The organism is Rhodococcus sp. NFXS4 (genome assembly GCF_058139645.1).
Genome location: NZ_CP192221.1, coordinates 684,212 through 799,554, shown reverse-complemented (window position 1 = coordinate 799,554; position 115,343 = coordinate 684,212). Strand labels below are relative to the sequence as shown.

The window sequence follows — 115,343 nt, the reverse complement described above, 5'->3', positions numbered from 1 at the left end:
CTCGACCGCATCCGGCGCGTCAAGTCCGCGTACCCGGGCACGACGGTCAACGACATGCTGACCGCGATCATCTCGCTCGCCCTCTCGACCTATCTCGAGGAACGAGGCGAGTTGCCCGCCAGCAGTCTCTCGATCTCGATGCCGATGAGCACACGCTCGCTCACCGACGCGACCACCGCGAACCAACTCACGCCGATGATGGTCGACCTGCACACCGACGTGCGGGATCCGGCGGAACGCCTCCGCAAAATCCACGAGTCGCTGGTGGCGGCGAAGGAATCGGTGGCTCGCTCCACCGAGCGCACGGGCCCACCACACCCTCTCGGTGCGTTGCCCTCCGTCGTGGTCCCCGTGATCGGTGCCCTCACGCGGGCGCCGTCGATCGATCCCGCGACCGCGCCGGTGACCACGATGCTCAGCAACGTGAGCTACGGACGCGGGCCACTCGCGCTGCTCGGCGCGCCGGTGGTCGGCTGCTACGGAGTTCTTCCTGCCGTGCGCGGGGTGCATCTCACGCACTCGGCGCGGTCGGTCGGCACGTCGATCTCCCTGTCCGTCGCAGCGAACGCACAGTCCCTGCCGGACATCGAGCACTACATGGACGTCGTCCGACACGCACTCGATCTGCTGGACCCGGACGTCGACACGACTCGGGCCTGACCGCGGCGGGACGGCGCTGGTCGCGTCGTCCCGCCCGCCGGTCCGGCGTCGTCAGCCCCCGATGGCCCGGCGGATCACCGGGACGATGACGTCCCACGCGGCGTCGGTGGTCATCGACCAGTGCGTCACGGGCACCGAGTACGCGTCGACCACGTCGGCGTAGGGGATCCAGGAATCGGCGTAGACACGCCCACTCGGGTCGTCGATTCCGGCCGCGAAGAACAGGATCGTCCCGTCGAAGTGGGCAGGCTGGTGCCGTTCCATCAGCACACCGTTGTGTGCCGCGCCTCGCAACATCAGCTCGACCGTGCGCTCGTCGAGGACGTCCGCGACCGCTGGAGCGGACACGATCAGGCGAGCGGCCTCAGCGGTGTTCTCCAACGGGACGTCCGGTACACCCTCCGTGCTCACACCTACCGCACCCAGAATGTCCGTCAACGACAGACCCGCCTCGGTGTCGAGCGACGACGTGGTCGGCGGCGTGCCGTACGTGTCGAGAACGGCCACCATCTCCACGGTCTCCCCGGCCTCGCGCAAGCGCACCGCGACTGCCTGCGCCACCTTGCCGCCGAAGGACCACCCCAGCAGTCGATACGGCCCCTCGGGACGAACCGTCCTGATCTCGGCGAGGTAGCGCTCCGCCACCGCCACCAGTGACTCCTCCAGCGTGTCGTCCCCGGACAGGGCCGGCGTCTGGATGCCGTAGATCGGGATCTCCGGGCTCAGTCGCGACGCCAGACCCGTGAAGCTCCACGCCAACCCGACGATCGGATGGAAGCAGAACAGCGGTGCCTGATCGCCCGTGGTCCGGATCGGGAGCAGTACTCCGAGGGAGTCCTCGTGATCGGCCACGGACCCGGCTTCCACTCTCGTCGCGAGTGTCGCGGGCGTGGGCGAGGTGAAGATCCACTGCAGCGGCACTGTCGCCACGATGCCGTCCGACGACCTGATGGCGGAGACCAACTTGGTCGCACTCAGCGAGTTGCCGCCGAGCTCGAAGAAGTTGTCGTCCACGCCGACCCGGTCGACGCCCAGTACCGACGCGAAGGCCTCGGCGAACGCGGCCTCGATCGGGGTGGAGGGCGCCCGGTACTCCCGCTGGGCCGCCATCTCGGGGCTGGGCAGCGACTTGCGGTCCATCTTGCCGCTGGCTCCGAGTGGGATGGCGTCGATGACGACGATCCGGCTCGGCACCATGTACGACGGCAGTCTGGTTCCCGCGAACTCCTCGAGCGCGGCGAGATCGACCGTCGAGCCCTCCTGTGGGACGACGTAGCCGATCAGGGCTGGGCTGCCGCCGAAGCGCTTGACCGCGGCCGCGGCCACGGTCACGCCGTCGAACGAGGCGAGAACCTTCTCGACCTCGCCGAGCTCGATGCGGAAGCCGCGGACCTTCACCTGATCGTCTGTACGGCCGATGTACTCGATGTCGCCGGCTGTGGTCCACCGGACGGCGTCACCCGTGCGGTACATCCGGCCGGGCTCGAAGGGGTTGGCAACGAATCGGTCCGCGGTGAGTTCGGTCCGGCCGAAGTATCCCCATGCCAGCTGGTCGCCGGCCAGGTACAGCTCGCCCACGACACCGTCCGGGACCGGACGCAGGGCACCGTCGAGCACGTAGACGCTGGTGTTCGCGGCCGGACGCCCGATGGGGATCGACGACGAGGTACCGGTGTACGCGCCCGAGAAACGGGTGACGGTGACGGCGGCCTCGGTCGGGCCGTAGAGGTTGTCCACCTGCGCGTCGCTGATCCGGCCGAACGCGTCGACACTGTCTCTCGGCAGCGCCTCGCCGGCGCAGAGCACGGCACGCACCGACGCCACGTCGGCGGCCTCGGCCACCGTGAGGAAGGCGACGAACGGGGACGGCACGAACACCGCGACGGTGACGTTCCGCGTGCGGATCAGATCCGCGATGTAGAGCGAATCGCTCTGCCCGCCCGGCTGGGCCAGCACCACCGTGGCGCCCGCGGTCAGCGGCCACCACAGCTCCCACACGGACACGTCGAACGTGACCGGCGTCTTCTGGATCACCGCGTCCGCCGTGGACAGCGAGTACTCCCGCGTCATCCAGGCCAGCTGGTTCGCGACGGCGGAATGACCCACCGCGACACCCTTCGGCTTGCCCGTCGATCCCGACGTGTAGATGACGTACATCAGGTCGTCGCCCGTGACGGTCCTGGTGCGCTCCTCCTCGCGGATCGGTCCGAGGGCGAACTCGTCCAGATCCAGCGTGTCCACGTCGACGCGTGAGCATCCCGTCTCGTCCAGATCCAGGACCACCGGGGAGACCGTCAGGACGCCGCGCGGACGCGCGTTCGCCAACACGTACCTGGTGCGCTCCGGCGGATGCTCGAGGTCGATCGGCAGGTACGCCGCCCCGGACCGCACGATCGCGTGCAGGGCGATCATCATGTCGAACGATCGCGGAATCGCGACCGCCACGAGGTCTCCCGGTCCGACGGAGTGGGCGATCAGATAGCGGGCGAGCGCCTGTACCCGCTCGTCGAACTCGCGGTACGTGAGCGAGACGTCGCCCGCCACGATCGCGGTGTCGTCCGGTGACGCCGAGAACTGACGATCGAGCATCTCGGTGACCGTCGGCGGCACTCCCGCCATCTCGGTGCGGTTGCGCTCGACCACCACGACGGACCGCTCGTCGTCGCTCATGATCTCGATGTCGCGGACCCGAGTGTCGGGTGCGAAGGCGACCGACTCCAGCACGCGCAGCAGACGATCGGCGAAGCTCTGCACGGTCGCCTCGTCGAAGAGCGACGTCGCGTAGGTGAATGCCATCTCCAGACCGCGTCCGTACTCGGAGTTCTCGTGTCCCTCGGCGACGACCAGATGCAGGTCGTACTGCGAGATCTCGGAGCCCGGTTCGAGCGCCGCGACCTCCAGGCCGGAGAGCGTCGCCTGTACCGGTGCGAGGTTCTGGAACGAGAAGCCCACCTGGAAGAGCGGGTTGAAGGCGGTCGACCGTTCCGGGTCCACCGCCTCGACCACGTTCTCGAACGGCACGTCCGCGTTGGCGAAGGCGCCGAGATCGACCGCCGACGCACTGCGCACCAGATCGACGAACGACAGGTCGGGATCGACGTCCAGTCGCAGCGCGAGCGTGTTCACGAACATGCCGACGAGGTGATCGAGCGCCTCGTCGCCGCGACCGGCGATCGGGGTGCCGACGACGACGTCGCGGGTGTTGCCGAGCTTGGAGAGCAACACCGAGAAGGCCGCGTGCACACCCATGAACAGCGTCGCCCGCGATCCTCGGCACACCTCCTGCAACGCGTCCATGACGCGCGCCGGGACGAAGAACCCGATCTCGTGTCCGCTCATGGACTGGACCTCGGGACGAGGTCGGTCGAAGGGCAGTTCGATGGGCCCGTCCAGCCCGGCCATCGACTCCTTCCAGTACGAGAGCTGTTCGGCGAGAACGGAATCCGGATTGTCCACGGCCCCGAGAACGTCGCGCTGCCACAACGTGTAGTCCGCGTACTGCACCTCGAGCGGACTCCACACGGGTGCGTTGCCCTCGGACCGGGATCCGTACGCGATCATCACGTCACGTGCGAGCGGAGCGACGGAGAAACCGTCCGCCGAGATGTGGTGCATGACGATCATCAGCACGTGGCTGTCCGCGCCGGTCTCGAGCAGGAGACCGCGCACCGGCACCCCCGCGGTGACGTCGAACCCGCGGGCGACGAACGACACCAGTCGCCCGCGCACGCGGTCCTCGGCCACGGAGTCCCGTTCGAAGTCGAGGGTGAGCTCGGCCGCCGGAACGATCTTCTGGAACGGTCCGAGTTCGTCCTGCGGGTAGTACGTGCGCAGGCTCTCGTGCCGGGCGACGACGTCCTGCACCGCACGCACGAGCGCGTCGACGTCGAGCGGCCCGGTGAGTCGCACGGCCAGCGGCACGTTGTAGGCCGGCGAGACGGTGTCGAACTGGTTCAGGAACCACATGCGCTGCTGCGCGAGCGACAGCGGGATGCGGTCCGGCCGTTCCCTGGCGACCAGCGGCGCGCGGGTGTCGGACGTCGCCGATTCCACCCTCGCGGCGAACCCGGCGACATCCGCGGTCTCGAACATCTCGCGAATGCCGACGGAGGTTCCGAGGCGCGCGTTGATCCGCGCGATGACCCGCGTGGCCGACAGCGAGTTGCCGCCGAGTTCGAAGAAGTTGTCGTCGACGCCGACACGCTGCACCCCGAGGACGGAGGCGAACGCGTCCGCGACCGCTTCCTCGACGGGAGTGGAGGGTGCGCGGTACTCACGGGTGACCGACGCGTCGACCGCGGGGAGCAGTCGGCGATCGAGCTTGCCGTTGACGCTGAGCGGCAGCTCGTCGATGACGACGATCCGCGCCGGAACCATGTACGCGGGGACCAGTCCTCGCATGGTCTCCCGGACGGCGTCGACGTCGACCGTGCTGCCGGCCTCGGGCACGGCGTAGCCGATGAGGACGTCGCCGCCGGCGATGCGCTTGACCGCGGCCGCGGCTGCGGACACACCGTCGGCCGACGTGAGGGCGGACTCGACCTCGCCGAGCTCGATGCGGAAACCACGCACCTTCACCTGGTCGTCGGTCCGCGCCACGAACTCCAGTTCGGGCCCGTCGGCGCCGGCGCTCCAGCGCACGGCGTCGCCGGTCCGGTACAGGCGGCCCTCGCCGAACGGGTGGGCGACGAAGCGCTCCGACGTCAGACCCGGCCGACGGTGGTAGCCGCGGGCGAGCTGCACGCCGGACAGGTAGAGCTCTCCCATGACGCCCTGCGGCACCGGTCGCAACCGGTCGTCGAGCACGTACACACGCACGTTCGCCTCGGGTGCGCCGATGGGCACGACACCCGACTCGGCCGCCGTGATGCGGTGGGCGGTCGCCGAGACCGCGGCCTCGGTCGGCCCGTACAGGTTGATCACGGGCGCGTCGGACAGGCGTGCGAACGCGGTGACCACGTCGCGCGGCAGCGCCTCGCCGATGCAGACGACGGCACGCAGCGCGGCGACGTCGTCGCGGGTCGCGACGGCCGTGAACGCACCGAGCAGTGACGGCACGAAGTCGGCCACCGTGACGCGCTCGTCGCGCATGAGGCGCGCGAGATACACCGGATCGCGGTTGCCCTCGGCGTTCGCCACGACGAGCCGGGCGCCCGTGGTGAGGGGCCACCAGAGTTCCCAGACCGAGAGATCGAAGGTCGAGGGCGTCTTCTGCACCATCGCGTCGTCGACCGTGAGGGCGAACTCCGACTGCATCCACCAGATCTGGTTCGCGACGGCACGGTGCGGCAGGGCCACGCCCTTCGGCCTGCCGGTCGACCCGGAGGTGTAGATGACGTACGCAATGTCACCTGGGAGGAGTGTGCGGCTGCGTTCGGCATCGGTGACCGGATCGGACGGGTACGTCGAGAGGTCGACCGAGGACAGATCGATCTGCACGAGGTCGCTCGACACGGCGAGCCCGTCGGGTCCGGTGATCACGAGTGACGGCCCGGCGTCCGCGAGCACGTACTCGGTGCGGTCCGCCGGGTGATCCGGATCGATCGGCAGGTACGCGGCGCCGGTCTGCACGACGGCGTACAGCGCGACGATCGAGTCGAGCGACCGCGGAACCGCGACGGCGACGAGATCGCCGGTGCCCACTCCCGACGCCATCAGGTGGCGAGCGGAGCGAGCGACACGGGCGCCGAGTTCGGCGTACGTCAGGGACTCGCCCTCGAACGTGACGGCGACCGCGTCCGGGGTGGCCGCGACCTGCGACGTGAACATCGCGGAGAGCAGCGACGGCGCACCGTCGCGGTCGGTGGCGTTGACCGAGTCGATCAGCGTGCGCTGTTCGGCGTCGGACAAGACGTCGACGGCGCGCACCGGCACCGTCGGATCGTCCGTCACCGTGTCGAGAACGCGCAGCAGCCGCTCCACGAGCTGGTCTGCGGTACTGCGATCGAACAGCGCCGTCGAGAACGTCAACGCGCAGTCGAGCGCACTGGTGACACCGTCGCCACCTTCCTCCGCACCCACGAGCAACTGCAGATCGAACTGCGCCGCGCCGGTCTCGACGCCGAGGTCGGAGATCTCGAGACCGGGCAGGGTCAGCGAGATCTGCTCGAGATTCTGGAACGAGAAGCCGACCTGGAACAGCGGGTGGTACGCCGTCGACCGCTCAGGGTTGATCGCCTCGACGAGACGCTCGAACGGGACGTCGGCGTTGCCGAATGCCGCGAGATCGCGGCCGCGCGCCTGCTCGACGAGATCGGCGAACGTGCTGTCGGGGTCGACGTCGAGCCGCAGGCCCAGCGTGTTCGCGAACTGGCCGATCATCTGGTCGAGCTCCTGCTCGCCGCGGCCGGCGATGGGGGTGCCGACCACGATGTCGCGCGATCCCGACAGCTTCGACAAGGTCACCGCGAACGCGGCGTGCATCGCCATGAACAGCGTCGAACGCGACGCCGCGGCGACACGGTTCAGAGCGGACGCACGGTCGGCGGAGATGGTGAAGCGCACCGACTCGCCGTCCATGGCCTGGATCTCCGGGCGCGGGCGATCGAACGGCAGCTCGATCGGTCCCTCGATGCCCGCCAGTGCGGTACGCCAGAACTCGACCTGCCGGGCGAGCACGGACTCGGGATCCGACTCGTCTCCCAGCACCTCGAGCTGCCACAGGGTGTAGTCCGCGTACTGCACCGGCAGCGGCGCCCACACCGGAGCGTTGCCGGCGATGCGGGACGAGTACGCCACCATGACGTCGCGGGCGAGGGGCCCGAGCGAGAACCCGTCCGACGACACGTGGTGGATGACGAACGCCAGGATCTGCTCCGACGATCCGGTCCGGTAGATCGCCGCTCGCACGGGCACCTCGGTGGTGACGTCGAACCCGCGAGTCACGAAGCCGTAGAGGCGTGCGCGGACGTCCGCCTCGTCGACGTCGTCGACCGTGAGCGACAGCCCCGTGCGGTCGATCGGCAGCACCACCTGGTGCGGGCCGTTCTCGCCCTCGGGGTAGACCGTGCGCAACACCTCGTGCCGCCCGACGACGTCCACGACCGCCTGCTCGAGTGCCGCGACGTCGAGATCGCCGGTGAGCTTGATGGCGAGCGGGATGTTGTAGGCCGCAGACGACGCGTCGAACCGGTTGAGGAACCACATGCGCTGCTGAGCGAGCGACAGCGGGATCTCGTCCGGGCGCTCGCGGGGAGCGAGCGGTACGCGGGTGCCGTACTCCACCGCACGCTCGGCGCGCAGGGCGAGACCGGCCGCGGTGGGCGCCTCGAAGATCTCCCGGATCCCGACGCGGGCGTTCAGTGCGGCGTTGACGCGGGCGATCACCTGCGTCGCCGACAGCGAGTTGCCGCCGAGCTCGAAGAAGTTGTCGTCCACGCCGACGCGCGGCACGCCGAGCACCGAGGCGATGGCTCCCGCCACCACTTCCTCCACCGGCGTCGACGGCGCGCGGTAGGTCGAGGCGGTGTCCACGCCGACCTGCGGCAGACGACGTCGGTCGAGCTTGCCGTTGACGCTCAACGGCAGTTCGTCGATCACGACGACGCGCTGCGGAACCATGTAGGACGGCAGCTGTTCCGCCGCCGCGGCCCGTACGGCGTCGACGTCCACGGTCGTGTCCGGACGGGCGACGACGTAGCCGACGAGGGTGTCTCCACCGCGTCCCGAGGACACGGCGGCGGCGGCCGCGGCCACCGACTCGTGGGACACGAGCACGCTCTCGATCTCGCCGAGCTCGATGCGGAACCCGCGGATCTTGACCTGGGTGTCCGTGCGATCGAGGAACACCAGTGCGCCGTCGGCGTTCCATCGCACGGCGTCACCGGTGCGGTAGAGCCGAGACCCGTTCTCGCCGAACGGATCCGCCACGAAGCGGTCGCTCGTCAGATCCGGGCGACCGACGTAGCCGAGTGCGAGCTGGACGCCGCCGAGATAGAGCTCTCCCCCGACGCCGGCCGGGACCGGACGCAGCCGGTCGTCGAGAACGTAGACGCGCACGTTTGCCTCGGGGGTACCGATGGGCACGGCTCCGGTCGCGCCGCGCACCGTGCGGTGGGCGGTCACGGAGACGGCGGCCTCGGTCGGTCCGTAGAGGTTGTCGAGCGGCGCGTCGGACAGTGCCTCGAACGCCCGGACGACGTCACGCGGGAGCGCCTCGCCGATGCACAGGACGGCGCGCAGGGACACGAGGTCCTCCCGCGACGCGACGGCGCAGAACGCACCGAGCAACGACGGCACGAAGTCGGCGACGGTGACGCGTTCCTCGCGCATCAGACGAGCGAGGTACGACGGGTCGCGGTTCCCCTCGGGCGACGCCAGCACGAGACGCGCGCCGGCGGTCAGCGGCCACCACAGTTCCCACACGGACAGGTCGAACGTCGCGGGCGTCTTCTGCACCATCGCGTCGGTCGCCGTGAGCCGGTACTCGTTCTGGATCCACGTCATCTGATTGGCGACGGCGCGATGCGGAAGGGCCACGCCCTTGGGACGACCTGTCGATCCCGACGTGTAGATGACGTAGGCGCGGTCCTGCGGCAACAGGGGCCGACTGCGATCGATGTCGGTGATGGGCGAGCCGTCGAAGAGCGACACGTCGACGGTCGCCAGATCCACCGTCGGGATCGTGGTCTCGACGGACAGCGGGGTGCCCGCGATGACGACGACCGACGGGGACGCGCTGTCGAGGACGTACTCGGTGCGTTCGGCAGGGTGGTCGAGGTCGATCGGCAGATAGCCGGCACCCGCCGCGACGACGCCGTACATCGCGACCATCGCGTCGATCGAGCGCGGGATCGCGACGGCGACGAGGTCACCGGTCCGCACGCCCTCACCGATGAGGAACCGGGCGAGACGGGACAACCTCTCGGAGAACTCACCGTAGGTGATCGAGTCGTCGAGATATGTCAGTGCCGTGGTGTCGGGCGCCGCCGCGACGCGCGCGGCGAACATGTCCGTGAGGAGCTCGGGCACGCCGGCCACCGCGGTGTCGTTGCGCGTGACGAGGATGTCGCGGCGCTCCTCGGGCGACAGGACGTCCACGGCGGCGATGCGGTCCTCGGGCCGCGCGGTCACGGCGTCGAGCACGCGCAGGAAGCGGTCGACGAAGACCTGTGCCGTGGACTCGTCGAAGAGCGACGTGGCGAAGGTGAGCATCGCGATCTGTCCTGCGGCGGCGTCCTCGCTGACGATGAGGTGCAGGTCGAACTGCGACACGTCGAAGTCGAAGCCCGCGTCGGAGACCGTGAGGTCGGGGAGTTCGAACCGGACGGGCGAGAGGTTCTGGAACGAGAAGCCCACCTGGAACAACGGGTGGTACGCCGTGGAGCGCACGGGGTTCAGTGCCTCGACCAGCTGCTCGAAGGGCACGTCGGCGTTGCCGAAGGCCGCGAGATCGGACTCGCGAACCGCGTCCACGAGGGCGCCGAACGTGAGGTCCGGGTCCACGTCGACGCGGAGTGCCAGCGTGTTCACGAACATGCCGACCATGTCGTCGAGCTCCGGCTCGCCGCGACCGGCGATCGGGGTGCCGACGGCGATGTCGCGACTGCCGCTGAGTGCGGACAGGGTGACGGACCAGGCGGCGTGCATCGCCATGAACAGCGTCGCGCGGCGCTCCTGCGCGATGCGGGTCAGCGCAGCGGTGGTGTCCGCCGAGATCTCGAAGCGGATCGACTTGCCCTGCAACGACTGCACCGCGGGGCGGGGGCGGTCGGTGGGCAGCGGCAGCGCGTCGCCGAGGCCGGCGAGACGGGTCCGCCAGTACGCGACCTGCCGCGAGACGACGGAGGTGTCGTCGTCCAGCGATCCCAGGACGGTCCGCTGCCACAGCGCGAAGTCGGCGTACTGCACCGGGAGCGGCGTCCAGCCGGGAGCCTCGCCGCGGACGCGGGCGGTGTAGGCCACCATGACGTCACGGGCCAACGGGCCCTGCGAGAAGCCGTCGGACGACACGTGGTGGATCACGATGCCGAGCACGTGCGCGGGGGCGTCTCCCGCCGCGTCCGTCACCTGCAGCAGGAGTCCGCGGACGGGCACCTCCGCGGTGACGTCGAAGCCGCCGGAGACGAAGGTGAACAGCCGTGCGGCGATGTTCTCCTCGGTGACGTCCTCGACCGCGAGGTCGAGCGGCACGTCGCGAGTGGGGAGAACCACCTGGGTCGGGCCGTCCGGAGTCTGCGGGTAGACCGTGCGCAGCGACTCGTGGCGGTCGAGGACGTCCCGGACGGCGAGCGTCAGTGCGTCGAGGTCGAGGCGACCCTCGAGGCGGATGGCCAGCGGCACGTTGTAGGCGGGCGACGACGTGTCGAACTGGTTGAGGAACCACATGCGCGACTGCGCGAGCGAGAGTGGCACGTGGGCAGGACGTTCGACGGGCACCAGCGGTGCACGGGTGTCCGACGTCGACGCCGACTCGGCGCGCGCCGCGAACGTCGCGACGTCGGCCGACTCGAACATCTCGCGGATGCCGATGCGGGTGTTCAGCCGGGCGTTGACCCGCGCCACCACCTGCGTCGCCGACAGCGAGTTGCCACCGAGCTCGAAGAAGTTGTCGTCCATGCCGACTCGCTCGACACCGAGCACCGCGGCGTACGCGGCGGCGACGATCTCCTCGACCGGGGTGGACGGCGCGCGGTACTCCCGCGCCACGTCCAGATCGATCGACGGCAACCGGCGACGGTCGAGCTTGCCGTTGACGCTCAGCGGCAACTCCTCGATCACCACGATGCGCGCGGGAACCATGTAGCCCGGAACCGCTTCGGCCGCAGCAGATCGCACCGCGTCGACGTCGAGGGTGGCGTCCTTCTCGGGCACCACGTAGCCCACCAGCAGCTCGCCGCCGGCGGTACGGGCGACGGTGGCGGCCGATGCGGCGACACCGTCGGCGGTGGTCAGCGCGGCCTCGACTTCGCCGAGTTCGATACGGAAACCGCGCACCTTGACCTGGTCGTCGGTGCGGGCGACGAACTCGAGAACCCGTGCGTCACCGCGGGTGACCCAGCGGACCGCGTCACCGGTGCGGTAGAGCCTGCCGGACCCGAACGGATCGGCGACGAAGCGCTCCGCCGTCAGGGTGGTGTTGCCGAAGTAGCCGAGCGCCAGCTGATCGCCCGCGAGGTAGAGCTCACCCGCGACACCGACGGGTACCGGCCGCAGTCGCGAATCGAGAACGTAGACCTGCACGTTCGCCTCGGGTCCACCGATGGACACCGGACCCGTCTCGTCGGACGCGATGTGGTGCACGGTGACCGAGACCGCAGCCTCCGTCGGTCCGTAGAGGTTCACCACCGGAGCGTCGGACAGTCGGCCGAACGCGGTGACCACATCGCGCGGCAGCGCCTCGCCGATGCACAGGACCGCTCGCAGTGACGCGACGTCCTCGGCCGTCGCCACCGAGGCGAACGCACCGAGGAGCGACGGCACGAAGTCGGCGACGGTGACGGTCTGCTCGCGCATCAGTCGCGCGAGTTCGGCGGGGTCCCGGTTCGCCTCGGGCGAACCGATCACCAACCGGGCGCCCGCGGTCAGCGGCCACCACAGCTCCCACACCGACAGGTCGAACGTGGACGGTGTCTTCTGCACCATCGCGTCGTCCGCCGTGAGTTCGAACTCGTTCTGGATCCACCAGAGCTGGTTCGCCACAGCGCGATGCGGCAGCGCGACGCCCTTGGGACGTCCGGTCGACCCCGAGGTGTAGATGACGTACACGGGGTCCTCGGCCGACAGCGGGCGGCTGCGCTCGTCGTCGGCGACGGGAGCGTCGGAGAAGTCCGAGAGCTCCGCCGTGAGCACGTCGATCGTCGGGACGTCCGAGGGCGCCGACAGAGCTCGACCGCCCAGCAGGATCAGCGACGGCCGGGCATCACCCAGCACGTACTCCGTCCGCTCGGCCGGGTGGTCGAGGTCGATCGGCAGGTAGGCCGCACCGGCCTGGACCACCGCGTACATCGCGACCATCGACTCGGTCGACCGCGGCATCGCCACGGCGACGAGATCACCGGTACGCACGCCGTCGGCGAGCAACCTGCGCGCCAGCCGTGCGACGCGAGAGCCGAACTCGCCGTACGTGAGTGAGACGTCACCCTCGGTCAGGGCCGCGACGTCGGGACGCTCGGCGACCCGATCGGCGAACATTCGCGCGACGGAGGTGGGCGCACCCGCGACACGAGTGTCGTTGGTGTCCACCAGGATCGACCGACGCTCGTCCGCGCTCAGGACGTCCGCGGTGTGCACCGGTGCGTCCGGACGGGCGATCAACGCGTCGACCACGCGGGAGAAGCGCTCGGTGAACGACTCGGCCGTGGCACGGTCGAACAGCGCCTCGGCGAAGGTGAGCACCGACTGCAGCGAGCCGTCCTCGGCTCCCTCACTGACGATGAGGTGCAGATCGAACTGCGAGACCGCGGCCTCGAGCCCGACGTCCCCGACGGTGAGGTCGGGGAGCTCGAACGTCACCGGCGCGAGGTTCTGGAACGAGAAGCCCACCTGGAAGATCGGGTGGTACGCGGTCGACCGACGCGGGTCGACGGCCTCGACGAGCTGCTCGAACGGCACGTCGGCGTGACCGAACGCGGCCAGGTCGACCGAGCGGGCGGCCGCGACCAGATCGGCGAACGACGCATCCGGATCGACGTCGAGACGCAGTGCCAGCGTGTTGACGAACATGCCGACCATGTCGTCGAGTTCGCGCTCGCCACGTCCGGCGATCGGGGTTCCGACGGCGATGTCGCGCGAGCCCGACAGGGCGCCGAGCAGCACGGACCACGCCGCGTGCACGGCCATGAACAGCGTGCCCTGACGCGACGCGGCGACGGCGCGCAGTCCGGCCGTCTGCTCGGGGGTCAGCGCGAACTGCACCGAGTGGCCGAGCATGGACTGAACCGCCGGGCGCGGCCTGTCGGTCGGCAGCTCGATCGGATCGTCCAGACCGGCGAGCTGCTGCTTCCAGTACGCGATCTGCTGGGCGGTCAACGACTCCGGGTCGCTCTCCGATCCCAGCACCTCGCGCTGCCACAGCGCGTAGTCGGCGTACTGCACGGGCAGGGGTGCCCACTCCGGGATCGCTCCGGCGACGCGCGCCGAGTAGGCGACCATGACGTCGCGTGCCAGCGGGCCGAGCGAGAATCCGTCAGCGGAGATGTGGTGCACGACGATGGACAGCACGTACTCCGCCGCGTCACCGGCCGGGTCGACGACCTCGAGCAGCAGACCGCGCACGGGCACGGCGGCCGTGACGTCGAACCCGGACGCGATGAACTCGAACAACGCGCCGGGCACACCGGCGGTCTCGACCGGACGTGGCGCCAGGTCGAGGGGAACGTCGTCCACACCCAGGATGACCTGGTAGGGACCCTCTTCCGACCCGGGGTACACCGTGCGCAGCGTCTCGTGCCGGGCGAGAACGTCGCGGACGGCCTCCTCCAGCGCGGCGACGTCGAGCGTGCCGGTGAGGCGCACCGCCAGCGGGATGTTGTAGGCGGGCGAGCTGGTGTCGAACTGGTTGAGGAACCACATGCGGCGCTGTGCGAGCGACAGCGGCACCGGATCGGGCCGCTCCCCCGCGACGAGCGCGGGGCGACGACCGACTCCACCCGAGAGTGCGCGCGCCGCGAGTTCGCCCACGGTCGACGCGTCGAAGATGTCGCGCACGCCGATGTGGGTGTCCAGTGCCGCGTTGATGCGCGCGACGGCCTGGGTGGCCACGAGCGAGTTGCCGCCGAGATCGAAGAAGCTGTCGTCGACACCGACCCGCTCCACGCCGAGAAGATCGGCGAACACCTCGGCGACGGCCTGATCCTCGGGCGTCTCGGGGGCGCGGTACTCGGCCTGCTGCCGCACCAGGGTGGGCTCCGGCAGCGCGGCACGGTCGAGCTTGCCGACCGGGTTCAGCGGCACGGAGGTGAGCGGCATGATCACCGCGGGCACCATGTGCGCGGGCAGGCTCTCCTTGACGGAGGCGTGCACGGCCGCGACGTCCAGGGTCGCGCCCGCCTCGAGCAGGGACGCCGCCGGCAGGACGTAGGACACGAGGTCGGTGACGCCACCGACGGATCGGTGGCCGACCGTCACGGCGAAGTCCACGTCCGGGTGCGCCGCGAGAGCGGCGTCGATCTCGCCGAGCTCGATGCGCTGGCCCCGGATCTTGACCTGGAAGTCGCTGCGGCCGATGTACTCGACGGTGCCGGCCTCGGTCCAGCGGACCACGTCGCCGGTGCGGTACAGACGGCTCCCCGCGGGACCGTACGGATCGGCGACGAAGCGCTCGGAGGTGAGCGTCGGGCGGCCGAAGTAGCCGCGCGCGACACCCGGTCCTCCGGCGTAGAGCTCACCGGGAACGCCGACGGGCACGGGCCGCAGTCGGCCGTCCAGCACGTACTCGCGAGTGCCCTTGCTGGGACCGCCCACCGTGATCGGATCGCCTGCGGAGAGGGGCACCGACGCGTTGATCATGATCGTCGTCTCGGCGGGTCCGTACCCGTTGACGACGGTGCGGCCGGACGTCGCCCACGCCGCCATCAGATCGGGCGGAAGAGCTTCGCCGACGGGCATGACGGCGCGCACGGACGGCACCGCGTCCGGTTCGACGGTCGCCAGCGCGGACGGCGTGATCACCATGTGGGTGACACCCTCGTCGGTGACGAAGCGCGCCAGATCGGGTCCGCCGTAGAAACCGGCGGGCGCCGGTGCCAGCGGCACGGCATTGCCGGCGGCCAGCAGGATCTCGAAGATCGACGCGTCGAAGCTCGTCGACGCCACGGCCAGGACGATCGACGCGTGATCGATACCCAGCGAGTCCGTCTGTGCGGCCACCAGATTGGCGAGACCGGTGTGCGGGACGACGACACCCTTGGGGCGACCGGTCGATCCGGACGTGTAGATCATGTACGCCGCGTTGCTCATGCGTACTGTGCCGAGACGCTCACCGTCGGTGAGGCGCTCGGGCGAGCGGGAGTCGACGTCGGCCGCGAACTGCTCGTCGTCGAGGACGAGCCACCGCAGCCCGTCGACGTCGGCGGGGCGGTCGGCGACCGTCGTGATGCCGAGCGCCGCCGTCGAGTCGTGCACCATGTAGTCGATGCGCTCGGCAGGGTGTGCCGGGTCGACGGGCACCACGTAACCGCCCGCCTTGGCGACCGCCCAGACGCAGAGCACGAACTCGGGCGACCGCGGAACCGCCACGGCCACCACGACGTCCGGTCCGACACCCGCGTCGACGAGGACGCGCGCGAGGCGCGTGGCACGAGCGTCGAGCTCCTCGTACGTCCACTGCACCGATCCCTGGCGGACGGCGAGTCTGCTGGGAGCGTGATCCGCGGCGTCCTCGAGGATCCGGACGAGCGTGCGCTCGTCGACGTCGGCGGATCCGCGGCGCGACAGCAGGTCGGTGCGCTCGTCGGCGAGCAGCGTCTCGATGCGGCCGACGGGTGCACCCGGTGACGTGGCGAACGCCGCGAACACGGCCTGCAGGCGACTGCCCAGTGCGGACACGTACTCGTCGGAGAACAGGTCGCGCAGGTAGCGCAGCGTCATGCGGATCTGCGTGTCCGCGAACGTGACCACGTTGATCGGGTAGTGCGTCGCGTCGAGCACCTGAGCGCCGGTGACGGCCATGCCGTCGATGGACGCGGCGGCCTTCAGGCCCTCCTCGTCCACCGGGTAGGACTCGAGAACGGTGATCGAGTCGAACACCGCGCCCGGGCCGACAGCGGTGGTGATGTCCGCCAGCCCCAGGTAGTGGTGGTCGAGCAACGCCGTCTGCTCCTCCTGCAACCGGAGCAGGAAGGACTCGATGCTGTCGGACTCGTCGATGCGCACGCGGACGGGCAGCGTGTTGATGAACAGGCCGACCATGGTCTCGACGCCCTCGAGGTCGGCGGGGCGACCGGAGACCGTCCCACCGAACGCGACGTCGTCGCGGCCCAGCTGGCGCGCGAGCACGAGGCCCCATGCCGCCTGCACGATCGTGCTGAGCGTGACACCGAGACGCGACCCCAGATCGGTCAGCTCGGACGTGACCTTCTCGTCCATGACGACCTCGACCCGACCCGTGTCGGTCGAGACCCCGGACGTATCGGTGATGCCCGACAACAGTGTCGGCTCTTCCGCCCCGGCGAAAGCCGTGGTCCACGCCTTGACCGAGACGGCGCGGTCGCGGACCGACAGCCACTCCAGGAAGGAACGGTAGGACCGGACCTCGGGAAGCAGCGACGCATCTCCGCGCAGCGCGTACAGCGTGAGGAGATCCTTGAGCACCAGCGGCATCGACCATCCGTCGATGACGATGTGGTGCGCCATGAACGACAGCGTGACCGCGTCGTCGGCGGTGCGGATCATCCGGAAGCGCACCAGCGGCGCGCTGTCCATCGCGAACCGGCGGTCCCGCTCGGTCTCGAGCTCGACGCGCAGGTCGCCCTCGATGTCGTCGTGGCCGCGCAGGTCGACGTCGACCCACGGGACCTCTGCGGAACTCGGAACCAGTTGCACCGCACGACCGTCCGCGGTGGTGCGGAACGAGGTCCGCAGCCCGTCGTAGCGCGCGAGCAGCGCACCGGCCGCGGCGACGAACCGGTCCCGGTCGACGTCGCCGGTCAGGTCCATCACGACCTGCATGACGTAGACGTCGGGAGCGCCGGCCGGCTGCATCGACGAGTGGAACAGCAGACCCGCCTGCAGCGGAGCAAGGGACCAGACGTCCTCGAGATGGGACCCGGCATCGGACATCTCGTTCTCGAAGACCTCGATGTCCTTCTGCGACAACGGCACCAGCGGTACGTCCGACGGCGTGAGGCCGCCGACATCGCCGCTCCCGACGTGCTGAGCGAGCGCCGTGAGTGCCTCGACCCAGTAGGTGCCGAGCGCGGACACGTTCTCCGACGACAGGATGCCGCGGGGGAAGGCGAACGTGGCACCGAGCTGCTCGTCCGCGAGGACTGCGTTGATGTCGAGCACGGCGATCGCCGGCATGTCGGCATCGAGAGGCACGTCCGCGAGGGTGGTGATGTCGGACGACGGGAGGAAGCCCAGACCCTCCGCACCCTCGGGCAGCTCGCCCGCGGACAGGCGGCCCAGGTAGTTGAAGCTGATCTGGCCGACGGATCGCGCGAGAACCGAGCGTCCCGTCTCGTCGAGGTAGCGCAGCATGCCGTAGCCCATACCGCGATCGGGCACCGCGAGCAGCTGTTCCTTGACGGCCTTGACAGCTCGGCCGGCCGCGGCGCCACCGGCGAACGCGTCGTCGAGGTCGACGTCGGTGAGGTCGAGCAGCACGGGGAAGATCGACGTGAACCAGCCGACGGTCCGCGACAGATCCGCGAGTCCGGCGTCGCCGAGCACGTCCTCCTCGCGGCCGTGGCCCTCGAGGCGCAGCAGCAACGACGACGTCTCGGTGCCGCGCTCACGGCGCCACTTCGCCACGGCCAGAGCCAGTGCGGACAACAGTCCGTCGTTCACGCCGCCCCGGAACACCTGCGGCAGAGCGGTGACGACGGCGGTCGTGACGTCCGCCGGGACGGTGACGCGCACCTTGTCGAGCGTGGCCTGCACGTCGACGGCGGGGTCGAGATCGCGGTCGCCGAGCAGCACGTCCTCGGACCGCACGACGGAACTCCAGAACGGCAGTTCCGAGCGACGGGACGGCGCCTGGTCCACGAGCGCGTGCGCCCAGGTACGCATCGACGTGCCCACCGGTTGCAGAGTCGGCTCGGTCCCGGAGGACACGCCGAACCACGCGGTGACCAGGTCCGGCACGATGATGCGCCACGAGACACCGTCGACGGCGAGGTGATGGCCGGCGACGACGAGGTGGCCGCCGGTCGACGGCCCCCGGTCCAGCCAGACGAACTGCACGAGACGACCCTCGGCCGTCGACAGGCGATCCAGCGCCGAGTCGAGTGCCGTGCGAGCCACCTTCTCGAGGTCGTCGCCCGTGACGTCGGCATCGACGTCGACTCGGGTGAGAAGCGACGCGGCGTCCACCGAACCCGGTGCCGCGGTGACGATCTCGAAGCCGTCGTCGAGCGACCCGGTGAGGCGCGCGCGGAACATGTCGTGACGGTCCAGCACGGCCTGCAGTGTCGCGGTGATACCGGCCTCGTCGATACCTGTCGGCAGGTCCAGTACGACGCTCTGCGAGAACCGCTCGTAGGCACCGCCGCGGCGGGTCATGAAGTGCTCCACCGGGGTCAGCGGACGCGATCCGACGCCGCCACCCTCCAGTTCGGGCAGCATGCGCACGGCGTTCTCCCCCGACGACACGACGGCCGCCAGGGCAGCCACCGTGCGGCGCTCGAAGACGTCACGCGGGCTGAGGGAGAGTCCGGCAGCGCGAGCACGCGACACCAACTGGATCGAGACGATGGAGTCGCCGCCCAGGGCGAAGAAGTCGTCGTCCGCGCCGACCCGATCGACGCCGAGCACGTCGGCGAAGACCGCTGCCAGCGCGCGTTCGGTCTCGGTGGCGGGTTCGCGGTACGTGTCGGTGTCGGTACCGAACTCGGGCATCGGCAGAGCCCGTCGGTCGACCTTGCCCGTGGCACCCAGCGGCACCTCGTCCATGACGACCACGGCGGACGGGACCATGTGCGCGGGAAGTGATTCCGCTGCCCACTCGGTGACGTCCGACTCACGCAGCAACGATCCCGCGGTCAGCGTGACGTAGGTGACCAGCACCTTGGACCCGGCAGCGGTGGTGAAGGGAGTGGTCAGCGCGAACTGCACCTCGGGGTGCGAGGACACGACGGCGTCGATCTCGCCGGGCTCGATGCGGAACCCGCGGATCTTGATCTGCGAGTCGCCACGACCCACGTACTCGAGTTCGAGGTCACCCGTCTCGGGGCGGCGCCACCAGCGCACGACGTCGCCCGTGCGGTACATGCGAGCACCGGGTTCGCCGTACGGATCGGCGACGAAGCGCTCGGACGAGAGTGCCCGGCGCTCGTGGTAGTGCTGCGCCACACCGGGTCCCGCGGTGTAGAGCTCACCCGGCACACCGACGGGAACGGGACCCAGTCGACTGTCGAGCACCATGGCGCGGCCGCCGCGGATCGGGCCGCCGAACGGCATGGGGCCACCCGGCACCATGGGCTTGCCGATGTGCGAGACGATCGTGGTCTCGGTCGGTCCGTACACGTTGAGCATGCGGCGACCCGGCGCGAACCTGGTGACCAGGTCCTGTGAGTACGCCTCGCCGCCGACCGAGATGGTCTGCAACGCTTCGAGACCCGAGTGGTCCACCGAGGCCAGCGCGGCCGGGGTGATGAACGCGTGCGTCACCGCGTGACGGCGCAGGAACTGCGCCAGCTCCTCACCGCCGTACACGGTGGTGGGAACGATGACCAGCGCGGCGGCAGCGGGAACCGCGAGCAGCAGCTCCAGCAGTGATGCATCGAAGCTCGGCGACGCGAAGTGCATGACCCGCGAGTCACGCTCGACGCGGTACTGCTCGCGCTGCGAGACTCCGAGCTGGTTCAGGCCACGGTGCGAGACCGAGACGCCCTTGGGCAGACCGGTGGAACCGGAGGTGTAGATGATGTACGCGCGGTCGGCCGGCGTGACGGCCGTCCGGCGGTCGGCGTCGGTGATCGGATCCGCCGACGCGGCCGAGACCTGTGCCCGGATCTCGTCGGAATCGACGACGAGCCAGTCGATCTCGTCGGGCAGGGACGCACGGTGCACGCCGAGCGTCAGGCCGACACGGACGCCCGAGTCGGTCACCATGTGCTCGATGCGATCGGCCGGGTAGTTGGGGTCGATCGGGACGAAGGCCGCACCCGTACGGGTCACCGCCCACATCAACGCGACCGACGCCGCGGAGCGCGGGACGGACAGCGCCACGGCGGATCCGGCTCCGATGCCCCGGTCGATGAGCACGCGGGCGAGTCGAGCCGAGAACTCGCCGAGTTCGCGGTAGGACACCGACGTCCCGTCGAACAGGACCGCGGAGTCGAAGACCAGTGCCGGGCCGTCGGGGTTGCTCTCGACGGCATCGACGAGGAGGTCGCCGAGCGTCCGCTCCGCCACAGCGTCGTCCCCGGTGACGGGTGCCAACGACGCCGCCTCCTCGGAGTCGAGCAGTGGGATGTCGCCGACGGCGCGGTCGGGCGTCTCGATCGCCGCGGCCAGCACGCGCTCGAAGCGCTCGCAGAACAGCGTGACGGTCTCCGCATCGAACAGGTCGGTCGAGTACGTCACCTCCATCGTCATGCCCGCGGCCTGTACGTCACCCGACCGGCCTCCGGCCTGCCCGCCGTCCTCCACCGTCTCGGTGATCTCGATGGACAGGTCGAACTTCGCGGAGTGGATGCCGGCGTCGTACCGGGCGACCTCGAGGCCGCCGAGTTCGAACGTCGTGCGCTCGAGGTTCTGGAACGCCAGCGCCACCTGGAAGAGCGGGTTGTGCGATGTCGAGCGCTCCGGAGCGAGGACCTCGACGAGCCGCTCGAAGGGGATGTCCGCGTTGCCGAAGGCGCCGAGGTCCACGGTCTTCGTCTCGGCGAGCAGCTCGGTGAACGTGGCGTGCGGCGAGACCTGCGTGCGCAGCACGAGGGTGTTGACGAACATGCCGACGAGGTCGTCGAGCGCTTCCTCGCCGCGACCGGCGATGGGGGCACCGACGGCGATGTCGGTGGTGTTCGACAGTCGGGCGAGTACGACGGCGAGCGCACTGTGCACGACCATGAAGAGGCTCGCGTCGTGGGCGCGTGCGAAGTCTGCCGCGCGAGTGTGGATCTCGGCATCGATCGTGTGGTGGACCGCGGACCCGGCCCCGGTGGACACCGCGGGACGCGGGCGGTCCGACGGGAGCGTGAGCACTTCCGGCAGATCGTCGAGCTGCGTCACCCAGTACGACTCCTGCTGCGACGCCAGTGATTCCGGGTCGGACTCGGAGCCCAGCATCTCGCGCTGCCACAGGGAGAAGTCGGCGTACTGCACGGTCAGCGGACGCAGCGGGCCGTTCTCGGACCACGCCGGCGTGCCGGCCTGACGTGCCGCGTAGGCGGTCATGACGTCGCGGGCGAGCGGGCCCATCGAGAATCCGTCGGCGCTGACGTGGTGCACGACGAACGCCAGCACGGCCTCGGTGTCCGACGTCCGCAACAGTGCGCCGCGCAGCGGCACCTCCGCGGTGACGTCGAAGCCCGAGGTCACCATGTCGAGGACGCGCGCCTGCACGTCGTCCGCGGCGACCTCGGTCACGGCGAACTGACCGGCGACGCGGTCGGCGGGCAGGATCACCTGGTACGGCGTGCCGTCCACCTGCGGGTAGAGCGTGCGCAGAGACTCGTGGCGTTCGAGCACGTCGCCCACGGCAGCGCGCAGCACGTCCACGTCGAGCCCACCGCGCAGCGTGATGACGAGCGGGATGTTGTAGGCCGCCGACTCGGTGTCGAACTGGTTGACGAACCACATGCGAGACTGCGCGAGCGACAACGGAATCCGCTCCGGGCGCTCCCGAGGCGCCAGGACTGGCCGGGTGCGGCCGGTGTGTGCCGCGGCGTCGATCCGGGCGGCGAGCGCAGCCACCGTGGGCTTCTCGAACAGATCGCGGACGCCGATGGAGCTGGACAGCGCCTCGTTGACCCGCGCGACGGCGCGCATGCCGACCAGCGAGTTGCCGCCGAGCTCGAAGAACGAGTCGTCGATGCCGACGCGCGGGGCATCGAGCAGCGCGGAGAAGACGTCCGCGACAACCTTCTCGGACACCGTCTCCGGAGCCCGGTACTCCCGCGGTCCGGACACGTCCACGGGCTCGGGCAGAGCGCGGCGGTCGAGCTTGCCGCTGGGGCTGAGCGGGATCTCGTCGAGCACCGTCAGGTGTGACGGCACCATGTACGCGGGGACGCGCTCGGCGACCAGGTCGAGGACATTCGCCAGTTCCGGTGCGCGCCCGGCCTCCGGCACGATGTACGCCACCAGAGCTTCGCCGGTGCGCTCGTCGGAGTGCACGATGGCCACGGCGCGGGCCACGTCCGGGTGCGCGGTGAGAGCGGACTCGATCTCGCCGAGCTCGATGCGCAGACCACGGAGCTTGACCTGGAAGTCGGTGCGGCCGAGGAACTCCAACTCACCGGACGCGGTGACCGAGACGAGGTCGCCGGTTCGGTACATCCGCTCACCGGTCGTGCGGGGATCGGCGACGAAGCGATCGGCGGTGAGGTCGGGCCGACCGAAGTACCCACGAGCCAGCTGCGCGCCCGTGAGATAGAGCTCTCCCGGGACACCGACCGGAACGTCGTGCAGACGCGAGTCCAGCACGCGCGCACCGGTGTTACGGATCGGGCGACCGATGGGCACGGTACGGACGTCGGCGTCGGTGGTCCGGTGCAGCGTGGACGTGACCGTCGCCTCGGTGGGGCCGTACGTGTTGTCGAGCTCGGCGGCCGACGAGGCCGCGAACCGACGCACCAGATCGGCGGACAACGCCTCGCCGCCCACCGACAGGTAGCGCAGCGATCCCGGCAGGGCCAGACCGGCATCGGACATGAAGAGCTCGAGCATGGACGGTACGAACTCGAGGATCGCGATGCCGTGCGAGCGCGCCTGGTCGAGCAGGTACTGCACGTCGAGGTGGCCGTCCGGACGCGCGACGACGAGGGTGGCTCCGAGCTGCAAGGGCAGGAAGAGTTCCCACACCGACGCGTCGAACGTCACCGGCGTCTTCTGCAGCATCGTGTCGCCGACCGTGAGGTCGTACGTCTCGTGCATCCAGAGCATCTGGTTCAGGACGGAGCGGTGCGAGACCGCCACGCCCTTGGGGCGGCCGGTCGAGCCCGATGTGTAGATGATGTAGGCGATGTTGGACGGCACGAGCGTGCCCGTCCGCTCCGCGTCCGTCAGCGGCTCCGCGGACACGTCGGCGAGATCGACCGTGTCGACGTCGATCACGTTGTGGTGCTCGGGCAGGTCCCGGTGATCGCGCGTGGTGGTCAGCACGACGACGGGTGCGGCGCTGGACAGGACGTACTCGGTGCGCTCGTGCGGGTGGTCCGGATCCACCGGCACGTAGGCGCCACCGGCCTCGAGCACCGCGTAGATCCCGATCATCATCTCGAGCGAGCGGCGCATGCCGACGGCCACGCGGGCGTCGGGACCGACCCCCAGTGCGACGAGGTGCCGTGCCAACCGGTTCACCCGCGTGGAGAACTCGGCATACGTGAGGGAGGTCCCCTCGTACACGAGCGCGGTCCGACTCGGATCCTGTGCGGCGCCGCGGCGGAACGCGTCGACGAGGGTCTCGGCGGGCAGCGGAGCGTCGATGCCGCGCAGCGCGGCGAGCTGCGTCTGCTCGCCGGAGGTGGTCAGCGGGAGATCGCCGACGGCGGTGGAGGAATCGGCCACGACGGCGGCGAGGATGCCGACGTAGCGTTCCGCGATGGTGCGTGCGGTGGGTTCGTCGAACAGATCCGTGGCGTACAGCAGCGATCCGTCGATGGGACCGGGCGACCCGTCGGGGTTCACCTGCTCCATGAGCGTCAGCGTCAGGTCGAGCTTCGCGACCGGCACGTCCGAGTCGAGGAGACCGATGGTGACGTCGGGCAGCTCGATCTCGGTGCGTTCGAAGTTCTGCAGCATGAGCAGTACCTGGAACAGCGGCGCGTAGGCGAGCGAGCGCTGGGGTCGCAGGATCTCGACCAGCCGGTCCAGCGGCAGGTCCGAGTTGCCGAGTGCATCGAGGTCCGCGGTGCGGGTGCGGAGCAGGAAGTCCTCGAACGACTCCCCCGGCTCCAGATGCGATCGCAGGACCAGCGTGTTGCCGAACATGCCGACGAGCGGATCGAGCGCCTGCTCGCCGCGGCCCGCGATCTGCGTGCCGACGGACACGTCGTCGGTCGCGGCCATGCGCGAGAGCAGCACGGCCAGGGCGGCGTGCACCACCATGAACAGCGTCGAGTTGGTGCGTCGCGCGAGGTCGTTCAGACCCTCGACGACGTCCGACTCGAGTCGGAACGGCACCGTCGCACCGCGGGACGACGGCTGCGCCGGTCGCGGCCGGTCGGTGGGGAGTTCGATGACCTCGGGAGTGCCGGCGAGGGCGCGCGTCCAGAAGTCGATCTGCTTGGCGCTCAACGACTCCGGGTCGCTCTCGTCGCCGAGGAGCTCACGGTGCCACATCGCGTAGTCCGCGTACTGCACCTCGAGCTCGGGCAGCTCGGGAGCCGCACCGGCGCTGCGCGCCACGTAGGCCGTGGTGAGGTCGCGCACCAGCGGGGCGAGCGATCCACCGTCACTGGCGATGTGGTGCATGACCACGGCGAGGACGTAGTCCTGGTCCGCGATCTGGAACAGCTTGGCACGGAAGGGCACCGAGGACGACACGTCGAAGCCGTCGAGCACCACCGGGGTCAGTCGCTCGTACACCGAGCTCTCGTCGATCCGCTCCGGATCGAGCACCACCGACACCGACGACGCGGGCTCGATGCGCTGCACCGGACCACTGTCGGTCTGCGGGTAGACGGTGCGCAGCGTCTCGTGCCGCGTGATGAGATCCTCGAACGCGTGGCCGAGCGCCTCGAGATCCAGAGCACCCGTCATCCGCAGCACGACAGGCTGGTTGTACGCGGGCGACGTCACGTCGTACTGGTTGGTGAGCCACATCCGCTGCTGGGCGTAGGACAGCGGCAGGTCACCCGAGCGATCACGACGCACGAGCGGCGGCCGCTCGGGGGCACCGAGCGAGAGATCCACGCGCGCAGCGAGATCCGCGACGGAGGTCGCCTCGAACACGTCCCGCACCGCGATGCGGGACTGCGCCGCCTGGTTGATCCGGGCGACCACCTGGGTCGCGAGCAGCGAGTTGCCACCGAGTTCGAAGAAGGTGTCGTCCAGACCCACGCGCTCGGCCGACAACAGGTCCGCCAGCACCTCGGACACCGTGATCTCGGTCCGGGTCTCCGGGGCCCGGTACTCCTTCGTCGACGTGCCGATGGTCGGCTGCGGCAGCGCCGCGCGATCGAGCTTGCCGACGGGTGTGAGGGGCACGGCGTCGATGACGATGATCTCGGACGGCACCATGTACGCGGTGAGGCTCCGGCCGACGAAGGCCGTGACGTCGTCGACGTCGATCTCGTGGCCCGGCTCGGGCTGCACGTAGGCCACGAGCACCGTCGAGCCGTCGGGCAGCTGATGACCGGCCGCCGCGGCGAAGCGGACGTCCGGGTGCGCCGTCAGGGCGGCGTCGATCTCGCCGAGTTCGATGCGGAACCCGCGGACCTTCACCTGGAAGTCGGAGCGGCCCAGGTAGTCGACCGCGCCGCCGCTGCGCACGCGGGCGAGGTCACCGGTGCGGTACACGCGCGAGCCGGGTTCACCGAAGGGGTCCGCGACGAAACGCTCCGCGGTGAGCGACGGCCGACCGTGATACCCGCGGGCCAGACCGGGGCCGGCCGCGTACAGCTCACCGGCGACACCGGCCGGGACGTCGCGCAGGCGGCCGTCGAGCACGGGCGTGCGGAAGTCGCGGATCGCGCCGCCGATGGAGACGGGCGCGTCCGGGAACAGCTCCGCGCAGTTGGTCATGATGGTGGCCTCGGTCGGACCGAAGCCGTTGAACATGCGGCGGGTGTCGGTCACGAAGCGGGACACCAGTTCCGGCGGGCACGCCTCACCGGCGGTGACCACGACCCGCAGGTCGGGCAACTCCGACGGCGTGACCGAGGCCAGCACGGACGGGGTGATGACGGCATGGGTCACCCGCTGCTCGCGCAGCAGAGCCGTCAGATCGTCGCCACCGAAGACGTCGGGCGGCGAGACGACCATCGTCGCTCCGGACCCCACGGCCATGAGCAGTTCGAAGACCGAGGCGTCGAAACTCGGGGACGCGACGGCGAGGGTGCGGGCGGACGCGTCGATACCGAAGCGCTCACGCTGCTCGGCGACCAGGCTCGAGAGGCCGGCGTGCGTCACCTCGACGCCCTTGGGTCGACCCGTCGATCCGGACGTGTAGATCATGTAGGCCGTGTTCGCGGGGCCGAGCACCCGCACGCGATCGGCGTAGGTGACCGGCTCGGCGGACCGTGCGTCGACGGCGGCGTCCAGGTCGGCGTCGCCCAGGACGAGCCAGCTGGGGCCCACTCCCTCCGGCAGGGTCTCGCGGTGCTCCGTGGTGGTGATCCCGAGGGTGGCCCCCGAATCGGTGAGCATGTACTCGATGCGGTCCGCGGGGTACTTCGGATCGACCGGCACGTATGCCGCACCGGTCTTGGCGACCGCCCAGATCGACAGGATCGACTCGGCGGACCGCGTGACGGCCAGCGCCACCACGTCCTCGGCGCCGATGCCGCGCGCGATCAGCTCGCGCGCCAGCTTCGACGACGCCGCGTCGAGCTCGCGGTAGGTCCACTCGGTGGTCGCGCCGGACTCGTCGCGGAACACGAGAGCCACACCGTCGGCGTTCGCCTCCACGGCGGCCGCGAGGATCTGCGGCAGGGTGGCCGCGCGAGGACGCTGCCGGCGACGCGGGCGTTCCCTGGTCGGACGCTCGCGGCGGGGTGCCCCCGCGCGTCCCGGACGTTCCGCCCGCGACCGGTCCTCGTTCGAGGTCTCGTCGGGAGTGCCATCCGTCATCGTCGTGCTCCTCGTGAATCGATACCGAGCCTCGCCCGTGGTTGCCCACCGACGATCCCGCTGCGTACTCGCGACACTCCCCGCGGATGCGCGCACGCGTGCTTCATGGGGCGTCGCCCCATCTGATCCACCCTATCGAGCAGGGCGGCGCGCACGCCGCTCACCCGGGTGGTGTGAACGGCGCCTGTCTCCGTGGTGTGGACGGATCCCGTCATGAGCTCCGCATGGCGAGTCCGATACCCGTCGAGGTCAACGGCACGACGTCGATCTCGGTGCCGTCGGCGAAGCCGTCGCACGACTCGCTGTCGCCCCGGCCCGCGTCGGTGACCACCACGGCGAGATCCTCGAACTCCCCGGCGTCCACCGCCGACAGGTCCGACGGGGTGGCGAACAGGTGCGTCACCCACTGATCGAGCAGCACGTCCGTCAGCGACTCCGCCGCACCGTCCTGCACCAGCACAGCGGCGCCCGCGACACCGGCGACCAGCGCCCGCAGCGCCTGCGACACGGTCGAGACCGCCGCCGTCGCGAACAACCGGGACTCGTAGTCCACGGCGAGTCGATCGAGTTCGGCGGACACGATGCCGGAGAGCTCGTCGAACGTGAGCACGCCGACCGAGCCCGTCCCGGTCGGCAGGACCAGCGCCGGATCGGCTCCGTTCTGCGGGCGTGCCCGATCCGCGTACGTGACGGGGCGCGCGGAGAACTGCGCCACGTCGTCGGCGGCGTCGTCCACCGACAGGATCAGCGGCGCCCGACTCCCGTTGCGGGATGCGCCGGACAGCACGATCACGTCGGGTGCGACTCGGCCGATGTCCAACGCCGCGCCTGCCTTGAGGATCCCCCACCACAGGGCCAGGGTGTCCGTGTCGAGGCCGGAGTCGCCGGACCGGACCGCGACCGTCGACCCGGCACCGACTCCTGCCCCCGCGAGCCAGCGCGCCAGGCGGTTGGAACGAGCGTCGAGGTCGGCGTAGCTGACCTCGTTCTCGCCGATCACGACGGCGGGGGCGTCCGGATCCGATTCCACGGCCGACGCGAACGACGTGACCACCGACGGTCCCGAGTACGCCGCGGGAGTCGTGGGCTCCACCACGGGCGCCGCGGTGACCACCTCGGCGAGCGGCAGATCGGCGACGACGCGCGTGGGTTCGGTGACCCCGGCCCGCAGCACCGACGCCAGATGCCGGCCGAAGGTCTCCACCGTCTCCTCGTCGAACAGCTCGGTCGAGTACGTGAACATCATCGTCATGTCGCCGCCCGGCTTCCGCGAGCCGTCGTCGTCGACCGTGAGCAACAGATCGAAGTTGGCGGGCTCGAACGGATTCTCCAGTTCGGACACGGTGATCTCGGGCAGCTCCACCCGCGCCGGCGTGATGTTGCGGAACGCCAGTGCGGTCTGGAAGAGCGGCGGCACCGATCCCGTGCGCTGCGGCGCGACGGCGTCGACGACGGTCTCGAACGGCACCTCCGAGTGCGCGAACGCGTCGACGTCCACGCGACGGGCTGCGGCCACCAGTTCGGCGAAGCTCACATCCTCGTCGACCCGCAGACGCAGGGCCACCGTGTTGACGAGCATGCCGACCAGGTTGTCGAGCGCCGGATCTCCGCGGCCCGCCAGAGCGGTGCCGATCGCGATGTCCGTCGATCCGGACAGGCGGGAGAGGACGACGGCCAGGGCCGCGTGCACCACCATGAATCGCGTCGCGTTGTGGTCGCGCGCCAGTGCCTCCACCCGGTCCGCCGCGAAACCGTCCACGGCGAAGTGGACGGACGCACCCTCGCGGGTGGGCGACGCCGGCCGCTCCCGGTCACGCGGCAGGTCCAGCTCCGGGGGCAGGCCGTCGAGAGCCTGCTTCCAGTAGGCGATCTGGGCGGACGCGACCGACTCGGCGTCGCGGGGCGAGCCGATGACGTCGCGCTGCCACACCGCGTAGTCCGCGTACTGGACGGGGAGCGGAGCCCACGCGGGGTCGGCGCCCTCGGTGCGTGCGAGGTAGGCGGTGACGAGGTCGCGGGTCAGCGCCACGCGGCTCACGCCGTCCGCGGCGATGTGGTGCACGACGATCGCGAGCACGGCCTCGGTGGAGACCCCTGGGTCACGGAAGACCGCGAGCCGCAGCGGGACCGCCGTGGTGACGTCGAAGCCGCTCGTCGCGAGAGCGACGAACTCGTCGATCCACCGCGCGGACGGAACGTCCTCGACCGCGAGCTCGACGCCCGCCTCGTCGACCGTGAGGATCTCCTGCCGCGGTACGCCGTCCGTGTGGGGATAGACGGTGCGGAGGATCTCGTGCCGCGTCACGAGGTCGTGCACGGCCCGGCGCAGGGCGTCGAGATCGAGACGGCCCTCGAGTCGGATGCCCAACGGCAGGTTGTACATCGGCGACGACGGGTCGAGCCGGTTGCTCAGCCACATGCGCTGCTGTGCGAGTGCCAGCGGGATCACGTCGGGACGGGGACCGGCGACGAGCGCGGGTCGATCGGAGGCACCGAGCTCGGCGACGACCGCCGCGAGACGAGCCACGGTGGTCGCGTCGAACACGGCCCGGACCGGAACGTGCACGCCCAGTTCGGTACCGATGCGGGACGCGACCTGCGTCGCGACGAGCGAGTTGCCGCCGAGCCCGAAGAAGTCGTCGTCCAGGCCGACGGGCGTGACGTCGAGGATGTCCTCGAAGACCCCCGCGATCGCCTTCTCCACCCGCGTCTCGGGTGCGCGGTACGTGCGATCGGAGTCCTCGGTGACCTCGGGCAGTGCCTTGCGGTCGAGCTTGCCGTTCACGGTCAGCGGCAGACGGTCCAGCTCGACGATGCGCGCGGGAACCATGTACGCCGGCAACAGCGAGGCGACGTGTTCGGTGACTGCCGCCGCGTCGACCGTGGAGCCCGATTCGGGCACCACGAACGCGACCAGGACGTCGCCGGCCGGACGCCGCACCACCGACGCCGCGGCCCCCGCGACACCGGGCGTGGACGCCACCACAGTCTCGATCTCGCCCAGTTCCACGCGGAATCCGCGAATCTGGACCTGGGCGTCCGCACGTGCGAGGTACTCCAGTGCACCGTCGCGGTTCCACCGCACGACGTCACCGGAGCGGTACATCCGCTGACCGGCCAGGTACGGGTTGGCCACGAACCGGGTGGCGTTCAGGTCGGGGCGACCGACGTAGCCCTGTGCCAACTGATCACCCAGGACGTAGAGCTCACCGGGAACGCCGACGGGCACGGGCCGCAGGGCGTCGTCGAGCACGATGCCGCCGAGCCCCGGGACGGGAACGCCGATCACACTGCCCTGGGCCGCGGCCGCGAATGCCGCCGTCAGCTCCTGGTAGGTGACGTGCACCGTCGTCTCGGTGATGCCGTACATGTTCACGAGGCGGGGACTGTCGTCCGCGTGCCGCGCGTACCAGCGCTGCAGCTGCGACAGATCCAGCGCCTCACCGCCGAAGACGACGTGGCGCAGGGACAGCTCGGTGCCCGCCCGATCGCGCTCGGCCTCGGCGAGTTGGTAGAACGCCGACGGTGTCTGGTTGAGCACCGTCACGCCCCGGTCGGCGAGCATGTCCAGGAAGTCGCCCGGCGAGCGCGCGGTCCAGTGGTCCACCACGACGACGCTGCCGCCCGTGGTGAGCGCGCCCCACAACTCCCACACCGAGAAGTCGAAGGCGTAGGAGTGGAACATCGTCCAGACGTCGTCGGGCCCGAAGCCGAAGTACTGCTCGGTGTTCGTCAGCAACGTCACCACATTGGTGTGCGGGATCGCGACACCCTTCGGGTTCCCGGTGGATCCGGAGGTGTAGATGATGTACGCGACGTCGTCCGGCCGTGCCATGGGCAGCAGCGCGGTGGACCCCGCCTCCGAATCCGATTCCGGCGCGACCACATCGGTGTCCACGACGACGGTCAGGCCGTCGCGGCGCACCTGGTCCTCGAGCCGAGCAGAGACCACGGCGAAGCGCGCACCGGAGTCGGCGACGACGTAGTCGACACGGTCACCGGGATACTCCGGGTCGATCGGCACGTAGGTCGCGCCGGCCCGCATGACGGAGAACAGCACGGCGACCAGATCCACCGACCGGTCGCACACCACCGCGACCCGATCGCCGGACCGCACCCCCATCGCGTACAGCCTCGCTGCAGCAGCGCGCGAACGAGAGTCCAAATCGCCGTACGTGATCGAGACCTCGCCGAACCGCACCGCACTCGCCTCGGGGTGGCTCGCCGCGTGATCGAGCACCCGCGAGACGATGGTGTCGCCACCCACGGGACGGCCCTCGGACACGCGCTGGATCGACCTCTCGGCGACCACGCGGTCACTGGCGTCGAGCACGTCGATGTCGGCGACCGACACACTGGGATCGTCGACGATGGTGGTCAGCACCTGCACGAACCGGCGCGTGATCGCGTCGATGGTCGAGGCGTCGAACAGTGTCGACGCGTACGAGAACGTGGCCGGCATACCGGCCGGACGGCCCGCGTCGTCGGTGCGGTCGGTCATGGTCAGCTGCAGATCGAACTTGACCACCTGCAGGTCGAGATCGACCGTGGACAGGCGCAGTCCGGTGAGTTCCACCGTCGAGTGACCCATGTTCTCGAACGCCAGCATCACCTGGAAGATCGGGTGACGCGACTCCGACCGCGCCGGGGACAGCACCTCCACGAGACGCTCGAACGGCACGTCACTGTTGGCGAACGCCTGCAGGTCGCGTTCGCGGACGTGGTCCAGCAGCGCGTCGAACGGCTGGCGACTGCCCACAGTGGTGCGCAGCGCCAAGGTGTTCACGAACATGCCGACGAGGTCGTCGATCGCCGCGTCGCCCCGTCCCGCGACCGGGGTACCGATGACGATGTCGTCGGTAGAACTGATCTTGGCGAGCGTCACGGCCAGCGCCGCGTGCACCACCATGAAGAGCGTGGTGCGGTGGCGCCCGGCCAGGTCGATCATCTTCGCGTGGAGCTCGGCATCGATCTCGAACGCGTGCGCTCCGCCGCTGAGCGACGACCGGGACGGACGGGCCCGGTCGATCGGGAGCGGCAGCAGATCCGGTGCGTCGCGCAGGGTCTCGACCCAGTAGCGCTCCTGCTGCGCGATGAGCGACGTGGGATCGTCCTCGGACCCCAGCACCTCCCGCTGCCACAACGTGTAGTCGACGTACTGCACGGGCAGTGGGGTCCACGTGGGCGCGTAGAACGCGATGCGGGCGCTGTAGGCCGCCATCAGGTCGCGCGCGAGGGGTGTCAGGGATGCACCGTCGGCGGAGATGTGATGCACCACGATGGCCAGCACGTGGTCGGTCTCGCTGATCTGGAACAGGCGACCGACCAGCGGGACGTGCTCCGTGACCTGGAAGGTGGTCATCGCGAAGGAGATCAGCACGCCGTGCAGATCCTCCGCGTCGACCGGCACGGGTGTCAGGTCCGGCACCACGGCCTCGGGATCGTGGACGACCTGGACCGGTCCGTTCTCGGTGTCCGGGTAGGACGTCCGCAGCGCCTCGTGGCGGTCGACGACGTCCATGATCGCGACCTGCAGCGCGGCGATGTCCAGATCACCCTCGAGGCGCAGGGCCAACGGGATGTTGTAGGCGACCGACGACGGGTCGAACTGATTGAGGAACCACATGCGGCGCTGCGCGAGCGACAGCGGCACCGGCCCGGTCCGCTCGCGGGGCACCAGCGGCGTGCGGGTCTCGCCGTGGCCACCCTGCTGCAGCCGGGACGCGAGCGACTCGACGGTGGGTGCCTCGAACAACGTGCGCACCGAGACCTGTGTCCCCAGTGCGGCACCCAGACGGGAGACGGCGCGCGTCGCGATGAGCGAGTTGCCGCCGAGAGCGAAGAAGTCGTCGTCGAGTCCGACCCGGTCGACACCCATCAGTTGCGTGAAGACGGATGCCACGATCTCCTCGACCACGGTGGTCGGGGCGCGGAACTCGCGCGTCGCGAGCACCGGCTCGGGCAGCCGCCGGTGGTCGATCTTGCCGTTGACGGTGACGGGCAGGCGGTCCAGGACCACGACGGCGGCAGGGATCATGTGCGACGGAAGATGCTGCGCCGCATGGCGTAGCAGTTCGGTGTGCTCGAGCGTCGTGTCCGGACGCAGCACGACGTACGCCGCGAGCACCGTGGCCCCGGACGACTGCCGGTGCGCCACGGTGACGGCGGTGCGGACGCTGGGATGCTCGGCGAGCACCGCGTCGATCTCGCCCAGTTCGATGCGGAAGCCGCGGATCTTCACCTGCGAGTCGGCGCGACCGACGTAGACGATGTCGCCGTCCTCGGTCCACCGGACCAGGTCACCGGTGCGGTACATGCGCCCGCCCGGCTCGGCCCACGGTCCGGCCACGAAGCGCGTGGCGGTGAGCGCGAAGCGATTGGCGTACCCGCGGGCGAGGTCCACACCGGCGAGATACAGCTCACCCACGACACCCACGGGAACGGGCCGGAGCCTGTTGTCCAACACCACCTGTCGCGTTCCTCGGATGGGCGACCCGATGGTCACGGGAGCACCGGGCACCAATGGATCGGAGATCGATCCGATCATCGTGGTCTCGGTGGGGCCGTAGGCGTTCCGCAGCGCGGTGCGCGGAGCCCAGCGTGCCGCCACCTCGGACGGCAAAGCCTCACCGGCGCTGATGATCGACTCGATCTGCTCGAGACCGTCCGGGTCCAACGATCCCAACGCGGCCGGCGTGATGACGACGTGCGTGACGTTCTTCTCGCGGATGTAGTCCGCGAGTTCCTCTCCGCCGAACACCCCCGACGGAGCGAGAGCCAGAGTCGTCGCCGACGAGAGCGCCATCAGCTGCTCGAAGATGGACGCGTCGAAACTCGGCGACGCGACACCGAGGACGACCGACTTCGTCGACACCCCGTACGAGACGGTCATCTCGCCGATGATGTTCGACAGTCCGTCGTGGCCGACGGTGACGCCCTTCGGCAAGCCGGTGGATCCCGAGGTGTAGATCATCCACGCAGCGGTGAACGGTCGGACCGGAGCCGATCGCTCGGCGTCGGTGATGCGGGCGGGCGAGCAGACCTCGAGGTCGCCGCACAGCTCGTCGTCGTCGACGACGAGCCAGTCGATCGTGTCCGGCAGGTCCGCGACGTGTCGTCGGGTGGTCACGCCGATCCGGGCGCCCGAGTCCCCGAGCATGTGCACGATGCGCTCGAGCGGATACGCCGGGTCGATGGGCAGGAAGGCGCCGCCCGACGCCACGATCGACCACGTCGCGTGGATCATCTCGACCGATCGACCGAGTGCGACCGCGACGACGCTCTCCGGTCCGACGCCCCGCGAGATCAGCAGCCGGGCCAGGCGGTTGGAGCGCGCGTCGAGCTCTGCGTACGTGACCGATTCCGACCCGCACGTGACGGCCACCGTGTCCGGCGCGGCGTCGACGGCGCGGGCGATGATGTCGCCGAAAGTGACCTGCGGGAAGCTCTCGCCGCCCAGTGCGGGGACGAAACGCCGCCGCTCGTCGTCGGTCAGCACCTCGAGCGACCCGAGCGGTGCGTCGGGCTCGGCATCGATCAGCGCATCGAGGAAGCGCACGAAGCGGGCACGATGCGCGTTCAGCTGGTCCTGCGTGTACCGCAGCGGGTTCGCCTCGAAGTCGATCCGCAGTTCGCGGCTGTCCGCACCGGGATAGATGTTCAGCGCCAGGTCCTCGACCGGACCCGTGGTCAGGACGTTGTACGAGCCGTTGAGGTCGCCGAGCCGCAGCTCGTCGTGGAACAGCATGATGTTGATCGACGGGCCGAACAGTCCGCGTTGGGTCGCCGACTCGCCGCTGTCGCGACGAATGTCCTCGTGGCGGTAGCGCTGCCGGCGCAGGGCGCCGGTGAGTTCGAGCTGGGCGCGGGACGCGGACTCGGCGACCGTGCAGCTCGGCGGGAGTGCGAGACGCAGCGGGACGACGTTGGAGACCATGCCGCCCGAGCGACGCATGGCCGCCGTCGTGCGCGCCGAGACCGGCAGGCTCAGGACCGTGTCCTCGGCCCCCGTCATGCGGGAGACGAACGCGGCGAAGGCGGCGACCACGAACGGTGCCGACGCGGTGCCGAGTTCGGTGACCCGCCGGTCGAGGCGCTCGGCGAGGTCGGTGGAGACGAAGCCACCGGCGATGAGCGCGGGCGACGTCGGCGGAGCGGTGACGGCCGAGAGGGACGGCGGATCCGGGAGGCTGCGCACTCTCTCCGCCCAGTACGCGGCGTCCTTCTCGAAGCGGTCCGACGAGCGGTACTTGGCGTCGTCGACATAGAGATCGTTCAGATCGACGGCCTTGGAGGGTTCGGGCTCCCTGCCCTCCACCGCTGCCGTGTACAGCGCAGCGGTGCGCTGGATCATCGTCATCGCGCCGAAACCGTCGAGCGCGACGTGATGGATTCGGGAGTACCAGAACCACCGCTCGTCGCTCAACTGCAGCACGTGGGACACCACGAGGCGGTCGACGAGCATGTCCACCGGCGTGCTGTACTCGCGCGTCATCCAGTCCATCGCCGCGGCTTCCGGGTCGGACTCGGAGCGCAGGTCGAAGTAGGAGATGTGATCACGCATGCTGAGGTCCACGTACTGGAACGGCTCGCCGTCCACCTCGGCCAGACGCAGATAGCCCGATCCGAACTCGCGGCCCGCCCGGTCCAGCGCGTACTCGAGACGGTCGAGGTCGAGGCTTCCGTTCAGCTCGACGTAGTGCGCGATCGCGATCGGCACGTCCCCGGCCAACTGCTGCGCGAACCAGATGCCGCGCTGTGCTCCCGACAGCGGAAACGCGCCCTCGGGCAGCACTCCCGCCGAGCTCACCTGCGTCTCGCTCGTCACCGTCTCGTCGGAGCGGTCGTCGTCAGCCGGTCCGCCGTCGAACCGTGCACCGTCATCCACTCGTCTACTCCCCGTGATCTCTCGCGACACCGTGCTCGCGCACCGCGCCCCAACCGACCGAGCCCACCGTCGTGAACGGTGGCAGGACAGCGATTCCCCCGATTCGCGATCCGTACCCGGCGCTGTGCCCGTCGATTCGCCCGTGGGCGTCGTGCTCCACTTCCACCTCATTCCTTACCGGAATGCGGGCGCCACTCGTTACGTCGCTGATCAGTGACGATGAATCGACGTGGTCGATGACAGTCCTTTCGTTGGCAAGCAGCCCTCCATGCTAGTCGACCACGTCGGGTACGACCCAACGCGCTCGCCGCGCAACGCGAGAAAAGGGTGTGTGAGCAGGGACGACGCCCTCGGAACACGGTCCCCAACCCCGTCACGAGGAATGGCACGAAAACGGTCGACGATCCCGTTTCCGGAGGGATTGTCGGACTTTCCACCGAACAGGCGCCGCCCGTGGCCCACCGACGCGCCGAATGCGGCCCGCGACGCTCCCGGCGGCGTCGACCGGGCGTGGAACATGCACCCACACCGCGAGACTGTTGTCACACATCGACACTACCGCCGGGTAGCGACACTGGTCGGGTTGCTCGGCCACCGCGTGTGTCTCCGACACGGTGGCGAAGGCTCAGGACACGTGGGTCGCGCGCCCACCGCTGATCGTGGCGATCACCGGAACGGACCGCAGGTCGGCGTTCGACAGGACGTACGGGGACTCGGCGAGCACGACGAGATCGGCGGCGGATCCGACGTCGACACCTGCGCGCCCACCCGATGCCGCCCGCAGTGCGACGTCCATCGGCACCGCCTCGCCCGGATGCCAGGACGGTCGCTCGTCGTCGGTGCGGAACACGGCGTCGGCGACGGCCGACCGCGGATCGGGCGGGGAGACGGGAGCGTCGGACCCGAACTGCAGCAGCGCGCCGTGGCGGTGCAGCGAGTGGTAGCCGTACGCGATCGATCGTCGGCCGGACCACAGCACGTCGGCGACGTCGCGGTCGGTCACCGCGTGCTGAGGCTGGACAGAGGCGACGACGCCCAGCGCCGCGAACCGGTCCAGGTCTTCCGGGCGGACCTGCTGCGCGTGCTCGACGCGTCCACCGACGACGGGGAGAGCACCCGAGTCCATGAGCGCGCGCACGGTCTCGAAGGCGTCGAGCACGACGGTGTTGGCGCGGTCACCGATGGCGTGCACCGCGGCGGCGATCCCACCGCCCGCCGCGCGCGAGATCAATCGCACCAGCTCCGGATGGTCGACGAGCAGCAGCCCGTGTGCCTCGGCGTCGTGCGTCGCCGGCGCCGCGTGCCCCGCGTCGGGATAGGGGTCGTGGCAGCAGGCCGTCCGCGTGTTGAGCGACCCGTCGGCCATGATCTTCAGCGGCCCCATGCGGAGCATGCGGCCCGTGTCCGCGGCGACGTCGCCGGTCCGGTGTCCGGCCGCCAGAGTCTCGTCGAGCCACGTCGGCCACGTCGACGCGCTCACCCGCACCGCCGGACGACCGGAGGCGAAGCGCCGCGTCCACGCGGTGAGGTTGTCGTCGAACTCGAAGTCGAGGACCTCGGTCACGCCCCGCGCGGCGAGATCCTCGGTCGCCTCGCACACGTACTCGTCGAGCACCCCCGTACCGACACGCGCGTCGACGGCACTCGCGATCGCGATGGCGTCGTGATCGCGGAAGACACCGGTGGGGTGATCGACCGCGAGCTCGCGCAGCAACGCCGGGGAGAGCCAGACGGTGTGCAGATCCATGCTCGTCACCGCGACGGACACACCCGGCAGCGCGGCCTCGAGCATGTCCTTGTGCGGTGCGTCCGGCCAGAGGGCACCCCGGAAGCCCTGTGCACGAACGTCGCCGGTGAGGCCCGACGCCACCAGCAGGTCGACGAGGTGCCGTGCACTGGTGGCCGCGCCGACGTCCAGTCGGCGGCGCGCGAGTGCCCACTGCGCCATGTGCAGGTGCCCGTCGACGAACCCGGGCAGCACCACTCCCCCGCGCCCGTCGACGACGGTCTCGGCGGAGGCGGGAGTCAGGCGCTCCCCGGGTGCCGAGATCTCGCTCACCAGGTCGTCGACGATGCGGACGTCCGAGAGGTCGTCCCGCGCGGGATCGACGCGCACACGTTGCAGCAGCACGATGTCAGACCCTAACGGTGCGCGGGTCAGGTCAGTTCGCGAGAGGAGTCCTTGAGATCGACGCCGGACCGCCCGAGCGTGCGCGCACCCGCGACCAACGATGCCGTCACCCGCGCCGCGTGGTCGTAGTGCATGCCGCCGGGCGGGTGGATGTTCGAGATGCAGTTGCGCTCGGAATCGTTGCGGCCCGGCTTCGGACCGTGCGTCAGATAGATGCCGAGGCTGTCCGCCACCGAGAGACCGGGACGCTCGCCGATGACGACGATCAGCGTGGACACCCCGAGCGCAGCGCCCACGTGGTCACCCAGCGCCACCCTGGCCTGGGTCGCGATCACCGGGGACGCGATCGTGAACGTACCCAGCGACTCCTTCAGCGCAGCGAGCAGACCCGCACCGTGATCCATCAGTGCCCGCGGGGACAGACCGTCGCACAACACGATTCCGATGTCCGCGTCGACCGTGTCGACGCCTGACAGGTCCTCGGGCTGCCGTCCCAGATCGGGACGACGCAGATACTCGCTGCGGGTGGACGCCTTGCTGGACACGACCACCGGATCACCGAGTCCGACGGCGGCGATCTCCCGAGCGAAGCTGTCGGTGTCGAGCGGCATGTGGACCGCGTCCCGCGCCGCGGCGTGGGCGGCCCGGAACTCGAGCACCCGCGTCGTCGGCAGGGCGTCCCCCGCCCGGCCGAGCCCGATGCGCGCCTGCGTCGTGACACGCAGGTCGGTCCAGAAGTCCGGTGTGCTCATGCCGGCGTCGTCAGTGCTCGCAGCGGCGACGACGCGGCGTCGACGGGCAGGACCCGCCCCGCGTCGTCTGTCATCCCCAGCCGGTGCATCCACGCCTGGAACTCGGGAGCGGGCTTGAGGCCCAACACCTGCCGGACGTAGAGGGCATCGTGGAAGGACAGGCTCTGGTAGCCGAGCATGATGTCGTCGGCACCCGGCACGGCGATGACGAAGGCGGCGCCCGCGGCACCGAGCAGCGTCAACAGGGTGTCCATGTCGTCCTGATCCGCTTCGGCATGGTTGGTGTAGCAGACGTCGACACCCATGGGCAGACCCAGGATCTTGCCGCAGAAGTGGTCCTCGAGGCCGGCGCGGATGATCTGCTTGCCGTCGTAGAGGTACTCGGGTCCGATGAAGCCCACGACGGTGTTGACCAACAGCGGATCCAGAGCGCGGGCCAACCCGTACGCGCGGGTCTCGAGCGTCTGCTGATCGACCGGCTTGCCCCCGGTCCCGAAGTGCGAGTTCGCGGACAGCGCCGAACCCTGGCCCGTTTCCAGGTACATGACGTTGTTCCCGACGGTGCCGCGGTGCAACGACTTTCCCGCCTCGTTCGCCTCGAGGAGCATCGGCACCGTCACCCCGAAACTGGAGTTCGCCCCCTCCGTTCCGGCGATGGACTGGAACACGAGATCCACCGGGACACCCTTGCCGATGAGATCCACGGTGGTGGTGACGTGGGACAGCACGCACGACTGCACCGGGATCTCGAAACGCTGCCGGATCTCGTCCAGCAGGTACAGCAGATCGGCTGTCGCAGCAGGTGAGTCGGTCGCCGGGTTGATGCCGATGACGGCGTCGCCCGAGCCCATCAGCAGACCGTCGAGCGTCGCCGCGGCGATTCCGTGCGGGTCGTCCGTCGGATGATTGGGCTGCAGGCGGGTGGCCATCGTTCCGGGCAGACCGATGGTGGTGCGGAACGCCGAGATCACCGTCGCCGCCCGCGCCACCGCGATGAGATCCTGGTTGCGCATGATCTTGCTCGTCGCGGCCACCATCTCCGGGGTGAGGCCGGGCGCGACGTCCCGCAGTGTCCGGGCGCTGTCGGGTTCCGCTGCGACCGTGAGCAACCAGTCCCGCAGACCGCCCACCGTCAGATGAGAGACCGCGTCGAATGCCTGCGCGTCATGGCTGTCGATGATGAGGCGGGTGACCTCGTCGCTCTCGTACGGCACCACCTGCTCGTCGAGGAAAGTCTGCAACGGGAGATCCGCCAGAACCCAGGCGGCGGCGGCACGTTCGGCGTCCGACTCCGCCGCGCAGCCTGCGAGTTGGTCGCCCGATCGCGCCGGGGTGGCCTTCGCCATGACCTCGACGAGACCGTCGAAGGTGTAGGTCGATCCCGAGATCTGCTGGTGGTAGGTGCTCACCCGAGTTCGTCCTCGGCAGCGGCGAGCGCCGCGAACTCCTCGTCCGGAGAATTGGCCACCAGGTGATGGCGGCTGTAGACGCCGAAGTAGACCATGAAGAGCGCGAAGACGACCAGGCACCACAGCGCCGCCTGGCTGTCCACGAGGAACGTCGCGATCACGGCGAAGGCCGCGATGACGAGCGCGAATCCGGTCGTGACCGTGCCGCCCGGCGTGCGGTACGGGCGCGGCATGTCGGGCTCGCGGCGACGCAGCACGATGTGGCTCACCATCATCAGAACGTAGCTCAGCGCTGCCCCGAAGACGGCCATGTTCAACAACATCGAGCCCTTGCCGGTGAACGTCAGGGCAAAGCCGATGATGCCGGGCACGATCAGCGCCAGCGTCGGCGCCTTCCGGCTGTTGACCACCGACATGGACTTCGGCAGGTAGCCGGCGCGGCTCAGCGCGAACAGCTGCCGGGAGTAGGCGTACATGATGGAGAAGAAGCTGGCGATCAGACCGGCGAGGCCGATGTAGTTGACCACCGTCGCGGCGCCGCTGTCTCCCAGCGCCTCCACCAACGGGTTGCCCGACGCCTGCATCGCGTCGGCTCCGCCGGCGCCCGTCACGAGGATCAGCATGGCGGTGGCGGTCACCAGCAGCACCGCCATGGCGGCGATGATGCCGCGTGGCACGTTGCGCGCCGGATCCTTCGCTTCCTCGGCCGCGAGCGGCACGCCCTCGATCGCGAGGAAGAACCAGATCGCGAACGGCACCGCGGCCCAGATCCCCAGGTACCCCATCGGCAGGAAACTCGAGGCGCCCGCGGCATCCGTCGGGGCGATGTCGGTGAGGTTGGAGGCGTCGAACTGGAAGATCGCGGCGACAGCGAAGATGACGAGGCCTACGAGAGCGATGCCGGTGATGACGAACATGACCTTCAGCGCTTCACCGACACCGGCGAGGTGCACGCCGATGAAGATGGCGTAGACGGCGAGGTACACCCACCACCCGTCGGTGATCCCGAACAGGCCGAGCGACTCGACGTAGGCGCCGATGAAGGTCGCGATGGCCGCGGGGGCGATGGCATACTCGATGAGAATGGCTGTGCCGGTGGCGAATCCGCCCCACGGTCCGAGCGCGCGCCGGGCGAACGTGTATCCGCCGCCCGCGGCCGGGAGCGCAGACGACATCTCCGCCATGCCCAGCACCATCGCCAGGTACATGCCGGCGATCAGGATGCCCGCGATCAGCAGACCACCGAAACCACCCTGCTCGAGCCCGAAGTTCCACCCCGAATAGTCACCCGAGATGACGTAGCTGACGCCCAACCCTGCCAGCAGCACCCACCCCGCGCTGCCGGTCTTGAGCGTGCGCTTGGCCAGGTAGTCGGACGATTCTGCCTGAGAATCGGACGCTACGGGGCGCGGTTCCTTCACGGCCATGGGTGAGCCTCTTTCGGAGTGTGAGCGGGTGGTGAGGGTGAGGCTAGGACTTCTCTGTTGCGGGGACGTTGCGGTTGTTTTTCCACTGGACGGTGCGCTGACCCGCGGTAACCGCGGCCCCGCGCACCCGGCGGAACCAGGAGAGCCGACGCGGCCGTCCAACGCCTGTGATCGATCGACTTCTCGCGCTCCACGACGGTGTCATCACCGCGACACAGGCTCACGACGCCGGGATGAGCCAGGACGCGATCGATCGGCGCGTCCGAGCGGGCCATTGGCGCCGGGTCACGCGCGGTGTCTACGTCGCCTGCGACAGACCGTGGACGGACGCCGCTCGGGTGCGGTGCGCCGCATACTGGGCCGGCGACGGGGCGGTTGTGACGTCGGCGAGTGCCGCGTACTGGCACGGATTCGTTTCGGTTGCACCACGCATCGTCGATGTCACGGTCCCGCGCGGAGGACGGAGCAGGGCGCCGTCGGGTGTTCGGGTGCGACGACGGAACCTCGACCCCGCCGACGTGGTCGCAATTCGCGGAATCCGCGTCACGGCGTCGGGTCTCACGGTTCTCGAAGCGTCCGAGGAGATGGGCATGGGCATCGTCGACGTGGCCCTTCGCGGGCGGATGTCGCCGTCCGTGCTCCGGCGCGCACACGATCGAAATCCCCGGCGACGGGGCGCCCCCGCGGCCGAGAAGCTTCTCGTGGCAGCGGAGGGAGGAACTCGGTCGGAAGCCGAGCGCCTCTTCGTCACCGTGATGCGCAGTGGACGCATCACGGGGTTCATGGTCAACTTCCCGTGGCGCGGGTACGTGCTGGACTTCGTGTTCCTCGACGAACGCGTCTGCATCGAGATCGACGGCTGGGCCTTCCATTCGGACCCCACCGCCTTTCACCGAGACCGAACTCGGCAGAACGTCGTCGTCCAGGAGTGGACGGTGCTGCGGTACACCTGGCGCGACCTCACGCAGAGACCCGACGAGGTGATCGCCGAGGTCCGAGCGACGCTCCGACGGTGCGCTGAACCGCGGTGACCGCGGCTCAGCGCACCCGACTCAACCCTGTATCGCCATCCCTGGCACCGGACAGGCGTCGACGGCCTCGGCGACCACGATCGACTCGGTGGGGACGGGCGGGCGAGCGCCCTCCTCCCACTGCGCGCCGGTGATGGGGTCCTGCGACTCGAGTTCCGCGTTCTCCTCGGGGGTGTAGGCCCGGCCACGACTGAGGAACCGCAACCCCTCCGGCGTCTCGAGGGAGAAGCCGCTGCCCCGGCCCGGCACCACGTCGAGCACCATCTGGGTGTGCTTCCACGCCTGGAACTGCGACCCGGAGATCCACACCGGAACGGCGTCGCCGTCGCTCGGCAGGTCGTCCGCGACGGTGCCCACCTCCGCGCGCAGGTCGAGGAGCCCGAGCAGGACGTCGCGGTCCCCGACGATGAATTCGCCTGCGGGGTAACACATCGGCGACGACCCGTCGCAGCATCCGCCGCTCTGATGCATCATCAGCGCGCCGTGGAGCCCGCCGAGGCGACGGAGAAGCTCCATCGCCCCGGCGGTTGCTTTGAGCCTCGGAGGCGGTGCCGACCCGTGGTTCGGCTGCATCAGAAGAAGCCCTGAGCCTTCGGGGCGTAGCTCACCAGCAGGTTCTTGGTCTGCTGGTAGTGGTCGAGCATCATCTTGTGGTTCTCGCGGCCGATTCCCGACTGCTTGTAGCCACCGAAGGCCGCGTGGGCCGGGTACTGGTGGTACGTGTTGGTCCACACACGACCGGCCTGGATGTCGCGGCCGGCGCGGTAGGCGACGCCGCCGTCACGCGACCAGACACCGGCGCCGAGGCCGTACAGCGTGTCGTTGGCGATCTCGATGGCGTTGGCGTAGTCGGTGAACGAGGTGACCGAGACGACGGGTCCGAAGATCTCCTCCTGGAAGATGCGCATGTTGTTCTTGCCGGTGAAGATGGTGGGCTGCACGTAGTAGCCGCCGTTGAGGTCGCCGCCGAGCTGCGCGCGCTCGCCGCCCGTGACGATCTTGGCGCCCTCGCCCTTGCCGATCTCGATGTACGACAGGATCTTCTCGAGCTGGTCGTTCGAGGCCTGGGCGCCGATCATCGTCTCGGTGTCCAGCGGATCACCCTGGCGGACGGCCTTGGTGCGGATCGCGGCGAGTGCAAGGAAGTCGTCGTAGATGTCCTGCTGGATCAGCGAACGCGACGGGCAGGTGCAGACCTCGCCCTGGTTGAGGGCGAACATCGTGAAGCCCTCGAGGGCCTTGTCCTGGTAGTCGTCGTTCTGCGACAGCACGTCGGAGAAGAAGATGTTGGGGCTCTTGCCACCGAGCTCGAGCGTCACCGGGATGAGGTTCTGCGAGGCGTACTGCATGATCAGGCGCCCGGTCGTGGTCTCACCGGTGAAGGCGATCTTCTTGATGCGCGGGCTCGACGCGAGGGGCTTGCCTGCCTCGGTGCCGAAGCCGTTGACGATGTTGAGCACGCCCGGAGGCAGCAGGTCACCGATGACGCTGATCAGGTACATGATCGACGCGGGTGTCTGCTCGGCCGGCTTGAGGACGACAGCGTTGCCGGCGGCGAGTGCGGGGGCGAGCTTCCACACGGCCATCAGGATCGGGAAGTTCCACGGGATGATCTGGCCGACGACGCCGAGCGGCTCGTGGAAGTGGTACGCGACGGTGTCACTGTCGATCTCGGACAGCGAACCCTCTTGCGCACGAATGCATCCGGCGAAGTAGCGGAAGTGATCGATCGCGAGCGGGATGTCGGCGTTGAGCGTCTCGCGGATCGGCTTGCCGTTGTCCCACGACTCGGCGAGCGCGATGGAGTCGAGGTTCTCGGCGATGCGGTCGGCGATCTTGTTCAGGATGACGGCGCGCTCGGCGGGCGAGGTCTTGCCCCACGCCGGCGCGGCCTTGTGTGCGGCGTCCAGGGCGAGGTCGATGTCCTCGGCGGTGGAGCGCGCGATCTCGCAGAAGTTCTGTCCCGTGACGGGCGTCGGGTTCTCGAAGTACTGACCCTTGACCGGAGCGACCCACTCGTTGCCGATCCAGTTGTCGTAGCGGGCCTCGAAAGACATGGCGGCGTCGGGCGTACCCGGGCGAGCGAAGACAGTCATCGAACATGCTCCTTCATCGGTGATCCACCCCCACGGTCATCGGGGGCTGTGATGCAGGACACTAGGTCGACGACGGTTGCATGACCGTTGCAGAGCCGACTCGGTCAGCCCAGCAGGGCGAGGCGAGCCTGTACCTGCCCGTACAGCGCCGAGGACGGGCTGAGCGTGGCGAGGTAGGCCGACCACGCGGCGGCGTCCTCGCGGCCGTGCACCGACGCCGTCCACCGCGCGAGCAGCACCGGGTCACCGGACCGCAGCAGCGCCGCCTGGACGCGCACTCGCAACTCCTCGCGGATCTCCGCGATACCCGGGGCGTACGACGACGGGAGCACCACGCCGGAGTAGAGCCGCAGCGCCGCGTCGACGTCCCCGCGGTCGAGAGCCGCCCGCACGTCCTCGACGTCCGACGACAGTTCCGCCACCAGTCGATAGGGCCGCGAGGCCACACCGTCGGCACCGAAAACCTTGCGCAGGCGCGACATCTCGGCTCGAACAGTGACCGAGTCCAGCTCGTTCTCGTCGAGCAGCGCGGCGAGATGGTCGGAGCTCAGCCCCTCGGGATGTGCCCGCAACAGCAGCAGCATCTCGGCGTGCCGTCCGGACAGGGCGACGCGTTCACCGCCGCGGACCAACGACGGGCGCCCGGCTCCGAGCACCTCCAGCCGGACTCCGGTGTCGAGATCGGGACGCGGGGACTCGAGCAGATGCAATCGCAGTTCGGACTCGGCCGCCGCCACCGTCGCGCGGACCAACGAGAGCACCTCGGGAACCGCGACGCGCGGACCGCCCGTGATGTCGATGGCCCCCAGGATGCGGCCGGTGACGGGGTGGTGGACGGGGGCTGCACTGCAACTCCACTCGTGCACGGGCCGCGAGAAGTGCTCGGCGGCGAAGATCTGCACGCAGTGATCGATGGCCAGCGCGGTGCCGGGGGCGTTGGTGCCCATCCGCGCCTCGCTCCAGTCAGCGCCCTCGGTGAAGTTCATGGCGTTCGCGCGATCCTTCGCCGCGGTGTCGCCCTCGACCCACAGCAGCCGGCCCGACGCGTCGGTGATGGCCACGAGAAGGCCGGTGTCGGCGGCGTCCTCGACGAGGAGCTTGCGCACCACGGGTCGGATGACGGACATCGGGTGATCGGCGCGGTACTGCGCGAGCGTGACGTCGTCGAGGAGATCGTCCGCACCACGATCGGGGTCGACGCCCATGTCGCGGCTGCGCAGCCAGGAGTCGAGAACGACGGACCGCACGGGCGACTGGGGATCGACGGGACGGGCGAGTCCCACGGTCGACAGGCCCGGCCCGACAAAGGTCTCGTGAGCGCGGGAGACGGAGCGCGCGAGCGTGGCGGCGTCGTCCCCGGGCCTCATCGCGACCCACGGATTGACCGTCACCACAGACCCCGCTTCCGTCAACAGCCTCGCCCGGCAGATCGGCACACTCGACCGGCCTCCACTGTAACCCAGCTCACAGAGCGGCTGGCAGGGACTACTGGTTGCCGAGACGCGGCACCAGAGCACGGGGGTCGCGGTGCGACACGGCACCCACCCAGAGTCCGGTGCCGTAGGCGACGTCGTCGATGCGCTTGTACGCCGCGTAGCGCACCGGACCGAGGCCGCCCGGCTCCCGGTGCTCGACCCAGTCCCGCACACCCTCCGCCACCGCGATGGCCAGCGCCAGACGTCGGATGCGCCGGGAGAACAGCACGGCCACCAGCGTGACCGGCCAGTAGTGCCGCACCGCCGCGGAGGCCAACTGCCAAGCGCCCCCGACGGTTCCGCGTGCCGCGAACACCGCGGCGAGGCGAGTGGGGTGATCCAGATCGACGAACAGGCGCCGTAGGCGGACCACCGTGGTGATCAGCGTGACCAGCGCACCGACCATGCCCGCACGCGTCCCCGAGGCGGCCAGCAGCAGTGCGAGCAGGGTCGACCGCGCCATGGCCACGGGCGGCACCTTCCCGTGGTGGCGGGAGGCCAGCTCGGTGGCACCGGTACCGTAGAACAGCTTGCGGCCGAACCACTTTCGCAGAGTGACGCGGTGATCGTGGGCGACGCGGGCCACCGGCTCGTACCGCAGGCGCCATCCCGCGTCCTGCAGTCGCCAGCACAGATCGACGTCCTCGGCCACGTGCATCGCCTCGTCGAAGCCTCCGCAGTCGAGCACGGCCCGTCGCCGGGCGACGACCGCCGCACTGGGGACGTACGACACCGGGCCACCCGCGAACACCGGGGCCTCCCGGCGACCGAGATCGAGGGAGGACCGTGCGCGCTCGTAGCGGGCGAGCGCACTGCCCTCCGGCTCGAGCGCCACGATGCGCGGAGCGACCAGCCCGACGGAGGGGTCGGAGAAATGACTGAGGACGACTTCGAGCCAGCCCTTGCGCGGCACCACGTCGGAGTCGAGGAACGCGACGAAGTCGGTCGTGGCCGCGGCGAGGCCGGCGTTGCGCGCCGCGGACGGTCCCCGCGGGGCGTCGTGCCGCACCACCGCGACCGAGGCACACAGTTCGTCCACGGCGATCTCGGCGTGCCGGACGGGAACGCGGGACCCGTCGTCCACGACGATCACGCGGAGTCCACGCAGCGCGCGCATCAGCCGCAGCAGTCCCTCGTGGTTGTCGCGGACCGGGATCACGACCGTCACGTCCGCGGCGGACGGAGTGCTCATCGGCCGGGGGTTCGCGACACCGGAGTCGAGCAGTCGACGCGCCACCGTGGCGGAGTCGGGATCGGACACCCGCAGGAATCCGTCGCCGATCATCGCGGCCGCGGCGGGTGCCAGCATCACCATCCTGGTGGGCGACCCGCCGAGGAGAACTCGACCGTTCGAGAGAGTCCGCACTCGAGGATCGATACGCACTCCGAATCCATCGGGAAGACGACCGTCGCGCATCGGGTCATCGTAAGGGCCTTTCTCGGTATTTGTCATAAGTCGGGCAGGATCGGCCCGAACACCCGCCGACGCGGGAATCGCGCTGTGGTCCGTTCGAGGGACACCCGCCCCGCGCGCACCGTGCATCGGCGCTGCTCGGCGCGCCGTGACCCCGGCCGGTCGGTGTGCCCGGTCTCGACTGTCAAGCGAGACTTGAGGTTCGCTCGGATCGAGCAGCCGCCGACCGGATCGTCCACGGCTAATCGACGTGTACCGGGGAGCCCGCGCCGCGAGTTCGAGCAGGCGAGCCGACTGCCCGGCAGCGCATCGATCGACCGGCGTCCGCCGACGTGAACGTTCACCAACTCTCGTCGCACCGATGCGGCGACACGCGAGCGTCCGACGACTCCCCCGGTTAGAGTCGCCATGTCCCGTCCCGGTTCGCAGAAGGGGTCACGATGCCGCCGCGTCGCCGCTCGGCCCTGCTCGCGAAACTGTCCCGCGACGTCGCGGGTGGTTCACAGGAGGAGATCCTCACCGAACTCCGCCGGGTCATCCTGTCGGGTGACGCCCCGCCGGGAACGCCCATTCCCCTGGGCGACGTCGCCGACGTGTTCGGAGTCAGCCGCATCCCGGTGCGCGAATCGCTGAAGACCCTCATCGGCGAGAATCTGGTGTCGCATCGACCCAACCTCGGATACACGGTCGCGCAGTTGACGTCTCAGGAACTGCGCGAGATGTACATCGTTCGGGAGGTGCTCGAGAACGCCGCCCTCGCAGTGGCGGCCGAGGCCGCCACCGACGGGGAACGGCGCCGTGCCGAACAGATCGAGCGAGACCTCCGATCCTCGATCGCGGACGACGATCCCCAGCGCTACCACCGGTTGAGCCGCGAGTTCCACGTCGCCCTCACCGCGCCGTCCCGGATGTACCGCCTGCTCCACATGCTCGACGTCGCGTGGAACGTCACGGAGCCGGTCCAACCGATGGTGCACGTGAAGGGTGCGGACCGCGCGGCGTTGAACGACGATCACTCCGTCATGGTCCGCGCGTTCGTCGACCGCGACTCGGCCGCACTCCTGGCGGCGGCGGGGCACCACAACGAGCGGCTGAACGACGTCATCGCGACGCTCTCGGCGGGTTCCGGCCTGCTCTCCTGAGCCGGAACCGGACAGACCGGACCCGGAAACCTGCCGGTAAAGAGATATATCGGTTTCGTCACGACACGGAAATACAACGGGCTCAGACTTCTCCGCAGCACCGACCACGGTCCGCACCAGCGACGGAGACACGATGACCGACACCATTCCGCACACCGGCCCGTTCGACCCGCCTCCCGGGTCCCGCTCCGGTGTGAACGATCTGATCGAGGCACACGGGTACGCCGGAGGCGGGTCGACAGCAGAGGGACATCCGGTGGGGGGTGGAGTGATCAAGGAGGGGTACGACCCGAGGCTCACCAACGAGGACCTCGCCCCGCTGCGGAAGCAGACCTGGTCGTCCTACAACATCTTCGCGTTCTGGATGTCCGACGTGCACTCCGTGGGCGGATACGTCACCGCGGGCAGCCTTTTCGCGCTGGGACTGGCCAGTTGGCAGGTGCTCGTCTGTCTCCTCGTCGGCATCTCGATCGTCTACGTCTTCTGCAACCTGGTGGCCAAGCCCAGTCAGGTCGCAGGTGTCCCGTACCCGGTGATCTGTCGATCGGTCTTCGGCGTCCTCGGGGCCAACGTTCCCGCCATCATCCGAGGACTGATCGCGGTGGCGTGGTACGGGATCCAGACCTTCCTGGCCTCCGCCGCGCTCGACATCGTGTTGATCAAGCTGTTCCCGGCGCTCGGTCCGTGGGCGGACCGAGACCTCCACGGCTTCGCGGGACTGTCCACTCTGGGGTGGGGCAGCTTCATGCTCCTGTGGGTCCTGCAGGCGGCGGTCTTCTGGCGCGGCATGGAGTCCATCCGCAAGTTCATCGACTTCTGCGGCCCGGCCGTCTACGTCGTCATGTTCCTGTTGTGCGGCTACTTGATTCACGAAGCCGGCTGGAGCGCCATCGACCTGAACCTCGGCGACGTCACCTACACGGGGTTCGCCGCGGTGCCCGTCATGCTCGGCGCGATCGCGCTCGTCGTCTCCTACTTCTCGGGTCCGATGCTCAACTTCGGCGACTTCTCGCGCTACGGAAAGAGCTACGCCGCCGTGAAGCGCGGCAACTTCCTGGGCCTGCCCGTCAACTTCCTGCTCTTCTCGATCCTCGTCGTCGTCACCGCGTCCCTCACCGTTCCCGTCTTCGGCGAGCTCATCACCGACCCCGTCACGACGGTGGCGCGCATCGACAGCACCTTCGCGATCGTGTTGGGCGCGTTGACCTTCACGATCGCCACGATCGGTATCAACATCGTCGCGAACTTCATCTCGCCGGCCTTCGACTTCTCCAACGTCAGCCCGCAGAAGATCAGCTGGCGCGCCGGCGGCATGATCGCCGCCGTCGGCTCCGTGCTCATCACGCCGTGGAACCTCTACAACAATCCCGACGTCATCCACTACACGCTCGAGACCCTGGGAGCGTTCATCGGACCGCTGTTCGGCATCCTCATCGCGGACTACTACCTCATCCGCAAGCAGAAGGTCATCGTCGACGACCTGTTCACCATGGACGAGAGCGGCACGTACCACTACGCCAAGGGCTACAACCCGGCCGCGCTGATCGCCACCGCCGTCGGTGCCGTCTTCGCGATGTTCCCCGTGCTCACGGGCGGCACCCTCACCGGAATGCACACCGCGGCGCAGTACAGCTGGTTCATCGGCTGCGGCATCGGCTTCGCCCTCTACTGGGTGCTGGCCACGAAGACCTCGCTACGGGTGCGGAACGTCCCCGCCTGACCGCGGATCCGGCGCCAGTCCCGGCATGAGCGAGCGCAGGAACAGCTCCTCGTAGTCGGGGCCGGCGTCGGTGCGGGCGTCGCCGAGACGGACCACCTCGGCGTGCAGTCGCTCCATCGTGATGTCGAGCGTGCCCGCGGCCATCGCCGCCTCGCGCAACTCGTCCCGCAGGCGTTGCGGCACCTCACCGTCGTACTTGTAGAAGATCTTGTGTTCGAGACTCGCCCAGAAGTCCATCGCGATGGTCCGGATCTGCAGCTCCACGAAGACGTGCTCCGTGCGGTCGGACAGGAACACCGGAATCTCGATGGTGAGGTGGAGACTGCGGTACCCGTTGGGCTTCGGATTCGCGATGTAGTCCTCGAACTCGAGCACTCGGATGTCGCTCTGCGACGCCAGCATCTCCTTCACCGCATAGGTGTCGGCGATGAAACTACAGGTGATCCGGACGCCGGCGATGTCGAACAGACCGGCGCGAATCGCCTGGAACGTCAACGGAATCCCCTTGCGCACGGCCTTCTCGGCGATGCTGCGCGGCGTCTTCAGCCGCGACACCACGTGCTCGATGGGGCTGTAGGAATGCAGGTGCGTGAACTCGTCCTTCAGGATGTCGATCTTGGTGGTGAGCTCCTGCATGCCGAAGCGGTAGGACATCATGAAGCGGGTGAACTCGTCGCGCGCCGCGGTGAGGTCGAACACCACCGGCTCGTCCACGCTCATCGCGCGTCCTTCCGGAGAACCTTCTGCATCCGGAGGGACGCGGTGTCGTACCCCAGCGACTCGTACAGCCGACGCGCCGCCGTGTTGAAGCCGAAGACGTTGAGCCCGAGTACCGTTCCGCCGTTCTCCCGCACGGCGTCCTCCGCCAGGAGCATCGCCGCCCGGCCGAGACCGCGACCCCGGTACCGCTCGTCGATGGCGACGTCCCAGACCCACCAGTCGGTCGTGGTCGCGATCGACTGGGGCCCGATCCACAGTGACCCCACCACGGTCTCGCCGTCCAGCACGTCGTACACCTGATGATGCGGTGCCGGACGACCGTCGGGGAAGTAGGCGGAGAAACTCTGCTCGGCGTTGTCGGTCGCCTGTTCGAGGGTGTCACCCGCCCGGACGCGATCGGCGCGGTAGTCGCCGCGGCTGCGCTCGACCCATTCGGGAAGTCGATCGTCGGGCATGGTCCTCAGCACCACTCGGGCCTGCGTGGAGTCTCCGTCGGCTGCGCTCACCCCTCCAGTGTCCCGGGTGCCGCACCGAGGTGGTTGAGCGTTCTACTTTCGGGTACCGCATCCTGGTGAGTGTCGTGTCCCGCCGTCCGATCCGGCATGCCGGTGGCCAAGGGGCGAGGTCCCTCGTCGACGTCGCCGACCGCGCGGGCGGATCGGTCGCAGGTCCCGCCCAGCCGGTCACGGTGGACGATCTCTGTGACGATTCGCGTGCGGTGCGGCCCGGCGATCTGTATGTCGCGCTCCCCGGAACACGCTGGCACGGTCTCGATTTCGAGGAGGACGCCCAGCGCGCCGGCGCGGTGGCCGTGCTCAGCGATCGGCCCGGCACCCGGTTGCCGAGCATCGTGGTCGCGGATCCGCGGGTCGTCGTCGGTCCGCTGGCCGCATGGTTCCACGGGAGCCCGTCCTCGTCGATGGCCGTGTTCGGAGCGACGGGCACCAACGGCAAGACGAGCACGACGCACTTCCACCACGCCGGCCTGCGCGCCGCGGGTCATCGTGCGGGGATGATCTCCGGGGTGGCGGTCAGCGGCGCCGGTAGCGACGAGGCCCCGGTGCGCACCACTCCCGAGGCGACGGTGCTCCAACGCACGCTGTCGACGTTCGTCCACAACGGATGCACGGCCGCCGCCCTCGAGGTGTCGTCGCACGCCATCGCCCAGCACCGCGTCGACGGAGTGGAGTTCGCCGTCACCGCCTTCACCAATCTCGGCCGGGACCACCTCGACTTCCACGGCTCGATGGAGGAGTACTACCGGACCAAGGCCTCGCTGTTCACCCCGGACCGCACCGGACGGGCCGTCGTCATGATCGACGACGAGTACGGGCGGCGGCTCGCGTCGGAGTGCGCGGTGCCGACGGTGACGTGCTCGGTGTCCGATCCTTCGGCGGACTTCCGCGCCGATCGCATCGACTGCACGACGCATCGCACCCGATTCCGCGCCCGGACCCCGGTGGGCGACATCCCGCTCTCACTGCAGGTTCTCGGCCCCCACCAGGTGGCGAACGCTCTGGTCGCACTCGCCTCCCTCGTCTCCGGTGGGGTGGACGCGGAGCGTGCGGCCGCCGGCATCTCGGCGCTGCACAACATTCCCGGCCGATGCGAGACCGTGTCGGCCGGCCAGGACTTCACCGCCCTCGTCGACTACATGCACAACGTGTCCGGCCAGCGCGCGATCCTGCCGTACCTGCGGCGCATCACCCCGGGGCGCCTGATCCTGGTCATCGGGGCGACCGGTGACCGTGACGTGGGCAAGCGCGTCGAGCTGGGCACGGTCGCCGCGGCCTATGCGAACGACATCGTCGTCACGGACGAGAGTGCCAACGGCGAGGATCCGCACTCGATTCGCGCCGACGTCGTCCGCGGCGCCCGGTCCGGTGATCGGGGCGTCCGCGTGGTGGAGATCGCGGACCGGCGCGCAGCATTCCACCACGCCGTGGCGGACGCGGCGGCCGGGGACACCGTCGTCGTGGCGGGGCGAGGCAGCGACACCTGGCAGCACTTCGGCACCCGAACCGTGTACTTCGACGATCATGCCGAACTGCACGACGCGATCGTCGCCCGATGACTCCCGCGGCTCAGCTCGCCGGCGTCTCCCGCTCGAACCGGTCGTCGATGCGCGCCGCCTTGTAGTAGACGATCGAGCCGATCCAGACCACCACGAACACGACCACCACGATCTGGCCCGCCAGGGTGAGATCCACTGCGGCCACCGCGTCCCAGATGCCGCCGGACAGTCCGAGTTCCTCACCGAGCAACGACAGGATCTGCACGGTGCCCACCACGAGGGCGAGGAAGATCGACAGGCCCGTCATCGTGATGTTGTAGTAGATCTTGCGGACCGGCGTGACGAAGGCCCAGCCGTACGCCTTGGACATGAAGACGCCGTCGAGCGTGTCCATCGTCGACATGCCGGCCGCGAACAGCACCGGCAGCGCGATGATGGCCATCGGCGGGAGGCCACCGGCGATGGCGCTGGTGCCCGCCACGGCGAGCAGACCGACCTGCGTGGCGGTGTCGAACCCCAGGCCGAAGAGCAGCCCCAGCGGATACATCTGCCACGAGTGGCTGATCATCCGGTCGTAGCGGCCGCGGAAGATCCGATTGAGCAGTCCTCTGCGTGCGAGGAGATCGTCGAGCGTCTCGTCGGAGAACTGTCCGCGCCGCGCGGCACGCCACATGCGCACGATGCCGACGAGGACGACCAGGTTCAGGGCCGCGATGAGGTAGAGGAACGTGCCGGAGACGAGGGTGCCGATGATGCCGCCGGTGTCCGCGAAGGCGTCCCGGAAGTCCGTCGCGCGCGATGCGGCGAACGCGATCGCGGCGACGAACGCGAACACGACCGTCGAGTGCCCGAGCGAGAAGAACAGTCCGACCGCCAGGGGCCGCTTGCCCTTCTGCAGCAACAGTCGGGTGGTGTCGTCGATGGCCGCGATGTGGTCGGCGTCGAAGGCGTGCCGCATGCCCAACGTGTAGGCCAACACCCCGGCGCCCGCGTAGACGAGAGTGCCGTCCGCGCCGGTGAGGCCGTGGATCGCCGGGATCGAGTCGTAGTGCAGGAACAGGCCCCACCCGACGACGTGCAGCGCCACGAGCACTGCTGCCAGGCCCAGGAGCCGGGGGATCTCGTCGCGGGTGAAACGCGCACGTCCGGTCACGGTGTCGGCAGACGTCATGGGACACCAATATTCCTCATGGAGCCCGTCCGCGCAGTGCTGGATCAGACGCGCGCGGGTGAACGGAGCACCGTCGTCGTGACGGCAACCGATGCCAGCGCCACGACGACCGCTCCGTAGACCGTCGCGGTGACGAGGAGACCGGCCGAGTGGATCGCAACACCCGCGACGATGGCCGGCACGCTGAAGGCGAGGTAACTCAGCACGAGCGTCGTGGCGAAGACACTGCCGCGATGCTCCGGCGGTGCGAGAGCGCCGATGATGCTCATCGCGCCGAGGAACGTCGCGCCCCAGCCGAACCCGGACACCGCGGTCCCGACGAAGTACAGCGGCGCCGACGCGATGTGCAGCCCGACGAGATTCACCACGATGCCCGCGGCGAGAGTGAGTGCACCGGCGGTCATGGCCGTGCGCGGGAGAAGAGTACGAGCGGACGCGGCACCGATCGCTCCGGCCGTGAACATCGTGAAGATGTCCAGCCCGCCCACGACGGCGCCGCGGAGATCGAAGACCGTGCCCATGATGGACGGCCCCAGCGACAGGTGGAACCCGCCCAGCGACCACGTCGCGACGAGCGCGGGGACGACCGGCCAGAAGTGGGCGCGGATCGACACGGGCAGCCCGAGGGTCGGCGTCAGCACCCGCATGACGTGTCGACGGTCGTCGAAGCCTGCCCGGACCGCGGATTCCGGCACCGCCACGACGAGCGCCGTGAGGACGACCAGCGCGACGATCATCACGACGTACACGAGCGTGGTGGGGAACGGCGCGAACTGCACCAGCAGTCCGGCCGCGATACCGCCTGCTCCCAGCCCGAAGGCCGGTGCGACCGAGCTCACCAGGGGGCCGAGACGGTCGGTCGGCTGCAGATCGATGATCGCAGCGGTCAGGGCACCCATGGCCGCGCCGGCCGCCAGGCCCTGCACGACGCGCGCGGCGATGAGCCAGCCGACCCCGTCGGCGAACACGAAGACGACCTGGCTGGCGATCAGCACGAGCAGCGACGTCACGATCACGGGCTTACGGCCGAGGTGGTCGGACAGCGACCCGACGGTCAACAGGGCGGCGAGTAGTGCGAAGACGTACACGGCGAAGACGATGGTCAGCGTCGACGCGCCGAATCCCCATCGGGACTGGTACACGGGGTACAGCGGGGACGGCGCCGCCGACGATCCCATGACGGTGAAGAACACGAGGGCCACCACCCAGAACGAGCGAACGGGGGTCATCCAGGACTGGGGTCGCACCTCGGTCGTCGTCACCGTGGGTCCAACTCCCCCCACCGACTCCTCATTCCCGGGACGGTGACGGCGTCAGAGCGTCGCGGGCACCGCGAGCGATCGCCCGGCCGCGAAGCGCAACGCACTGTCGGGGAGGGAACCGTCGCGTCCCGACAGGGTCACCGACACGCTCCCGTGTCCCTCACGCGGCGACGACACCTCGTCGAGGCGGCGCAGAGTCTGGGCCGCGACGGCCTCGGCGCTGTCGAACATCCGCACACCCGGCGGCAGCGCCGCCATGATCTCGTCCGCTACCAGCGGATAATGGGTGCACCCCAGGACGATGCCCTGCACGTCGTCCGGCGTCCGCGCCGCTGCCGACGCGATGGCCGCGCTGACGGCCGCGAGATCACCGCGGTCGATGGCATCGGCGAGCCCGTGGCACGCGACGGCCGACACCGTGCGACCCGACGCGAACTCCGCGATCAAGCGCGCCTGATACGACGACGCGGTGGTCGCCGCCGTCGCCCACACCGTGATCGAGTCACACTGCAGTGCAGCGGGTTTGATGGCCGGAACCGTCCCGACCACGGGGGTGGACCCCAGGGCCGCGCGGGTCGCGTCGAGCGCGATGACGCTGGCGGTGTTGCACGGCAGCACCACCACCTCGGCTCCACCGTCGACGGCGCGCCGCGCCGTCTCCACGACGTGCGCCTCCGTCCACGCGGTGGGCTTGGGTCCCCACGGCGCGTTGTCCGGGTCGAGGTACAGATGAAGGTCGAGCGACGGGCGCAGTCGACGCAGGTGGGCTGCCGTGGGCAACGACCCCAGGCCCGAGTCGATCAGCGCGACGTTCACGGTGACAATCTACCGCCCCGGCACCGGCCGACCTCCGGACGTCGGCGCGCAGCCACGATGGATGCGGGAAGGCCGGAGGCCGGTCGGAATGTGACAGAGCGCAGACTGAGCGGATGACCGCTCCGCTCGAGCCCGATGAGGCCGACCTCATCGCCGCGGCGGTGCTCGCGGTCCCCGGTGTGGCCGGCCTGCACTCCGGCCTCTTCGGTGAGGCCGTGACGCTGCTGCCGGGTCGACGCATCGAGGGCGTGGTGGTGGGGCACGAGTCCTGCGCCGTGCACATCACGGTCCGCTGTCCGGGAGATCCCGACTCCGTCGTCCACGCCGTCCAGGAGACGCTCGCGCGTGTCGTCCGGATTCCCGTTGTGGTCACGGTGGAGGATTTCGCCGTCGAGTGAGTCGGCGTCACAACGCTTTTCGGCACGGTTGCCGTCGCGACCCGAGAGGACGAGGGTTGCGCGCGCGCCGACGCGGGATCGGCGCGGAAACGGAACTCACATGATGCGCACGATCCTTCGCCGCACTGTCGGCACGACCCTCACCGCCCTCGTGGCACTCACGCTCGGAGCGTCCCCTGCATCGGCCGCTCCGGGCGGTGCTCCGCCCATCGCGCAGGTGCGCACTCTCTCCGCCGGCGCCACGGTCACCGTGGTCGGCACGGTCACCACACCGCCCGGCGCCTTCGCATCGAGCTTCCTCGACGTCGGGTTCGGGATCCAGGACCGCACCGCCGGCATCTACATCAGCGCCTCGGCGCCCACCGACGTCGTGCCGGGTACATCGGTGCGTGTCACGGGGTCGCTCGCGGACCAGTCCGGACTTCTGGTGGTGCGACCGACGAGCATCGTGTCGCTGGGACCGGTCGATGCGGTGGCACCCAGACCGGTGGTGGTCCGCGTGGTCGGCGAGTCCACCGAGGCGTCGCTGGTGACGGTCGTCGGACGCGTCACGAGCGCCGTGGTGGACGATCTGCCGTACGGATACAAGTTCACGATCGCGGACCGGACCGGGGAGACCACCGTCTTCGTCAACACGCAGACGGGCATCGACGTGAGCGCGATCCGCGCGGGGCAGACACTGCGCGTCACCGGCATGAGCAGCCAGTACGAGGACCACTACGAGATCGATCCGCGCTCTCCCGCGGACGTCGTCGTGCTGCCCTGATTCCACACACGCCGAACGGCGCCCACCCCGCAGGGTGAGCGCCGTTCGGTGTGAGGCGGTCTTACTTGTTGATCTTCGTGACGCGACCGGCGCCGACGGTGCGGCCACCCTCGCGGATCGCGAAGCGCAGGCCCTCGTCCATGGCGACCGGCTGGATCAGCACGACGGACATCTCGGTGTTGTCACCGGGCATGACCATCTCGGTGCCCTCGGGGAGGGTCACGACGCCCGTCACGTCCGTGGTACGGAAGTAGAACTGCGGGCGGTAGTTGTTGAAGAACGGGGTGTGGCGACCGCCCTCGTCCTTCGACAGGATGTATGCCTGGCCCTCGAACTCCGTGTGGGGAGTGGTGGTGCCGGGCTTGACGACGACCTGTCCACGCTCGACATCTTCGCGCTTGATGCCGCGGACGAGGAGGCCGACGTTGTCGCCCGCCTGGCCCGAGTCGAGCAGCTTGCGGAACATCTCGATGCCGGTGACCGTGGTCTTGGTCGACTTCTCCTTGATGCCGACGATCTCGACATCCTCGTTGACGTTGACCGAGCCACGCTCGATACGGCCGGTGACGACGGTGCCGCGACCGGTGATGGTGAAGACGTCCTCGACGGGCATGAGGAAGGGCTTCTCGGTCTCACGGACGGGGTCCGGAACCGAGTCGTCCACTGCCTGCATGAGCTCAAGAACCGACTCGGCCCACTTCTCGTCGCCCTCGAGGGCCTTGAGAGCGGAGACCTTGACGACGGGAGCGTCCTCGTCGAACTCCTGTGCGGCGAGGAGCTCGCGCACCTCCATCTCGACGAGCTCGATGATCTCGTCGTCGTCCACCATGTCGGCCTTGTTCAGCGCGACGAGGATGTACGGCACGCCGACCTGGCGAGCGAGCAGGACATGCTCGCGCGTCTGGGGCATGGGGCCGTCGGTCGCTGCGACGACGAGGATCGCGCCGTCCATCTGTGCCGCGCCGGTGATCATGTTCTTGATGTAGTCGGCGTGGCCGGGAGCGTCGACGTGTGCGTAGTGACGCTTCTCGGTCTGGTACTCGACGTGGGAGATGTTGATCGTGATACCACGAGCCTTCTCCTCCGGAGCCTTGTCGATCTGGTCGAAGGCCGACGCCTCGTTCAGGTCCGGGAACTTGTCGTGCAGAACCTTGGTGATTGCAGCCGTCAGCGTCGTCTTACCGTGGTCAACGTGACCGATGGTGCCGATGTTGACGTGCGGCTTGGTCCGATCGAACTTCGCCTTGGCCACTGTGTCCTCCTGGACTGTTATTGCCTGCGTTATGCAGCATTACGGATGTACTTACGGGTGGTGCGGTGTGACGGTGGTACCGGGTCCAGCTTCGGAGACTATTCTCCGGTGGCCTTCGCGATGATCTCCTTCGAGACGTTCGAGGGAACCTCTGCGTAGGAGTCGAAGACCATGGAGTAGTTCGCTCGGCCCTGGGTGCGAGACCGCAGGTCACCGATGTAACCGAACATCTCCGACAGCGGAACCAGCGCCTTGACGACACGGGCACCACTGCGTTCCTCCATGGCCTGGATCTGGCCACGGCGGGAGTTCACATCGCCGATCACGTCGCCCATGTACTCCTCGGGCGTGATCACCTCGACCGCCATGAGCGGTTCGAGGATGACCGGACCGGCCTTGCGGGCAGCTTCCTTGAAGGCCTGCGAACCCGCGATCTTGAACGCCATCTCGGACGAGTCGACGTCGTGGTACGCGCCGTCGAGCAGGATCAGCTTGACGTTCACCAGCGGGTAGCCGGCGAGAACGCCGTACTGCATCGCGTCCTGCGCGCCGGCATCCACGGACGGGATGTACTCGCGCGGGATACGACCGCCGGAGACCTTGTTCTCGAACTCGTAGGTCGCGCCGTCCTCGCCGATGAAGGGCTCGAGGCCGATGATGACCTTCGCGAACTGGCCGGAGCCACCCGTCTGCTTCTTGTGGGTGAACTCCTGCTTCTCGACGATCTTGGTGATCGTCTCGCGGTAGGCCACCTGCGGCTTGCCGACGTTGGCCTCGACCTTGAACTCGCGACGCATGCGGTCGACGAGGATGTCGAGGTGGAGCTCGCCCATGCCGCCGATGACGGTCTGGCCGGTCTCCTCGTCGAGCTTGACCGAGAAGGTCGGGTCCTCTTCGGCCAGCTTCTGGATGGCCGTGCCGAGCTTCTCCTGGTCGGACTTCGTCTTCGGCTCGATCGACACCTGGATGACCGGGTCCGGGAACGTCATCGACTCGAGGATGATCTGGTTCTGCGGATCGCAGAGCGTGTCACCCGTCGTCGTGTCCTTCAGACCGATCACGGCGTAGATGTGGCCGGCGCTGGCGGTCGCGACCGGGTTCTCCTTGTTGGAGTGCATCTGGAAGAGCTTGCCCAGACGCTCCTTCTTGCCCTTGGTCGAGTTGATGACCTGCGAGCCGGAGTCGACCTTGCCCGAGTACACGCGCACGTACGTCAGCTTGCCGAAGAACGGGTGCGTCGCGATCTTGAACGCGAGCGCCGCGAACGGCTCGTCGGCGGACGGCTTGCGGGTGAGTTCCTTCTCCTCGTCGCCCACGGCGTGACCGATGGTCTCGGCGACGTCGAGCGGGGACGGGAGGTAGTCGATGACCGCGTCGAGCATGGGCTGGACGCCCTTGTTCTTGAACGCGGAACCGCACAGGATCGGGTACAGCTCGGAGTTGACCGTCATCTTGCGAATCGCGGTCTTGACCTCGTCGATGGTCAGCTCGTCACCGCTGAAGTGCTTCTCCAGCAGTGCCTCGTCGGACTCGGCGACGGTCTCGAGCAGCTCGGTGCGGTACTGCTCGGCCCGCTCCTTCAGCTCCTCGGGGATCTCGACGGTCTCGTAGGTCTCGCCGAGCTTCGTCTCTCCGCGCCAGACCTTCGCGTTCATCTCGATCAGGTCGACGATGCCCTCGAAGCTGTCCTCTGCGCCGATCGGCAACTGGATGACCAACGGCTTGGCGCCGAGGCGATCCTTGATGGTCTGCACGGTGAAGTAGAAGTCCGCACCGAGCTTGTCCATCTTGTTGACGAAACAGATGCGCGGCACGTCGTACTTGTCGGCCTGACGCCACACCTGCTCGGACTGGGGCTCGACGCCCTCCTTGCCGTCGAACACGGCGACGGCACCGTCGAGGACGCGGAGCGAACGCTCCACCTCGACCGTGAAGTCGACGTGCCCGGGGGTGTCGATGATGTTGATCTGGTTGTCGTTCCAGAAGCACGTCGTGGCAGCAGACGTGATGGTGATGCCACGCTCCTGCTCCTGCTCCATCCAGTCCATGGTGGCTGCGCCGTCATGGACCTCACCGATCTTGTACGAGATACCGGTGTAGAAGAGGATGCGCTCGGTAGTGGTGGTCTTACCGGCATCGATGTGGGCCATGATGCCGATGTTGCGGACCTTGTTCAGGTCGGTCAGCACGTCCTGTGCCACGAATTCATCCCGCCTTGGTGTTGGAAGAAGTGAGTCGAAGGTTCAACGCTCGGGTGGCGCCGGATGTTTCCCGGCGCCCCCGAGACGCGATCACCAGCGGTAGTGCGCGAATGCCTTGTTGGCTTCCGCCATCTTGTGCGTGTCCTCGCGACGCTTGACTGCTGCGCCGAGACCGTTGCTGGCATCGAGGAGTTCGTTGGCCAGACGCTCGACCATCGTCTTCTCGCGACGAGCGCGGGAGAACGAGACGAGCCAGCGCAGAGCCAGCGTGGTGGAGCGGCCCGGACGAACCTCGACCGGAACCTGGTAGGTGGCGCCACCGACACGACGGCTGCGGACCTCGAGGGCCGGCTTGACGTTGTCCAGTGCGCGCTTGAGCGTCACGACGGGATCGGTGCCCGTCTTCTCGCGTGCCTGCTCGAGAGCCTGGTACACGATGCGCTCCGCGGTCGACTTCTTGCCGTCCAGCAGGATCTTGTTGACCAGCTGGGTGACCAGCGGCGAACCGTAGACGGGATCGTTGATCAGCGGGCGCTTGGGTGCTGGGCCTTTACGTGGCATGTCAGCTCTTCTCCTTCTTGGCGCCGTACTTGCTGCGAGCCTGCTTGCGGTTCTTCACGCCCTGCGTGTCGAGCGAGCCACGGATGATCTTGTAACGGACACCCGGGAGGTCCTTCACACGACCACCGCGCACGAGCACCATGGAGTGCTCCTGCAGGTTGTGGCCCTCACCGGGGATGTAGGCGGTGACCTCGACGGACGTGGTCAGGCGGACGCGAGCGACCTTACGAAGCGCGGAGTTCGGCTTCTTCGGGGTGGTGGTGTACACGCGAGTGCACACACCACGGCGCTGCGGGCTGCCCTTCAGGGCAGCGGTCTTCAGCTTCGCGACCTTGTCGGTGCGACCCTTGCGGACCAGCTGGTTGATTGTTGGCATGAACCGGCTTTCTTCGTGTCGAGAAACAGGGATCTAGCAGTTGGGGCAAGAGAACGCTGCCCCTCACCCAGTAGTGCTTCCGCGGGCTTCGTGCACCCCGCGGTCGGGTGTGTCGCATACCCCCACACGGCAGCCGCGGTTCTTGCTCGATGGTGAACTCGAACACGGCTGTACCTCGCATAGGCACACAGACGTACCGGCTGGGCCGGGCACGACCTGTAACGGTACCCGGCGGCGCGCCTGATGGTCAAAACGCCCCTGCATCGGGTACAGGAGTTCACCCTTCCGTCGTCACGCCGACAGATTGAGCGACAGCTGCATCAACCGCGTGGCCGACTCACAGGGGTCGGTCGGGTTCCCCGGCCGATACTGCACCCACCAGCCGATGACCCCGGAATCGGGCGACTGCGCCGCCACGCCGCACGATGCCGGGTCGTCCGGTTGACGGATCTCGAGGGCCTTCCGCGAGGACACCTCGACGTCGCTCACCGTCCACCCCATACGTTCGTTCGCCTCGCGCTCGGCCGCGAGCGACCCCGTCTCGAACCAGTCGAACGTCACCTTGACCGCGCCGCCCGGGCCGGTCAGGTCCCACCGGCAGATGGCCCCGATGAAGCCCTGGTCGATGGCGTCGCCGCCCACGACGTCGGCGATCTGCTCCGGCGTCACGGTGTTGCACTCCTCGAGCAGTGACTGGAATTCGCCGCCGTCGGTATCGATCCCCTCGGCCACCGCACGACCCTCGATGGTGGTGCCGCATGCACTCAGCACCAGCGCGGCGCCGGCCAGCATCGGTACGACTTTCCTCACTGCGCACGCTCCGCAACCGTCTCGAGCAGGCCCCGTGCGACAGCGCACGGATCGGCCGTCGGCACACTGTCCGCGTACATGACAGAGAAGTGCACGAAGTCGTCTCCGTACTGCAGCCCGTTCTCGCACAGATAGGTCTGGCCCGTCGCGTTCTCCGACCTGGCCTCGAACCCGGGCTTGCCGTCGATCTCGATGTCCTCGGCCGGGCGCCCGATGAGCTCGGAGCCCATGCGTTCGCGCCCGATGGGACTGCCGCGGTACCAAGAGAAGCTGACGGACGGACCCGTCGGACCGGACGTCTCCCACTCGCATCCCACCGAATTACGGGTCACGACAGCAAAAGCCGGCACGGCGAACGCGGCGAGCACCTCGTCGTCGGTGAGGCCGCCGCACACTCCGAAGAACGGGCCGGGTCCCTGCGACGCGGACGTGGACGGCGCGTCGTCGGTGGCGGCGTCGGAGTCGGATCCGCAACCGGTGAGCCCGAGCAGCACCACTGCTGCCACGCCGGCCCACCGCACGGAGTTCATGGCGGCAGCCTATCGGAGTGCGGACTGTCGCGAGTACGCCGAAAGTGCCGTGATGCGAGCGCCGATCACGACAGTTCGGACGTACTCGCGGGGGTGCTGGTGCTGGTGGTGGTATCGAGGGCGAGGGACGCGTCGAGCACCGAGGCCCACACCTTCACGATCTCGGCGCGGCGGCGCGAGTCGTCGCTGAGCACGTCGGCGAGACCGAGCCCGCGGGCCAGGTCGAGGGTGGCCTGCACGAGTCGGTGGGTGCGCGGATCACTGTCGTCGGCGCCGAGGTGATCGACCGCCGTGCGGTGCGCCACGCGACCGAACTTCTCCTCGAGAGGCAGGACGCGGGCTCGCATCTCGGGATCCGCGGCCGCGGCGGTCCAGACCTGCAGCGCGGCACGGAAGATGGGGCTCGTGTAGTAGTCGACCAGCCGGGTGACCACGGCCTCGGTCCGCCCGGCGCTCTGCGGGAGCGCACTGCTCTCGGCTCGCGCCTCCCCCATGCGCGTGTCGAACATGTACTCGAGCGCCGCGGTGATGAGGTCCTCCCGCGTCGGGAAGTGGTGCTGGGTGGCACCGCGAGAGACGCCGGCCCGCTCGGCCACGACGGCGACCGTCGTCGCCGCCCATCCCTCGGTGGCGAGCGCGTCGATCGTGGACTCGAGCAGACGCAGTCGCGTGGCGCGGCTGCGATCCTGCTTCGGGCTGCGGGTGTCACCGACCCGGTGACGAGTGGGCACGGTCATGGCCGTCACGTCTCCTTCCCCACAGCGGCACCGGACGACTCCGCCGGTGCGGCCCACGACGGGCTGCGCTTCTGCAGAAAGGCCATCATCCCCTCCCGCGCCTCGTCCGAAGCGAACAGCCTCGCGGACTCCTCCGCCAGGTCCGCGCCCCGGCGGTCGAACTCCTCGAGCATCGCGGCGGTGGTGAGGCGTTTCGACGCCGCGAGACCCTGCGGTGACGACGGACGGATCGCCGCGACGAGTTCGGCCACCGTGGCCGCGGTGTCGGCCGCAGCCTCGGTGACGAGCCCGATGGCCTCCGCCTCGTGCGCGCCGAACGTCTCCGTCGTCAGGAAGTACCGGCTCGCCGCACGCGAGGTCATCCTCGGCACCACCGTCAAGGAGACGATGGACGCGGCCAACCCCAGCCGCGCCTCCGTCAGCGCGAACGAACTCTTCGGCCCGGCCACCACCAGATCGCATGCGCCCACGAGGCCCATACCGCCGGCACGCACATGCCCGTCGATCCTGCCGATCACCGGCTTCGGCGTCTCGAGGATCGCCCGCAGCAGCGTCAGCATCTGCTCGGTGCGCGAGGAGACCGAACTGCCCGCCTCCGTGAGATCGGCACCTGCACAGAACGTTCCGCCGGTGTGGGTGAGGACCACGGCGCGGACGTCCCGATCCGCGCCCGCGTCGCGGAGCCCCGCCGTCAGGTCGTCGACCAGGGCGGTGGAGAGGGCGTTGCGATTGTGCGGGGTGTCGAGTGTCAGAGTCACCACGCCCTCCGACCGATCGACCCGCACAGGTGGTCCGTCGCCCCGACCGGCCTCCGGCCTGCCCGGGCCCCGACCGGCCTCCGGCCTGCCCGCCATCAGTAGCTCTTCGGCAGGCCCAGCGAGTGCTGGGACACGAAGTTCAGGATCATCTCCCGACTGACGGGAGCCACGCGGGCGATGCGCGCCGCACCGAGCATGGACGCGAGGCCGTACTCCTCGGTCAGGCCTGCGCCGCCGTGCGTCTGGATGGCCTGGTCGATGGCCTTGATGCTGGCCTCGGCGGCCGCGTACTTCGCCATGTTGGCCGCTTCCGCCGCACCGAAATCGTCACCGCTGTCGTAGAGCACCGCGGCCTTCTGCATCATCAGCTTCGCCAGTTCGAGCTCGATCTTGCACTGCGCCAACGGATGCGCGATTCCCTGGTGCGCCCCGATGGGGCTCTTCCACACGGTGCGCTCGTTCGCGTACTTCACCGCGGCGTCGAGGGCGTAGCGGCCCATGCCGACGGCCATCGCCGCACCGAGGATGCGCTCGGGGTTGAGACCCGCGAACAACTGCATCAGCGCCGCGTCGGGCTCACCGACCAGCGCCTCGGCCGGCAGCCGGACGTCGTCGAGGAACAGCGTGAACTGATGATCGGGCTCGATGATGTCCATGCGCATCTGCGTCTTGTTCAGGCCCGGTGCATCGGTCGGCACGATGAACAGCGCCGGCTTCAGCTTCCCGGTCTTCGCGTCCTCCGTACGGGAGACGATGAGCACCGCGTCGGCCTGGTCGACGCCGGAGATGTAGATCTTGCTGCCGCGCAGCACCCACTCGTCACCGTCGCGTCGCGCGGTGGTGGTGATCTGGTGGGAGTTGGAGCCGGCGTCGGGCTCGGTGATGCCGAACGCCATGATCGCGGAGCCGTCCGAGAGGCGGGGCAGCCAGGACTGCTTCTGCTCGGGGGTGCCGTACTTCGCGATGATGGTGCCGCAGATCGCCGGGCTGACGACCACGAGCAGCAGGCCCGCACCGAACGAGGACATCTCCTCCTGGACCAGTGCGAGCTCGTAGATGCCGGCACCGCCGCCGCCGTACTCCTCGGGGAGGTTCACCCCGAGGAAGCCCAATTGCCCGGCCTCGTGCCACAGTTCGGTGAGTGCCTCACCCTTGCGTGCCTTGGGCAGCACGTAGTCGATGTAGTTGTGGCGCTTGCCCAGTCCGGCCACCGCGGCGCGGAGGCTCTTCTGCTCGTCCGTCTCGATGAAGCTCATGCCTGATCTCCTTCTGCTGCGACGACCGCCAGTACGGCGTCGACGTCCACCTGGTGTCCCACAGTGACCGTGAGCTCGGTCAGCACGCCCGCCGCGGGTGCGGTGATCGTGTGTTCCATCTTCATGGCCTCGAGCCACAGGATCGGTTGGCCGGCGGTGACGGTGTCGCCGACGGCAGCACCGATCCGCACGACGCTGCCGGGCATCGGTGCCAGCAGCGATCCGGCGGCGACGATCTCGCTCGGATCGACGAACACCGGAACCCGTTCGAGCCGTACCGGTCCGATCGACGAGTCGACGAACACGGCGTCGCCGTGGACCGCGACGTGGAACTCACGTCGCACACCGTCGGCCAGCAGCACCACCCGGTCGGACTCGGCCCGGACCAGTGCGCAGTCGTCGACGTCGGTGACGAGGGTTCCGCGCGACAGTCGGTACTCGGCGACGATCTCGGTGCCGTTCACCGCGTACGTCTTGCGTTGCGGCACGGAGGCGAGGTTGCGCCAGCCGCTGGGGAGGGATCGGCCCACCGTCGCCGATTCTCTCGATCGGGCGGCGTCCGCGAGCGCTGCGGCGAGTGCGGACAGCCGCACACCCCGGTCGTCGACGAGCGGCCGAGCGAGGACCGCCAGATCGTGCGTCGCGAAGAACGCGGTGTCGGTGTCGCCCGCGAGGAACGCGGGGTGTCTCAGCACCGTGACGAGCAGGTCGCGGTTGGTGCGCACCCCGTGAATGCGCGAGCGCAGCAGCGCTTTCGCCAGGATTCCGGACGCCTGCTCCCGGGTGGGCGCGTACGAGATCACCTTGGCGAGCATCGGGTCGTAGTGGGTCCCCACCACGCTGCCGTCGACGATGCCCGAGTCGACTCGCAGGCCTGTCCGCGTGAGCACCTCGAACTCTCGCGCTCCGTCGAACTCGACGTGGTGCACGACGCCGCTCTGCGGCTGCCAGTCGCGCGCCGGATCCTCCGCGTACAGACGCACTTCGATCGAGTGTCCGCGCGTGGTGGGCTGCTCGGCCGGGAGCGCTCCGCCCGCGGCGACGTGGATCTGCAGTGCCACCAGATCGAGACCGGTGGTGCACTCGGTCACCGGGTGCTCGACCTGCAGGCGCGTGTTCATCTCGAGGAAGTAGAAGTTGCCGCGCTCGTCGCTGAGGAATTCGACGGTGCCGGCCCCCTCGTAGTCGAGCGCCTCGGTGGCGATGCGTGCCGCCTCGAAGAGCTTCTCCCGCATACCCGGAACGCGCTCGACGAGCGGAGACGGCGCCTCCTCGACCACCTTCTGGTGGCGTCGTTGGATGGAGCACTCTCGCTCGCCCACCGCCCACACCGTGCCGTGGCGGTCCGCCATGACCTGGACCTCGATGTGGCGGCCCGTCTCGAGATAGCGCTCGCAGAAGACCGTCGCGTCACCGAAGGCGGACAGCGCCTCCCGCGACGCCGCGTCGATCTCGTCCTGCAGTGCGTCGAGTTCACGCACCACGCGCATACCGCGACCACCACCACCGGCGGACGCCTTCACGAGCACCGGCAGATCGTCCTGCGTGACGGACGCGGGGTCGAGCCGATCGAGCACCGGCACACCGGCGCTCTGCATCATGGCCTTGGACTCGACCTTCGACCCCATCGACTCGATCGCCTTCACCGGCGGACCGATCCAGGTGAGGCCCGCATCCTGCACGGCGCGCGCGAACTCCGCGTTCTCGGACAGGAACCCGTAACCGGGGTGGATCGCGTCGGCGCCGGCGCGCTGCGCCGCCTCGATGATCAGGTCTCCGCGGAGGTACGTCTCCGACGATGCGGAACCGGGCAACCGGACGGCGACGTCGGCGTCGGCGACGTGCGGTGACGCGGAGTCCGGATCGGAGAACACGGCGACCGTGTCGATGCCCTCGGCGCGGCAAGTCGTGAACACGCGGCGGGCGATCTCGCCGCGGTTGGCAACGAGTACTGACGAAATGGTCATGACGGTCACATCCGGAAGACACCGAAGTTGGCGGTGCCCTCGATCGGGGCGGAGGCGATGGCCGACAGGCACATCCCCACCACCGTGCGGGTGTCTCGGGGGTCGATCACGCCGTCGTCGTACAGGCGTCCGGACAGGAACATGGGAACCGACTCGGCCTCGATCTGCTGCTCGATCATCGCGCGCAGACCCGCGTCGGCCTCCTCGTCGAACGCCTGTCCGCGGGCCTCGGCGGAGGCGCGGGAGACGATCGAGATGACGCCCGCGAGTTGGGCACCGCCCATGACCGCGGACTTGGCGCTGGGCCAGGCGAAGAGGAAGCGCGGGTCGAAGGCGCGACCGCACATGCCGTAGTGTCCGGCGCCGTACGACGCACCGAGCAGCACCGAGATGTGCGGGACGGTGGAGTTCGAGACGGCGTTGATCATCATCGACCCGTGCTTGATCATCCCGCCCTCCTCGTACTCCTTGCCCACCATGTAGCCGGTGGTGTTGTGCAGGAACAGCAGTGGCGTGTTCGAACGGTTCGCCAGTTGGATGAACTGCGTCGCCTTCTGCGACTCCTCGCTGAAGAGGACGCCGCGGGCGTTGGCGAGGATGCCGACCGGATACCCGTGCAGTTCCGCCCATCCGGTGACCAGAGACGAGCCGTAGAGCGGCTTGAACTCGTCGAAGTCGCTGTCGTCGACGATGCGCGCGATGACGTCGCGGGGGTCGAACGGGATCTTGAGGTCGGCCGGCACGATACCGAGCAGTTCCTCCTCGTCGTACCGGGGCGGGAGCACCTCGGTGCGCGGCGCCGGACCCTTCTTGTGCCAGTTGAGCCGCTTCACGATGCCGCGGCCGATGCGGATGGCGTCCTTCTCGTCCACCGCGAGATGGTCGGCGAGACCGGAGGTCCGGGCGTGCATGCGGGCGCCGCCGAGCGATTCGTCGTCCGTCTCCTCGCCGGTGGCCATCTTCACCAGCGGCGGTCCGGCGAGGAACACCTTGGACCGCTCCTCGATCATGACGACGTGATCGGACATGCCGGGGATGTAGGCGCCGCCGGCGGTGGAGTTGCCGAACACGAGGGCGATGGTGGGGATGCCGGCCGCGGAGAGGCGCGTCAGATCACGGAAGATGCGGCCACCCGGGATGAACACCTCCTTCTGCGTGGGGAGGTCGGCACCGCCGGACTCGACCAGTGAGATGACCGGCAGCCGGTTCTGCATCGCGATGTCGTTCGCTCGCAGCGTCTTTCGCAGGGTCCACGGATTGCTCGTGCCGCCCCGCACGGTGGGGTCGTTGGCGACGATCAGGCACTCGACGCCGCTGACGACACCGATGCCGACGACCACGCTGGCGCCGACCGGGAAGTCCGTGCCCCAGGCCGCGAGCGGGCACAGCTCGAGGAACGGCGAATCCGGGTCGACGAGCATCTCGATGCGCTCGCGCGGGGTCATCTTGCCGCGGCTGCGGTGCCGTGCGACGTACTTCTCGCCCCCGCCGCCCAGTGCCTTGGCGTGTTCGGCCTCCACCTCGGCGAGCTTGGCGATCATGGTGTCGGCGGCCGAGACGTACGCGTCACCGGAGCTGTCGAGTCGGGAGGTCAGAGTCGTCATGCGGTGTACCCCAGTCGCTTCGCGGCCAGCGAGGTGAGGATCTCGGTGGTGCCGCCGCCGATGCCGATGATGCGCATGTCGCGGTACTGACGCTCGACCTCGCTCTCGGCCATGTAGCCGAGTCCACCGAACAGCTGTACCGCCTGGGAGGCGACCCATTCGCCGGCCTCGACCGCGGTGTTCTTCGCGAAGCACACCTCGGCGATGCAGTCGTCGCCGTCCTCGACGTGGCGATCGATCAGTGCGTGCGTGTACGTGCGGGCCACGTCGATCTTGCGGTGCATCTCGCTGAGCGTGTTCTGCACCGCCTGACGGGCGATGAGCGGCTTGCCGAACGTCGAGCGGTCCCGCGTCCACGCCACCGTAAGATCGAGGCACCGCTGCGCCGAGGAGTAGGCCTGCGCGGCCAGTGCCGCCCGCTCGGAGACGAAGGCCTGCGCGATCTGCGCGAACCCGGAGTTCTCCGGGCCCACCAGGTTCTCCACGGGGACCCGCACGTCGGTGTACGACAGTTCGGCGGTGTCGGAGGCCCGCCATCCCATCTTGTCGAGCTTGCGGGACACCTCGAATCCCGGTGTGCCGCGCTCGACGACGAGCAGCGAGACGCCGGCCGCGCCGTCTCCCCCGGTGCGGACGGCGGTGACCACGAAGTCGGCCCGGCACCCCGAGGTGATGTAGGTCTTGGCGCCGTTGACGACGAAGTGGTCCCCGTCGCGCACCGCTCGGGTGCGCAGGTGCCCCACGTCGGATCCGCCGCCGGGCTCGGTGATGGCCAGCGACCCGATCAGCTCGCCGTCGAGCGTGGGCCGGACCCACTTCTCGAGGTGGTCGGGGTTGCCCGCAGCGACCATGTGCGGCAACGCGATTCCACAGGTGAACAAGGACGCGAACAGGCCGCCGGACGCACCCGCCTCGTGCATCTCCTCGCAGATGACGGTGGCGTCGACCAGCGAGCCGCCGCCCCCGCCGACCGCCTCGGGGAACGGCGCCCCGAGCAGACCGATCTCGGCCGCCGCGCGGTGCAGGCTGCGGGGGATCTCGCCGTCACGCTCCCACTCGGTGAGGTGCGGCAGCACCTCCCGGTCCACGAACCCCCGGACCGTCTCACGGAGTTGCGCTCGGTCGGGGCCACCCCAGGTGCTCATGCGAGTCCACTTTCTGCGAGTACTGATTCGGGTATCGGGACGTGCCGCGATCGCAGCCACTCCCCCAGGCCCTTGGCCTGGGGATCGAAGCGGGCGCCGGATGCGACGCCCTCTCCGAGAATCCCGTCGACGACGATGTTGACGGCGCGCAGGTGCGGGAACTCGTACCGGTGCACGCGCAGGCCCGCCGTCTCCGGGAGCAGCGTCGTCACCATCTCGGTGGTGAGAATCGACCGGAGCCAGGCCCACGCGGCGTCGCCGCGCACCCAGACCCCGACGTTGGCGCTGCCGCCCTTGTCACCGCTGCGCGCCGCCGCCACCGTGCCGAGCGGCAGCGTGCGTGTGGGTTCGGCCGGCGGGCGGCCTGCGGGCGCGTCGGACGGGTCCGCCTCGACAGCCGTGGTGACGGTGGGCGGTGCGACGTCGACGCGCGTGCCGTCCGTGAGAACCGCCACGTGCCGCGGCACCGCCTGATCGACGAACCCGGCCTCGAAGACGCCGTAGGGCGACCCCTGACCCGGAGGCGTCGTCACACAGAAACCGGGGTAGCTCGCCAGCGCGAGTTCCACTGCGGCAGCGCTGAACACGCGACCCACACGCTGCGGATCAGCGTCGCGGACGACGACACGGAGCACCGCACTGGCGGCCTCCTCGGTGTCGGCGTCAGGGTGGTCGGTGCGCGCCAGAGTCCAGTCGACGTCGCGCGGCGGCGGCGTCAACGCCTCGGTCATCTGGGTGCGCACCAGGTCGGCCTTGGCCTCGATGTCGAGCCCGGTGAGCACGAAGGTCATCTCGTTGCGGAACCCGCCGAGCGTGTTCCGGGAGACCTTGAGGGTGGGCGGCGGCGCCTCGCCGCGAGCCCCCGTGACCAGCACGCGGTCGGGTCCGTCCTGCGAGACCCGCACCGTGTCGAGCCGCGCGGTCACGTCCGGGCCGAGGTAGCGCGGGCCGGTGATCTCGTACATCAACTGCGCCGTCACCGTTCCGACCGTCACGGCGCCGCCGGTGTTCTCGTGCTTGGTGATCACCGACGACCCGTCCGACCGGATCTCCGCGAGGGGGAACCCCGGTCGACGCAGATCCTCGATCTCACCGAAGAAGGAGTAGTTCCCGCCGGTCGCCTGGGTTCCGCATTCGATGATGTGGCCGGCGACGACGGCGCCCGCGAGTTCGTCGAGGTGATCGCGGGTCCACCCGAACCGGGAGATCGCCGGGGCCACCACCACCGACGCATCCGTGACGCGTCCGGTGACCACGACCTGCGCCCCGGCGTCCAGGCATGCCGCGACACCGAAGGCGCCGAGATAGGCATTGGCGGTCAGCGGGGAGCCGAGGCCCAGTTCCTCGGCGCGGTCGTGCAGATCGTCTCCCTCCACGTGGGCGACCGAGACGGTCAGACCGAGACGGTCGGCGAGGGACCGGATCTCGTCCGCCAGTCGTGCGGGCGCCAACCCACCGGCATTGCTGACCAGGGTGACGCCCTTGTCGAGCGCAGTGCCCAGGCACTCCTCGAGCTGCCGCAGATACGTCTTGGCGTAGCCGCGTGTCGGATCCTTCATCCGGTCGCGTCCGAGAATGAGCATCGTCAGCTCGGCCAGGTAGTCGCCCGTGAGGACGTCGAGATCACCGCCGTCGAGCATCTCGCGCATGGCCGACGCGCGGTCACCGTAGAAGCCGGAGCAGTTCCCGACCCTGATCATCTCCGTCACGACGCCACCCGCACGTCCCGGCCACCGCCGGGGGCCCCCGCGAACGCCTGCGCGAGACCCAGCCACGTCGCCGCGTCGTCGCCGACGGCCACCAGGTCGGTGTCGTCACGGTGCACGCGCTGCGTGACGAGCAGGCAGAAGTCCGGAGCGGAACCCGTGACACTCTGCTCCGCGTCCTCCGGCCCCCACGACCACTCACTCCCGTCGGGAGCGGTGAGCTCGACGCGGAACGGTGCCGACGGCGGCGTCAGGCCGCGGATCGCATAGGCGAAGTCGCGGGTGCGTACGCCGATGTGCGCGACGTGACGCAGCCGCACGGTGGGTTCCCGGACCACGCCGAGGGCGTCCGCGACGTCCTGACCGTGTGCCCAGGTCTCCATGATGCGCGCGGTGGCCATCGACATCGCGCTCATCGGCGGGCCGAACCAGCGGATCTTCACGCCGTCGGGCACGTGTGTCAGGACGTCGAGCAGTTGAACTCGGCCGAGCCGCCATCGCGACAACAGGGTGCTGACCTGCTCTCCGGCGAGTGCGTCGGCAGCGGAGTCCACGAACGAGTCCGGACTGCCCATCGCGTCGGCGATCACCGCGTCGAATGCCGCTTCGGCGTCCTCGTCACCGGAGGCGCCGGCCGTCGTCAGCGCGGCGACGTGGTCGGTCCAGTGCAGGTGAGCGATCTGATGCGCCACCGTCCAACCGGCCGCCGGGGTGTCCGTGCGCCACGCGGCGTCGTCGGCATCGGCGACCAGCGCGTCCAGCGCGTCGCCCTCCGCACGCAGGTCCTGCAGCAACACCTCGAGAGCAGCCATGCCTGGAACGGTCGCACCCACGGGCCAAAAAAGCAAGCATGCTTGCTTGTTCTTGGACGTTGTGACGAACTCCAAAACAATCCGTGGCACCATCCATCCGCAGCGCAGGTCCGAAAGCCTGGTTTACGGTGAATCCCACAGGCGGTTGGACGCTTTACCGCACGACACCCATCACGACGCTCGCGACACGCCGGGCGGGACGAGGCCGCCCGCGAATGCGGGCACCGAAGGGAACGGGACCCGACATGGTCAGTGCACGAGACGGACGACCGGGGCAGGCCTACAGCGCGCCGGGCGCCTTCACCACGGCCTTCAGTCCGGGCGTCGGACCCCGAGCCGAGTACCCGGTGCCGGAACCGGTGCGGCACGACGAGACCGGGTACGACGAACCCCGGTACGACGACGACGACGAGCCGATCGGCGAACTCGAGGCTCGCTACGAGTGGATCGTCGGCCTCATGTCGTCGTTCACCGATCAGCGCGTCGTGCGGTGGATCATCGCGTTCTTCACCGCGTCGATGGGCGTGTGCGCCACCCTCGAGATCCTGTACGGCTTCGGCGGCACCACCACGTTCACGGTGGGCGTGCAGATCGGCTGCGCGGCCTTCGCGTTCGCCGCCGCTCTCTGGTGGACGGTGACCTCGTGGCCGCGGCTGCACACCGCCTTCGCCTTCGTCGTCCTGTCCAACCTGGGCATCCTCGCCGCGAACCTGAGCGCCGACATGCCGCCCGCCTACGCCGTCGGGAAGACCACCTTCTTCGTGGTGCTCGGCCTGTTCGCCGGTGTCTTCCTCGACCGCTGGATGCTGGCCACTCACATCGCGATCGCCGGTGTCGCCGTCACGTCCATCATCGGCTACAACATGCTGTTCGAGGACGTCCCCCCGCTGGGCGCGCTGGTCGTGTGGGCACCGGTCATGTCACTGGTCATCGCCGTTCCCGCACTGCTCTACACGTTCGTGCGAGCAGTGCGGCTCGACCAGTCCTGAGCCACTCTCCGCGAGTACGTCCGTGGTATCGCGATCGCGACTGGAATCACGACACTGTCGACGTACTCGCGGTGGGGGGTGGCCTCAGGGCTCACTCGTCGATGCTGGACATGTCTCCGTAGCGTGCTCCGGCCACGGCCGACGCGGGCACCGCTGCCTCGAGTTCGTCGAGGATCTCCTGCGTCACCGCGACGTCCGCCGCTGCCACGTTCTCCTCGAGGTAGCGCACGCGCTTGGTTCCGGGGATCGGCGCGACGTCCTCGCCCTGTGCCAGCACCCACGCCAGAGCCAGCTGACCGGGCGTGCATCCCAGCCGGTCCGCGATCTCACGGATGCGCGCCACGAGCGTCAGGTTCGCCTCGAGCGCCTCGCCCTGGAACCGCGGGAAGTACGCGGTGCGGCGCGAGTCCTTCTCCGCCAACTCCGACTCGTGTGCGATGGCGCCGGTCAACAGCCCGCGACCGAGCGGCGAATACGGGACCAACCCGATGCCGAGCTCACGGAGCGTCGGGAGCACAGTCTCCTCGAGATCTCGCGTGAACAGGGAGTACTCGGTCTGCACGGCCGTGATCGGGTGCACTGCGTGCGCCCGGCGGATGGTCGCGGCCGACGCCTCGGACATCCCGAGATGGCGCACCTTGCCCGCCTGCACCAGCTCCGCCATCGCGCCGACCGTGTCCTCGATGGGGACCGACTTGTCGACGCGGTGCTGGTAGTACAGGTCGATGTGGTCGACACCGAGCCGCGACAACGACGCGTCGCAGGCCGCGCGAACGTACTCGGGGGTGCCGTTGATGCCGAGACGGGTGCCGTCGGCGAGTCGCTCGTTGCCGAACTTGGTGGCGAGCACCACCTGGTCCCGACGGCCGGCGATGGCCTCGCCGACCAGCTCCTCGTTGACGAACGGGCCGTACATGTCGGCCGTGTCGAGGAAGGTCACACCGAGTTCGAGAGCGCGGTGGATGGTGGCGATGCCGGAGGCGCGGTCGGTGTCGCCGTAGAACTCGGACATACCCATGCAGCCGAGGCCGAGGGCGGAGACGGTGAGAGGGGACTGCGTACCGAGGGTGCGTGAGGTGAGCGTCATGCCCCCACTCAACGTGCTGGAGTGCGCTCCAGGTCAAGCCTGCCGACGTAGAGCTCGATCTTGTGGTCGATCGCGCGCAGATGGCCGGTCACCTCGGCGAGCTGCGCCAGCACCCGTTCCCGATGCGCGCGGAGGGCGTCGAGCCGCTGCTGCTCCGTCCCCTCGCCCTGACGCACCAGGTCGGCGTAGTGCCGCACCTCCGCGATCGACATCCCGGTGGCGCGCAGTCGGGTGATGAGGACGATCCACGTGATGTCGTCGTCGCTGTAGCGGCGCTGTCCGGTGGACGACCGCGGCACCGCGCGCAGGAGCAACCCGTCACGCTCGTAGTACCGCAGCGTGTCGATGGTCAGCCCGGTCTGCTCGGACGCCTCCGCGATGCTGTGACTCACCCCGTCAGCTTAGGCATCAGCGGAAGAGCGGGAACTTCCTCTTGGTGGCGAGCGCGTCCATGCCCGACTGGATGGAGCGCCGCACCTCCTCGTACTTGGCCTCCACGTACTCCTCGTCGTCCACGCGGGCGAGATCGTGATCCACCTCGACGGGCGGCATGAAGCGGGTCCGGATCTTGGCGGGCAGCGGGATCTGCGGAAGTGCGGCCGGCGCGATGATCCACGGCAGCGACACGGCGATGGGGAACACCTTGAGTCGCGCGATCTTGTCCAGCCCCAACATCTTCGAGAGCTTGTCACCGCGGACCAGCACGGGCATGGCGTCGGCACCGCCGACGGTGGCGATCGGCACGATCGGCACCCCGCAGCGGATGGCGAGCTTGATGAAGCCGGTGCGCCCGCCGAGGGTGGCGACGTCACGTTCGCTCCACGGTCGCAGCGAGTCGACCTCACCTCCGGGCCACACGATGACGTCGCGCCCCTCGGCCAGTGCCGTGGACATCGAGTCTGGAGCAGCGGGCAGGACACCCATCGACCGGAACACCGTGCCGATGAGGGGGAAGGCCATCAGCGCATCGTGCGCGGTGCCGTGCAGCGTGCGTGACGGGCCGAACCGTCGCCACCACTGCGCCCCCACCGTCCAGGCGTCCCACACGAACGGTGCACCCGAATGCACGCCGACCAGCAGCACCGGTGGCGGCGGGATGGTCTCCCACCCGTCGATCTCCATGCGGAAGTACTTGTCGACGAGCGGGTTCCAGAACTTCTCCTGGCGCCGCATGCTGTCGACGTCCTGGTCCGTGAGGTCCCAGTCGCCGGCGCGCGAAGCGACCAGGCCGCCGAGTCCACCGGACGCGTTCTCGCGCTTGTCCTTCATCGTCAGCCGGGCCGCGGCGGCGACCCGCTCGGCCTGGTCCTGCAGCTCGGGATCGCGATGGTCGGTAGGGGAAATGTCTGTGTGATCGGCGCCACTCATGAGGCCGAACCTACTGCACGGTCAGATGCGCCGTACCCCGGTTGCACACAGGCCGTGACGAATCAGCACATCCGGCCCCGGGGCGGTGGTTCGTGTGCAGCCTCGCACGCCTCACCTCGTCGAGGTCCGCCGCACGACGTGCCACTCCGGTGTCGCGACGGGCTCACCCGCGAGCACGGCCCGCGCAGCGCTGCGCCCCTGCTCGTACAGCGACTGGGCCACCGTCGTCAGCCTTGCGCCCGCCGCTTCCTCGGTGTCGTCCCACCCGACCATCGCCAGGTCGCCCGGCACCTGCAGGCCGCGGTCCCGCACCACCGACAATGCCCCGAGCGCCATCTCGTCACTCATCGCCAGCACCGTGTCCGGCAGCGCGTCCAGGTGATCCTGCATCGCGCGCGTCCCCTCCGAGCGGAAGCTGCCGGTGCCGAACGCGACGGGCACCGCGGACCAGTCGAGCCCCAGCGCCTCGGCAGCCGCGCGGTAGCCCCGCAGACGGTTCCTCGTCACCGGGAAGTCGATCGTCTCCGGATCCGGTCCGTGCACGAGGCGCCGCTCCCGATGCTCGTCGGCAGGAAAAGCGAGCACCAGCGGTCGCGCGGCACCCGCGAGGGCGATCAGGGCGACCGCCTCGGCCGCGGCGGCGTCGTCGATGCTGACCAACGTCGTGCCGTCGTGCTCCGGACCGCCCTGCACGCACACGGGTCGCCCGGTGGCGACGGCCGCGTCGAGCAATGGGTCCCCGGTGACCGTGGTCCAGAAGACGTACCCGTCCACGGCGGCGTCGCGCACCCGGTCGACGTCGCGGGCGACGCGCGTGTTCGGCAGGATCACCAGGCCGGTGTCGGTGTCGAGGCACGCGTCGGCCACTCCGGACAGGAACCGGCGAGCCTGCGGGTCGTCGAACGCGTACGTCAGCTTCTCCGTCAGAAGCACGGCGAGGTTGTTGCTGCGGCCGCTGCGGAGCGACTGCGCGCCCCGGTGCGGGCCGGTGTAGCCGAGTCGCTCGGCGGCGTCGAACACCTTCGCCCGCGTCTCGTCCGAGACCCGCTCCGGCCGCCCGTACGCGTAGGACACGCTCATGACCGAGACGCCGGCCGCCGCCGCGACGTCGGCCATGGTGACGCGTGTGTGCGAGGTCATCGATCGCCACTCTATCGCCCAGCCCCGTCCGTGTGTATCGTTACACAGCATGTCCACGGCACCTCCGCGCGCGAACACGCCCGCTCTGCTCGTCCTCGGCGCGACCGCGTTCATCTACGTCACGGCGGAGACGCTGCCTGTGGGACTGCTCCCCGAGATGTCCGCCGACCTCGGTGTCGGCGAATCGGCCATCGGGCTGCTGCTGACCTTCTACGCGTACGCGGTCGCCGTGATCACGTTGCCGCTGATGGCGGCGGTGAAGTCGTGGGACCGTCGCAAGGTCGTCGTCATCACCGCCGGCGCACTCGCGGTGTCGCAACTCGTGTCGGCGGTGTCCGTCGGCTATCCGATGCTGGTCGGAGCACGACTGATCTGCGCGGCCACCCACGGTGTGTTCTGGGCCGTGGTGGCTCCGGTCGCGGCGTCACTCGCCGCACCGGGCAAGCGCGCGAAGGCGATCGCGCTCGTCTACGCCGGGACGTCGTTGGCACTCGTCGCGGGCAATCCGCTGACCGCCGCCCTCGGACAGTGGACGCACTGGCGCGTCGCCGCCGCGACGCTCGGCGTCGTCGCGCTGGCCATCACCGTCGCCCTGACCCGGTTGCTGCCCGCTCTCCCGGTCGCGACTCCGGTCGCCACCACGGCAACGTCGCGCCCCGGCATCAGCCGGGTGCTCGTCCTGCTGTGCGGCATCACGTTCCTCGCCGCGCTGGGCCACTTCGCCGGCTACACGTACTTCGCGCTCGTGGTCGGCGAGGGCATCGGCACATCGGGGAGCGTGCTCTCGACCATGCTGTTCGTCTACGGACTCGCCGGCGTCGCCGGCATCTGGCTCATCGGTCGCACATACGACCGCGGTCCGTGGCGCTCGACGATCGTCGTCCTCACCGCCATCACCACCGCGCTCGCGGCGCTGGTCCTGGCGCTGTCCACCGGATCCGGCGTGCTGGCGATCGTCGCCATCGCTCTGTGGGGCATGGCCTTCACCACCATCCCGGTGTGCATCCAGTCGGCCGTCCTGCACTCGGCACCGGCCGGGGCCGCGGCGGACCGCGCGTCGGCGATCTACGTCGTGACCTTCCAGGTGGCCATCGCGACGGGTGCCCTGGTGGGCGGCGGCATCGTCGACGCCCTGTCGGTGACGGCGGTGCTGGTCTTCGCGGCCGTCACCATGCTGCTGGCACTGCTCGGCGTCCTCACCGGGCGGTCGGCCTTCACGGCTCCGACGGCTCCCGTGCCGGTCGCTGCGACCGCATCCGCTCCCTGACCTCGCGCCAGGTCCGGGGCGAGATCCCCGCGTCGCGACGGGTCTTGCGGCGGGCCACCAGCACACCCGTCGCCGCCACGGCCCAGACCGCGTACTGCGTGAGCCACGCGACACGGAACGCCTCGAAGGTATACCCGCCCATCGCGTTCAGAATGGCGCCCATGGCCTGCATCACCAGCAGCGATGCGAGGAATCCGCCGATGTTCACCATGCCCTGGGCGGTGCCGAGCGCGACCGACGGATTGAACGTGCGCGCGTAGTCGAAGCCGATGGCCGACCCCGGACCACCGACCGAGATGACGATCACCAGGACGAACAGCAACCACGTCGGCGCGGGTCCCGGAAGAGCGAGCACCACCGCCCACATGAGAGCGTTGCTGGCCATGATCGCCAGCACCATCCACGACCGGCGCATGGGATAGCGCCCCGTCAGGATGCCGACGACGATGCCCGACACGATGGCCGACACCACCGACGTGGTGAGCAGCGCACCCACCACCGCGGACGACACCCCCTGCGCCGAACTGAGGTAGGGCACTCCCCACATCAGCGCGAACACGGTGATGGAGAACTGCGTCCCCATGTGGGAGAAGAAGCCGAGCCGGGTACCGGGCCGTGACCAGACGACGGAGATGTTGCGCACCGTCTCGCGGAACGTCACCCGCGGCGCGCTGCCGGGTCCGGGATCGGGCGAGTTCGAGACGGCGAGGAACGCGGCCAGCGCGACCACCACCCCGCTGCCCGCGGCCGCGCCGTAGGCGACGGACCACCCCCCGCCGTGCAACAGCGTCAGGAACGGCACCGCGGACAGCACCTGCCCGACCTGCCCGAAGATGCCCGTCAGCTGCGAGACCAGCGGAACCCGGCGGGGCGCGAACCACTTCGGCACCAGCCGCAGCACCGAGATGAACGTCAGCGCATCACCGACACCCACGACGGCACGGGCCGCCACCGCCACCGGCAGCGAGTCGGTGAACGCCAGGATCATCTGCCCCGACGCCATGACCAGCGCTCCCGTGACGATCATCGCGCGCGGACCCACCCTGTCGAGCAGCACTCCCGCGGGGATCTGCATGGCCGCGTAGACGACGACCTGCAGGACGACGAACGACGACAGCACCAACGGACTCGCGGCGTACCGATCCGCCGCGTCGAGCCCCGACACACCGAACGACGTGCGATGCAGGACGCCGACGATGTAGGCGAGGACACCTGTTCCCCAGACGATCCACGCGCGCATGCTGCTCAGTCTCCCGGGTAGAGTCCGCACCCATGACCCACGGTCACGCCCACCACGACACGCTGCCTGACGACGGCCGGCCTCCGGCCTCCCCGCTGCCCATCCTGGTGCTCAACGGTCCGAACCTGAACATGCTCGGAACCCGCCAACCCGAGGTCTACGGCACCGAGACGCTCGACGACGTGGTCGCGCTGTGCCGCGAGACCGCGGAACGCCACGGACGCACGATTCGTGCCGAGCAGTCCAACCACGAGGGCACGTTGATCGACTGGATTCACGAGGCGCGCGGGACGGCGTCGGGAATCGTCATCAACCCGGGCGGTCTGACCCACACGTCGGTCGTTCTGCGCGATGCTCTGGTCGTGCCCGAGATCCCCGTCGTCGAGATCCACATCTCGAACGTGCACGCCCGCGAGGAGTTCCGACACCACAGCTTCGTCTCGGGGATCGCCGTGTCGGTGATCGCCGGGTGCGGCGTCCGCGGGTACCGCTACGCCGTCGACGAGATCTGCGCCCGCACGTCCTGACCATCACGTCGGAAATGAGCACCATGGACCTCTCCCCCGTCACCAGCCACGAACTCGCACCACAGCCGCCGACGGGCGAGGGGTTCGAGACCGCGTGGCCCATCCGCGCCGGCGACGTCGACACCGCGAACCGGCTGCGCTACGACTCCGTCGCCCGGTACCTGCAGGACATCGGGTCGGACAACCTCGACGCCTCCGGACTCGGGGAGACGGATCCGTTCTGGATCGTGCGCCGCACGATCATGGACATCGACCGACCGTCGGTCTGGCCCGAGCGGATCACGTTGCGGCGCTGGTGTTCCGGTCTGTCGACGCGATGGTCGAACATGCGCGTCGACATCACCGGCGACAAGGGCGCGCACATCCGCACCGAGGGATTCTGGATCAGCATCTCGTCGACGACGGGCATGCCGACGCGCATCTCCGACGAGGGGCTCGCGCTGCTCACCCGCACAGCGGGCGAGACCAGACTCAGGTGGAAGCAGTGGATCCGCGATCCGGCCCCGGAGTCCTCACTGACAGATCTCGCGTTCCCGCTGCGCATCACCGACGTCGACGCGTTCAACCACGTGAACAACGCCGCCTACTGGCAGGCCGTCGAGGAGGTGCTCGCCCGCGCGGAGTCCGGCGAGATCACCGGCGGACCGCACCGCGCGGTCATCGAGTATCTCTCGCCGATCATGGCGCCGGATCACGTCACGCTCCGCTGGCGTCGGCACGACGTGGACGGTGCACCGGCGGTGACGGTGTGGTTCATGGTGGACGACACGGTGCGCACGATCGCGTGCGTGGTGGCGCGCGCCGGCGCGAGTGGCGCTTCTGCTCCTCTCGCCGACTGAATCGGCGGGATCCCGCTCGCAGGCGGCGCGAGGGGAGCAGAAACCCCGGAGGCCGGTCGCCTACTGCCAGGGCAGGCCGTCGAGCCAGCTCAGCACCATCGTCTCGTAGGCGATGCCGAAATCGAGGGTGGCCGCGGCGTAGGGATCGTCGAGCGCGGCGCCCTTCTGCTCGCGATACCGGCGCAGGTTCTCCTCGTGCGTGCTCCGGTGCGCCGCCACCGCCTCGCTCAGCACGGACGCCGGCACGTGCTCGCCGAAGGAGATCATCAGCAGCAGCGGATGACGAATGACCTCCGGCTCGGGGAGCACCGAGATCCAGGCGGCGAACTCGGCTCGCCCCGCGTCGGTGATGCGGTACGGCTTGCGATCACGCGCCTGCGTCTCGAGTTCCTCCACCAGTCCGGCGCGGGCGAGGCCGGAGAGTTCGCGGTAGACCTGGGAGCGCGTGACCGTCCAGAAGCCGCCGATGCAGACCTGCGCCGTGGCGACGAGGTCCCATCCGGACATGGGCCCGTTGTGCAGGAATCCCAGCAGAGAGGCCGCCGTCGCGTTGACGGTGGTGCCACGAGTGTCGGCCATGGCGTCATCGTCCCACACCTTGACAGCCCACAGTGGACGGTGCAGTCTGAGATCGGACATTCCACAGTGGACTGTCGTCCCCCGATCTCGACCACCCCGACGAATCGAGCGTTCGATGACCGCACCGCAGACACACGAGCAGGCACTCGCACTCCTCACCGCCGCGGTGGGAGACGGGCGCCTGACCCTGGACGAGTTCGACACCCGCTCCGCGGCCGTGGTCTCGGCCCGCTCCGATGCAGACCTGGCCGCCGTCACCGCCGATCTACATCCAGCGCCGTCCACACCCGGACATCCGACGACCGTGCCCGCGGCCGCGTGGCTGCGGTGGGCGTCGGTGGTCGCGCTGTGCAGCGCGATCTACGTGATCACCTGCGTCGCCTCGGGATCGATGCTGTACCCCTGGCCCGTCTGGGTGGCCGGGCCGTGGGGCATGGTGCTGCTCGTACACAGCATCGCCGCGGCGACACAGGGCCTCGGCACCGTCAGCTGCGGCGCTGCAGCCGCACGGGCTGCCCGTCCTTGGGATACGGCAAGGAGGTGAAGTCGATCGGTGTCGCACGATCGGCCGACACCGACCACGTGTGGTGGCGCAGGAGGTGGTGCAGCACCATCGTGATCTCGATGGCCGAGAAGAACTGACCCAGGCACGTGTGGACCCCGCCGCCGAACGGTTGCCACGCGAACTTGTGCGGCAGCGCGCGACCGTCGAAGCGGGTGGGGTCGAAGACCTCGGGATCCGACCAGTAGGTGGGATCGTGATGCGTGTAGTGCGGCGTGGCCACCACCATCACGTCGGCAGGCACGTGATGGCCGCGGATCACCGTGTCCCGCACCGTCCATCGCGCCATGGTGGGCAGCGGAGCGAGCATGCGCAGCGATTCCTTCATCACCGCGTCGAGTGCCGTCAGACCCGCCCGCGCCTCGGGTGCGGAGACGTCGGGGCCCGCGGCCAGCGACTGCCGGCGACATTCCTCCTGCCACTGCGGGTGTCGGCCGAGCTGATCGACCATCGTGGAGATGGTGATGGTCGACGTGTCGTGCGCTGCCATCAGCAGGAAGATCATGTGGTCGATGATCGCGTCGTCGGAGAAGCGCTCGCCGTCGTCGTCCTCGAGGTGGGCGAGCACCGAGAACAGATCTCGGCCGTCGCCGCGCCGCCGATCCGGAAGATAGTCCCGCAGAAAGTCTTCGAGGAAGCGTCGACCCTTCAGACCCCGGCGCCACCGACCACCGGGCACGTCGAGCCGGACGATGGACGTCGCCGCCTGAACACAGTCGACGAAGGCCTTGTTGACGGCGTCCAGCCGGGTGTCACCGTCCCGCACCCCGCCCATGAACACCTCGGTCGCGAGGCCGAGCGTCAACGACTTCACGGCGGGATAGATCTCGAAGTGCTCCGACGAGTCCCACTCCTGCACGGTGCGGGCGATCAGCGGTTCCATCGCCGCGGCGTAGGACGCGAGACGGTCCTTGGTGAACGCCTGCTGCAGCAGCCGCCGGTGGTGGCGGTGCTCGCCGAGGTCCATGAGCATGAGCCCGTTGTCGAAGAACGGCCCGATGAGCGGCCGCCAGCCGAGTGCGTTGCTGAACGCCTTGTCCCGGTTGGTCAGGATCTCCTCGCACCCGTCGGCGCCGAGCACCAGCACCACGCGCCGGCCCGCCATCGTGTGCCACGAGACCTGCCCGTAGCGCCGCTCCTGCTGCCGCCACAGGGCGAGGGGGTCCCGGATGTACTGCATCGAACGGCCGACGTAGGGGATGCCCGCACTGCCCATGACGGGACGGAGATCGGAGCCGAGCGGTGGGGCGGCGAGCGCGTGAGCCATGGGGCCTCCTGAGTATCTGACAGGGCGTCCTGTCAGATGTAGTGTGCGTCACAGGAGAGGCGCTCGTCAAGACCTGCGAGACTGACGGTATGGCGGAACCCGCGAGCAGGACCTACGGCGGAGTGGACGCGGCGGACCGCGCCGTCCGCCGCCGGGCCGCACTGATCGAGGCGGGCCTGGACCTCATGTCCTCGGTGGGCACCGACAAGACGACGATGACCGCGGTCTGCGCGGCCGCCGGGCTCACCGAGCGGTATTTCTACGAGAGCTTCCGCACCAAGTCGGACCTGCTGCTCGCCGTGCTCGACGGCGTTGCCGACGAGGTGAGAAGCGCTGCGATCCATGCCGTCTCGTCCACGGACGGAGACGTCGCCGACCGCGTGCGGGCCGCTCTGAGCGCCGTGGTGTCGATCATGCTGTCCGACCCCCGCAAGGGCCGGATCGCGTTCGTCGAGTCGATGGCGTCACCGACCCTGCGAGCTCGACGTCAGGCGACCATCGACGCCGTCGCGGACGTGGTCGTCGAACGCTCGCACGAACTCTGGGCCGACCGCGCACTCCCGCCGCCGCAGGACCGGCTCATGGCGCTGATGTTCATCGGCGCCTGCTCCGAACTCGTCTCCGCCCGGTTGCAGGACCACATCGGTGCGACCCCCGACGAGATCGTCGATGCTGCGACGCAACTGTTCCTCACCGGAATGCTGCGCCCGACGAGCTGACTCAGAGATGGCCCTTCAGCAACAGGTGCCAGTACGTGAACGGCAGGCCGAACCGGTCGCCCGCCCGCGAGAGCCGACGGGGCTTCAGCGGGTCCAGGAACGACGGCAACGACGACGTGATCTCGCCGGTGCGATCGAACTCGGCCGCGATGAGACGCCGCGCGTCCACCGGGATCGGCGCCACGGTGTAGCCGTCGTACTCCCCCAGCGCCTCGTTCGATCGTTGCGCCAGCACGTTGTCGACGAGGATCGACACCTGGCGGCGTAGTCCGCCGCCCGAGGGGTCGGTGTCGATGGACGCGCCGTCGCCCACGGCCCACACGCCCTCGTGTGTGCGGTGCCGGAAGGTCCGCGGATCCACGTCCACCACTGCGTGCGTGCCGGGATCAGCGCTCGCCAGGCCGGTCTCCTCGACCCACCGCGGTCCGCGGTAGGGCGGCACCAGATGCAGCATGTCGTAGCCGATCCGCTCGGTGCGACCGTCCGCGCCGGTCACCGTGATCGATCGCTCGCCCGGCGCGAGCGCCGTCACGGCGGTGCGGTGAAGCACTCGGACATCCAGCTCCCGCAGGTACTTCCGCAGCCGGGCGTCGAGCGCCGGCACTCCCACGAGATCCGGGCGGTCGACCACCAGCGTCATAGACGGCGCGGCACCCACCTTCCGCCAGTGCGCGGCGGCGAGGAACAGCGGCTTGATGGTGGTGCCGGTGCAGCTCACCGGCGCACGAGGAACCGTGAAGACGGCGTGCCCGTCGGGACGCATCGTCTGCACGAGGTGCCAGGTACGCGTCGCCTCGTCGAGGTAGTTGCTCGCCACCGACGACGACGCCAGCGCCGCGTCGATTCCGGGCAGTGCGTCGTGATCGGGCACGAGACCGGATCCCACGACGAGGTCGCGGTAGCGCACCTCCGTGCCCGACTCGGTGCGCACCGTCCGCGTCACGGTGTCCACCGAGACGACACGCTCCTGGATCCAGGTACAGCCTTTCGGTGTCACCGAGCGCTGGGAGCGCTGCGCGGACGCGAGGGACGCCTGCCCGCCGCCGACGTAGGACAGCAGCGGCCGATAGGTGTGCACCTCCTGCGGTTCGATGACCACCACGTCGGAGACACCCTTGTTCAGGAAACGGGCGGCGGCGCTGATGCCCGCGTTGCCCCCGCCGATGATGACGATGTCGTGCTCGGTGGTCATGATGCCTCCGGTGTCCTGTGACTCGAATGGTTCGGGGGTCTCACCACGACAGGTCCGGCTGATGCGGACCCGCGGCGATGCCGACCTCGTCGGCCGGTACGTCCGTGATGCCGAACAGGTCGGCGAGGGCCTGCTGCGGGGTGCGATCCAGTGCGTCGGCCCACCGGCGGGCCCGGCGCACGGCGCGCCACGACCACCACTCCACACTGCCGCCGGGCACGGTCGACCGCACCAGACCGGGGCCTTGCGGAGGCGTCGACGCCGCCAGCGTCCGCGCTGCATCCGGGGCCAGGACGACCGGACCGACGAGGTCGAGCCCGAAGCGGCTGCGCCGTACGTCGTCGCCGCCGGGGACACCGAGGCGGATTCGCGGGTCGTCGGTCCGCCACGACGCGACGAGATCCGCGGCGTCTGTTCCGTCCACCCACACGGTGACGTCCCCCTGCGCGAGCACCGATCCCACCGTCACCAACAGCGATGCGGCACTGTGTCCGTCGGCGTGCACGACCGCCGTGAGGTCGGGAACGGCGTACCGGACGCCGTGGGTGCGCGCAGCGGGGTCGGTGACGAGTGGAAGCAGGGACAGGGCCTCCGTGTTCTTCTGCTCGGTGCGTTGCTCACCGGGTCGGCCGGCCCAGTCGGGACCGTCGTGCCAGGCGACGGCGTCCGGCACATGCGCGATCAGGGCGCCGGCGAGGTAGGCGCGATTGGCCAGCTCCCAGTCCTCTCCGCCGTATCCGCCGAACGACTCGTCGAAGCCGCCGATCTCCTCGAAGAATGCTGCGGTGCAACACATCACCGCGCTGATGACGTGGCGATAGGAGCGATGATCGGCATCGAGCAGATCTCGCGAACCGCGGTACGCGTCGATCAACCAGCGCGGCTCGTCGAGGATCTCGTCGTCCGGCCCCGGAAGTCGGCCCAGCGCGGACAGGTCCGCGTGTCGCCGTCGACCGACGGTGAGTGCATCGGGAACCAGCGACGGCAGACGCACGAGCGCCTGGAGGTACCCGGGCTCGGGAACCGTGTCGGCGTCGAGGAAACAGAGCACGTCACCGGACGCGGCACGGGCCCCGAGATTGCGCGCCGCGGCGGCACGGAAGCCACGGTCCTCCTGCGAGACCACCGTGACGTCGAGCGCACTGCGGACGAGCGGCGCCGTGGCCGAGCCGTCGTCCGCGACGATCACCTCGAACGCGCGGTACGTCTGCTGCTCGAGCGCCGCGAGAACCAGATCCAGCGACCGTTGCTGTTCGAAATAGGGCACGACGACGCTGACCGACGGGCGCGGAGCATCGATGTCGCGCAGCAGGTCCCACCTGTTGCCGGGCACCGCGTGGCCGAGCGGGGTGGGGACCGCGGTGGTGATCACGCGTGCACCACGACCGACTCCGCGTACACCCGCACGTGCGCGGCGCCGACCTCCGCGCGCGTGGGGTGCGCGACGACCCCGTCCTCCAGCCACGTCGACTCGGGGTCACCCGCCGCGTCGGCGAGCGCCTCGGCGAGTCGGTCCTCCTCGTACAGGGTCACGGTGCCGGGCGAGCGCCGGGCGAACTCACGGGTGTACGCGCCGGCCACCACCAGCGGTCGACGGCCGTGCTCGATCCAGGTGTTGATCGACCCGGACGCGGACATGTGCCGATGATGCGCCACGGGAACGGTGACGCGGCCGAGTTCGACCGGAAGGTCGGCGTCGTCGATGTAGCCGGTGACACGCACGGTGGTGCCGTGTGCCGCCGCGGACTCGATCAGCTCGTCGACCAGATGATCGTGTCCCGGCGACGGCGTTCCCAGTGCCAGCAGGTGCGCGCCCGGGGGCAGCGCGTCCAGCACCTCGGCGTGTCCCTTGCCCGGGTACAGGAACCCGAGGACGCCGACGGTCACCTCGCCGCTGTCCGTGCGGATGCCGGCCCCCGTCGCCACGGGAAGCGGGATCACGACGGACGGGGTACCGATACCGGCCTCGCGCACCAGGTCTCGTTCGTGCTCGCTGCTGACGATCACGGTGTCCGCGCACGCGACCACCCGTCGGTAGCACTCGACGCGCGCAGACGCGGATCGGCCGTCGGACGGCTGCGGCAGATCGTGCAGCGTCACCACGAACGCGGAACCCGATGCGTGGATGCGCCGCGCCAAGTCCTCGACCACCCCGGCCGCAGCCGTCGCCGGTGACCCGAACAATCGGTCCGTCACGTGCAGGTGCACGACGTCGACGTCCGGAATCGACGTGACGTCACTCGCGGACTCGTGACGCAGGAGCGTCGACTCGAGACCGGCGTCGATGATGCCGTCGCGGATGCGCAGCGCGAACTGCACCACCCCGTGTCGCTCGGGACCGATGACGAGATGCGCGACCGACGTCACGAGTCGACCTCCGGTAGCAGCAGCGAGAGCGTGTCCGCGTGTCGAGTGAGCGCGGCGTCCACGAACGCGGGATGCTCGGCGTACCACTGCAGTTGGCGACGGTGAATGTCCTCGGCATCGACGACGGAGCCGCCGATCACCCAGTCCGGCCGGGGCGCGGCGCCGAGGTCGAGCGCGTCGACGACAGCGGACTCCAGCGGCGTGTGCACCGAATCGAGCAGTACGCGGCCCGGATCCGCCGCCGCAGCGTCGACACCGGCTGCCGACAGGATGCGCGTGGCCAGCTCGAGCAGCACCGGATTGCCGGGGTGGTTGATCGTGTGTGCGGCGTCCGCTCCGAGGGCGGTCAGGACGTCCGAGATCGCGACGTCGCAGTCCCGGCGCTCGCGTCGTGCGAGTTCGGCGATGCTCGCCTCGGCGTTCGCGCGCAGCGCGTCAGGGGCGACGGGAGCGGCGCGCCACTCCTCGGATGCCACCCTGCCTGCGGCCACGAGCACCGTGCGCAGATCGTGGTACGGAGCGCCGGCGGGAGACGCCGACGGGTCGCTCGGGTGCCGCACGATCACCTGGAACGGGTACAGCCCGCTGTACCGGAAGACCGGCCACCGCACGACCCGGGCGTGCTCCGGCAGCATCGACGCCACCTGGTTCGTCCCGATCGGCAGGTCGCGGTAGTCGTCGCGAACCGGCTGCGCCAGCAACACCGAGGCCCGGCCGGCCAGCTCGGCGAGGTGCCGCACGTCGGCCGAGTCGAGTTCGTGCACCGGCGGCATGCGCACGGTCCGGAACGGCGCGTCCGGCACCTCGTCGAGCATCACTCGCACGGCCTCGGCCTGGCAGTTCCCGAGCACGATCCACAGCGGTGGATCGTCGGGCACCGGGTCGAGACCGTAGAACTCGCCGTAATGACGCGTCCGGCCGTCCGGCTCGGTCGACGCAGAGTGAGGCATGACGTCGGGTTACCCGGACAGCGCGCAGGCGAAGCGGTGAGAGACCTGCACGACACCGCGTTTGTGGACGAGCCCCCCGGGGCATTCCTCTTTTGTCGTGGTCCAGAAGGCGGCCCGATCCCTGTTCGTACACCCGTGCCGCCCTGCCCACCCCTCGGGCGCGCGCGTCTGCCCCCGAGAGGATGACCCGAGCCGTGATCGCCGTCGCATCCATCCCTGCTGCGCACCCGTACGTCGCCGCTGTCGTCGCCACGGGCGACGACATTCTTCTGCTCGACGATCCCCGGCCCCTCGAGGCGACCACGCCCGGGCAGTGGTGGCCGCCGCGCCTGCTCGAGCCCGACTATCTCCGCGCGCACATCGACGACATCGACGTGGTGCACCTGCACTTCGGCTTCGACGCCGCCACACCGGACCGTCTCGCCGACGTCGTCTCCGTGCTGCGCGAGTCGTCGACCCCCCTGGTTCTCACGGTGCACGACCTGCACAATCCACACTTCGCCGAGCTCGACATGCACCGGTCCCAGCTCGACGTCCTCGTCCCCGCCGCGGCCGCCGTCATCACGCTGACCGACCGCGCCGCTCGGGAGATCGAACGTCTGTGGGGCCGCTCGGCAATGGTGATCCCGCATCCGCACGTCGCACCGCTCGACGTCATCACCGCACGCGACACCACGGCGCACGAGCGCGCAGTCGTCGCCGTGCACGCCAAGTCGTTGCGCGCGAACCTCGATCCCGAGGCGGTCATGGCGACCGTCGTGGCGGCCGCGTCGGCACGCGACGCCGTGGTGCGTCTCGACATCGACGACGACGTGTTCGACCACACGAGCCACTGGTACGCACCGGAGCGTGGCGAGCGGTTGCTGGCCTTCCGTGATCACCCTGACGTCGACGTGCGGGTGCATCGTCGGTTCACCGACGCGGAGCTGTGGCAGTACCTGTCCGAGATCGACGTGTCCGTGCTTCCGTACCGCTTCGGTACGCACTCTGGCTGGATGGAGGCGTGCCGCGACCTCGGCGTCGTCCCCGTCGTCCCGGACATCGGCCACTTCGCCGATCAGTTCCCGTGCCCCACCTTCGTGTTCGGACCCGGCCTCTTCGATCCCGCGTCGCTCGATGCCGCGGTGGGCGAGGCGCTGCGCACCGAGCCGACCGGCCCGGACTTCGCCGACTACCGACGCCATCAGCAGAGCGCGATCGCCGCCGAGCACGCCGCGCTATACCGTGCCCTGTCCGCTCCCGTCGCCTCGGGCCGCGCGGACGGAGCCGTGCTCGTATGACGGTCGCCGCCACCGCACGTCCACTGCGCATCGCCCTTCTCGGATCGTCGCGCTTCCCCATCGCGCAACCGTTCGCGGGTGGCCTCGAGGCACACGTGTGGCATCTCGCCCATGCCCTCACCGAGCGCGGCCATCGCGTCACGCTCTTCGGTGCCGAAGGCACGTCGACCGACGTCGCGCACGACGTCATCGACGTCCACACGTTCCAGATGAGTCCGCACGCGCGGACCGAACACATGGGACCGTCGTGGGTGGTGCACGAGCATCACGCCTATCTGTCGGTCATGCTCGAACTGGCCGGGCCCCTGGCACAGTCGTTCGACGTGATCCACAATCACAGCCTCCACTACCTGCCCATCGCGATGTCCTCGATGGTGCCGGTCCCCATGCTCACGACGCTGCACACGCCACCGCTCGCCTGGCTGGAGTCGGCGGCCGCGGTGCCGCTCAATCCGAACACCGGGTACGCCGCGGTGAGCGAGTACACGGCGCAGCAGTGGCTACCCGTCGCGGGTCCGATCCCCGTGGTTCCCAACGGGATCCCGCTCGACCGGTGGCCGTTCGGCCAGGGCACCGGCGATCGCGGCGGGGCGGGCGAGTACGCGGTGTGGACGGGCCGGTTGGTTCCCGAGAAGGGGGTCGATCTCGCCATCGACGCCGCCCGGCGCGCCGGCTACCACCTGCGCATCGCCGGACCGGCAGCCGACGACGACTACTTCCGGACGGCGGTGGAGCCCCGCCTCGGCGACGGCGTCACCTACGAGGGTCACCTGATGCAGAAGGAACTCGCCGATCTGGTCGGCGGAGCCGCCGTCGCACTGGTGACGCCGCAGTGGGACGAGCCGTACGGGCTCGTGGTCGCCGAAGCACTCGCGTGCGGCACACCGGTGGCGGCCTTCCGTCGCGGCGGCATCCCGGAGATCCTCGACGACACGTGTGGCCGGATGGTGCCCGCCGACGACATCGACGCTCTCGCCGGGGCCATCGGAGATGCTGCGCGCCTCCCCCGTGCGCACGCCCGCGCTCGCGCGGAGCGCATCTGTTCGGACGCGACGATGGTGGACAGCTATCTCGACCTCTACCGCGAGTTGCTGACGACGTCGGGCCGAACCGCCGCCGTCCCTGCATGATCGGGTACTACGTCCACCACCACGGCGTGGGGCATCTGACCCGCGCCCGGTCCGTCGCACGGGCGCTCGCCGAGCCGGTGACGGTGCTGTCCTCGCGGCCCCGGCCGTCGGACATCGACCCGTTCGCGGGCTGGATCACACTTCCTACAGACACACCCGACGGCAGTGACGATCCGGACGACCCCACCGCTCACGGGGTCGTCCACTGGGCGCCCACCTCGGTCCCCGGGATGACCGACCGCATGGCCGCCCTCGCGCGGTTCGTGGACGAGCATCGCCCCCGATGCGTCGTCGTGGACGTGTCCGTCGAGGTTGCGATGTTCGTGCGACTCATGGGTGTTCGGGTGGTCGTGTTCGCGATGCCGGGCGAGCGCACCGATGCGCCCCATCAGCTGGCCTATCGCGTCGCCGACCGCATCGTCGCTCCGTGGTCGGCCTCGGTGTACCGGCCGGAGTGGTTGCGCGAGTTCGAGGACAGGACCGTGTACGCCGGCTCGATCAGTGCCCACGCCGATCGTGCCCGCGCCGGAACCGACCGCGACCCGTTGTCCGTCGTCGTGCTCGCGGGCGCAGGGGGCTCAGCTCTCACCCCGGACCACCTCGCCCGAGCGGGTGCTGCCACGCCGACCCGCACCTGGCGCGGTGTCGGCGCGCCCGGCACCCCCTGGGTGGACGACGTGTGGCCGCTGCTGACCGGTGCCGGCGTGGTGGTCACGCACGGCGGGCAGAACGCGGTGGCCGACGTGGCCGCATCGGGTGCCCCCGCGGTGGTCGTGGCCGAGAGTCGCCCGCACGGGGAGCAACTCGCGACCACTCGCGCGCTGGGGGCCGCGGGGCTGGCGATCTCGCTCGAGTCGTGGCCCGATCCGGACCGGTGGCCCGAGATCCTGAACCGTGCCGGTGCGCTGACCGGCGACATCCGGGCACGGACCGAGGTGGACGGCGCAGCGCGTCGTGCGGCAGCGGCGATCGAGGACGTGTGGGCGTGACGTCGGTGCTTACATGACGTCGGTGCTTACATGACTTCGGTGGCCGTGGTGACGATCGTGTCGGGTCGCGCGGAGCACCTCGCTGCGCAACGCCGCGGTCTCTCTCGCTCGACGCGGCGAGCCGATCTGCACGTCGTGGTGTCGATGGGTGACCCGACGGTCGTGGACGCCACCGCCGTCGTTCCCCGCGTCGGCGACGCGCTACCCCTGGCTCGGGCGCGCAACGAGGGTGCCCGCCTCGCCCTCGAGGCCGGTGCCGATCTGCTGATCTTCTTGGACGTCGACTGCATCCCGAGCCGCGAGATGATCGACCGGTACGTCCGTCGTGCGCGCGACGGAGCCGTGCTGTGCGGGCCGGTCACCTACCTGCCCGAGGTCTCCGGTGGGTACCCGGACGACCTCGACGGATGGACGAATCCCCATGCGGCGCGCCCGAATCCGGCGCCCGGGCACGTCGAGATCGGAACGAACTGGGATCTGTTCTGGTCGCTGTCGTTCGCGGTCACGTCGGCGACGTGGCACACGCTCGGGGGGTTCTGCGAGGACTACACGGGCTACGGCGGCGAGGACACCGACGTCGGCCGCGTCGCGGAACGATCGGGTCTGGATCTGCTGTGGGTCGGCGGAGCGCACGCGCACCATCAGTGGCACCCCGTGTCCTCGCCGCCGATCGAGCATCTCGACGACATCGTGACCAACGCCGCCATCTTCCACGGTCGATGGGGACACTGGCCGATGATCGGGTGGCTGAACGCTTTTCGCGAGCGCGGCGACATCGACTGGACGCCCGAGGGCAGCAGCATCGCTCGCCGCCCGGTCGGGCACTAGCATCGAGCGATGTCCGACACCCGCACCCTGATCCTGATGCGCCACGGCAAGTCCTCGTACCCGGACGGGGTGGACGACCACGACCGGCCGCTCGACGAGCGGGGCCGTCGCCAGGCCGCCGCGGCCGGCGACTGGATCCGGGCGAACGTCGGCGCCGTGGACGCGGTGATCTGCTCGACGGCGACGCGTACTCGCCAGACTCTCGAGCGCACGGCCGTCGACGCGCCGGTGCGCTTCGAGGGCACCGTCTACGGGGGCTCCCCCGACGACATCGTCCGCGAGATCACCGCGACAGACGACTCGGCGGCCAGCGTGTTGGTGGTGGGCCACGCACCCGGAATCCCCTTCACGGCACTGGAACTCGCCGACGATCAGGAGTCGGACGCGGCGGTGTGGATCCGACGGGGCTACCCCACCTCCGCGCTGGCGGTGCTGGAGTTCACCGGCGACTGGTCGGATCTCGGGCCGGGGCGCGCCCGCCTGACTCACGCGCTCCGCGTCGACTGACCCTCCACCACAGCACGATTGCGCGCGCTCTCCGAGCGACCCAGCGCCTTCACCTCGGCGTCCATCTTCGGCAGGATGCGCGGCACGTGGCGCAGCGTCGTGGCCTCACCGAGCCGAGTGGTGAGCACGGAGCGCACCCACCCGATGCCGCCCACGATGCCGGGAACGTAGACCCGGCGTGACCGCCGCTCCACCGCGCGGACGAAGGCATCGACACACGCCTCGACCGGCAGGGTGCGGCCGAGCGGCCAGGGCAGCACGGACAGCAGATCCTGGAACGCGGTGAGGTCGGACTTGGCGTCCTGCACCAGTGGAGTGTCGATCCACGCCATGTGGGCGGAGCCGACGTCCACACCCTGGTACTTCACCTCGAGGCGCAGGGCGTTGGCGAAGTGTTCGGCTCCCGCCTTGCTCGCGTTGTACGACGCGAGTCCGGGGCAGGCGGTGAAGGCGGCGAGCGAGGACACGACGAGCACGTAGCCCTTGCGCTCGATGAGCGAGGGCAGCGCCGCGCGGACGGTGTGGAAGACGCCCGTGGTGTTGATGTCGATCACGCGCTTGAACGTCTCCGGATCGACGTTGAGCACCGACCCGTAGCTCGAGATGCCGGCGTTCGCGAGGACCACGTCGATGCCTCCGAATCGCGCGATTCCCGCGTCCACGGCGGCCTGCATGTCCGCGAGATCCCGCACGTCGGCGCGCACCCCCACGGCGACGTCGCCCAGATCGGCCACGAGTGCCGTCAGAGGCGCCTCGTCCACGTCGGTCAGCACCAGCTTCGCGCCCTTGGCCGCGAGAGCCCGCGCCGTCGCCTCGCCGATACCGCGGCCCGCTCCGGTGATGAGCACGACCTTGTTGCGCACGCTGACCATGTGAGTCCTCCTGACGACGAATGTCCGGTCACAGTACCTGTGACCGGAGATGACACCTACTGTTCCTCGGAATCGGCGGCGCATTGCGGACCGTGATCGTCCTCGATCGGGAGCAGAATCTCGGTCATCATCCGACACGAGGAGAGGCCGACCATGACCGCCACGCACCCGCTCACCATGGAGATCCAGCTCGTCATGCTGCCCGTCACCGACGTCGACCGTGCGAAGGAGTTCTACACGCGCATCGGCTTCCACGCCGATCACGACGCCACTCCCTTCCCGGACGTGCGCTACGTACAGCTCACCCCACCCGGTTCCGCGTGCTCGATCGCGATCGGGAAGAACATCACCTCCGCCGCACCCGGATCCGTCGAGGGCATGCTCGTCGTCGTACAGGACGCGCAGGCCGCGTACGAGATGCTGCTGTCCGCGGGCGTCGAGGCCACCCCGGTGAAGGACGAGGGCTGGGGGTTGTTCACGTACTTCGCCGACCCGGACGGCAACAGGTGGGCGGTGCAGCAACTGCCGGTGGGCTGACGCCCCCGTGCGCCTTTCGCGCATCCAGGGATACGCAAAAGGCGCACGGGGGTGATGGAGCAAGAGTCCCGGCGGGCCCGATGGTGGGTCCGCCCAAGCTTCTCCCGACAACGGCACCCGGGCGTTTCGCCGGAATAGGCTGCGCCCGAATCGGCAGGCGCGCCGGTCGGACGGGGGCGGCAGTGACGGAGACCGAGAATCGGACCGAGCGGGGTGCGGCGGCGACGCGAGCACCGCGGTGGCGCACGATCGGGGCGCGGCGCGACTCCCTCACCCTCCCGTACGGGTGGGGACCCGCGATCGTGCTGGTGCTGGTCTCCCTCGTCGACCGCATCGAATTCAGCCTGGTCGCCGCCGTGCTGCCGCAGCTGCAGGCGGAGTTCGGGTTCGGCGACACGGCGGCCGGCTCCATCCCCACCGCGGCCGCCGTCGCCGCGGGCCTGCTCGCGATGCCCGCCGCCTACCTCGCCGACCGCCACGACCGCGGCCGCATCATCACCGTCGTCGTCTTCCTGTGGGCCCTGGCGACGGTCGGTTCCGCGCTCGCTCCCACCTTCGCCGTCTTCTACCTGGTGCGCATGGGCCTCGCCGCCGCCGAGGCCATCGACAACCCGGCCAGCGCCAGCATGCTCGCCGACTTCCACCCACCCGCGACCCGCCCGACGGCCTTCGGGTGGTGGCGGACCGCGGCCTACCTCGGCGGCGCCGGCATCGTGCTGGGCGGAGTGCTCGCCGAGTGGCTCGGGTGGCGCGGCGCCTTCCTCGTCATGGCGATTCCCGGTGTGGTGGTCGCCGTCCTGATGTCACGCGTGCGCGAGCCCGAACGGGGGTACGCCGACAGACTGGCCGCGGGCAGCGCGGACACGCCTGCGCCGGAGGCCACCACCGACCCGATGCCGGTCCAACTCCGCCGCGTCGCACCGATCCGGACGCTGTGGTTCACCGGCGGCGCGCTCACCGTCATGAGCCTCGCGGTCGGTGGCCTGACGTTCTGGGTGCCCAGCCTGTTGCAACGCCGATTCGGCCTCGGCGAAGCGGCCGCCGCGTCCGCGGGCGGTGGTCTGACACTGATCGGCATCGTCGGCGGCACGCTCGTCGGATCCCTGCTCACCCGGCGAACCCTGTTCTCGACGCCGTCGCAGTGGCGCGTCCTGGTGGGCGGCACCGGAATCCTGCTGGGCACCGCGGCCATGGCCGGGGCGTTGGCCTCCGAGAGCTGGCTGCCCTTCACCGTGCTGCTCACCGTGTTCGGCTTCTTCACCGCCTGGGCGATCCCCACGCTCACCTCGTGCGTCGCCGACGTGCTCGCCCCGCGCGACCGCGGACTGGGTTACGGACTGCTGCAGATCGCCGCGACCGTGGGCGGCGCCGTCGGACCGCTCCTCGTCGGCGCGGTGTCCGACGCGTACGGCTCCCTCACCACCGGCATGGTCCCGCTGCTGCCCCTGCTGCTGATCGGGGGCGTGCTCGCCCTCTGCGCCTACCCGTACGTGTCGCCGGACGCGCAGCGGGTGCTGGACGGCGTGGCCTGACACGCCCCTGCCCGCCCTCTCGTGTTCGCCCGTCTGTCAGGGCGGCGCGATAGCGTCCCGCACCATGCGACTCACCCGCGTGCTTCTCGCCGCGTCCGTCCTCGCCGCGTCCGTCCACACCCTGACCGCCTGCAGCTCGCCTGCCGCCGACGAGCCGCCCGATGACCCACGTACCGTCCGCGTCGCGACGTACAACGCCAGCATGAATCGCCCCGCCGCCGGCGATCTGGTCGCCGCACTGCGGTCCGGAACGGATCCGCAGATCCGGTCGGTGGCCGACGTGGTCCAGCGCAACGCCCCGGACATGCTGCTGCTCAACGAGTTCGACTACTCTGACGGCGCCGTCGACCTCTTCCGCGACAACTACCTCGCCGTCGGCGACGCACCGATCGACTACCCGTTCGCGTACACGGCGCCCGTCAACACCGGCGAGCCGTCCGGGCTCGACCTCGACGGGGACGGGCGGTCCGACGGACCGAACGACGCCTGGGGCTTCGGGCAGTTCCCCGGCCAGTACGGCATGGTCGTCCTCTCGAAGTTCCCACTCGACGCCGCCGCGGTCCGCACGTTCCAGACCTTCCGCTGGGCCGACATGCCCGACAACCTGCTGCCGCGCGAGTACTACGGCGCGAACTCGGACGCCCTGCGCCTGTCGAGCAAGTCGCACTGGGACGTGCCCGTGGACATCGACGGGCGGGTGATCCACCTGCTCGTCTCGCACCCCACGCCGCCCTCCTTCGACGGGCCCGAGGACCGCAACGGCCGACGCAATCACGACGAGATCCGGCTCACCGCGGACTACATCGCCGGCGCCGATTACCTCGTCGACGACACCGGACTCGCCGGCGGCCTGCCGAACGGTTCCTCGTTCGTGGTGTTGGGGGACCAGAACAGCGATCCGGTCGACGGGGACTCCTATCCGGGCGCCATCGCGCAACTGCTCGACAGCCCGGCGCTGCAGGACCCGGCGCCCACCTCGCCGACCGCCGGCACCGACACGGCGGACTTCGCCGATCCCGTGCCGGGTGATCTGCGGGTGGACTACGTCCTGCCGAGCACCGATCTGACGGTCACCGGGTCGGGGGTCTTCTGGCCCGCGCCCGGCGAGCCGGGCGCCGAGTTGCTGTCGGCGAGCGATCACAGACTGGTATGGGTGGACCTACAGGTCTGACCCGTCAGCGCAGCAGTGCGGCCAACGCCTCGTCGGACGCACGCAGAGCGTCACGGTCGAACGTCGATGCCGAGGACAGGATCTCGTCGGCACCGGTGCGGTCGACGAGGTCCTCGAGCCGGCGGCGCACCGTCGCCGGACTGCCGTGCACGCTGCCGTCGAGGGAGCGCTGGGCCGACTCCCGAGCTCGGGGAGTGAGTCCGTCGGGCATCTCGGTGACCGCCCGCAACGGTGGGAACTCCCCGGTCCGGCGGGAGTCCGCCATGGCCACGGCCTCCGCCATGGCGAGACGGCGGGCCTCGGCGTCGGTGTCGGCGACCAGCACGTCGAGCGACACCGTCACGGACGGCTGCGCCGCGAAGGCCGAGGGAACGAACTCGCGTCGATACGCCTCCAGTGGAGCCAGGTCCCCCGACAGCATCGGACCGCCCACCACGACGGGAAGCCCGCGCTGCGCGGCGATCGCGAGCCCGTGACCCGTCGCGAGAACGTGGATCGGGATCAGTCGCTCGGGCGCGGGCTGCACGGTCACCGGACCGGTGCCGAGCAGGAAGTCCTGCAGATCCGCGAGGTCGTCGGCGAAGCGCTCGGCGTCCTCGGTGTCCGCCCGCAGCACCTTGCGTATCGGCGGAGTGAACCCCAGCGACCGGCCGACACCGAGGTCGACCCGGCCGGGACACAGTGCGTCGAGCATCGCGAACTGCTCGGCGACGACGATGGGCGAGTGGTTCGGCAGCATGACGCCGCCCGACCCCAGCCGAATCCGCGACGTCGCCGCGCCGATCGCGGCGAGCAGCACCGCGGGTGAGCCGCTCGCGATGCCGGGGACGGCGTGATGCTCGGCCACCCAGAACCGCTCGTAACCCGCCGCCTCGGCCCACCGCGCACGCTCGATCGTGTCCGACACCGCGGCGGCGGCGGACCGATCGGTGCGGGTACGGGAGCGATCGAGAAGGGACAGACGCATACTCTGAACAACCCTCGCGGGAGTCGCCCTGTTCCGCCCCTACCCGCCCGATAAACCGGCACAGAGATTGGTAACAGTCATACAATCCGGTCGAGTGGTTCCATCACATGCACCATTCACGGGAGACTGACCATTCGACTGTTCTCGATCGATGGTGGGTGTGCACGTGAAGCGCAGGCAACTGCTGCAACTGGCCGCAGCAGGAATGGTGGGCCTCGCGGTCCCGCCCGCGATCACCCGGTCGACGGCGTCCGCACTCCCGCTCGGCGTCCCCTCGATCCGGAACCTCCTGCCCGAACTGTTCGCCGACCCTCCGCGTCCACCGGACCACTCACCCGCCCTCGTCATCGGATCGGGCTTCGGAGCCAGCGCAGCGGCGTTGCGGCTCGCGCAGGCCGGTACGTCGGTCACCGTGCTCGAACGAGGACTCCGCTGGCCGCGCGATCCGTTCCGCGACATCTTCACCGCCGACATGACGGCCGACGGGCGCGGCCTGTGGCATCAGCGCTCGTTCACCAACCTCACCGGCATGCCTGTCGGGCCCGTCGACTGGTTCAACGGCGTCCTCGACACCACGCGATACGAGAACCTGTCGGTGTGGCGTGCAGCCGCGGTGGGCGGCGGCTCCGTCGTCTACACCGGCGTCAGCATCGCCCCGGACAAGCGCTTCTTCGATCTCTCGTTCGGTGGCCGCGTGGACTACGACGAGATGGCGTCGCAGTGGTACCCCAAGGCTCGCTCGGTGCTCCGGCCGTCGACCATGCCCGACGACATCTACGCCTCCCCCGGGTTCGCCCACTCCAGGACGTGGGACGACCACGCCCGCCGCGCCGGTTTCGACCCGCAGCGCGTCGACGGAGGCTGGAACTGGAACGTGCTGCGTGACGAGATGTCGGATCGGTCCCGGCCGTCCGCCACCGTCGGCTGCAGCACGTTCGGCAACTCCAACGGCGCGAAGCACGACCTGACGCAGAACTACATCCCGCAGGCCGAGGCCACGGGCAACGCCGTGGTGTGTCACAGCCACGAGGTCGTCGCCATCGGCACCGAGAGCGGTGGCCGCTACCGCGTGGAGGTGCGGCGCCTCGATCCCGAGGGCAACGCACTCGAGACGCGCACGCTGACCTGCGACTCGCTGATCCTCGGCGCCGGCTCCATCGGCACCACCGAACTGCTGGTCCGCGCGCAGGCCACCGGCGCGCTTCCCGAGCTCAACGAGTTCGTCGGACGCGGATGGGGCACCAACGGCGACGCCTTCATGACCCGCTCGCTCGGTCCCATCGGCGGCGGACCGCAGGGGGCGCCGTGCGCCTCGCGCATCGTCGACGACACGGGCCTGCCTCTCAGCGTCGAGAACTGGTACGTCCCGGGCGTTCCCACCGAGATGGGGTTCCTCGGATCGCTCGGTATGACCATCGACCCGCTGCGGGCCGATTTCCGCTACGACCGTGCGACGGACGGGATGAGCTTGACCTGGCCCAAGGGCGGCAGCCGCGACACCGTCGAGGCACTGCGCGCGGTGCAGAACCGGATGGCACAGGCCGGCCGCACCGTCGTCTCCGCGGAGCCGTTCACTCGCGACGTCGACGACACGTTCACCGCGCACCCTCTCGGCGGTGCGGTCCTGGGCGACGTCACCGATGCGTACGGACGAGTGAAGGGGCACCCCGGCCTGTACGTCATGGACGGAGCTCTCGTTCCCGGCAGCACAGGTGCGGCCAACCCGTCTCTCACCATCACCGCGCTCGCCGAGCGCAACATCGCAGCCGTCATCGCTGCGGGCGGCTAGGCGTACCCGGCCGTCCGCTAGGCCAGGCCGATCTCCGGCCGACCCTCCGGCACCGTCACGGTCGCTGCCGTGCGGACCGGCGCGCCGGGAACCGAGATCGCGTCCAGGACCCGGACCTCGGAGCGCCACTCCGTCGGCGTCAGCGTCGCACGCAGGTAACCGCGTCGGGCATTGCCGAACTTGACGTGTGGTGACGCCGCCGCGATGTCCGCACCGGCCGTGTCGACGTCCGCACCGTCCTTGCCCGACGCGATGGAGGTCGACGCGATCTCGACTCCGACCACCGGGGCGGAGTCGTCCTGATAGTCGCGGCGCAGTTCCGACACGATGGTGCGGTGGATGTCGCCCACGATGGACGCGAGGGTGATCCCCCGGTCGCGGGCGCCGTCGAGGATGCGGTGCCGTGACGCCTCGTACCCACTCCACGGGTCCATCCCGACCTTCCGCTCGCCGTCGCTGATGCGGGCCAGGTCGGAGATCACCGTCTGGTGTGCGAGGAACTTCCACGTCGCGCCGGACCCGAAGCCGTCGAGGATCCACTTCTCCTGCGCCGCTCCGGTGATGGTGCGACTCGGGTCTGCGGTCTCCGCGTTCTGCGCGTGTTCGCCGTCGCCATTGGCCTGATCGCTGCGGTACTGCCGGGTGTCGAGCACCGAGAAGTCCACCAGGTCACCGAAACTGAAGCGGCGGTACGCCGTCAGATCCGGTCCCGTCGGTCGCTGGGCCATCCGCACGGGAGTGTTCTCCCACCACGCCTTGAACGCATCGGCGCGGCGCAGGAGGAACAACCGCGGATCACCCGCAGGATCGCCGGGAGCGGCGGTGCCGGCATCCTGGCTGATCGCCCCGGCCCAGTTGTTGTCCACCTCGTGATCGTCGAAGGTGGTGATCCACGGCGCCGCTGCGTGTGCCGACGCCAAGTCGGGATCGGACTTGTACAGCGCGTACCGATCGCGATAGTCGTTCAGTGCCAGCGTCTCTCGTCCCGCGGACTCGGGCCGTGGCTGCGATGCGCGGGCGCCTGTACCTTCGATCGCGTACTCGTAGATGTAGTCGCCGAGGAAGAAGACGACGTCCGGGTCACTCGCCGCGAGATCGGCATAGGCGCCGTAGAACCCGTCCTCCCACTTCTGGCACGACGCCCATGCGAACGACAGTGACGCGAGGGGTGATCCCGGTGCGGGCGCCGTCCTCGTTCGCCCGACGGTGCTCACGTGCGGACCGACCATGAAGCGGTAGAAGTACTCCCGCGCCGGAGCCAGACCCCGTACGTCCACGTGCACCGACCAGCCGTCCGCATCGGATGCCAGTTCGATGCCCTGGCTCACCGCCCGCCCGAACCGTTCGTCCTCGGCGATCTCCCACCGCACCGGCACCACACCCGGCCGCATACCGCCGACCGTAGCGAGTGGGTCGACCGCGAGACGAGTCCACAGCACCACCGAGTCCGGAAGCGGATCGCCCGACGCGACGCCGAGGCGGAACGGGTAGTCGGCCGGGGTGCCGCGTTGCGGCTGCGCGTGCGCCGTCGCGCTCGACAGTTCCGGTGTCATCGCGAGCGCACCGACCAGTGCGGTCCACGTGAGGAACGAACGACGCGTGGTGCCGGCACGCAGAGAACGATCGGCACCGATGACGAGATCACGACGGCTCATGGACCGAACGGTGCCCCTCGAAAGGAAACTCCGTGTGGATCGGAGACGACGCGCGCGAGGACTCGCGCTGAAGCCACCCGAATCGGGTACGCAGTCGACATGGACGACAAGCGAGAGATGGGCAGACGCGACGTCGAGAAGCGGTGGCGCGATCCGCGCGCGATCCGGCACGCGGCCACGTACGACGGGGCAGTGATCGGCATCGCTGCCGTCGCGGTGTCCGTGTTCCTCGCAGCGGGCGCGTCCAGCGTCGCGATCGCTGCGCTCGTACCCGGTGTCTGTCTGCTCGGTGGGATCGGCGCACTGTGGATCGGCTACCGCTCCTACCGCCACGGCGGGACGTGGCCCGTCTGGCAGGGCGCCGCCTGGCTGCTGTTCGCGCTGATGCTGGTGAGCTTGTCCCTCCCGACCCTCGCTCTGCGCTGAGCCGGGAGGGAACGGATCACGCCTGCACGACGGTGATGACGTTGCCGTCGGGATCCTTCAGCATGAACATCGGCGGCACGTTCGGATCGTCGTCGCCGCCGAGCGGTTCCATCTCGAACCCGTCGAAGGCACTCAGGCGAGCGTGCTCCGCGCGGACGTCCGCGGTCTCCACCCCGATCGCGGAACCGCCCGGCGTGTCGTACATCGGCGGGTTCAGCGCGAGGCGCGCCGTGGACCCCGGCGGCGCCACCTCGAGCCAGCGGTACTCCTCGTTCGGCCCGAAGCGGGTGTCACCGCGCACCTCGAACCCGAGCACGCGGGTGTAGAAGTCGAGGGCCTTGTCCTGATCGGCAACGGTGAACATGGCCACGCCGATGTTCGTGATGGTGCTGGGAGTCTCGGTCATACAGGTGCCGACTCCGCGGTGGCCTGGAACTCATCGCGGTGCGGTGCGCCCGGCGACACCAGCCGCACTCCGGTTCGTCACCTGCACCCGCGATGGGGGGTGCACCAGACGATCCGCGGTGCGCCAGGCCGAGAAACGACACGAGCCCCACCCCGCCGAAGCGGGATGGGGCTCGTTCGTTGCTCGTCTCTAGCGGTAGTCGCCGGAGAAACCGTAGTCGTCGAGCGGCACTGCAGCACCGGTGTTCTGGCCGAAGCCGTCCGCGCTGTAGTACTGATCGTCGTACGACGGCACCGCGTAGGCCGCGGCACGTGCTTCCTCGGTGGGCTGAACCGTGATGTTCCGGTACCGGTTGATGCCGGTGCCGGCGGGGATCAGCTTTCCGATGATCACGTTCTCCTTGAGACCGATGAGCTTGTCCGAGCGGCAGTTGATCGCCGCGTCGGTCAGCACTCGGGTGGTCTCCTGGAACGACGCCGCGGACAGCCACGAGTCGGTCGCCAGCGATGCCTTGGTGATACCCATCAGCACCGGACGTCCGGCCGCGGGCTCGCCACCCTCGGACACGACGCGACGGTTGCTCGACTCGAACTCACTGCGCTCGGTCAGCGATCCGGGCAGGAACTCCGTGGAGCCCGAATCGATGATGGTCACGCGGCGGAGCATCTGACGAACGATCGTCTCGATGTGCTTGTCGTGGATGGACACACCCTGGCTGCGGTACACCTCCTGGACCTCGTTGACGAGGTGGATCTGCACCTGGCGCGGGCCCATGACTCGCAGGACCTCGTGGGGATCGGCAGCACCTTCCATGAGCTGCTGACCGACCTCGACGTGGTCACCGTCCGACAACAGACGCTCCGTGCCGTCGTCGTGCTTGAAGACACGCAGACGCTGACGCTTGGAGAGCTTGTCGTAGACGACCTCTTCGCCGCCGTCGTCCGGGACGATGGTGATCTTGTAGAAACGGTCACCGTCCTCGAGCTGGATGCGACCCGAGACGTCCGCGATGGGCGCCTTGCCCTTGGGCACACGAGCCTCGAAGAGCTCCTGCACTCGGGGCAGACCACCGGTGATGTCGTCGCCGGCCACGCCACCCTGGTGGAAGGTACGCATCGTGAGCTGCGTGCCGGGCTCACCGATCGACTGTGCCGCGACGATACCGACGGCCTCGCCGATGTCGACGAGCTTGCCGGTGGCCATGGAACGGCCGTAGCAGGTGGCGCAGACGCCGGTTCCGGTGGTGCAGGTGAGCACCGAACGGACCTTGACCGACGTGATGCCCGCTGCGAGCAGCGCGTCGATGGCCGGGTCGCCCAGGTCGTGTCCACGCTCGACGATGACGTTGCCGTCGGCGTCGACCGCGTCGGCGGCCAGGGTGCGGGCGTACGTCGAGGTCTCGACGTGCGCGTCGCGGATCATCGAGCCGTCGGCCAGCTTCTCCGCGATCACCGTGGTGATGCCGCGCTCGGTGCCACAGTCGGTCTCCCGAACGATGACGTCCTGCGAGACGTCGACCAGACGACGCGTCAGGTAGCCCGAGTCGGCGGTGCGAAGCGCCGTGTCGGCCAGACCCTTACGAGCACCGTGCGTGTTGATGAAGTACTCCAGGACCGTCAGGCCCTCCTTGAAGGAGGACTTGATCGGGCGCGGGATGAACTCACCCTTCGGGTTGGTCACCAGACCCTTCATGCCGGCGAGCGACCGCACCTGCGTCATGTTTCCGGCTGCGCCGGACTTCACGATCATCGGGATCGGGTTCTCGTCGGGGAAGTGGGCCTCCATGGCCTTACCGACCTGCTCGGTGGCTTCCTGCCAGATCTTGACCAGGGCCGAGTTGCGCTCGGTCCGGTCGAGAGCGCCACGCTGGTACTGCTTCTCCAGGCGGTCGGCCTGAGCCTCGAACTCCTCGAGGATCTGCGGCTTCTCCGGCGGCACGAGGACGTCGGAGATGGAGATCGTGACACCCGAACGCGTGGCCCAGTAGAAGCCGGCGTCCTTGAGCTTGTCGACGGTCTGCGCGACCACGATCATCGGGTACCGCTCGGCGAGATCGTTGATGATCGTCGCCTGGCGCTTCTTCGGCATCTGCTCGTTGACGAACGGGTAGTTCGTCGGGAGCAGCTCGTTGAAGAGCACGCGGCCCAGCGTCGTCTCGGCGGTCCAGGCATCGCCCGGGGTCCAGCCGTCGGGGAACAGCTCCGCCTCGATCTCGCGCGACGGACGCTGCTGCGTCAGACGCACCTTGATCTGCGACTGCACGGTCAGGACGCCGCGATCGACGGCCATCTGCGCCTCGGCCGGGCTGGCGTAGATGCCCAGCTCCGCCGAGTCGGACGTCGAGGCCTGGAACTCGCCCAGAGCCTTGTCGTCGAGACGCGTCAGGTGGAACAGACCCGTCACCATGTCCAGACGCGGCATGGCGAGCGGTCGGCCCGATGCCGGCGACAGGATGTTGTTCGACGACAGCATCAGGATGCGTGCCTCGGCCTGCGCCTCGGCGGACAGCGGCAGGTGTACTGCCATCTGGTCACCGTCGAAGTCGGCGTTGAACGCCTCGCACACGAGGGGGTGCAGCTGGATGGCCTTGCCCTCGACCAGCTGCGGCTCGAATGCCTGGATGCCCAGACGGTGCAGCGTCGGTGCGCGGTTCAGCAGCACGGGGTGCTCGGCGATGACCTCTTCGAGGACGTCCCACACCTGTGCGCGCTGACGCTCGACCATGCGCTTGGCCGACTTGATGTTCTGCGCGTGGTTGAGATCCACCAGACGCTTCATCACGAACGGCTTGAACAGCTCGAGTGCCATGAGCTTCGGCAGACCGCACTGGTGCAGCTTGAGCTGCGGTCCGACGACGATGACCGAACGGCCCGAGTAGTCGACGCGCTTGCCGAGCAGGTTCTGACGGAAACGACCCTGCTTGCCCTTGAGCAGATCGGACAGCGACTTGAGCGGGCGGTTGCCCGGTCCGGTGACCGGACGGCCGCGACGACCGTTGTCGAACAGGGCGTCGACCGACTCCTGCAGCATCCGCTTCTCGTTGTTGACGATGATCTCGGGAGCACCGAGGTCGATCAGTCGCTTGAGGCGGTTGTTGCGGTTGATGACGCGGCGGTACAGATCGTTGAGGTCGGACGTCGCGAAACGTCCACCGTCGAGCTGCACCATCGGACGCAGCTCCGGCGGGATCACCGGCACGGCGTCGAGCACCATGCCCATGGGCGAGTTGCCCGTGGACTGGAACGCGGCGACGACCTTGAGACGCTTCAGCGCGCGGAGCTTCTTCTGGCCCTTGCCACTGCGGATGGTCTCGCGCAGGCTCTCGGCCTCGGCCTCGATGTCGAAGGTCTCCATAAGCTTCTGGATGGACTCCGCGCCCATCGCACCCGTGAAGTACTCGCCGTAGCGGTCGATCAGCTCGCGGTAGATGAGCTCGTCGACGATGAGCTGCTTCTTGGCCAGCTTGGTGAAGGTGGTCCAGATCTCCTCGAGACGATCCAGCTCACGCTGCGCGCGGTCACGGAGCTGACGCATCTCGCGCTCGCCACCGTCCTTGACCTTGCGACGGACGTCGGACTTGGCGCCCTCCGCCTCGAGCTCGGCGATGTCGGCCTCGAGCTTCTGCGCACGGGCCTCGAGGTCGGCGTCACGCTGATCGGCGACAGCCTTCTTCTCGACCTCCATCTCGGCCTCGAGAGTGGAGAGCTCGTTGTGGCGCAGCTCGTCGTCGACCGACGTGATGACGTAGGCGGCGAAGTAGATGATCTTCTCGAGATCCTTCGGCGCCAGGTCCAGCAGGTAGCCGAGGCGCGACGGAACACCCTTGAAGTACCAGATGTGCGTGACCGGTGCGGCCAGCTCGATGTGGCCCATGCGCTCACGACGCACCTTGGCGCGAGTCACCTCGACGCCGCAGCGCTCACAGATGATGCCCTTGAAGCGCACGCGCTTGTACTTGCCGCAGTAGCACTCCCAGTCGCGAGTAGGTCCGAAGATCTTCTCGCAGAACAGGCCGTCCTTCTCGGGCTTGAGGGTGCGGTAGTTGATGGTCTCCGGCTTCTTGACCTCGCCGTAGGACCAATTGCGGATGTCGTCCGCGGTCGCGAGACCGATGCGGAGTTCATCGAAGAAGTTGACGTCCAGCACGTCGTACTTCCTTTCCCCTTCTCAGGGATAGTTTTCTGCTGCTACGAGTGATCGGGGGTCGGCCGGCGCGAGTCGCCTCGCGCCGGCCTGTCACCGATTACTGCGCGAGATCGTCGACGGTCGCGGACTCGTTGCGGGAGAGATTGATTCCCAGGTTGGCCGCGGCACGCTCGAGATCCTCGTCGTCGCCGTCCGCCATCGTGATGGCCGCGCCGTCCGAGGACAGCACCTCCACGTTGAGGCACAGCGACTGGAGCTCCTTGAGGAGCACCTTGAAGGACTCGGGGATACCGGGCTCCGGGATGTTCTCGCCCTTGACGATGGCCTCGTAGACCTTCACGCGGCCGACCACGTCGTCGGACTTGATGGTGAGGAGCTCCTGCAGCGTGTACGCAGCGCCGTAGGCCTGCATGGCCCAGCACTCCATCTCGCCGAAGCGCTGTCCACCGAACTGCGCCTTACCACCGAGGGGCTGCTGCGTGATCATCGAGTACGGACCGGTCGAACGAGCGTGGATCTTGTCGTCGACGAGGTGGTGCAGCTTGATGATGTACATGTAGCCCACGGAGACCGGGTACGGGAACGGCTCGCCGGAACGGCCGTCGAACAGGGTGGCCTTTCCGTCCGCGCCGACCATGCGCTCGCCGTCGCGGTTCGGGATCGTGCTCGCCAGCAGGCCGGTGAGCTCGTCCTCCTTCGCACCGTCGAACACCGGGGTGGCGATGTTGGTGTCCGCCTCGGCGGCCAGCATCTCCTCGGGCAGCGTCGCGGCCCAGTCGGGTCGGACTCCGTCCGCGGCCACCTGAATGTTCCATCCGGTCTTGCCGATCCAGCCGAGGTGAGTCTCGAGGATCTGACCGATGTTCATACGACGCGGGACGCCGTGCGTGTTCAGGATGATGTCGACCGGGGTGCCGTCGGACAGGAACGGCATGTCCTCCTGGGGGAGGATCTTGCCGATGACGCCCTTGTTGCCGTGGCGGCCGGCGAGCTTGTCGCCGTCCTGGATCTTGCGCTTCTGGGCCACGTAGACGCGGACCAGCTCGTTCACGCCGGGAGGCAGATCGTCGTCGTCCTCGCGCGAGAACACGCGAATGCCGATGACCTTTCCGTTCTCGCCGTGCGGAACCTTCAGAGACGTGTCGCGGACCTCGCGGGCCTTCTCGCCGAAGATGGCGCGCAGCAGGCGCTCCTCCGGGGTCAGCTCGGTCTCGCCCTTCGGCGTGACCTTTCCGACCAGGACGTCGCCGTCACGAACCTCGGCACCGATACGGATGATGCCGCGCTCGTCGAGATCGGCGAGGACCTCGTCCGAGACGTTCGGGATGTCACGGGTGATCTCCTCGGCACCGAGCTTGGTGTCGCGGGCATCGATCTCGTGCTCCTCGATGTGGATCGAGGTCAGGACGTCCTCTTCCACGAGGCGCTGCGACAGGATGATCGCGTCCTCGTAGTTGTGGCCCTCCCACGGCATGATCGCGACGAGCAGGTTCTTGCCCAGCGCCATCTCACCGTTCTCGGTGCAGGGACCGTCGGCCAGGACCTGGCCGGCCTCGACCCGTGCGCCCTCGTCCACGATCGGACGCTGGTTGGCACAGGTGCCCTGGTTCGAGCGCGCGAACTTGCGCATCCGGTAGGTGTTGCGAGTGCCGTCGTCCGCCATCACGGTGACGTAGTCGGCGGACACCTCCTCGATGACACCGGACTTCTCGTTGACGATGACGTCGCCGGCATCGACAGCGGCACGCAGCTCCATGCCGGTTCCGACGAGCGGAGCCTCGCTGCGCACCAGCGGCACGGCCTGACGCTGCATGTTCGCGCCCATCAGCGCGCGGTTGGCGTCGTCGTGCTCGAGGAACGGGATCATCGCCGTGGCGACCGAGACCATCTGCCGAGGCGAGACGTCCATGTAGTCGACGTCCATCGACGAGACGAACTCGACCTCTCCACCCTTACGGCGGACGAGGATCTTCTCGTCGACGAAGCGACCCGAGGTGTCGATGGACGAGTTGGCCTGCGCCACGACGTGGCGGTCCTCCTCGTCGGCGGTCAGGTAGTCGACGTCGTCGGTGACCTGTCCCTCGACGACCTTGCGGTACGGCGTCTCGATGAAACCGAACGGGTTCACACGGGCGTACACCGAGAGCGATCCGATCAGGCCGATGTTCGGGCCTTCCGGGGTCTCGATGGGGCACATGCGGCCGTAGTGCGACGGGTGGACGTCGCGGACCTCGAGGCCGGCGCGCTCACGCGACAGACCGCCGGGGCCCAACGCCGACAGGCGACGCTTGTGCGTCAGACCCGACAGCGGGTTGTTCTGGTCCATGAACTGCGACAGCTGCGAGGTTCCGAAGAACTCCTTGATGGCAGCGACCACGGGACGGATGTTGATCAGGGTCTGCGGCGTGATGGCCTCGACGTCCTGAGTGGTCATCCGCTCGCGGACCACACGCTCCATGCGGGACAGGCCCACGCGGATCTGGTTCTGGATCAGCTCGCCGACCGTGCGGAGACGACGGTTGCCGAAGTGGTCGATGTCGTCGACCTCCACGGGAACCTCGACGCCGTCGGGTGCCGTCATCGACTTCTCGCCCGCGTGCAGACGCACGAGGTACTCGATGGTGGCGACGATGTCCTCTTCGGTCAGCGTCGACGCCTCGATGGGCAGACCCGAGTTCAGGCCCAGCTTCTTGTTGATCTTGTAGCGACCCACGCGTGCGAGGTCGTAGCGCTTCTCCTTGAAGAACAGGTTCTCCAGCAGGGTCTGCGCGCTCTCCTTCGTGGGCGGCTCGCCCGGGCGGAGCTTGCGGTAGATGTCGAGCAGCGCCTCGTCGGTGCCGGCCGTGTTGTCCTTCTCCAGCGTGGCCATGAGGATCTCCGAGAAGCCGAAGCGCTCGGTGATCTGCTCGGTGGTCCAGCCGAGTGCCTTGAGGAGCACGGTGACGGGCTGACGACGCTTGCGGTCGATGCGGACACCGACGGTGTCGCGCTTGTCGACGTCGAACTCGAGCCAGGCGCCGCGGCCGGGGATGACCTTGACGCTGTGCAGATCCTTCTCGGTGGTCTTGTCGACGGCGTGGTCGAAGTAGACACCCGGGGAACGCACGAGCTGCGAGACGACGACGCGCTCGGTGCCGTTGATGATGAACGTGCCCTTGTCGGTCATCATCGGGAAGTCACCCATGAAGACCGTCTGGCTCTTGATCTCACCGGTGTTGTTGTTGATGAACTCCGCGGTGACGAACAACGGCGCCGCGTAGGTCATGTCCTTGTCCTTGCACTCGTCGATCGAGGCCTTGACCTCGTCGAAGCGCGGATCGGAGAAGGAGAGGGACATCGAGCCGGAGAAGTCCTCGATCGGAGAGAGCTCCGTCAGGATGTCCTCGAGACCGCCGCTGCGAGAGCTGTCGCCACGTGCTTCCGCACGTGCGCGCCACTCCGGCGTGCCGACGAGCCACTCGAACGAATCGGTCTGAAGATCGAGCAACCCCGGTACTTCGAGGGGTTCGCGAATCTTCGCGAACGACACCCTCTTCGGGGCTCCGGGAGTTCCGGCGTTTTCCTTGGACTGGGTGGAGACTGCCAAGATGCGTCCTTCCAGCACCTCACGCGGGCCGCTTCGTGCACTACGCGACCGTCGCTAATCTGCTTCTTTGTGTGGGAACTTCGCTGGTCACTACCCGTACGAAGTCCTCGCTCAGCAGAGATCGACACACGTGTCGATTCAGGCAAAGTCTGGAAGTGGACAGGAGGCACCCAGCGCAACGTCCAAAAGTACCCCAATGCGGCGGATATGGCAACCGCGTCCGCGCGGGGAGCGCGCTCGGCCCGGAGACTGCACGGGCCGTGATCCACGAACTGCCGTACGCCCCTGCCCGTCGATCCCGGCGCCCGGTGCCTCCATTTGCTCCGGCGTCGTTCTCGATCATGGCAGCGGGGTCGCACCCGCGTTCGATGAATCCGGTAATCAGAGTGGACTCCCGAAGCCCTCGCGTCAAGAGCGAGAGCGGCGTTTCGTCCCCCGAATCCGCTCGACGCGGGCGATCAGCGGTTGTCGATGGTCGCGAGCAGCCACTTTCCGTCGACACGTTCCATGGTCACCGAGACCGGCGTCTGCACCGTTCCCTGGTCGACCGTGTCCTGCGTCGCGGCGATGTCCATGCTGGCCAGCAGCTCTGCCCGGTCACCGTCGAGCAGTGACACCCCGATGTCGGTGACCGTGGCGGTCGTGGTGGTCTGCGTCTGGATGACGCCCTGCTTGGTCTGCTCCGCGGTGGAGTCGTACTCCCCGCGGCGCTCGTCGTTCAGCACCGCGCGGGCGGCCGCCTGATCCTGGTCGATCGTGTCGAACTTGTAGCTGAACACCGTCTGCAGGGCGTCGCGCCCGGCCGACGTGACCTCGAGTGTGGCCGGAGTGTCGACCCATGCCTGGTTGCCCACCTCGGACGTACCGGGGCGCACCACGGCGAGGAGCGCGATCACGGCGAACACCACGGCGAGTGCGGCGAGCAGCATCGTGCGGGGAGTCCACCAGGCCGTGCGGCCGGCGGGGGCGCCGTCGTCCGCCTCGGTCGTCTCGTCCACGACCGAGTCCGTGGCAACGCTGTCGACCGCAGCGGTGTCGGCCGACGACTTCGACAGGTCGACGGTCGAGGCCGCGTCGGTGGACGCAGTCGTGGTCTTGTTCTCGATCGCGTCGCCGCCCGCGGGGGGCGCCGTGGAGCGTCCGGCGACCTTGGGTCGACGAACGCTGCCGGCGGGGACACGGGGAGCGCCTGTGGGGGGTCTACGGCGTGCGGGGGGCATAGAGAGAACTCCTGGCTGGTGCGAGGCGAGCGGGACGGACGGCGTCGTGACAGCGAGGTGTCACTGACCGCCGTCGGTCGGTGCGGGAGCGGGATCGACGGGCGCGGCGGGATCCGCCGGAGCTGCGGGGTCGACCGGGGCTGCGGGATCGGTCGGTGCTGCGGGATCGGTCGGTGCAGCGGGATCGCCCGTCGCAGCGGGTGCGCCCGGGACCTCGAGGGGGATGCGCTGCCCGATGGGCTGGATACGCGTGGCCTTCCACGTGCCGTCCACGTCCTGCAGTTCGAGACGCAGGGTGCTCTGGTACCGCTCGTTGCCGTCCGGCTTGGTGGTGTCGGTGGTGAGGACCACGAGCGACTGCGCGGTGCCGTCGTCGGAACTGAACCCGACGAGCGACGCGTGCTGCACCGCCGCGGTGGTGACCACACCGGTCTCCGCGAACTGCTGGCGGAACTGATCCTTGGTGTCGTTCAGACCGTTGGTGAGCTCGTCACCGGTGATGGAGGACTCGATGTCGGCGAACGTCTTGTCCAGATCGTTCGAGTCGACGGAGTTCAGATTGATCGCCGCCTGCCGGGCGCCGGCGAGGGCGTCGTCCCGCAGGGAGGCGTCCGAGGACTCCTGGTACGCGAGGAACCAGAAGATACTCAGCACGACGGCCGCGATCAACGTGATCGCGGCGGCCGCGGCAGTCACCGCCGTGGCGACCGGAGACGTGCGCGGCGCCGGTGCGGGCGTGGACTCGGACGTGCCGTCACCGGTGTCGGTGCCGTCGAGGTCCGGGTCGGAAGGAGAGGTGGTTGGCGTCACAGCAGACACCCTACTTGAGGGTAACTTCTCGCTGCCATCACCGCGCACCTCTCCTCACCCGACTCGATGGTCAGGGGCGGACCGTCACACCGAGCAGTGCGGCCAGCTGCGTCGCGATCGGGTTCAGATCCAGGGGGTCCGGCGCGACCTTGGGCTTGTCGTCCCACGGCTGCACCGTCTGCGGATCGGCGAAGCGCACGCTGTTGGCGCCGCGCACACCCGTCAGGGATCCCTGCGGCACAGTGCAGTTCGCGTCGAGGTTCAACGGGAAGTCCTGCTGCGTCGGATCGAAGTCGGGATTCTTGGCGTACTCCGCGTCGAGGATCGCCTGCGTGCCCTCGTAACCCTGGGTGCACGACGGCGGGTTGTTCACCTCGAGCGCGATGCCGAAGTGAATGGTGCCGTCACCCGGACTCGCCGAGTTCGCTCCCTGCGCCAGAGCCGGGAGGAACTGGAGCAGCGGACGCAGTGCGAACGTGCGCGGGCTCAGTGCACTGGTCACACCCGCGAGGTTCGTCAGGTTGGTCGTCAGACCCGGGCCGGCCTGGTCGACGAGCGCGCCGACCTGGTCGCTGGCGGGAAGCCCGTTGTCGATCAGTCGTCGGATGTCCGGATCGCTCGACCGCAACTGCGCGGTGACCAGATCCAGATCCGAGCTGAACTGCTGAATGGACGACGACTGCTCGGACTGGGTGTCCAGCACGACGCGGCTGTCGCGGATCAGCGTGAGGGTCTGCGGCAGGTTGGCGAGACCGTCCTCGGAGAAGCTGTCGAGCGAGGTGACGAGCTGCTGCAGTGAGTCACCCGTGCCGGCGAAGCCGGTACCGAGCTCGGTCACCACGGTGTGCAGATCGTCGACCGGCACGGAGTCCGCGAGGGTCTTGACGTTCTTGAGCAGGCTCTCCACCGGCGTCGGGATGGACGTGTCGTCCTGCAGGATGACGTCGCCGTCCTGCAGGAACGGGCCCTGATCGGTGCGCGGCTGCAGATCGACGTACTGCTCACCGATGGCGGAGCGGTTGGCCACCACGGCGATGGTGTCGGCCGGGACGTCGGGAGCGCTCTTCTCGAGCTTCAGTTCGACGTCGACGCCCTGCTCGGTCAGCTTCAGCTCACCGACGCGCCCTACGGGAATGCCGCGGTACGTCACCTCGGCGTTGCTGAAGATGCCGCCGGAATCGGCGAACTGACCGGTGACCGTGTACTGGCCGAAACCGAACAGCTGGTCGACGCGCACGTACTTGGCACCGACGTACACCAGGCCGAGCACGGCGATGACGACGAAGAGGATCAGCTGTGTGCTGACCAGCTTGGATCTCACTGTCCACCTTCGTTCTGAGGAACGATCCCGAACTGCTGCAGGATGCCGTCCAACGGGTTCGCCGACGGTGCGGCGGCGGGTACACCCGGCGCCGGGGTCGGCGACGGGATGATGGGCGGCAGAGGCAGCAGCGAGATGGTCGGGAAGGAGTTACGCGGGCCGTTGCCGTTGTAGTACGGGTTCGACGGATCGACCCGCGGCTTGGGATCGCCGTTGCGGGGCGCGCTGTAGATCGGGTTGCCCTGGCCGACGCCCAGCGCGGTGAGCTGGTTGCCGATCTGCAGATCCACACTGAGGAACAGATTCACCGCGTTGCCCTGGGTGATCTTCTCGACGCCGTCGGGGAACGGGAACGTGGGCACGAACGCGAGGTCCGTGATCAGCTCGTCGCCGTAGGTCGAGAGCTCCTGCAGGGTCGGGCGCAGTGCGCGCAGGTCGGCGATCAGATCGTCCTTCGACCGCTCGATGACGTCGGTCCCGACCTGCCCGAGGCGATCGAGCTGACCGAGAAGC

Annotated in this window: 73 protein-coding genes (2 of these 73 running past the window's edge); 23 read left to right on the top strand and 50 right to left on the bottom strand. The window is 69.2% G+C overall.

The genetic code is table 11. The features are described from left to right. Window positions 1-660, top strand: partial view of a wax ester/triacylglycerol synthase domain-containing protein gene (locus J4E04_RS03750; protein ID WP_490149911.1) — the 3' end only. The gene continues 720 nt to the left of window position 1, outside the view; 660 of the gene's 1,380 nt are visible here — the last part of the coding sequence; its start codon lies off the left edge, out of view; it ends in the stop codon at window positions 658-660. A 51-nt stretch (window positions 661-711) separates the two neighbouring features. Here the strand turns inward: J4E04_RS03750 and J4E04_RS03745 are convergent, their stop codons facing one another. The 6 genes from J4E04_RS03745 to eat all read right to left on the bottom strand — a co-directional run bounded on the left by J4E04_RS03745 (window position 712) and on the right by eat (window position 41,825). Beyond that, window positions 712-27,219: a non-ribosomal peptide synthase/polyketide synthase gene (locus J4E04_RS03745; RefSeq protein ID WP_490149910.1), complete on the bottom strand. Its 26,508-nt coding sequence runs from the start codon at window positions 27,217-27,219 to the stop codon at window positions 712-714. Between the two features lie 211 nt (window positions 27,220-27,430). Then, a complete protein-coding gene (locus tag J4E04_RS03740) occupies window positions 27,431-36,106 on the bottom strand; it encodes an amino acid adenylation domain-containing protein (protein WP_490149909.1) in 8,676 nt (2,891 codons plus the stop codon). Between the two features lie 625 nt (window positions 36,107-36,731). Continuing rightward, complete coding sequence (locus J4E04_RS03735) at window positions 36,732-38,237, bottom strand: amidohydrolase (protein ID WP_328811240.1); 1,506 nt, start codon at window positions 38,235-38,237, stop codon at window positions 36,732-36,734. Window positions 38,238-38,263: 26 nt separating this feature from the next. Next, on the bottom strand, window positions 38,264-38,989 hold the full coding sequence (gene eutC / locus J4E04_RS03730) for an ethanolamine ammonia-lyase subunit EutC (protein ID WP_307108290.1): 726 nt from the start codon (window positions 38,987-38,989) through the stop codon (window positions 38,264-38,266). Next, window positions 38,986-40,398, bottom strand: coding sequence for an ethanolamine ammonia-lyase subunit EutB (locus J4E04_RS03725; RefSeq protein WP_490149908.1), 1,413 nt, complete (start codon window positions 40,396-40,398; stop codon window positions 38,986-38,988). Before J4E04_RS03725 ends, eutC begins: the two co-directional genes overlap by 4 nt. Beyond that, window positions 40,395-41,825, bottom strand: coding sequence for an ethanolamine permease (gene eat, locus J4E04_RS03720; protein ID WP_027504632.1), 1,431 nt, complete (start codon window positions 41,823-41,825; stop codon window positions 40,395-40,397). Before eat ends, J4E04_RS03725 begins: the two co-directional genes overlap by 4 nt. 167 nt (window positions 41,826-41,992) lie before the next feature. Here eat and J4E04_RS03715 point away from each other — a divergent pair, with 167 nt between their 5' ends. Continuing rightward, window positions 41,993-42,856: a type IV toxin-antitoxin system AbiEi family antitoxin domain-containing protein gene (locus tag J4E04_RS03715; RefSeq protein WP_490149907.1), complete on the top strand. Its 864-nt coding sequence runs from the start codon at window positions 41,993-41,995 to the stop codon at window positions 42,854-42,856. Window positions 42,857-42,877: 21 nt separating this feature from the next. Here J4E04_RS03715 and J4E04_RS03710 read toward each other — a convergent pair whose 3' ends face one another. The 4 genes from J4E04_RS03710 to mftF all read right to left on the bottom strand — a co-directional run bounded on the left by J4E04_RS03710 (window position 42,878) and on the right by mftF (window position 47,844). Further along, window positions 42,878-43,372 (bottom strand): DUF779 domain-containing protein, encoded by a 495-nt coding sequence (locus J4E04_RS03710; RefSeq protein ID WP_037184728.1) that lies wholly within the window; start codon window positions 43,370-43,372, stop codon window positions 42,878-42,880. A gap of 56 nt (window positions 43,373-43,428) precedes the next feature. Then, a complete protein-coding gene (gene adh / locus J4E04_RS03705; RefSeq protein WP_027504630.1) occupies window positions 43,429-44,952 on the bottom strand; it encodes an aldehyde dehydrogenase in 1,524 nt (507 codons plus the stop codon). A gap of 104 nt (window positions 44,953-45,056) precedes the next feature. Next, a complete protein-coding gene (locus tag J4E04_RS03700; protein ID WP_490150499.1) occupies window positions 45,057-46,319 on the bottom strand; it encodes a sigma-54-dependent transcriptional regulator family protein in 1,263 nt (420 codons plus the stop codon). Window positions 46,320-46,437: 118 nt separating this feature from the next. Next, window positions 46,438-47,844 carry a mycofactocin biosynthesis glycosyltransferase MftF gene (mftF, locus tag J4E04_RS03695; RefSeq protein ID WP_027504628.1) on the bottom strand — a complete coding sequence of 469 codons (1,407 nt, stop codon included), beginning with the start codon at window positions 47,842-47,844 and terminating at the stop codon, window positions 46,438-46,440. A gap of 437 nt (window positions 47,845-48,281) precedes the next feature. Between mftF and J4E04_RS03690 the strand changes: the two genes are divergently transcribed. Both J4E04_RS03690 and J4E04_RS03685 read left to right on the top strand, forming a co-directional pair. Continuing rightward, complete coding sequence (locus J4E04_RS03690; protein WP_490149906.1) at window positions 48,282-48,983, top strand: GntR family transcriptional regulator; 702 nt, start codon at window positions 48,282-48,284, stop codon at window positions 48,981-48,983. A gap of 133 nt (window positions 48,984-49,116) precedes the next feature. Then, window positions 49,117-50,703, top strand: coding sequence for an NCS1 family nucleobase:cation symporter-1 (locus J4E04_RS03685; RefSeq protein WP_056441786.1), 1,587 nt, complete (start codon window positions 49,117-49,119; stop codon window positions 50,701-50,703). Here J4E04_RS03685 and J4E04_RS03680 read toward each other — a convergent pair. Together J4E04_RS03680 and J4E04_RS03675 are read right to left on the bottom strand one after the other, a co-directional pair. Beyond that, window positions 50,677-51,423 (bottom strand): GTP pyrophosphokinase, encoded by a 747-nt coding sequence (locus tag J4E04_RS03680; RefSeq protein WP_081821128.1) that lies wholly within the window; start codon window positions 51,421-51,423, stop codon window positions 50,677-50,679. The two genes, J4E04_RS03685 and J4E04_RS03680, sit on opposite strands and share 27 nt — an antisense overlap. Beyond that, window positions 51,420-51,929 carry a GNAT family N-acetyltransferase gene (locus J4E04_RS03675; protein WP_197027738.1) on the bottom strand — a complete coding sequence of 170 codons (510 nt, stop codon included), beginning with the start codon at window positions 51,927-51,929 and terminating at the stop codon, window positions 51,420-51,422. The genes J4E04_RS03680 and J4E04_RS03675 overlap by 4 nt, the downstream gene beginning before the upstream one ends. A 65-nt stretch (window positions 51,930-51,994) precedes the next feature. Between J4E04_RS03675 and J4E04_RS03670 the strand changes: the two genes are divergently transcribed. After that, on the top strand, window positions 51,995-53,497 hold the full coding sequence (locus tag J4E04_RS03670; protein WP_490149905.1) for a UDP-N-acetylmuramoyl-L-alanyl-D-glutamate--2,6-diaminopimelate ligase: 1,503 nt from the start codon (window positions 51,995-51,997) through the stop codon (window positions 53,495-53,497). 10 nt (window positions 53,498-53,507) lie between these two features. On the opposite strand, the gene nicT is transcribed toward J4E04_RS03670, so the two are convergent. Genes nicT through J4E04_RS03655 form a run of 3 tightly spaced genes read right to left on the bottom strand, consistent with a single transcriptional unit; the run spans window position 53,508 to window position 56,686 of the window. Continuing rightward, window positions 53,508-54,608, bottom strand: coding sequence for a Nickel transporter NicT (gene nicT, locus J4E04_RS03665; RefSeq protein ID WP_222649742.1), 1,101 nt, complete (start codon window positions 54,606-54,608; stop codon window positions 53,508-53,510). Window positions 54,609-54,652: 44 nt separating this feature from the next. Further along, complete coding sequence (locus J4E04_RS03660) at window positions 54,653-55,870, bottom strand: MFS transporter (protein WP_307091356.1); 1,218 nt, start codon at window positions 55,868-55,870, stop codon at window positions 54,653-54,655. Between the two features lie 51 nt (window positions 55,871-55,921). Then, window positions 55,922-56,686, bottom strand: coding sequence for a glutamate racemase (locus J4E04_RS03655; protein WP_056441782.1), 765 nt, complete (start codon window positions 56,684-56,686; stop codon window positions 55,922-55,924). Between the two features lie 113 nt (window positions 56,687-56,799). On the opposite strand from J4E04_RS03655, the gene J4E04_RS03650 reads away from it, so the two are divergent. Together J4E04_RS03650 and J4E04_RS03645 are read left to right on the top strand one after the other, a co-directional pair. After that, on the top strand, window positions 56,800-57,084 hold the full coding sequence (locus tag J4E04_RS03650) for a hypothetical protein (protein WP_027504619.1): 285 nt from the start codon (window positions 56,800-56,802) through the stop codon (window positions 57,082-57,084). Between the two features lie 100 nt (window positions 57,085-57,184). Next, window positions 57,185-57,850 (top strand): hypothetical protein, encoded by a 666-nt coding sequence (locus J4E04_RS03645; protein WP_027504618.1) that lies wholly within the window; start codon window positions 57,185-57,187, stop codon window positions 57,848-57,850. 61 nt (window positions 57,851-57,911) lie between these two features. Here J4E04_RS03645 and tuf read toward each other — a convergent pair whose 3' ends face one another. From tuf to J4E04_RS03575, 14 genes are all read right to left on the bottom strand, one after another. Beyond that, on the bottom strand, window positions 57,912-59,102 hold the full coding sequence (tuf, locus tag J4E04_RS03640) for an elongation factor Tu (protein ID WP_027504617.1): 1,191 nt from the start codon (window positions 59,100-59,102) through the stop codon (window positions 57,912-57,914). Window positions 59,103-59,200: 98 nt separating this feature from the next. Continuing rightward, a complete protein-coding gene (gene fusA, locus J4E04_RS03635; RefSeq protein ID WP_027504616.1) occupies window positions 59,201-61,303 on the bottom strand; it encodes an elongation factor G in 2,103 nt (700 codons plus the stop codon). A gap of 90 nt (window positions 61,304-61,393) precedes the next feature. Next, a complete protein-coding gene (rpsG, locus tag J4E04_RS03630) occupies window positions 61,394-61,864 on the bottom strand; it encodes a 30S ribosomal protein S7 (RefSeq protein ID WP_027504615.1) in 471 nt (156 codons plus the stop codon). Between the two features lies 1 nt (window position 61,865). Then, window positions 61,866-62,240 (bottom strand): 30S ribosomal protein S12, encoded by a 375-nt coding sequence (gene rpsL / locus J4E04_RS03625; protein ID WP_027504614.1) that lies wholly within the window; start codon window positions 62,238-62,240, stop codon window positions 61,866-61,868. A 291-nt stretch (window positions 62,241-62,531) separates the two neighbouring features. Then, window positions 62,532-63,032, bottom strand: a complete 501-nt coding sequence (locus tag J4E04_RS03620) for a DUF3558 domain-containing protein (protein WP_490150498.1) — start codon at window positions 63,030-63,032, stop codon at window positions 62,532-62,534. A 14-nt stretch (window positions 63,033-63,046) separates the two neighbouring features. Further along, entirely contained in the window at window positions 63,047-63,580 is a 534-nt protein-coding gene (locus J4E04_RS03615; protein ID WP_490149904.1) for a DUF3558 domain-containing protein, read from the bottom strand. Window positions 63,581-63,645: 65 nt separating this feature from the next. Then, the gene (locus J4E04_RS03610; protein ID WP_490149903.1) at window positions 63,646-64,317 is read right to left on the bottom strand and encodes a TetR/AcrR family transcriptional regulator; all 672 of its coding nucleotides are present in this window, start codon (window positions 64,315-64,317) and stop codon (window positions 63,646-63,648) included. 5 nt (window positions 64,318-64,322) lie between these two features. Then, window positions 64,323-65,171: an enoyl-CoA hydratase family protein gene (locus J4E04_RS03605; protein WP_490149902.1), complete on the bottom strand. Its 849-nt coding sequence runs from the start codon at window positions 65,169-65,171 to the stop codon at window positions 64,323-64,325. Then, the gene (locus J4E04_RS03600) at window positions 65,171-66,331 is read right to left on the bottom strand and encodes an acyl-CoA dehydrogenase family protein (RefSeq protein WP_027504609.1); all 1,161 of its coding nucleotides are present in this window, start codon (window positions 66,329-66,331) and stop codon (window positions 65,171-65,173) included. Before J4E04_RS03600 ends, J4E04_RS03605 begins: the two co-directional genes overlap by 1 nt. Next, window positions 66,328-68,298, bottom strand: a complete 1,971-nt coding sequence (locus J4E04_RS03595) for an acetyl/propionyl/methylcrotonyl-CoA carboxylase subunit alpha (protein ID WP_490149901.1) — start codon at window positions 68,296-68,298, stop codon at window positions 66,328-66,330. Before J4E04_RS03595 ends, J4E04_RS03600 begins: the two co-directional genes overlap by 4 nt. A 5-nt stretch (window positions 68,299-68,303) precedes the next feature. After that, window positions 68,304-69,902: an acyl-CoA carboxylase subunit beta gene (locus tag J4E04_RS03590; RefSeq protein ID WP_490149900.1), complete on the bottom strand. Its 1,599-nt coding sequence runs from the start codon at window positions 69,900-69,902 to the stop codon at window positions 68,304-68,306. Beyond that, window positions 69,899-71,047 carry an acyl-CoA dehydrogenase family protein gene (locus tag J4E04_RS03585; RefSeq protein WP_490149899.1) on the bottom strand — a complete coding sequence of 383 codons (1,149 nt, stop codon included), beginning with the start codon at window positions 71,045-71,047 and terminating at the stop codon, window positions 69,899-69,901. Before J4E04_RS03585 ends, J4E04_RS03590 begins: the two co-directional genes overlap by 4 nt. Next, window positions 71,044-72,747: an acyclic terpene utilization AtuA family protein gene (locus J4E04_RS03580; protein WP_490150497.1), complete on the bottom strand. Its 1,704-nt coding sequence runs from the start codon at window positions 72,745-72,747 to the stop codon at window positions 71,044-71,046. Before J4E04_RS03580 ends, J4E04_RS03585 begins: the two co-directional genes overlap by 4 nt. Window positions 72,748-72,752: 5 nt before the next feature. After that, window positions 72,753-73,565, bottom strand: a complete 813-nt coding sequence (locus J4E04_RS03575; protein WP_027504604.1) for a TIGR03084 family metal-binding protein — start codon at window positions 73,563-73,565, stop codon at window positions 72,753-72,755. 245 nt (window positions 73,566-73,810) lie between these two features. Between J4E04_RS03575 and J4E04_RS03570 the strand changes: the two genes are divergently transcribed. Continuing rightward, window positions 73,811-74,554, top strand: coding sequence for a giguanylate cyclase (locus J4E04_RS03570; RefSeq protein ID WP_222645500.1), 744 nt, complete (start codon window positions 73,811-73,813; stop codon window positions 74,552-74,554). A gap of 91 nt (window positions 74,555-74,645) precedes the next feature. Here J4E04_RS03570 and J4E04_RS03565 read toward each other — a convergent pair whose 3' ends face one another. The 4 genes from J4E04_RS03565 to J4E04_RS03550 all read right to left on the bottom strand — a co-directional run bounded on the left by J4E04_RS03565 (window position 74,646) and on the right by J4E04_RS03550 (window position 78,149). Then, window positions 74,646-75,641: an aldo/keto reductase gene (locus J4E04_RS03565; protein ID WP_307108275.1), complete on the bottom strand. Its 996-nt coding sequence runs from the start codon at window positions 75,639-75,641 to the stop codon at window positions 74,646-74,648. 8 nt (window positions 75,642-75,649) lie between these two features. Then, window positions 75,650-76,033, bottom strand: a complete 384-nt coding sequence (locus tag J4E04_RS03560; protein ID WP_056441761.1) for a MerR family transcriptional regulator — start codon at window positions 76,031-76,033, stop codon at window positions 75,650-75,652. Between the two features lie 16 nt (window positions 76,034-76,049). After that, window positions 76,050-77,009: a lysophospholipid acyltransferase family protein gene (locus tag J4E04_RS03555; RefSeq protein ID WP_222645498.1), complete on the bottom strand. Its 960-nt coding sequence runs from the start codon at window positions 77,007-77,009 to the stop codon at window positions 76,050-76,052. Between the two features lie 111 nt (window positions 77,010-77,120). Beyond that, the gene (locus J4E04_RS03550) at window positions 77,121-78,149 is read right to left on the bottom strand and encodes a substrate-binding domain-containing protein (protein ID WP_490149898.1); all 1,029 of its coding nucleotides are present in this window, start codon (window positions 78,147-78,149) and stop codon (window positions 77,121-77,123) included. Window positions 78,150-78,198: 49 nt separating this feature from the next. On the opposite strand from J4E04_RS03550, the gene J4E04_RS03545 reads away from it, so the two are divergent. Next, the gene (locus J4E04_RS03545; protein WP_490149897.1) at window positions 78,199-79,416 is read left to right on the top strand and encodes an MFS transporter; all 1,218 of its coding nucleotides are present in this window, start codon (window positions 78,199-78,201) and stop codon (window positions 79,414-79,416) included. Here J4E04_RS03545 and J4E04_RS03540 read toward each other — a convergent pair. Then, on the bottom strand, window positions 79,364-80,656 hold the full coding sequence (locus J4E04_RS03540) for an MFS transporter (protein ID WP_490149896.1): 1,293 nt from the start codon (window positions 80,654-80,656) through the stop codon (window positions 79,364-79,366). The two genes, J4E04_RS03545 and J4E04_RS03540, sit on opposite strands and share 53 nt — an antisense overlap. Before the next feature lie 32 nt (window positions 80,657-80,688). Between J4E04_RS03540 and aroQ the strand changes: the two genes are divergently transcribed. Together aroQ and J4E04_RS03530 are read left to right on the top strand one after the other, a co-directional pair. Next, a complete protein-coding gene (aroQ, locus tag J4E04_RS03535; RefSeq protein WP_285184371.1) occupies window positions 80,689-81,183 on the top strand; it encodes a type II 3-dehydroquinate dehydratase in 495 nt (164 codons plus the stop codon). Window positions 81,184-81,197: 14 nt separating this feature from the next. Continuing rightward, window positions 81,198-82,022, top strand: coding sequence for an acyl-[acyl-carrier-protein] thioesterase (locus J4E04_RS03530; RefSeq protein WP_490149895.1), 825 nt, complete (start codon window positions 81,198-81,200; stop codon window positions 82,020-82,022). Window positions 82,023-82,082: 60 nt separating this feature from the next. Here the strand turns inward: J4E04_RS03530 and J4E04_RS03525 are convergent, their stop codons facing one another. Next, the gene (locus J4E04_RS03525; protein WP_490149894.1) at window positions 82,083-82,601 is read right to left on the bottom strand and encodes a PadR family transcriptional regulator; all 519 of its coding nucleotides are present in this window, start codon (window positions 82,599-82,601) and stop codon (window positions 82,083-82,085) included. Window positions 82,602-82,716: 115 nt separating this feature from the next. On the opposite strand from J4E04_RS03525, the gene J4E04_RS03520 reads away from it, so the two are divergent. Continuing rightward, window positions 82,717-83,145 carry a DUF1707 SHOCT-like domain-containing protein gene (locus J4E04_RS03520; RefSeq protein WP_490149893.1) on the top strand — a complete coding sequence of 143 codons (429 nt, stop codon included), beginning with the start codon at window positions 82,717-82,719 and terminating at the stop codon, window positions 83,143-83,145. Here the strand turns inward: J4E04_RS03520 and J4E04_RS03515 are convergent. Next, window positions 83,087-84,430: a cytochrome P450 gene (locus J4E04_RS03515; RefSeq protein WP_490149892.1), complete on the bottom strand. Its 1,344-nt coding sequence runs from the start codon at window positions 84,428-84,430 to the stop codon at window positions 83,087-83,089. The two genes, J4E04_RS03520 and J4E04_RS03515, sit on opposite strands and share 59 nt — an antisense overlap. A gap of 89 nt (window positions 84,431-84,519) precedes the next feature. On the opposite strand from J4E04_RS03515, the gene J4E04_RS03510 reads away from it, so the two are divergent. Beyond that, a complete protein-coding gene (locus J4E04_RS03510) occupies window positions 84,520-85,149 on the top strand; it encodes a TetR/AcrR family transcriptional regulator (RefSeq protein WP_222631777.1) in 630 nt (209 codons plus the stop codon). 1 nt (window position 85,150) lies between these two features. Here J4E04_RS03510 and J4E04_RS03505 read toward each other — a convergent pair whose 3' ends face one another. From J4E04_RS03505 to J4E04_RS03490, 4 genes are read right to left on the bottom strand one after another with little or no spacing between them, the layout of a single operon-like run. Beyond that, entirely contained in the window at window positions 85,151-86,341 is a 1,191-nt protein-coding gene (locus tag J4E04_RS03505; protein ID WP_490149891.1) for an NAD(P)/FAD-dependent oxidoreductase, read from the bottom strand. Between the two features lie 40 nt (window positions 86,342-86,381). Next, a complete protein-coding gene (locus J4E04_RS03500; protein ID WP_328812125.1) occupies window positions 86,382-87,713 on the bottom strand; it encodes a glycosyltransferase family 2 protein in 1,332 nt (443 codons plus the stop codon). Further along, entirely contained in the window at window positions 87,710-88,708 is a 999-nt protein-coding gene (locus J4E04_RS03495) for a glycosyltransferase (protein WP_490149890.1), read from the bottom strand. The genes J4E04_RS03500 and J4E04_RS03495 overlap by 4 nt, the downstream gene beginning before the upstream one ends. Then, the gene (locus J4E04_RS03490) at window positions 88,705-89,658 is read right to left on the bottom strand and encodes a WcbI family polysaccharide biosynthesis putative acetyltransferase (RefSeq protein WP_222639296.1); all 954 of its coding nucleotides are present in this window, start codon (window positions 89,656-89,658) and stop codon (window positions 88,705-88,707) included. The genes J4E04_RS03495 and J4E04_RS03490 overlap by 4 nt, the downstream gene beginning before the upstream one ends. Before the next feature lie 194 nt (window positions 89,659-89,852). On the opposite strand from J4E04_RS03490, the gene J4E04_RS03485 reads away from it, so the two are divergent. The 5 genes from J4E04_RS03485 to J4E04_RS03465 are packed head-to-tail and all read left to right on the top strand — an operon-like array spanning window position 89,853 to window position 94,392. Then, complete coding sequence (locus J4E04_RS03485; RefSeq protein ID WP_231476217.1) at window positions 89,853-90,938, top strand: hypothetical protein; 1,086 nt, start codon at window positions 89,853-89,855, stop codon at window positions 90,936-90,938. Further along, window positions 90,935-92,068 carry a glycosyltransferase gene (locus tag J4E04_RS03480; protein ID WP_328811218.1) on the top strand — a complete coding sequence of 378 codons (1,134 nt, stop codon included), beginning with the start codon at window positions 90,935-90,937 and terminating at the stop codon, window positions 92,066-92,068. The genes J4E04_RS03485 and J4E04_RS03480 overlap by 4 nt, the downstream gene beginning before the upstream one ends. Continuing rightward, a complete protein-coding gene (locus J4E04_RS03475; RefSeq protein ID WP_490149889.1) occupies window positions 92,065-93,057 on the top strand; it encodes a glycosyltransferase in 993 nt (330 codons plus the stop codon). Before J4E04_RS03480 ends, J4E04_RS03475 begins: the two co-directional genes overlap by 4 nt. Before the next feature lie 30 nt (window positions 93,058-93,087). Then, window positions 93,088-93,885, top strand: a complete 798-nt coding sequence (locus tag J4E04_RS03470; RefSeq protein ID WP_490149888.1) for a glycosyltransferase family 2 protein — start codon at window positions 93,088-93,090, stop codon at window positions 93,883-93,885. 9 nt (window positions 93,886-93,894) lie between these two features. Further along, on the top strand, window positions 93,895-94,392 hold the full coding sequence (locus J4E04_RS03465) for a SixA phosphatase family protein (protein ID WP_027504585.1): 498 nt from the start codon (window positions 93,895-93,897) through the stop codon (window positions 94,390-94,392). On the opposite strand, the gene J4E04_RS03460 is transcribed toward J4E04_RS03465, so the two are convergent. After that, on the bottom strand, window positions 94,371-95,264 hold the full coding sequence (locus tag J4E04_RS03460; protein ID WP_027504584.1) for an SDR family oxidoreductase: 894 nt from the start codon (window positions 95,262-95,264) through the stop codon (window positions 94,371-94,373). The genes J4E04_RS03465 and J4E04_RS03460 overlap by 22 nt on opposite strands. A 153-nt stretch (window positions 95,265-95,417) precedes the next feature. On the opposite strand from J4E04_RS03460, the gene J4E04_RS03455 reads away from it, so the two are divergent. The 3 genes from J4E04_RS03455 (at window position 95,418) to J4E04_RS03445 (ending at window position 98,504) form a co-directional block, all read left to right on the top strand. Continuing rightward, window positions 95,418-95,801, top strand: a complete 384-nt coding sequence (locus tag J4E04_RS03455) for a VOC family protein (protein ID WP_222639283.1) — start codon at window positions 95,418-95,420, stop codon at window positions 95,799-95,801. Between the two features lie 182 nt (window positions 95,802-95,983). Continuing rightward, window positions 95,984-97,333, top strand: a complete 1,350-nt coding sequence (locus tag J4E04_RS03450) for an MFS transporter (RefSeq protein ID WP_027504582.1) — start codon at window positions 95,984-95,986, stop codon at window positions 97,331-97,333. A 64-nt stretch (window positions 97,334-97,397) separates the two neighbouring features. Further along, on the top strand, window positions 97,398-98,504 hold the full coding sequence (locus tag J4E04_RS03445; RefSeq protein ID WP_490149887.1) for an endonuclease/exonuclease/phosphatase family protein: 1,107 nt from the start codon (window positions 97,398-97,400) through the stop codon (window positions 98,502-98,504). A gap of 4 nt (window positions 98,505-98,508) precedes the next feature. On the opposite strand, the gene J4E04_RS03440 is transcribed toward J4E04_RS03445, so the two are convergent. Next, the gene (locus tag J4E04_RS03440; RefSeq protein WP_307091295.1) at window positions 98,509-99,471 is read right to left on the bottom strand and encodes an MsnO8 family LLM class oxidoreductase; all 963 of its coding nucleotides are present in this window, start codon (window positions 99,469-99,471) and stop codon (window positions 98,509-98,511) included. A gap of 166 nt (window positions 99,472-99,637) precedes the next feature. On the opposite strand from J4E04_RS03440, the gene J4E04_RS03435 reads away from it, so the two are divergent. Beyond that, a complete protein-coding gene (locus J4E04_RS03435; RefSeq protein WP_490149886.1) occupies window positions 99,638-101,260 on the top strand; it encodes a GMC oxidoreductase in 1,623 nt (540 codons plus the stop codon). A 17-nt stretch (window positions 101,261-101,277) separates the two neighbouring features. On the opposite strand, the gene J4E04_RS03430 is transcribed toward J4E04_RS03435, so the two are convergent. Then, window positions 101,278-102,915, bottom strand: coding sequence for an alkaline phosphatase D family protein (locus J4E04_RS03430; RefSeq protein ID WP_490149885.1), 1,638 nt, complete (start codon window positions 102,913-102,915; stop codon window positions 101,278-101,280). A 99-nt stretch (window positions 102,916-103,014) separates the two neighbouring features. Between J4E04_RS03430 and J4E04_RS03425 the strand changes: the two genes are divergently transcribed. After that, a complete protein-coding gene (locus J4E04_RS03425; RefSeq protein ID WP_490149884.1) occupies window positions 103,015-103,341 on the top strand; it encodes a hypothetical protein in 327 nt (108 codons plus the stop codon). Between the two features lie 16 nt (window positions 103,342-103,357). On the opposite strand, the gene J4E04_RS03420 is transcribed toward J4E04_RS03425, so the two are convergent. The 7 genes from J4E04_RS03420 to J4E04_RS03390 all read right to left on the bottom strand — a co-directional run. After that, window positions 103,358-103,747 (bottom strand): VOC family protein, encoded by a 390-nt coding sequence (locus J4E04_RS03420; protein ID WP_490149883.1) that lies wholly within the window; start codon window positions 103,745-103,747, stop codon window positions 103,358-103,360. 189 nt (window positions 103,748-103,936) lie between these two features. After that, on the bottom strand, window positions 103,937-107,893 hold the full coding sequence (locus J4E04_RS03415) for a DNA-directed RNA polymerase subunit beta' (RefSeq protein WP_027504575.1): 3,957 nt from the start codon (window positions 107,891-107,893) through the stop codon (window positions 103,937-103,939). Window positions 107,894-107,990: 97 nt separating this feature from the next. After that, window positions 107,991-111,497 carry a DNA-directed RNA polymerase subunit beta gene (gene rpoB, locus J4E04_RS03410; protein WP_027504574.1) on the bottom strand — a complete coding sequence of 1,169 codons (3,507 nt, stop codon included), beginning with the start codon at window positions 111,495-111,497 and terminating at the stop codon, window positions 107,991-107,993. Window positions 111,498-111,937: 440 nt separating this feature from the next. After that, window positions 111,938-112,699: a hypothetical protein gene (locus J4E04_RS03405; RefSeq protein ID WP_490149882.1), complete on the bottom strand. Its 762-nt coding sequence runs from the start codon at window positions 112,697-112,699 to the stop codon at window positions 111,938-111,940. Window positions 112,700-112,759: 60 nt separating this feature from the next. Then, window positions 112,760-113,509 (bottom strand): Rv1363c family protein, encoded by a 750-nt coding sequence (locus tag J4E04_RS03400; protein WP_490149881.1) that lies wholly within the window; start codon window positions 113,507-113,509, stop codon window positions 112,760-112,762. Window positions 113,510-113,579: 70 nt separating this feature from the next. Continuing rightward, entirely contained in the window at window positions 113,580-114,830 is a 1,251-nt protein-coding gene (locus J4E04_RS03395) for an MCE family protein (protein WP_027504573.1), read from the bottom strand. After that, window positions 114,827-115,343, bottom strand: the 3' end of a protein-coding gene (locus J4E04_RS03390) for an MCE family protein (RefSeq protein ID WP_027504572.1). The gene runs 746 nt beyond the window's last position; 517 of the gene's 1,263 nt are visible here — the last part of the coding sequence; its start codon lies beyond the right edge, outside the window; it ends in the stop codon at window positions 114,827-114,829. The genes J4E04_RS03395 and J4E04_RS03390 overlap by 4 nt, the downstream gene beginning before the upstream one ends.

Coding starts and splice junctions, on each gene's coding strand:
- aroQ (WP_285184371.1), top strand. CDS start 80,689: ATGACCCACGGTCACGCCCACCACGACACGCTGCCTGACGACGGCCGG.
- J4E04_RS03520 (WP_490149893.1), top strand. CDS start 82,717: ATGACCGCACCGCAGACACACGAGCAGGCACTCGCACTCCTCACCGCC.
- J4E04_RS03590 (WP_490149900.1), bottom strand. CDS start 69,902: ATGACGACTCTGACCTCCCGACTCGACAGCTCCGGTGACGCGTACGTC.
- J4E04_RS03615 (WP_490149904.1), bottom strand. CDS start 63,580: ATGAACTCCGTGCGGTGGGCCGGCGTGGCAGCAGTGGTGCTGCTCGGG.
- eat (WP_027504632.1), bottom strand. CDS start 41,825: ATGGCCGTGAAGGAACCGCGCCCCGTAGCGTCCGATTCTCAGGCAGAA.
- J4E04_RS03475 (WP_490149889.1), top strand. CDS start 92,065: ATGATCGGGTACTACGTCCACCACCACGGCGTGGGGCATCTGACCCGC.
- J4E04_RS03575 (WP_027504604.1), bottom strand. CDS start 73,565: ATGGCTGCTCTCGAGGTGTTGCTGCAGGACCTGCGTGCGGAGGGCGAC.
- J4E04_RS03440 (WP_307091295.1), bottom strand. CDS start 99,471: ATGCGTCTGTCCCTTCTCGATCGCTCCCGTACCCGCACCGATCGGTCC.
- J4E04_RS03745 (WP_490149910.1), bottom strand. CDS start 27,219: ATGACGGATGGCACTCCCGACGAGACCTCGAACGAGGACCGGTCGCGG.
- J4E04_RS03685 (WP_056441786.1), top strand. CDS start 49,117: ATGACCGACACCATTCCGCACACCGGCCCGTTCGACCCGCCTCCCGGG.
- eutC (WP_307108290.1), bottom strand. CDS start 38,989: ATGAGCACACCGGACTTCTGGACCGACCTGCGTGTCACGACGCAGGCG.
- J4E04_RS03470 (WP_490149888.1), top strand. CDS start 93,088: ATGACTTCGGTGGCCGTGGTGACGATCGTGTCGGGTCGCGCGGAGCAC.
- J4E04_RS03555 (WP_222645498.1), bottom strand. CDS start 77,009: ATGAGTGGCGCCGATCACACAGACATTTCCCCTACCGACCATCGCGAT.
- J4E04_RS03430 (WP_490149885.1), bottom strand. CDS start 102,915: ATGAGCCGTCGTGATCTCGTCATCGGTGCCGATCGTTCTCTGCGTGCC.
- J4E04_RS03595 (WP_490149901.1), bottom strand. CDS start 68,298: ATGACCATTTCGTCAGTACTCGTTGCCAACCGCGGCGAGATCGCCCGC.
- mftF (WP_027504628.1), bottom strand. CDS start 47,844: ATGCGCGACGGTCGTCTTCCCGATGGATTCGGAGTGCGTATCGATCCT.
- J4E04_RS03565 (WP_307108275.1), bottom strand. CDS start 75,641: ATGACGCTCACCTCACGCACCCTCGGTACGCAGTCCCCTCTCACCGTC.
- J4E04_RS03700 (WP_490150499.1), bottom strand. CDS start 46,319: ATGAGGCCCGGGGACGACGCCGCCACGCTCGCGCGCTCCGTCTCCCGC.
- J4E04_RS03525 (WP_490149894.1), bottom strand. CDS start 82,601: ATGGCCGACACTCGTGGCACCACCGTCAACGCGACGGCGGCCTCTCTG.
- J4E04_RS03690 (WP_490149906.1), top strand. CDS start 48,282: ATGCCGCCGCGTCGCCGCTCGGCCCTGCTCGCGAAACTGTCCCGCGAC.
- J4E04_RS03585 (WP_490149899.1), bottom strand. CDS start 71,047: ATGAGCACCTGGGGTGGCCCCGACCGAGCGCAACTCCGTGAGACGGTC.
- adh (WP_027504630.1), bottom strand. CDS start 44,952: ATGACTGTCTTCGCTCGCCCGGGTACGCCCGACGCCGCCATGTCTTTC.
- J4E04_RS03710 (WP_037184728.1), bottom strand. CDS start 43,372: ATGGAGCTTCTCCGTCGCCTCGGCGGGCTCCACGGCGCGCTGATGATG.
- nicT (WP_222649742.1), bottom strand. CDS start 54,608: ATGACGTCTGCCGACACCGTGACCGGACGTGCGCGTTTCACCCGCGAC.
- J4E04_RS03445 (WP_490149887.1), top strand. CDS start 97,398: ATGCGACTCACCCGCGTGCTTCTCGCCGCGTCCGTCCTCGCCGCGTCC.
- J4E04_RS03545 (WP_490149897.1), top strand. CDS start 78,199: ATGTCCACGGCACCTCCGCGCGCGAACACGCCCGCTCTGCTCGTCCTC.
- J4E04_RS03505 (WP_490149891.1), bottom strand. CDS start 86,341: ATGACCACCGAGCACGACATCGTCATCATCGGCGGGGGCAACGCGGGC.
- rpsL (WP_027504614.1), bottom strand. CDS start 62,240: ATGCCAACAATCAACCAGCTGGTCCGCAAGGGTCGCACCGACAAGGTC.
- J4E04_RS03490 (WP_222639296.1), bottom strand. CDS start 89,658: ATGCCTCACTCTGCGTCGACCGAGCCGGACGGCCGGACGCGTCATTAC.
- J4E04_RS03620 (WP_490150498.1), bottom strand. CDS start 63,032: ATGCTGGCCGGCGCCGCGCTGGTGCTGAGTGCATGCGGCACCACCATC.
- J4E04_RS03570 (WP_222645500.1), top strand. CDS start 73,811: ATGGTCAGTGCACGAGACGGACGACCGGGGCAGGCCTACAGCGCGCCG.
- J4E04_RS03680 (WP_081821128.1), bottom strand. CDS start 51,423: ATGAGCGTGGACGAGCCGGTGGTGTTCGACCTCACCGCGGCGCGCGAC.
- J4E04_RS03600 (WP_027504609.1), bottom strand. CDS start 66,331: ATGAGCTTCATCGAGACGGACGAGCAGAAGAGCCTCCGCGCCGCGGTG.
- J4E04_RS03480 (WP_328811218.1), top strand. CDS start 90,935: ATGACGGTCGCCGCCACCGCACGTCCACTGCGCATCGCCCTTCTCGGA.
- J4E04_RS03580 (WP_490150497.1), bottom strand. CDS start 72,747: ATGATCAGGGTCGGGAACTGCTCCGGCTTCTACGGTGACCGCGCGTCG.
- J4E04_RS03645 (WP_027504618.1), top strand. CDS start 57,185: ATGATGCGCACGATCCTTCGCCGCACTGTCGGCACGACCCTCACCGCC.
- J4E04_RS03605 (WP_490149902.1), bottom strand. CDS start 65,171: ATGGCGGGCAGGCCGGAGGCCGGTCGGGGCCCGGGCAGGCCGGAGGCC.
- J4E04_RS03540 (WP_490149896.1), bottom strand. CDS start 80,656: ATGCGCGCGTGGATCGTCTGGGGAACAGGTGTCCTCGCCTACATCGTC.
- J4E04_RS03460 (WP_027504584.1), bottom strand. CDS start 95,264: ATGGTCAGCGTGCGCAACAAGGTCGTGCTCATCACCGGAGCGGGCCGC.
- rpsG (WP_027504615.1), bottom strand. CDS start 61,864: ATGCCACGTAAAGGCCCAGCACCCAAGCGCCCGCTGATCAACGATCCC.
- J4E04_RS03550 (WP_490149898.1), bottom strand. CDS start 78,149: ATGACCTCGCACACACGCGTCACCATGGCCGACGTCGCGGCGGCGGCC.
- J4E04_RS03455 (WP_222639283.1), top strand. CDS start 95,418: ATGACCGCCACGCACCCGCTCACCATGGAGATCCAGCTCGTCATGCTG.
- J4E04_RS03650 (WP_027504619.1), top strand. CDS start 56,800: ATGACCGCTCCGCTCGAGCCCGATGAGGCCGACCTCATCGCCGCGGCG.
- J4E04_RS03420 (WP_490149883.1), bottom strand. CDS start 103,747: ATGACCGAGACTCCCAGCACCATCACGAACATCGGCGTGGCCATGTTC.
- J4E04_RS03465 (WP_027504585.1), top strand. CDS start 93,895: ATGTCCGACACCCGCACCCTGATCCTGATGCGCCACGGCAAGTCCTCG.
- J4E04_RS03515 (WP_490149892.1), bottom strand. CDS start 84,430: ATGGCTCACGCGCTCGCCGCCCCACCGCTCGGCTCCGATCTCCGTCCC.
- J4E04_RS03530 (WP_490149895.1), top strand. CDS start 81,198: ATGAGCACCATGGACCTCTCCCCCGTCACCAGCCACGAACTCGCACCA.
- J4E04_RS03425 (WP_490149884.1), top strand. CDS start 103,015: ATGGACGACAAGCGAGAGATGGGCAGACGCGACGTCGAGAAGCGGTGG.
- J4E04_RS03405 (WP_490149882.1), bottom strand. CDS start 112,699: ATGCCCCCCGCACGCCGTAGACCCCCCACAGGCGCTCCCCGTGTCCCC.
- J4E04_RS03510 (WP_222631777.1), top strand. CDS start 84,520: ATGGCGGAACCCGCGAGCAGGACCTACGGCGGAGTGGACGCGGCGGAC.
- J4E04_RS03610 (WP_490149903.1), bottom strand. CDS start 64,317: ATGACCGTGCCCACTCGTCACCGGGTCGGTGACACCCGCAGCCCGAAG.